This is a genomic window from Streptomyces sp. NPDC050548 (assembly GCF_044457385.1).
Classification (GTDB): Bacteria; Actinomycetota; Actinomycetes; order Streptomycetales; family Streptomycetaceae; genus Streptomyces.
In genome coordinates this window covers 299,241-409,561 of record NZ_JBITGV010000003.1, presented here as the reverse complement: position 1 = coordinate 409,561, position 110,321 = coordinate 299,241, and the positions used below count along the sequence as shown (strand labels likewise).

The 110,321-nt window shown below is 69.7% G+C and carries 108 protein-coding genes and 2 tRNA genes (2 of these 110 cut by a window edge); 57 read left to right on the top strand and 53 right to left on the bottom strand.

Annotated elements, in window-relative coordinates; all coding sequences use genetic code 11:
* Positions 1 to 1,179, bottom strand: the 5' portion of a protein-coding gene (locus ACIBJH_RS12025; RefSeq protein WP_399116717.1) for an aldehyde dehydrogenase. The gene continues 279 nt to the left of window position 1, outside the view; 1,179 of the gene's 1,458 nt are visible here — the first part of the coding sequence; it begins with the start codon at positions 1,177 to 1,179; the stop codon falls past the left edge of the window.
* A 127-nt stretch (positions 1,180 to 1,306) separates the two neighbouring features.
* Here ACIBJH_RS12025 and ACIBJH_RS12020 point away from each other — a divergent pair, with 127 nt between their 5' ends.
* Together ACIBJH_RS12020 and ACIBJH_RS12015 are read left to right on the top strand one after the other, a co-directional pair.
* On the top strand, positions 1,307 to 2,341 hold the full coding sequence (locus tag ACIBJH_RS12020) for an MBL fold metallo-hydrolase (protein ID WP_399116716.1): 1,035 nt from the start codon (positions 1,307 to 1,309) through the stop codon (positions 2,339 to 2,341).
* 42 nt (positions 2,342 to 2,383) lie between these two features.
* Complete coding sequence (locus tag ACIBJH_RS12015; RefSeq protein WP_399116715.1) at positions 2,384 to 2,830, top strand: nuclear transport factor 2 family protein; 447 nt, start codon at positions 2,384 to 2,386, stop codon at positions 2,828 to 2,830.
* Here ACIBJH_RS12015 and ACIBJH_RS12010 read toward each other — a convergent pair.
* Complete coding sequence (locus ACIBJH_RS12010) at positions 2,824 to 5,004, bottom strand: ATP-binding protein (RefSeq protein WP_399116714.1); 2,181 nt, start codon at positions 5,002 to 5,004, stop codon at positions 2,824 to 2,826. The two genes, ACIBJH_RS12015 and ACIBJH_RS12010, sit on opposite strands and share 7 nt — an antisense overlap.
* Before the next feature lie 210 nt (positions 5,005 to 5,214).
* Between ACIBJH_RS12010 and ACIBJH_RS12005 the strand changes: the two genes are divergently transcribed.
* Entirely contained in the window at positions 5,215 to 6,255 is a 1,041-nt protein-coding gene (locus ACIBJH_RS12005; protein WP_399116934.1) for a PP2C family protein-serine/threonine phosphatase, read from the top strand.
* Between the two features lie 13 nt (positions 6,256 to 6,268).
* On the opposite strand, the gene ACIBJH_RS12000 is transcribed toward ACIBJH_RS12005, so the two are convergent.
* A complete protein-coding gene (locus ACIBJH_RS12000) occupies positions 6,269 to 6,994 on the bottom strand; it encodes an alpha/beta hydrolase (RefSeq protein ID WP_399116713.1) in 726 nt (241 codons plus the stop codon).
* A gap of 149 nt (positions 6,995 to 7,143) precedes the next feature.
* Between ACIBJH_RS12000 and ACIBJH_RS11995 the strand changes: the two genes are divergently transcribed.
* A complete protein-coding gene (locus tag ACIBJH_RS11995) occupies positions 7,144 to 8,001 on the top strand; it encodes a helix-turn-helix domain-containing protein (protein ID WP_399116712.1) in 858 nt (285 codons plus the stop codon).
* A 226-nt stretch (positions 8,002 to 8,227) separates the two neighbouring features.
* Here ACIBJH_RS11995 and ACIBJH_RS11990 read toward each other — a convergent pair whose 3' ends face one another.
* Together ACIBJH_RS11990 and ACIBJH_RS11985 are read right to left on the bottom strand one after the other, a co-directional pair.
* Positions 8,228 to 9,265, bottom strand: coding sequence for a glutamate ABC transporter substrate-binding protein (locus ACIBJH_RS11990; protein WP_399116711.1), 1,038 nt, complete (start codon positions 9,263 to 9,265; stop codon positions 8,228 to 8,230).
* Between the two features lie 91 nt (positions 9,266 to 9,356).
* On the bottom strand, positions 9,357 to 10,049 hold the full coding sequence (locus tag ACIBJH_RS11985) for a phosphotransferase (RefSeq protein ID WP_399116933.1): 693 nt from the start codon (positions 10,047 to 10,049) through the stop codon (positions 9,357 to 9,359).
* 371 nt (positions 10,050 to 10,420) lie between these two features.
* On the opposite strand from ACIBJH_RS11985, the gene ACIBJH_RS11980 reads away from it, so the two are divergent.
* The 3 genes from ACIBJH_RS11980 to ACIBJH_RS11970 all read left to right on the top strand — a co-directional run bounded on the left by ACIBJH_RS11980 (position 10,421) and on the right by ACIBJH_RS11970 (position 12,265).
* Positions 10,421 to 10,837: a transglycosylase SLT domain-containing protein gene (locus ACIBJH_RS11980; protein ID WP_019067160.1), complete on the top strand. Its 417-nt coding sequence runs from the start codon at positions 10,421 to 10,423 to the stop codon at positions 10,835 to 10,837.
* Between the two features lie 71 nt (positions 10,838 to 10,908).
* A complete protein-coding gene (locus ACIBJH_RS11975) occupies positions 10,909 to 11,613 on the top strand; it encodes a YoaK family protein (protein ID WP_399116710.1) in 705 nt (234 codons plus the stop codon).
* A gap of 67 nt (positions 11,614 to 11,680) precedes the next feature.
* Positions 11,681 to 12,265: a TerD family protein gene (locus tag ACIBJH_RS11970; protein ID WP_381250708.1), complete on the top strand. Its 585-nt coding sequence runs from the start codon at positions 11,681 to 11,683 to the stop codon at positions 12,263 to 12,265.
* Positions 12,266 to 12,331: 66 nt separating this feature from the next.
* Here the strand turns inward: ACIBJH_RS11970 and ACIBJH_RS11965 are convergent, their stop codons facing one another.
* A complete protein-coding gene (locus ACIBJH_RS11965) occupies positions 12,332 to 13,567 on the bottom strand; it encodes a cytochrome P450 (RefSeq protein WP_399116709.1) in 1,236 nt (411 codons plus the stop codon).
* Between the two features lie 229 nt (positions 13,568 to 13,796).
* Between ACIBJH_RS11965 and ACIBJH_RS11960 the strand changes: the two genes are divergently transcribed.
* Positions 13,797 to 14,966, top strand: a complete 1,170-nt coding sequence (locus ACIBJH_RS11960) for a steroid 3-ketoacyl-CoA thiolase (protein ID WP_399116708.1) — start codon at positions 13,797 to 13,799, stop codon at positions 14,964 to 14,966.
* Here ACIBJH_RS11960 and ACIBJH_RS11955 read toward each other — a convergent pair.
* Entirely contained in the window at positions 14,950 to 15,849 is a 900-nt protein-coding gene (locus tag ACIBJH_RS11955; protein WP_399116707.1) for a LysR family transcriptional regulator, read from the bottom strand. The genes ACIBJH_RS11960 and ACIBJH_RS11955 overlap by 17 nt on opposite strands.
* A gap of 138 nt (positions 15,850 to 15,987) precedes the next feature.
* On the opposite strand from ACIBJH_RS11955, the gene ACIBJH_RS11950 reads away from it, so the two are divergent.
* Complete coding sequence (locus tag ACIBJH_RS11950; RefSeq protein ID WP_399116706.1) at positions 15,988 to 16,875, top strand: SDR family oxidoreductase; 888 nt, start codon at positions 15,988 to 15,990, stop codon at positions 16,873 to 16,875.
* Here ACIBJH_RS11950 and ACIBJH_RS11945 read toward each other — a convergent pair.
* Both ACIBJH_RS11945 and ACIBJH_RS11940 read right to left on the bottom strand, forming a co-directional pair.
* Positions 16,859 to 17,134 carry a DUF397 domain-containing protein gene (locus ACIBJH_RS11945; RefSeq protein ID WP_399116705.1) on the bottom strand — a complete coding sequence of 92 codons (276 nt, stop codon included), beginning with the start codon at positions 17,132 to 17,134 and terminating at the stop codon, positions 16,859 to 16,861. The two genes, ACIBJH_RS11950 and ACIBJH_RS11945, sit on opposite strands and share 17 nt — an antisense overlap.
* Positions 17,091 to 17,954 carry a helix-turn-helix transcriptional regulator gene (locus tag ACIBJH_RS11940; RefSeq protein WP_399116704.1) on the bottom strand — a complete coding sequence of 288 codons (864 nt, stop codon included), beginning with the start codon at positions 17,952 to 17,954 and terminating at the stop codon, positions 17,091 to 17,093. Before ACIBJH_RS11940 ends, ACIBJH_RS11945 begins: the two co-directional genes overlap by 44 nt.
* Before the next feature lie 103 nt (positions 17,955 to 18,057).
* Between ACIBJH_RS11940 and ACIBJH_RS11935 the strand changes: the two genes are divergently transcribed.
* Positions 18,058 to 18,450: an ATP-binding protein gene (locus ACIBJH_RS11935; RefSeq protein ID WP_399116932.1), complete on the top strand. Its 393-nt coding sequence runs from the start codon at positions 18,058 to 18,060 to the stop codon at positions 18,448 to 18,450.
* A 10-nt stretch (positions 18,451 to 18,460) separates the two neighbouring features.
* On the opposite strand, the gene ACIBJH_RS11930 is transcribed toward ACIBJH_RS11935, so the two are convergent.
* Both ACIBJH_RS11930 and ACIBJH_RS11925 read right to left on the bottom strand, forming a co-directional pair.
* A complete protein-coding gene (locus ACIBJH_RS11930; RefSeq protein WP_399116702.1) occupies positions 18,461 to 19,237 on the bottom strand; it encodes a hypothetical protein in 777 nt (258 codons plus the stop codon).
* 267 nt (positions 19,238 to 19,504) lie between these two features.
* Positions 19,505 to 19,972, bottom strand: coding sequence for a MarR family winged helix-turn-helix transcriptional regulator (locus ACIBJH_RS11925; RefSeq protein ID WP_399116701.1), 468 nt, complete (start codon positions 19,970 to 19,972; stop codon positions 19,505 to 19,507).
* A gap of 166 nt (positions 19,973 to 20,138) precedes the next feature.
* Here ACIBJH_RS11925 and ACIBJH_RS11920 point away from each other — a divergent pair, with 166 nt between their 5' ends.
* The 3 genes from ACIBJH_RS11920 to ACIBJH_RS11910 all read left to right on the top strand — a co-directional run bounded on the left by ACIBJH_RS11920 (position 20,139) and on the right by ACIBJH_RS11910 (position 22,518).
* Entirely contained in the window at positions 20,139 to 20,873 is a 735-nt protein-coding gene (locus ACIBJH_RS11920; protein WP_399116931.1) for an SDR family NAD(P)-dependent oxidoreductase, read from the top strand.
* Between the two features lie 9 nt (positions 20,874 to 20,882).
* On the top strand, positions 20,883 to 21,794 hold the full coding sequence (locus ACIBJH_RS11915) for an LLM class flavin-dependent oxidoreductase (protein WP_399116700.1): 912 nt from the start codon (positions 20,883 to 20,885) through the stop codon (positions 21,792 to 21,794).
* A gap of 106 nt (positions 21,795 to 21,900) precedes the next feature.
* Complete coding sequence (locus tag ACIBJH_RS11910; RefSeq protein WP_399116699.1) at positions 21,901 to 22,518, top strand: NADPH-dependent F420 reductase; 618 nt, start codon at positions 21,901 to 21,903, stop codon at positions 22,516 to 22,518.
* A 20-nt stretch (positions 22,519 to 22,538) separates the two neighbouring features.
* Here the strand turns inward: ACIBJH_RS11910 and ACIBJH_RS11905 are convergent, their stop codons facing one another.
* Positions 22,539 to 22,772, bottom strand: coding sequence for a hypothetical protein (locus ACIBJH_RS11905; protein WP_399116698.1), 234 nt, complete (start codon positions 22,770 to 22,772; stop codon positions 22,539 to 22,541).
* A gap of 6 nt (positions 22,773 to 22,778) precedes the next feature.
* Positions 22,779 to 24,827: a phosphatase PAP2 family protein gene (locus ACIBJH_RS11900; protein WP_399116697.1), complete on the bottom strand. Its 2,049-nt coding sequence runs from the start codon at positions 24,825 to 24,827 to the stop codon at positions 22,779 to 22,781.
* A gap of 277 nt (positions 24,828 to 25,104) precedes the next feature.
* Here ACIBJH_RS11900 and ACIBJH_RS11895 point away from each other — a divergent pair, with 277 nt between their 5' ends.
* The gene (locus ACIBJH_RS11895) at positions 25,105 to 25,776 is read left to right on the top strand and encodes an O-methyltransferase (RefSeq protein ID WP_399116696.1); all 672 of its coding nucleotides are present in this window, start codon (positions 25,105 to 25,107) and stop codon (positions 25,774 to 25,776) included.
* 20 nt (positions 25,777 to 25,796) lie between these two features.
* Here the strand turns inward: ACIBJH_RS11895 and ACIBJH_RS11890 are convergent, their stop codons facing one another.
* Positions 25,797 to 26,189, bottom strand: coding sequence for an FHA domain-containing protein (locus ACIBJH_RS11890; protein ID WP_200712977.1), 393 nt, complete (start codon positions 26,187 to 26,189; stop codon positions 25,797 to 25,799).
* A gap of 82 nt (positions 26,190 to 26,271) precedes the next feature.
* Between ACIBJH_RS11890 and ACIBJH_RS11885 the strand changes: the two genes are divergently transcribed.
* Entirely contained in the window at positions 26,272 to 26,709 is a 438-nt protein-coding gene (locus ACIBJH_RS11885; protein ID WP_399116695.1) for a DUF1992 domain-containing protein, read from the top strand.
* On the opposite strand, the gene ACIBJH_RS11880 is transcribed toward ACIBJH_RS11885, so the two are convergent.
* Entirely contained in the window at positions 26,698 to 27,300 is a 603-nt protein-coding gene (locus tag ACIBJH_RS11880; RefSeq protein WP_399116694.1) for a hypothetical protein, read from the bottom strand. The two genes, ACIBJH_RS11885 and ACIBJH_RS11880, sit on opposite strands and share 12 nt — an antisense overlap.
* Positions 27,301 to 27,305: 5 nt before the next feature.
* A complete protein-coding gene (locus ACIBJH_RS11875) occupies positions 27,306 to 27,953 on the bottom strand; it encodes a hypothetical protein (RefSeq protein WP_399116693.1) in 648 nt (215 codons plus the stop codon).
* 165 nt (positions 27,954 to 28,118) lie between these two features.
* On the opposite strand from ACIBJH_RS11875, the gene ACIBJH_RS11870 reads away from it, so the two are divergent.
* Entirely contained in the window at positions 28,119 to 28,619 is a 501-nt protein-coding gene (locus tag ACIBJH_RS11870; RefSeq protein WP_399116692.1) for a GNAT family N-acetyltransferase, read from the top strand.
* 237 nt (positions 28,620 to 28,856) lie between these two features.
* Here the strand turns inward: ACIBJH_RS11870 and ACIBJH_RS11865 are convergent, their stop codons facing one another.
* Entirely contained in the window at positions 28,857 to 30,938 is a 2,082-nt protein-coding gene (locus ACIBJH_RS11865) for a DHA2 family efflux MFS transporter permease subunit (protein ID WP_399116691.1), read from the bottom strand.
* 185 nt (positions 30,939 to 31,123) lie between these two features.
* Here ACIBJH_RS11865 and ACIBJH_RS11860 point away from each other — a divergent pair, with 185 nt between their 5' ends.
* Complete coding sequence (locus ACIBJH_RS11860; RefSeq protein WP_399116690.1) at positions 31,124 to 32,131, top strand: peptidoglycan-binding protein; 1,008 nt, start codon at positions 31,124 to 31,126, stop codon at positions 32,129 to 32,131.
* A gap of 37 nt (positions 32,132 to 32,168) precedes the next feature.
* On the opposite strand, the gene ACIBJH_RS11855 is transcribed toward ACIBJH_RS11860, so the two are convergent.
* Complete coding sequence (locus tag ACIBJH_RS11855; RefSeq protein WP_399116689.1) at positions 32,169 to 32,825, bottom strand: HAD family hydrolase; 657 nt, start codon at positions 32,823 to 32,825, stop codon at positions 32,169 to 32,171.
* Between the two features lie 173 nt (positions 32,826 to 32,998).
* Positions 32,999 to 33,580, bottom strand: a complete 582-nt coding sequence (locus ACIBJH_RS11850) for a TMEM165/GDT1 family protein (RefSeq protein ID WP_399116688.1) — start codon at positions 33,578 to 33,580, stop codon at positions 32,999 to 33,001.
* Between the two features lie 348 nt (positions 33,581 to 33,928).
* On the opposite strand from ACIBJH_RS11850, the gene ACIBJH_RS11845 reads away from it, so the two are divergent.
* The 3 genes from ACIBJH_RS11845 (at position 33,929) to ACIBJH_RS11835 (ending at position 38,326) form a co-directional block, all read left to right on the top strand.
* Positions 33,929 to 34,573, top strand: coding sequence for an HNH endonuclease family protein (locus ACIBJH_RS11845; protein ID WP_399116687.1), 645 nt, complete (start codon positions 33,929 to 33,931; stop codon positions 34,571 to 34,573).
* A gap of 68 nt (positions 34,574 to 34,641) precedes the next feature.
* A complete protein-coding gene (locus ACIBJH_RS11840) occupies positions 34,642 to 36,270 on the top strand; it encodes an alkaline phosphatase D family protein (protein ID WP_399116686.1) in 1,629 nt (542 codons plus the stop codon).
* 67 nt (positions 36,271 to 36,337) lie between these two features.
* Positions 36,338 to 38,326, top strand: a complete 1,989-nt coding sequence (locus tag ACIBJH_RS11835) for an FAD/NAD(P)-binding protein (protein WP_399116685.1) — start codon at positions 36,338 to 36,340, stop codon at positions 38,324 to 38,326.
* Here the strand turns inward: ACIBJH_RS11835 and ACIBJH_RS11830 are convergent.
* Positions 38,298 to 38,843, bottom strand: a complete 546-nt coding sequence (locus tag ACIBJH_RS11830; protein ID WP_399116684.1) for a superoxide dismutase family protein — start codon at positions 38,841 to 38,843, stop codon at positions 38,298 to 38,300. The genes ACIBJH_RS11835 and ACIBJH_RS11830 overlap by 29 nt on opposite strands.
* Positions 38,844 to 39,062: 219 nt before the next feature.
* On the opposite strand from ACIBJH_RS11830, the gene ACIBJH_RS11825 reads away from it, so the two are divergent.
* On the top strand, positions 39,063 to 39,704 hold the full coding sequence (locus ACIBJH_RS11825; protein WP_399116683.1) for a DedA family protein: 642 nt from the start codon (positions 39,063 to 39,065) through the stop codon (positions 39,702 to 39,704).
* 155 nt (positions 39,705 to 39,859) lie between these two features.
* Here ACIBJH_RS11825 and ACIBJH_RS11820 read toward each other — a convergent pair whose 3' ends face one another.
* On the bottom strand, positions 39,860 to 40,087 hold the full coding sequence (locus tag ACIBJH_RS11820) for a DUF2277 domain-containing protein (protein WP_399116682.1): 228 nt from the start codon (positions 40,085 to 40,087) through the stop codon (positions 39,860 to 39,862).
* Positions 40,088 to 40,209: 122 nt separating this feature from the next.
* On the opposite strand from ACIBJH_RS11820, the gene ACIBJH_RS11815 reads away from it, so the two are divergent.
* The gene (locus ACIBJH_RS11815; protein WP_399116681.1) at positions 40,210 to 41,115 is read left to right on the top strand and encodes a ketopantoate reductase family protein; all 906 of its coding nucleotides are present in this window, start codon (positions 40,210 to 40,212) and stop codon (positions 41,113 to 41,115) included.
* 8 nt (positions 41,116 to 41,123) lie between these two features.
* On the opposite strand, the gene ACIBJH_RS11810 is transcribed toward ACIBJH_RS11815, so the two are convergent.
* Entirely contained in the window at positions 41,124 to 41,627 is a 504-nt protein-coding gene (locus ACIBJH_RS11810) for a GNAT family N-acetyltransferase (RefSeq protein WP_399116680.1), read from the bottom strand.
* 127 nt (positions 41,628 to 41,754) lie between these two features.
* Here ACIBJH_RS11810 and ACIBJH_RS11805 point away from each other — a divergent pair, with 127 nt between their 5' ends.
* Complete coding sequence (locus tag ACIBJH_RS11805) at positions 41,755 to 42,111, top strand: hypothetical protein (protein ID WP_399116679.1); 357 nt, start codon at positions 41,755 to 41,757, stop codon at positions 42,109 to 42,111.
* Positions 42,112 to 42,156: 45 nt separating this feature from the next.
* Positions 42,157 to 42,552, top strand: a complete 396-nt coding sequence (locus tag ACIBJH_RS11800; protein ID WP_399116678.1) for a nuclear transport factor 2 family protein — start codon at positions 42,157 to 42,159, stop codon at positions 42,550 to 42,552.
* Positions 42,553 to 42,568: 16 nt separating this feature from the next.
* On the opposite strand, the gene ACIBJH_RS11795 is transcribed toward ACIBJH_RS11800, so the two are convergent.
* Positions 42,569 to 42,982, bottom strand: coding sequence for a hypothetical protein (locus ACIBJH_RS11795; RefSeq protein WP_399116677.1), 414 nt, complete (start codon positions 42,980 to 42,982; stop codon positions 42,569 to 42,571).
* Between the two features lie 68 nt (positions 42,983 to 43,050).
* Between ACIBJH_RS11795 and ACIBJH_RS11790 the strand changes: the two genes are divergently transcribed.
* Entirely contained in the window at positions 43,051 to 43,728 is a 678-nt protein-coding gene (locus ACIBJH_RS11790) for an HAD family hydrolase (RefSeq protein WP_399116676.1), read from the top strand.
* Here ACIBJH_RS11790 and ACIBJH_RS11785 read toward each other — a convergent pair.
* Entirely contained in the window at positions 43,725 to 44,624 is a 900-nt protein-coding gene (locus tag ACIBJH_RS11785) for an NmrA/HSCARG family protein (RefSeq protein WP_399116675.1), read from the bottom strand. The genes ACIBJH_RS11790 and ACIBJH_RS11785 overlap by 4 nt on opposite strands.
* A gap of 104 nt (positions 44,625 to 44,728) precedes the next feature.
* Between ACIBJH_RS11785 and ACIBJH_RS11780 the strand changes: the two genes are divergently transcribed.
* Positions 44,729 to 45,472, top strand: a complete 744-nt coding sequence (locus ACIBJH_RS11780) for a TetR/AcrR family transcriptional regulator (protein WP_399116674.1) — start codon at positions 44,729 to 44,731, stop codon at positions 45,470 to 45,472.
* 75 nt (positions 45,473 to 45,547) lie between these two features.
* On the opposite strand, the gene ACIBJH_RS11775 is transcribed toward ACIBJH_RS11780, so the two are convergent.
* A tRNA-Val gene (locus tag ACIBJH_RS11775) sits at positions 45,548 to 45,622 on the bottom strand.
* A gap of 192 nt (positions 45,623 to 45,814) precedes the next feature.
* Here ACIBJH_RS11775 and ACIBJH_RS11770 point away from each other — a divergent pair.
* Together ACIBJH_RS11770 and ACIBJH_RS11765 are read left to right on the top strand one after the other, a co-directional pair.
* Positions 45,815 to 46,597 carry a DUF4097 family beta strand repeat-containing protein gene (locus ACIBJH_RS11770; protein ID WP_399116673.1) on the top strand — a complete coding sequence of 261 codons (783 nt, stop codon included), beginning with the start codon at positions 45,815 to 45,817 and terminating at the stop codon, positions 46,595 to 46,597.
* Between the two features lie 71 nt (positions 46,598 to 46,668).
* On the top strand, positions 46,669 to 48,054 hold the full coding sequence (locus ACIBJH_RS11765; protein WP_399116672.1) for a hypothetical protein: 1,386 nt from the start codon (positions 46,669 to 46,671) through the stop codon (positions 48,052 to 48,054).
* A gap of 3 nt (positions 48,055 to 48,057) precedes the next feature.
* On the opposite strand, the gene ACIBJH_RS11760 is transcribed toward ACIBJH_RS11765, so the two are convergent.
* From ACIBJH_RS11760 to ACIBJH_RS11745, 4 genes are all read right to left on the bottom strand, one after another.
* Positions 48,058 to 48,128 (bottom strand) — tRNA-Val (locus tag ACIBJH_RS11760).
* An 88-nt stretch (positions 48,129 to 48,216) separates the two neighbouring features.
* The gene (locus ACIBJH_RS11755; protein WP_399116671.1) at positions 48,217 to 49,386 is read right to left on the bottom strand and encodes an amidase domain-containing protein; all 1,170 of its coding nucleotides are present in this window, start codon (positions 49,384 to 49,386) and stop codon (positions 48,217 to 48,219) included.
* A gap of 109 nt (positions 49,387 to 49,495) precedes the next feature.
* Complete coding sequence (locus ACIBJH_RS11750; protein WP_399116670.1) at positions 49,496 to 50,773, bottom strand: hypothetical protein; 1,278 nt, start codon at positions 50,771 to 50,773, stop codon at positions 49,496 to 49,498.
* Between the two features lie 43 nt (positions 50,774 to 50,816).
* A complete protein-coding gene (locus tag ACIBJH_RS11745) occupies positions 50,817 to 53,009 on the bottom strand; it encodes a transglycosylase domain-containing protein (protein ID WP_399116930.1) in 2,193 nt (730 codons plus the stop codon).
* Between the two features lie 298 nt (positions 53,010 to 53,307).
* On the opposite strand from ACIBJH_RS11745, the gene ACIBJH_RS11740 reads away from it, so the two are divergent.
* Positions 53,308 to 53,520 (top strand): zinc ribbon domain-containing protein, encoded by a 213-nt coding sequence (locus tag ACIBJH_RS11740; RefSeq protein ID WP_399116669.1) that lies wholly within the window; start codon positions 53,308 to 53,310, stop codon positions 53,518 to 53,520.
* A gap of 61 nt (positions 53,521 to 53,581) precedes the next feature.
* On the opposite strand, the gene ACIBJH_RS11735 is transcribed toward ACIBJH_RS11740, so the two are convergent.
* The 3 genes from ACIBJH_RS11735 to ACIBJH_RS11725 are packed head-to-tail and all read right to left on the bottom strand — an operon-like array spanning position 53,582 to position 58,118.
* Positions 53,582 to 54,409 carry an HAD family hydrolase gene (locus ACIBJH_RS11735; protein WP_399116668.1) on the bottom strand — a complete coding sequence of 276 codons (828 nt, stop codon included), beginning with the start codon at positions 54,407 to 54,409 and terminating at the stop codon, positions 53,582 to 53,584.
* Positions 54,409 to 56,937, bottom strand: coding sequence for a phosphoribosyltransferase (locus tag ACIBJH_RS11730; RefSeq protein ID WP_399116667.1), 2,529 nt, complete (start codon positions 56,935 to 56,937; stop codon positions 54,409 to 54,411). The genes ACIBJH_RS11735 and ACIBJH_RS11730 overlap by 1 nt, the downstream gene beginning before the upstream one ends.
* Positions 56,938 to 56,951: 14 nt before the next feature.
* Complete coding sequence (locus ACIBJH_RS11725; protein ID WP_399116666.1) at positions 56,952 to 58,118, bottom strand: HpcH/HpaI aldolase/citrate lyase family protein; 1,167 nt, start codon at positions 58,116 to 58,118, stop codon at positions 56,952 to 56,954.
* Positions 58,119 to 58,294: 176 nt separating this feature from the next.
* Here ACIBJH_RS11725 and ACIBJH_RS11720 point away from each other — a divergent pair, with 176 nt between their 5' ends.
* Entirely contained in the window at positions 58,295 to 59,071 is a 777-nt protein-coding gene (locus ACIBJH_RS11720; RefSeq protein ID WP_399116665.1) for a TerD family protein, read from the top strand.
* A gap of 112 nt (positions 59,072 to 59,183) precedes the next feature.
* Here ACIBJH_RS11720 and ACIBJH_RS11715 read toward each other — a convergent pair whose 3' ends face one another.
* From ACIBJH_RS11715 to ACIBJH_RS11690, 6 genes are all read right to left on the bottom strand, one after another.
* Positions 59,184 to 59,918, bottom strand: coding sequence for a Tellurium resistance (locus ACIBJH_RS11715; protein WP_200717218.1), 735 nt, complete (start codon positions 59,916 to 59,918; stop codon positions 59,184 to 59,186).
* Between the two features lie 109 nt (positions 59,919 to 60,027).
* A complete protein-coding gene (locus ACIBJH_RS11710) occupies positions 60,028 to 61,173 on the bottom strand; it encodes a DUF475 domain-containing protein (RefSeq protein WP_399116663.1) in 1,146 nt (381 codons plus the stop codon).
* Positions 61,174 to 61,302: 129 nt separating this feature from the next.
* Positions 61,303 to 61,878, bottom strand: a complete 576-nt coding sequence (locus ACIBJH_RS11705) for a TerD family protein (RefSeq protein ID WP_262057739.1) — start codon at positions 61,876 to 61,878, stop codon at positions 61,303 to 61,305.
* A 117-nt stretch (positions 61,879 to 61,995) separates the two neighbouring features.
* Positions 61,996 to 62,571 (bottom strand): TerD family protein, encoded by a 576-nt coding sequence (locus tag ACIBJH_RS11700; protein WP_019060360.1) that lies wholly within the window; start codon positions 62,569 to 62,571, stop codon positions 61,996 to 61,998.
* A gap of 113 nt (positions 62,572 to 62,684) precedes the next feature.
* Positions 62,685 to 63,143 (bottom strand): peroxiredoxin, encoded by a 459-nt coding sequence (locus ACIBJH_RS11695; protein ID WP_399116662.1) that lies wholly within the window; start codon positions 63,141 to 63,143, stop codon positions 62,685 to 62,687.
* A gap of 141 nt (positions 63,144 to 63,284) precedes the next feature.
* Positions 63,285 to 63,722, bottom strand: coding sequence for a DUF3052 domain-containing protein (locus tag ACIBJH_RS11690; protein ID WP_019067106.1), 438 nt, complete (start codon positions 63,720 to 63,722; stop codon positions 63,285 to 63,287).
* Between the two features lie 362 nt (positions 63,723 to 64,084).
* Here ACIBJH_RS11690 and aceE point away from each other — a divergent pair, with 362 nt between their 5' ends.
* Together aceE and ACIBJH_RS11680 are read left to right on the top strand one after the other, a co-directional pair.
* Complete coding sequence (gene aceE / locus ACIBJH_RS11685) at positions 64,085 to 66,817, top strand: pyruvate dehydrogenase (acetyl-transferring), homodimeric type (protein ID WP_019067105.1); 2,733 nt, start codon at positions 64,085 to 64,087, stop codon at positions 66,815 to 66,817.
* A gap of 110 nt (positions 66,818 to 66,927) precedes the next feature.
* Entirely contained in the window at positions 66,928 to 67,710 is a 783-nt protein-coding gene (locus tag ACIBJH_RS11680) for a potassium channel family protein (RefSeq protein WP_399116661.1), read from the top strand.
* Here the strand turns inward: ACIBJH_RS11680 and ACIBJH_RS11675 are convergent.
* Together ACIBJH_RS11675 and ACIBJH_RS11670 are read right to left on the bottom strand one after the other, a co-directional pair.
* A complete protein-coding gene (locus ACIBJH_RS11675) occupies positions 67,693 to 67,944 on the bottom strand; it encodes a hypothetical protein (RefSeq protein ID WP_399116660.1) in 252 nt (83 codons plus the stop codon). The genes ACIBJH_RS11680 and ACIBJH_RS11675 overlap by 18 nt on opposite strands.
* A 223-nt stretch (positions 67,945 to 68,167) precedes the next feature.
* Entirely contained in the window at positions 68,168 to 69,787 is a 1,620-nt protein-coding gene (locus ACIBJH_RS11670; protein ID WP_399116659.1) for an MFS transporter, read from the bottom strand.
* Positions 69,788 to 69,870: 83 nt separating this feature from the next.
* Between ACIBJH_RS11670 and ACIBJH_RS11665 the strand changes: the two genes are divergently transcribed.
* From ACIBJH_RS11665 to ACIBJH_RS11655, 3 genes are all read left to right on the top strand, one after another.
* Positions 69,871 to 70,506, top strand: a complete 636-nt coding sequence (locus ACIBJH_RS11665; RefSeq protein WP_399116658.1) for a TetR family transcriptional regulator — start codon at positions 69,871 to 69,873, stop codon at positions 70,504 to 70,506.
* A gap of 83 nt (positions 70,507 to 70,589) precedes the next feature.
* A complete protein-coding gene (locus ACIBJH_RS11660) occupies positions 70,590 to 71,819 on the top strand; it encodes an alpha/beta hydrolase (protein WP_399116657.1) in 1,230 nt (409 codons plus the stop codon).
* Positions 71,820 to 71,877: 58 nt separating this feature from the next.
* Positions 71,878 to 72,726 carry a DUF4429 domain-containing protein gene (locus ACIBJH_RS11655; RefSeq protein WP_399116929.1) on the top strand — a complete coding sequence of 283 codons (849 nt, stop codon included), beginning with the start codon at positions 71,878 to 71,880 and terminating at the stop codon, positions 72,724 to 72,726.
* A 70-nt stretch (positions 72,727 to 72,796) separates the two neighbouring features.
* Here the strand turns inward: ACIBJH_RS11655 and ACIBJH_RS11650 are convergent, their stop codons facing one another.
* On the bottom strand, positions 72,797 to 73,813 hold the full coding sequence (locus ACIBJH_RS11650) for an aldo/keto reductase (RefSeq protein WP_399116656.1): 1,017 nt from the start codon (positions 73,811 to 73,813) through the stop codon (positions 72,797 to 72,799).
* Positions 73,810 to 74,271 carry a MerR family transcriptional regulator gene (locus tag ACIBJH_RS11645; protein WP_399116655.1) on the bottom strand — a complete coding sequence of 154 codons (462 nt, stop codon included), beginning with the start codon at positions 74,269 to 74,271 and terminating at the stop codon, positions 73,810 to 73,812. The genes ACIBJH_RS11650 and ACIBJH_RS11645 overlap by 4 nt, the downstream gene beginning before the upstream one ends.
* Positions 74,272 to 74,366: 95 nt before the next feature.
* Here ACIBJH_RS11645 and ACIBJH_RS11640 point away from each other — a divergent pair, with 95 nt between their 5' ends.
* Positions 74,367 to 75,182, top strand: a complete 816-nt coding sequence (locus ACIBJH_RS11640) for a serine hydrolase domain-containing protein (RefSeq protein WP_399116654.1) — start codon at positions 74,367 to 74,369, stop codon at positions 75,180 to 75,182.
* Here the strand turns inward: ACIBJH_RS11640 and ACIBJH_RS11635 are convergent.
* Positions 75,179 to 75,829 carry a pirin family protein gene (locus tag ACIBJH_RS11635; RefSeq protein ID WP_399116653.1) on the bottom strand — a complete coding sequence of 217 codons (651 nt, stop codon included), beginning with the start codon at positions 75,827 to 75,829 and terminating at the stop codon, positions 75,179 to 75,181. The genes ACIBJH_RS11640 and ACIBJH_RS11635 overlap by 4 nt on opposite strands.
* Before the next feature lie 321 nt (positions 75,830 to 76,150).
* Here ACIBJH_RS11635 and fasR point away from each other — a divergent pair, with 321 nt between their 5' ends.
* From fasR to fabF, 5 genes are all read left to right on the top strand, one after another.
* The gene (gene fasR / locus ACIBJH_RS11630; RefSeq protein ID WP_399116652.1) at positions 76,151 to 77,356 is read left to right on the top strand and encodes a fatty acid biosynthesis transcriptional regulator FasR; all 1,206 of its coding nucleotides are present in this window, start codon (positions 76,151 to 76,153) and stop codon (positions 77,354 to 77,356) included.
* A gap of 89 nt (positions 77,357 to 77,445) precedes the next feature.
* Positions 77,446 to 78,390, top strand: coding sequence for an ACP S-malonyltransferase (locus ACIBJH_RS11625; RefSeq protein WP_399116651.1), 945 nt, complete (start codon positions 77,446 to 77,448; stop codon positions 78,388 to 78,390).
* Positions 78,391 to 78,407: 17 nt separating this feature from the next.
* The gene (locus ACIBJH_RS11620; protein ID WP_200715294.1) at positions 78,408 to 79,406 is read left to right on the top strand and encodes a ketoacyl-ACP synthase III; all 999 of its coding nucleotides are present in this window, start codon (positions 78,408 to 78,410) and stop codon (positions 79,404 to 79,406) included.
* Positions 79,407 to 79,488: 82 nt separating this feature from the next.
* Complete coding sequence (locus ACIBJH_RS11615; protein WP_019067091.1) at positions 79,489 to 79,737, top strand: acyl carrier protein; 249 nt, start codon at positions 79,489 to 79,491, stop codon at positions 79,735 to 79,737.
* 115 nt (positions 79,738 to 79,852) lie between these two features.
* Positions 79,853 to 81,124: a beta-ketoacyl-ACP synthase II gene (fabF, locus tag ACIBJH_RS11610; protein ID WP_399116650.1), complete on the top strand. Its 1,272-nt coding sequence runs from the start codon at positions 79,853 to 79,855 to the stop codon at positions 81,122 to 81,124.
* A gap of 69 nt (positions 81,125 to 81,193) precedes the next feature.
* Here fabF and ACIBJH_RS11605 read toward each other — a convergent pair whose 3' ends face one another.
* Positions 81,194 to 81,688, bottom strand: a complete 495-nt coding sequence (locus ACIBJH_RS11605; protein ID WP_026178291.1) for a DUF3145 domain-containing protein — start codon at positions 81,686 to 81,688, stop codon at positions 81,194 to 81,196.
* 248 nt (positions 81,689 to 81,936) lie between these two features.
* Here ACIBJH_RS11605 and ACIBJH_RS11600 point away from each other — a divergent pair, with 248 nt between their 5' ends.
* On the top strand, positions 81,937 to 82,842 hold the full coding sequence (locus tag ACIBJH_RS11600; protein ID WP_399116649.1) for an SGNH/GDSL hydrolase family protein: 906 nt from the start codon (positions 81,937 to 81,939) through the stop codon (positions 82,840 to 82,842).
* A gap of 10 nt (positions 82,843 to 82,852) precedes the next feature.
* Positions 82,853 to 83,824: an aldose epimerase family protein gene (locus ACIBJH_RS11595; RefSeq protein ID WP_399116647.1), complete on the top strand. Its 972-nt coding sequence runs from the start codon at positions 82,853 to 82,855 to the stop codon at positions 83,822 to 83,824.
* Positions 83,825 to 83,914: 90 nt separating this feature from the next.
* Here ACIBJH_RS11595 and ACIBJH_RS11590 read toward each other — a convergent pair whose 3' ends face one another.
* Positions 83,915 to 86,347 (bottom strand): beta-glucosidase, encoded by a 2,433-nt coding sequence (locus ACIBJH_RS11590; RefSeq protein ID WP_399116646.1) that lies wholly within the window; start codon positions 86,345 to 86,347, stop codon positions 83,915 to 83,917.
* A gap of 122 nt (positions 86,348 to 86,469) precedes the next feature.
* Here ACIBJH_RS11590 and ACIBJH_RS11585 point away from each other — a divergent pair, with 122 nt between their 5' ends.
* A complete protein-coding gene (locus ACIBJH_RS11585; RefSeq protein WP_399116645.1) occupies positions 86,470 to 87,045 on the top strand; it encodes a TetR/AcrR family transcriptional regulator in 576 nt (191 codons plus the stop codon).
* 21 nt (positions 87,046 to 87,066) lie between these two features.
* Here ACIBJH_RS11585 and ACIBJH_RS11580 read toward each other — a convergent pair whose 3' ends face one another.
* Together ACIBJH_RS11580 and ACIBJH_RS11575 are read right to left on the bottom strand one after the other, a co-directional pair.
* Positions 87,067 to 87,417, bottom strand: a complete 351-nt coding sequence (locus tag ACIBJH_RS11580; RefSeq protein ID WP_399116644.1) for a YrdB family protein — start codon at positions 87,415 to 87,417, stop codon at positions 87,067 to 87,069.
* Between the two features lie 25 nt (positions 87,418 to 87,442).
* Entirely contained in the window at positions 87,443 to 87,832 is a 390-nt protein-coding gene (locus ACIBJH_RS11575; protein WP_399116643.1) for a RidA family protein, read from the bottom strand.
* Between the two features lie 49 nt (positions 87,833 to 87,881).
* On the opposite strand from ACIBJH_RS11575, the gene ACIBJH_RS11570 reads away from it, so the two are divergent.
* Positions 87,882 to 88,850 (top strand): LysR family transcriptional regulator, encoded by a 969-nt coding sequence (locus ACIBJH_RS11570; protein ID WP_399116642.1) that lies wholly within the window; start codon positions 87,882 to 87,884, stop codon positions 88,848 to 88,850.
* A gap of 70 nt (positions 88,851 to 88,920) precedes the next feature.
* Positions 88,921 to 90,180, top strand: a complete 1,260-nt coding sequence (locus ACIBJH_RS11565) for a pyroglutamyl peptidase (RefSeq protein ID WP_399116641.1) — start codon at positions 88,921 to 88,923, stop codon at positions 90,178 to 90,180.
* On the opposite strand, the gene ACIBJH_RS11560 is transcribed toward ACIBJH_RS11565, so the two are convergent.
* Both ACIBJH_RS11560 and ACIBJH_RS11555 read right to left on the bottom strand, forming a co-directional pair.
* A complete protein-coding gene (locus ACIBJH_RS11560) occupies positions 90,166 to 90,948 on the bottom strand; it encodes an EI24 domain-containing protein (RefSeq protein ID WP_399116640.1) in 783 nt (260 codons plus the stop codon). The two genes, ACIBJH_RS11565 and ACIBJH_RS11560, sit on opposite strands and share 15 nt — an antisense overlap.
* Before the next feature lie 39 nt (positions 90,949 to 90,987).
* Positions 90,988 to 91,851 carry a hypothetical protein gene (locus ACIBJH_RS11555; RefSeq protein WP_399116639.1) on the bottom strand — a complete coding sequence of 288 codons (864 nt, stop codon included), beginning with the start codon at positions 91,849 to 91,851 and terminating at the stop codon, positions 90,988 to 90,990.
* Between the two features lie 256 nt (positions 91,852 to 92,107).
* Between ACIBJH_RS11555 and ACIBJH_RS11550 the strand changes: the two genes are divergently transcribed.
* The gene (locus ACIBJH_RS11550) at positions 92,108 to 93,259 is read left to right on the top strand and encodes a serine hydrolase domain-containing protein (RefSeq protein ID WP_399116638.1); all 1,152 of its coding nucleotides are present in this window, start codon (positions 92,108 to 92,110) and stop codon (positions 93,257 to 93,259) included.
* Between the two features lie 270 nt (positions 93,260 to 93,529).
* Here the strand turns inward: ACIBJH_RS11550 and ACIBJH_RS11545 are convergent, their stop codons facing one another.
* Positions 93,530 to 94,528, bottom strand: coding sequence for an NADP-dependent oxidoreductase (locus ACIBJH_RS11545; protein ID WP_399116637.1), 999 nt, complete (start codon positions 94,526 to 94,528; stop codon positions 93,530 to 93,532).
* Positions 94,529 to 94,640: 112 nt separating this feature from the next.
* Here ACIBJH_RS11545 and ACIBJH_RS11540 point away from each other — a divergent pair, with 112 nt between their 5' ends.
* The 10 genes from ACIBJH_RS11540 to ACIBJH_RS11495 all read left to right on the top strand — a co-directional run bounded on the left by ACIBJH_RS11540 (position 94,641) and on the right by ACIBJH_RS11495 (position 106,671).
* Positions 94,641 to 95,093, top strand: a complete 453-nt coding sequence (locus tag ACIBJH_RS11540) for a MarR family winged helix-turn-helix transcriptional regulator (RefSeq protein ID WP_399116636.1) — start codon at positions 94,641 to 94,643, stop codon at positions 95,091 to 95,093.
* Between the two features lie 71 nt (positions 95,094 to 95,164).
* Positions 95,165 to 95,749: a hypothetical protein gene (locus ACIBJH_RS11535; protein ID WP_399116635.1), complete on the top strand. Its 585-nt coding sequence runs from the start codon at positions 95,165 to 95,167 to the stop codon at positions 95,747 to 95,749.
* A 322-nt stretch (positions 95,750 to 96,071) separates the two neighbouring features.
* Positions 96,072 to 97,229: a mandelate racemase/muconate lactonizing enzyme family protein gene (locus ACIBJH_RS11530; RefSeq protein WP_019067075.1), complete on the top strand. Its 1,158-nt coding sequence runs from the start codon at positions 96,072 to 96,074 to the stop codon at positions 97,227 to 97,229.
* On the top strand, positions 97,226 to 98,230 hold the full coding sequence (locus tag ACIBJH_RS11525) for a zinc-binding dehydrogenase (protein ID WP_399116634.1): 1,005 nt from the start codon (positions 97,226 to 97,228) through the stop codon (positions 98,228 to 98,230). The genes ACIBJH_RS11530 and ACIBJH_RS11525 overlap by 4 nt, the downstream gene beginning before the upstream one ends.
* 122 nt (positions 98,231 to 98,352) lie before the next feature.
* Positions 98,353 to 99,327, top strand: coding sequence for a hypothetical protein (locus tag ACIBJH_RS11520; protein ID WP_399116633.1), 975 nt, complete (start codon positions 98,353 to 98,355; stop codon positions 99,325 to 99,327).
* Positions 99,328 to 99,622: 295 nt separating this feature from the next.
* Positions 99,623 to 100,735, top strand: a complete 1,113-nt coding sequence (chvE, locus tag ACIBJH_RS11515; RefSeq protein WP_399116632.1) for a multiple monosaccharide ABC transporter substrate-binding protein — start codon at positions 99,623 to 99,625, stop codon at positions 100,733 to 100,735.
* A 47-nt stretch (positions 100,736 to 100,782) separates the two neighbouring features.
* Entirely contained in the window at positions 100,783 to 102,333 is a 1,551-nt protein-coding gene (gene mmsA / locus ACIBJH_RS11510) for a multiple monosaccharide ABC transporter ATP-binding protein (RefSeq protein WP_399116631.1), read from the top strand.
* A complete protein-coding gene (gene mmsB / locus ACIBJH_RS11505; protein ID WP_399116630.1) occupies positions 102,330 to 103,574 on the top strand; it encodes a multiple monosaccharide ABC transporter permease in 1,245 nt (414 codons plus the stop codon). Before mmsA ends, mmsB begins: the two co-directional genes overlap by 4 nt.
* Positions 103,575 to 103,647: 73 nt before the next feature.
* Positions 103,648 to 104,802, top strand: coding sequence for an aldose epimerase family protein (locus tag ACIBJH_RS11500; RefSeq protein ID WP_399116629.1), 1,155 nt, complete (start codon positions 103,648 to 103,650; stop codon positions 104,800 to 104,802).
* A 195-nt stretch (positions 104,803 to 104,997) separates the two neighbouring features.
* Positions 104,998 to 106,671 carry a pyridoxal phosphate-dependent aminotransferase gene (locus ACIBJH_RS11495; RefSeq protein WP_399116628.1) on the top strand — a complete coding sequence of 558 codons (1,674 nt, stop codon included), beginning with the start codon at positions 104,998 to 105,000 and terminating at the stop codon, positions 106,669 to 106,671.
* A gap of 60 nt (positions 106,672 to 106,731) precedes the next feature.
* Here the strand turns inward: ACIBJH_RS11495 and ACIBJH_RS11490 are convergent, their stop codons facing one another.
* From ACIBJH_RS11490 to ACIBJH_RS11480, 3 genes are all read right to left on the bottom strand, one after another.
* Positions 106,732 to 108,333 carry a methyltransferase gene (locus ACIBJH_RS11490; protein ID WP_399116627.1) on the bottom strand — a complete coding sequence of 534 codons (1,602 nt, stop codon included), beginning with the start codon at positions 108,331 to 108,333 and terminating at the stop codon, positions 106,732 to 106,734.
* Between the two features lie 38 nt (positions 108,334 to 108,371).
* A complete protein-coding gene (locus ACIBJH_RS11485) occupies positions 108,372 to 109,547 on the bottom strand; it encodes a 4-hydroxybenzoate 3-monooxygenase (protein ID WP_399116626.1) in 1,176 nt (391 codons plus the stop codon).
* Between the two features lie 109 nt (positions 109,548 to 109,656).
* On the bottom strand, positions 109,657 to 110,321 hold the 3' portion of the coding sequence (locus ACIBJH_RS11480; protein WP_399116625.1) for a DUF3500 domain-containing protein. Its footprint extends 730 nt past the window's final position; only the last 665 of its 1,395 coding nucleotides appear in the window; its start codon lies off the right edge, out of view; it ends in the stop codon at positions 109,657 to 109,659.

Sequence of the window (110,321 nt, the reverse complement as noted above, 5' to 3'; positions counted from 1 at the left end):
GCAGATGACCGGGCCGAAGATCTCCTCGCGGGCGATGCGCATGGAGTTGTCGACGTCTCCGAAGAGGGTCGGTTCGACGTACCAGCCGCGGTCCAGGCCGGGTGGACGGCCGCCGCCCGTAAGGATTTTGGCGCCCTCCTCCTGGCCGATGCGGATGTAGTCGAGGTTGCGCTGCTGCTGGCGTTTGGCGACCAGCGGGCCGACCTGGGTGGCTGGGTCGAGGGGGTCGCCGACCACGAGAGCGCTCGCCGCCGCCGCGAAGGCGTCCGCGAACTCGTCGTAGCGCGAGCGGGGTACGAGGATGCGGGTCTGGGCGACGCACGCCTGGCCGTTGTTCATCCAGGCCGCCGAGACGATGCCGGGGACGGACGTCGTGATGTCCGCGTCGGGCAGCACGATCGCCGCCGACTTGCCGCCCAACTCCAGTGTCACGCGGGTGAGATGACGGGCGGCGACCTCCATCACGCGCTTGCCGGCCGCGACCGAACCGGTGAAGGAGATCTTGTCGATGCCGGGGTGTCCGACGAGGTACTCGCTGACCTCGCGGTCGGCGGGGAGGATCGACAGGACGCCGTCCGGCAGCCCGGCCTCCTTCGCGATCTCGCCCAACAGGTAGGCGTCCAGGGGCGCTTCGGGTGACGGCTTCAGGATCACCGTGCAGCCGGTGAGCAGCGCGGGCGCGAGCTTGGCGGCGGCCACGAACTGCGGAACGTTCCACGGCACTACGGCCGCGACCACTCCAACCGGCTCCCGGCGTACGAGGATCTTGCCGAGGACGCCGTCCCGGAACTCCTCGTAGGTGAAGTTCTTCGCGACGGTGATCGCCGCGTCCCACACCATCATCGCGCCGAGGGCCTGACCGAGGATGCTCCAGGAGTACGGCGACCCGTTCTCGGAGGAGATGACGCGGCCGATCTCCTCGTACCGGGCGGCGATCGCGTCCTTGATGCGGGTGACGACCGCGATCCGTTCGTCGAGTGTCATGCGCGGCCAGGGCCCCTCGTCGAAGGCCTTGCGGGCCACGGAGACCGCGCGGTCCACGTCCTCCTTCGACGCGTGCGGGACGCGTCCGATGACCTCTTCCGTGTGCGGGGAGATCACCTCGATGACGTCCTTGCCCAGGGGGTCGGTCAACTCCCCGCCGATGAACAGCTGTCGGTGTTCCACGAGCTCCGTCATGGCCGAACGCCTCCCCGGTACCGCTTCGTGAACGCTGTCTGACGATCCATCAGATACGAGGACTGAATACCAGTTCCGGTCGATGGAGTCCACGTATAGTGGCCGGAAGGCGGCGATTGGGGAGTCCATGACGTCCACGGGTCAGGTCCACGACCATGGCGGCGGTGTTCGTTCCATCGAAGTCCCCATCCCCGACAACCCACTTGGGACCACGCTCGTCTACGTCGTCGACACCGACCGTGGTCCGGTCCTGGTCGACACCGGCTGGGACGACCCGGCCTCCTGGGACACCCTCGTCGCGGGTCTCGACGCCTGCGGTACGGGGGTCGGCGAGGTGCACGGCGTGCTCGTCACCCACCACCACCCCGACCACCACGGCCTGTCCGGGCGGGTGCGCGAGGCGTCCGGGGCGTGGCTCGCGATGCACGCGGCGGACACGGCGATCGTCCGGCGGGCCCGTTCCACCGAACCGGGCCGCTGGCTGACGTACATGACCGCGAAGCTCGCGGCGGCCGGCGCCCCCGAAGAGCACCTCGCACCGCTCCGCGCGGCCCGCCCACGCAGCGTCCCGGGTCTCGCGCCCGCGCTGCCCGACCGGGAGATCGTCCCCGGCGAACTCCTCCCCCTGCCCGGCCGCCGACTGCGCGCGATCTGGACGCCGGGCCACACGCCGGGCCACGTCTGCCTGCACCTGGAGGAGGACCACCCGGCCCAACTCCCGGGCCACGGGCGGCTGTTCTCCGGCGACCATCTCCTCCCCGAGATCACCCCGCACATCGGTCTGTACGAGGACCCGGACGACACCACGATCGCCGACCCGCTCGGCGACTACCTCGACTCCCTGGAGCGGATCGGCCGTCTCGCGCCCGCCGAGGTGCTCCCGGCCCACCAGCACACCTTCACCGACGCGCCCGGCCGGGTACGGGAGTTGCTCACCCACCACGAGGACCGGCTGACCGGACTCCTCGCCCTGCTCTCCGAACCGCTCACCGCCTGGCAGGTCGCCGAGCGGATGGAGTGGAACCGCCCCTGGGCCCAAATCCCCTTCCCCTCAAGGAACATCGCGGTGTCCGAGGCGGAGGCGCATCTGCGGCGGCTGGTGAAGCTGGGCCAGGCGGAGGTCATGACGGGGAGCGAGCCGGTGACGTACGTGGCGATGTAATTCGGTCGTGGGGCGAGGGGTGCGGCTGGTACCAACGACCCCATGGACCTGGACCCTTTGCAGCGACTGCTCGCCGAACGTGCCTGTGAGCGCGTGATCCTGGACTTCGTCCGCAGGCTCGATCTCGGTGAACCGTCCTCCGTCGCCGGGCTGTTCACGGAGGACGGCCGCTGGGAGTGGCCGGAGGGGGACAGAGCGGTCGAGGGGCGGGAGGCGCTGCGGAAGTACTTCGGCGCCCGTCCCACCGGCCGGCTCTCGCGCCGCCTGATGTCGAACGTCCTGGTCACCCTCACCTCCCCCGGCACGGCGATCTCGACGGCGTACTTCACGACGTACCGCGTCGACGGCCACCACGGCGGCATGGTCCCCGCCGGTCCCCCGGTCCAGGTCGGCCACTACGAGGACACCTTCCGCCAGGTGAACGGGAGTTGGCTGATCGAGACCCGGACCCTGTTCCTGCCGTTCGGCGGTCCCACCCCGCGTCACTGACCGCTGACGGCCGCGTACGCGATTCCCTCGTCGTACGTCATCGCCAGGCCCGCTCGGTAGCCGGTCGTGTAGGCGTCGTCGCCGAGGTGTTCGCGGACGCGGAGTTCGCAGGTGCGGCGGGTGGCGATCAGGTCCGGGGAGTCCATCTGGGCGCGGCCGGTGAGTTCCCACAGGCGGGTGCCGATGCCGAGGAGACGGGCGGCGCGGTGGGCGGCGCCCGCGCTGACGACGGCTGCGGCCAGGAGGTCCAGGGACATGGCGGCGCCGACCGTGTTGTGCAGGAGGGCGTGGCCCGCGATGGACGTGCGGGCGCCGCTCATCGCGGCCCGTATGTCGCCGCGCGCCAGGTCCGCCTGGGCTATCAGGTAGTCGGCGAAGGCCCCGCACCAGTACTCGCCCTGTTTCCGGCTGGCCGTGCGCACCTCGTCGGCGACCTCACGGCCGCGCTCGAACTCGCCGCGCAGCACATGCGCGAGGGACAGCGCGAGCCGGGCCTGGAGCTGGGCGGCGCCGAACCCGTCGTCCTGGACGGGGAGTCGGGGTGCCGCGTCGAGGACGGCGATGGCCTCGGCCTGGCGGCCGGTGAGTGCCAGGTGGCCGCCCCGGAGGTAGACGGCGGCGACCTGGGCGACCGGCGAGCCCTGTTCGCGGGCCGCGTCGGCGCAGCGCACCGCCCAGTTGGCCGCCGCCTCCTGGTCGCCCTGGAGGAGGGCGACCGCGCCGCGCGACCACAGGGCGAGGGTGCGGCCGGGGCCGGGCGGCGACTCGGCGACGAGGGCTTGGTCGAGGCAGTGCTGGGCCTCGCGGAGGTAGCCGCAGTGCCGCCACAGGAAGCCGACGTGGCCCGCCATCTCCACAGCGGTGGACCACCTTTCGCCGTCCGGCTCGGCGAGCGCGCAGTCGACTGCCGTGCGGAGATTGGCGTGTTCGGTCAGCACGCGCTCGCACCAGGCGACCTGCCGTCCGGTGTTCCACTCGGCGCAGCCCTCGCGGGCGAGGCGGGCGTAGTGGTCGCGGTGGCGGCGGCGTACGGCGCGTTCCTCGCCGAGTGCGTGCAGCCAGTCGGCGCCGTACTCGCGGACGGTGTCGAGCATCCGGAAGCGGGCCGAGATGACGGGGTCGGGCAGCACGATGGACTGGGCCACGAGCCGGTCGAGCAGAGCGGCGATCCGCTCCGGGGGCAGCGGTCCGCCCGCGCAGACCTGCCGGACGGCCGCCAGACAGAAGCCGCCGCTGAAGACGGACAGCCGCGCCCACAGCAGGCGTTCGAGCGGAGCGCACAGCTCGTGGCTCCAGCCGATGGCGGTGCGCAGGGTCTGGTGGCGGGGCGGGCGTTCGCCGGGGGCGGAGACGAGCAGGTCGAGGGGCGAGGAGGGGGCGGGTGCGGACGGGCCGGGCAGGGGCGGGAGTGTGGGCAGGCGTTCGCCGAGGCGGGTGTGGAGCTGGTCGAGGGTCAGCTCGGTGAGGCGGGCGGCGGCGAGTTCGAGGGCGAGGGGGATGCCGTCGAGGCGGCGGCAGACGGCGACGGCGGTGGCGCGGGCGGCCGAGTCGTCGTCGCGCAGGGGGCGTCCGGCGGCCGCGGCGCGCTCGGCGAACAGGGCTACGGCATCACCGGCGTCGTCGTCGGCACCGGGGCGGCCGTCCACCGGGAGCGGTTCGAGGTGGAGGACCTCCTCGCCGGGCAGTGCGAGCCGTTCCCTGCTGGTGAGCAGGACGCGCAGGCCGGGCAGGCGGGAGCGCAGTGCGGCGGTGAATCTGGCGCAGTCGGCGAGGACGTGTTCGCAGGAGTCGAGGATGAGCAACAGCCTTCTGCCGTGGGCCCATTCGGTGATGACCTCGATCACCGGACGCGTCGACTGGTCGGCGAGCCGAAGGGTCTCCATGACGGCGAGGTCCACGAGTCCCGAGGTGCGCAGGGAGGAGAGTTCGGTCAGCCAGACGCCGTCGGGGTAGGCGTCCCGGACCTGCGCCGCCGCGCGCAGCGCGAGCCGGGTCTTGCCGACCCCGCCGACCCCGACGACGGTCACGGGCCGGACCGGTCCCGCGTCCGGGTCCAACGCGGCCCGCAGCCGGGTGAGTTCGGCGCCCCGCCCGACGAAACTCAGTGTCTCGGGCGGCAGATTCCCATGGTTGTTGACGTCACCCGAGTTCGCACGGTCGGTCCTGTCCGGCACGAGGCCAGTGTGTCCGTACGTCACCGGCTCCATGCGCGGGTCCCGGAACCCGGCCCACGGCTGAACGAAAGAATCGCGTCACCATCGGAAAAGCCCTTCATTTCGATCACTTTCCTACCTGATGGGACGAGTTGCGATCGAGAGCTGATCAACTCTCCGTTGGCGCGGGTGCGGAGAGCGGAATTCCGCAAGGGTCGTGCCGTGAACACGATGGACGGGGGACGCCGCTTGCTCGTCGCACCGGTCGGCTGTCTGCTGGCGGCCACGCCGGGTCTGCTGATCGGCCGGGTGCAGCCGATCCTGCCGCTGCTGGCGATCGGACCGCTGATGGCCGCCACCTTCCTGGGCGCCCGCCGTACGCTCCTGGTCTGCTGCTGGACGGTGCTGCTCGCGCTGGCGGCCGGGCTCGGCTCGGGGGCGCAGCTGAACGCCGGGTTCGCCGTCCGCTGGGGCGGGCTGCTGCTCGGCTGCGTGTGCAGTGTGTACGCGGCGAGACAGCGCGGCCGGCTGCGGGAACGGCTCGCGGAGGCGCGGGAGGTGGCCCGGATCACCCAGGAGGCGATCCTGCGGCCGGTCTCCCGCACCCTCTCCGGCACCCATGTCAGCACCCGCTACCACTGCGCGCACCGCGAGTCCTCGGTCGGCGGCGACCTGTACGACCTCGCGGTGACGCCGTACGGCCTGCGGGTGCTGGTCGGGGACGCGCGCGGGCACGGGCTCGACGCGCTGCGGACGGCGGCCGACACCCTCATCGGGTTCCGTGAACTCGCCTATACGGCACCGGACTTGGCGACACTTGCGAAGGCGCTGGACGCCCGGCTGGCGCCCGGGCTCGGCCCCGAGGACTTCGTCACGGCGGTGCTGGCCGAGTTCGGTCCCGGCGAGGTGCGGCTCGTCAACTGCGGCCATCCGGCGCCCCTGCGCTCCGGACAGCGGCTCGAACTCCTCGAACCCCGGGTCCCCGCACTGCCGTTGGGCCTGCGCCCGGACCCGCGGCAGTACCGGGTCCGCCTCCAGCCCGGCGACCGCCTCCTGCTCTACACGGACGGCCTCACCGAGTCCCGCGCCCTCGACGGCACCCCGTTCGCCCTGCTCACCGAGTGCGCGACGGCGTTGAGCGAGCCGACACCGGACGGGGCGCTGCACGCGCTGTACGACCGCCTGCTCGCGCACGCCGGTGGCCCGCCCACCGACGACCTGGCCCTCGTCCTGTGCCAGCCGACGGGGGCGGTGGCGCCGGCCCCGGTCTGAGGCCGGCCCCTGATCAGCCCAACTTGCCGAGCAGGTCGGCCAGTTCGACGGGCTTGGTGACCATGCAGTCGTGGCCCGTCTCCAGTTCCCACACCTGGGCCGGAGTGCCGTTGGGCTGGATCGCGGGGACCGGCCGCCGTTCGAAGCCCTCCGGTTCGCTGCCCACGCAGTGGATGTGGGTACGGGGGACCGAGTGCGCGGCCGGGTTGTCCAGCCGTACCGGCTGCTGGAGGCAGCGCGCCGACTGGTCCGAGAGCGTGGTCCGCAGCCAGGCGACGTCCGCCGGGTCGGTGACCCCGAACAGGCCCCCGGGAGACGGCAGTTCGGGCATCGGCGGAATCCGCCAGCCGGTACCCGAACTCACCGCCATGTCGATCAGCACCTGCGTCACCGGCATGATGTCGAGCGCGCTCTCGCCGTCCTCCGGGACCATCGCGTCGAGGTAGACGAGTTGGGCGATCTGGTCGGGGACCCGGTTGGCGGCCGACGAGACGACCAGCCCGCCGTAGCTGTGCCCGACGAGGACCACCTCGGTGAGGTCCCTCTCCATGATGAGCCCGACGACGTCGTCGACGTGCGTGTCGAGGCCCACTTCGGGTGCGAGCAGGTGCGCCTTGTCGCCGTGGCCGGTCAGCGAGGGCGCGAACACCCGGTGTCCGGCCGCCGTCAGCAGCGGGACCACCCGCTGCCAGCTGTCCCCGCTGTGCCAGGCACCGTGCACCAATAGGTATGTGGACATGGCTGTCGCTCCTCGCTGTGGTGGCCGGCGTCGCCGATCGGCACGCCACAGGTGACGCTGGCGCCCGGCCCGCGCCCCAGCCAGGGCCCCCGCGCCCCTGGGGGTGACAGGGCCAGGCACGCGCGCGGCGGCCGAATTATAGTGCGGAGATGGCCGGTGAACCGAATCTGCTGGGTGAGTACGTGCGCGCCCGCCGTGAACTCGTCACCCCCGAACAGGCCGGTGTCCCCGCCCACGGGGTACGGCGGGTGCCGGGCCTGCGCCGGGAGGAGGTCGCGCTGCTCGCCGGGATCAGCGCCGACTACTACCTGCGTCTGGAGCAGGGCCGCGACCGCAACCCCTCCGTACAGGTCCTGGAGTCCATCGCCCGCGTGCTGCGGCTCGACGAGGACGCGACGGCCCATCTGCTGCGGCTCGGCGCCGCGAAGCCCCGGCGGCGCCGGCCCCGCCCGGTGAAGGAGACCGTGCCGGAGGGCATCGCCAAGCTCCTCGAAACACTCCCCCTCCCCGCGCTGGTCGAGGGCCGCTACTTCGACGTCCTCGCCGCCAACTCCCTGGCGACCGCGCTGTCCCCGCGCTTCGCGGCCGGGTCCAACCGGCTGCTGTCGCTGTTCCTCGACCCGGCCGAGCAAGCGCTCTACCCGTACTGGGAGAGCGCGTCCGGCGGCATGGTCGCCGCGTTCCGCGAGGCCGTCGGTCCCGACACGGACGACCCCCGGTTCATCGAGCTGGTCGGTCAACTCTCCCTCGCCAGCCCCCTGTTCAGCCGACTCTGGGCCCGCCACGACGTACGGACCTGCGAGGCCGCGCCGAAGCGCATCGCCCACCCCCAGGTCGGCGACCTGGAACTGAACCGGGAGCGGCTGAGCATCGACGGCGTGCCGGGCCAGACTCTCGTCGTCTACCACCCGGACCCCGGCACCGACGCCGCCGAGAAGCTGACCCTCCTCGCGTCCACGACCCGGACACCGGACGCGGACCGTCCCCGGTCCGGGGTGACCGGCTAGGGCCGTATGACGCGGGTCACCGCAGCGCGGTCCGCCCGGCGGACAGGGAAGGGTGTGGAGATCTCACCCCCGAACTCGGCCGGCGGGACTGGGTCAACGCCAAGGGCGGCCTGCCGGACCGGCTCCGAGGAAGCGAACTGAAACTGCTCCCCGGCATGCTGCCGGCGATCACCGGACCCCATGACGGGTCGGCCTGGCGCGTCCTCCCCACCGGACTCGCGCGCCGTCAGTCGCGGTAGCGCGGCGCGGGCGGGTAGAAGTCGCCGTAGGGGCCCAACCACCGTTCGTGCAGGGCGCGGAGCGTGCCCGAGTCGCGCAGCCGCGCGAGAACGCCGTTGATGAAGCGGGCGAGTTCCGGTGCCGTCTTGGGGACGGCGATTCCGTGCGGCTCGTAGGTGAACCGCGGTCCGGTGATGCGGGTGGCGGGGTCCTGGGCGCTCAGTCCGGCGAGGACGTTGTCGGTGGTCGACACGGCGGCCACCTTGCCCTGCTGGAGCAGCAGGAGGCAGTCGGTCCAGTCGGAGACGGTCACCGGACGCACTGCCGGGCGGGCGCGTCGCAGCTCGGTCAGTGAGGTGGTGCCCCGGGCCGTGCACACCTTCTGTCCTGCGAGGTCGGCGAGGGTCTTCACCGGGGAGGTGTCGGTGACGAGGACGCGTTGGCCGGAGTCGAGGTAGTCGCTGCTGAACAGCACCTGTTGCATGCGCTCGCAGGTGATCGTCATGGAGTGGGCGACGAGGTCGACCTGACCGCGCTGGAGTATCCCGATGCGCTGTGCGGACGGCACGGCCTTGAACTGCACCCGGTCCGGCCGCCCGAACAGGGCCCGGGAGATCTCCCGCACCAGGTCGATGTCGAGCCCGTCCAGCTGTCCGGTGTCGGAGTCGCGGTAGCCGAAGAGATAGGTGTTCTGGTCCACTCCCACGATCAGCCGGCCGCGGGCGACGATCCGCTTCATCGCCGTACCGCTGGGCATTTTGCCGCCCGGCGTCGGCATATGGGCCGGCGGCTTCAGCGACCGCAGCGGATCGCAGCTCCCGTCGGCCGCCGCCGATGCGCTCGCGGATACGGAAGCGGAAGCGCTCGCGGACGCGGCAGCCGTGTCGGCAGGCGAACGCCGTTGCGTCGCGGCCGAGTTCGCGCAGGACACCGTCAACGCCAGCGCGGCCAGCGATGCAACGGCCGCGGCGAGCAGCCGACGGCGAACCGGGACCGCGCCGACCGGCAGCCCGCCCTCTTCCCCACGTGCCCGAAGCTCCCGCACACTGCCCCGCAGTCCTCGGAACCCATCCGAAGACGCCGTCCGGCGCCCCGGCCCCTCACGCACTCGTCGACGGTGACGCGTTCACGCCGATTCACGGTTCCCGGGGAAACGCGAGCGACCGGATCAACTCCTCTGCCGCACCGAGGAGTTCGACCTCGTGCGCAGTCATCGTCGGATTGGCCGCCCGCCTCCGCCGGGCCTCCTCCAGCCCCGCCTCCGTGAGGTCGGCGGGATCGGCGAGGAGTGCGGCGAGTACCGCGCGGGCCGGGTCGGCGATCGGCAGGTCGTCCACGGCGACCTGGGCGAGGATGATCGCGGAGAGGCCCCAGTCGAGCCCGGGGTCGCCGTCTTCCGTGGTGCCCCAGTCGATGACGTGGGGGCCGGCCGGGGTGAGCAACACGTTCTCCGGATGGAGGTCGAGGTGCAGGACGCGGGTGCCGGGGCGGCGGCCGGGGATCGCGTGCAGCTGCCGTAGCAGCGCGGCGAGTACGGTCCCCGCCTCCCGCGCGTCGATCGCGCCCGCGGTGAGGGCCTCCACCATGGTGGGCCCGGTCAGCCGTTCCATCACCAGGTCGGTGCGCGAGGTGGGCGAGGTGGGCGAGGTGGGCGAGTCCCCCGGCCGTACCCGTACCCGGGGCACGGGATAGCCGTAGGCGCGCACATGCTCCATCACCGCCCCCTCGGCCGCCGCGTCCCCCCAGTCCTCCCGGTTGCGGCGCAGCACCCACGCCTCGTCGATCTCGTACACGTCCGCGGTACGGCCGGAGCCGATCAGCTTCCCCATGGCTGGCATGGCCAGAATCTAAGCCCTGCGTGAGGCGTCGCGCACCGGCCGTCACACAGGTGGTGAAGCGCCCCACATGACCCACATCACCAACGATGCGGATTAGTAGCGCAAAAGCATGACATGCACGCGTCCGCACACCCTCTGACCTGCGGTTTGAGAGCCACGTCACACGGTTGACGATTCACCCACATGCGACCACAACTAGTAAAAGGGGTCTTTGCGGACACGGATCGAGAGTGCTTCTGTGGAGCAGTCGCACGGCGCCGACGAGTCCTCACGGGCCTCGGCGCCGACGCCTTGCCGGGGCCGCGCCCCGCGTGACACCGGCAGGCATACGACGCCTCTGTCCCCGAAGAAACAGGTTCTCCGTGTCCGTCTCCCGCATCGTCGCTCGCATCGCCTCCCCGAAGAAGGCCCTGACCGCCGCCGCTCTGGCCGCCGCCACCACCGGTCTGGTGCTGACCTCGGCTCCCGCTCAGGCCGCGACGACCTCCGCCTCCTCCGCCCAGGCGATCGCGCACAAGATGATCCCGAGCGCGGCGCAGTACAACGCGTTCAGCAAGATCGTCGAGCACGAGAGCGGCTGGAACGTCACCGCCACGAACTCCTCCTCCGGCGCCTACGGCCTGGTCCAGGCGCTGCCCGGTTCGAAGATGGCCTCGGCCGGCTCGGACTGGAAGACCAACCCCGCCACGCAGATCAAGTGGGGTCTGGACTACATGAACTCCCGCTACGGCTCCCCCGCCGCGGCCTGGAGCTTCTGGCAGTCCAACGGCTGGTACTGATCACCGGCCCACACACGCACACGCGGCGGCGGCCCCCCGGCATCCCGGGAGGCCGCCGCTACATTGCGTTCATGGACCAGAACACGGACCAGAACACACAGCCCGAGTCCTACGACCGTGAGGCGCGCGGACTCCGGCTGGTGCCCGTGCTGCTCGGTCTGACCCTGGTCAGCGGGCTGATCGACGCGGTGAGCTATCTGGGCCTCGGGCATGTCTTCACCGCGAACATGACCGGCAATGTCGTCGTGCTCGGCTTCGCCGCCGCGGGGGCACCGGGCTTCTCGGTGTCGCGCACCCTCACCTCGCTCGGCGCCTTTCTGGTGGGCGCGGCGGCCGGGGGCCGGATCGCGGTGCGGATGGACACCGGCTCGCGCCGGACCTGGGCGCGGGTGAGTCTGGGCGCGGAGGCGCTGCTCGTGGGCGTGGCCGCCGTGATCGCGTTCGTCGCGCCGGGCGACAGCGCCACCACGCACCCCTTGATCGCCCTCACCGCCTTCGCGATGGGCCTGCGCAACGCGGTGGTCCGCAAGCTCAAGGTCACCGACTTCTCCACCACCACGGTCCTGACGATGACCCTGACCGGCCTGGTCGCCGACTCGGTCGCGGGCGAGGGCCGGGGCCCCGGCACCTTCCGCCGCCTCTCGGCGGCCGTCGCGATGGCCGTAGGGGCGTTTTTCGGCGCGTGGCTGATCCTGCACCACGATCTGCGCTACCCACTTCTGCTCGCGGCCCTGGTCGCCGGGGTGTTCGCCGTGATCACATCCGGACGGGAGTAGCCCAAAGCCCGGTCAAGAAGGCAGAATTCGTGCGTCTGAGTCCCACGATCAAGAGGATCGATCACACATGATCACGCTCACGAAGGAAGACGGTCCGGCGGATCTGGACGGAGTGACCCATCTGGAGATCGGGGCGTCCTGGGACCCCACCGTCGGCAGCAGCGGCGGCATCATCGGGAAGCTGCGGCAGAAGGCGGGTACCGACCTCGATCTGATCGCCATCGCGATGCAGGGTCAGGACCCGGTACGACTCGCGGGGCTCGACTCCGTGGACCCGTTGGGCAACGGCTCGCTGGTGCACAGCGGTGACAACCAGACCGGCAAGGGCGACGGCGACGACGAGACGGTGACCGTCGACCTCGCGCGGATACCCGGCAACATCACCTCGATCGTCTTCGTCGCCGCCGCCTACAAGAAGGGCAGTTCCTTCCAGAAGGCACGGAACATCGCCTTCAAGGTGTACGACGCGACCGGCGGCAGCACCCAGCAGGTCGCCGAGATCTGGCCCAACCTGCTCAGCAGCCACAACGGCTGCGCGGTCGCCAAGGCGGTCCGGGACGGCGCCAGTTGGAAGCTCCAGGTCATCAACGAGACCGGGAACATCAAGCAGGGGGACGAGCGGGAGCTCATGAAGTTCGCGGTACGGAAGTAGGCACGGTCACAGCGAGGACGGGCCGGCGGCGCCGGGATGCCGCCGGCCCGAGCTGTGTACGCATCCTCAACCGGCGGTCACCTGAAGCTCCTTGACGCCGTTGATCCAGGCGGAGCGCAGTCGGCGCGGGTCGCCGGTCAGGGTCAGGTCGGGCATCGCGTCCGCGATCGCGTTGAAGATCAGGTCGATTTCGAGGACCGCGAGGGACTTGCCGAGGCAGTAGTGCGGGCCTCCGCCGCCGAAGCCGAGGTGCGGGTTCGGGTCGCGCATGACGTCGAACTCGTCCGGGTTCTCGAAGACTTCGGGGTCGTGGTTGGCGGAGGCGTAGAAGATGCCGACGCGGTCGCCCTTCTTGATGTGCTTGCCGCCGAGTTCGGTGTCCTGGGTCGCCGTCCGCTGGAAGGCGTTGACCGGGGTGGCCCAGCGGACGATCTCCTCGGCGGCGGTCGACGGACGTTCGCGCTTGTACAGCTCCCACTGCTCGGGGTGGGTGAGGAACGCGTGCATGCCGTGGGTGATGGCGTTGCGGGTCGTCTCGTTCCCGGCGACCGACAGCATGAGCACGAAGAAGCCGAACTCGTCGGAGTTCAGGTTGCCCTCGTCCTCGGCGGCGACCAGGGTGCTGACGATGTCGTGGGCCGGGCACTGTTTGCGCTCGGCGGCCATTCCCATGGCGTAGGCGATGAGTTCGGCGGCGGACTCGGCGCCGACCTGCTCCGTGATGGCGTACTCGGGATCGTCGTACGCGATCATCTTGTTGGACCACTCGAAGATCTTGACGCGGTCGTCCTGCGGGATGCCGATGAGTTCGGCGATGGCCTGGAGGGGCAGTTCGCAGGCGACCTCGGTGACGAAGTCGAAGGGGCCGGAGTGGGCGCGGGCGTTCGCCACGATGGCCTCGGCCCGGTTGCGCAGGCGTTCCTCCAGGGCGCGGATCGCGCGGGGGGTGAAGCCGCGCTGGACGATCTGGCGGACGCGGGTGTGTTCGGGCGGGTCCATGTTGAGCAGGATGAGCCGCTGGGCGTCGATCGAGTCGCGGTTCATGTGCTCGTTGAAGCGGATGATCGCCGTGTTGAGGGTCGAGGAGTAGATCTCCGGGTGGGTGGAGACGTACCGGACGTCGGCGTGCCGGGTGACGGCCCAGTAGCCCTCGTCCTGGAACCCCGCGATGTTGGCGGGCTGCGGGATCCAGCGGACCGGTTCGGCCGCGCGCAGTTCGGCGAACTCCGGCAGGGGCACGCGGTGGTGGAGCAGATCGGGGTCGGTGAAGTCGAACCCTTCGGGCAACGCTGGACAGGGCATCGGCGCAACTCCCGTCATCTGACGGTCCATCAGGAACCCGGCTGCCGTGAAGGTAATAACGGGTTCTACAACTAGCAAGAGGCACGGCAAGCCGAATTCCCTGCACGACCCTTGCGGTTGTGGACGGCCTGTCAGCAGACTGCACACAGAACTAGAACGCGTACTAGTTCTGCGTGGCGGGTGGCCGGGACGCCCGCGCCGCGCGGTGGACGAGGAGAGGACGTGTCCCATGGCCGCGGAACCCGTCATCGTGGAAGCCGTACGCACCCCCATCGGCAAGCGCGGCGGCGCGCTCGCCAACCTTCATCCCGCCTACCTGCTGGGCGAGACCTACCGTGAACTCCTCGGCCGCACCGGCATTCACGCCGACTGCGTCGAACAGATCGTCGGCGGCACGGTGACCCACGCCGGCGAGCAGTCCATGAACCCCGCGCGCACGGCCTGGCTGACCATGGGCCTGCCCTACGAGACGGCGGCCACGACCGTCGACTGTCAGTGCGGCTCCTCGCAGCAGGCCTCGCACATGACCGCCAACCTGATCGCGGCGGGCGTCATCGACGTCGGCATCAGCTGTGGCGTCGAGGCGATGTCGCGGGTACCGCTGGGGTCGGGGTCGAAGCACGGACCCGGGAAGCCGTTCCCGGACGAGTGGAACGTCGACCTCCCCAACCAGTTCGAAGCCGCCGAACGCATCGCCCGCAACCGGAAGTTGACCCGCGAGAACGTCGACTCGCTCGGCCTGATCTCGCAGGAGCGGGCGGCGATCGCCTGGTCCGAGGAGCGCTTCAAGAAGGAGACGTTCGCCGTCCAGGTGCCGACGACGGAGGACGAGCAGCGCGCGGGCCAGGGCATGTGGCGGCTGGTCGACCGGGACGAAGGCCTGCGCGACACGACGATGGAGGGACTCGCGAGGCTGAAGCCGGTCATGCCGACGGCCGTCCACACGGCGGGCAACTCCTCGCAGATCAGCGACGGCGCCTCGGCGATCATGTGGGCGTCGAAGCGGATGGCGCGGGCGCTCAAGCTCAGGCCGAGGGCAAGGATCGTGGCTCAGGCGCTGGTCGGCGCAGACCCGCACTACCACCTCGACGGCCCTATCGACGCGACACGAGCCGTGCTCGGCAAGGCGGGCATGACGCTCAAGGACATCGACATCGTCGAGATCAACGAGGCCTTCGCGTCAGTGGTGTTGAGCTGGGCGCAGGTCTTCGGCCAGGACCTGGAGAAGGTCAACGTGAACGGCGGCGCGATCGCCCTCGGCCATCCGGTCGGCGCGACCGGCGCCCGCCTCATCACCAGCGCGCTGCACGAACTGGAGCGCGCCGACAAGGAGTTCGCGCTGATCACCATGTGCACGGGCGGGGCGCTGGCGACGGGGACGATCATTCAGCGGCTGTAGCCGACCAGTCGGCAGGGGGCAGTTGCTCCACCGCGCAGGCGCGGAAGGCCGCGAGCAGTCGGCGGTTCTCCTCGCCCGCGCGGGTGGCCAGGACCACCTGGATGGGGTCCACGCCCTCCAGCGGGACCGTGGTCAGATCGGGTCGCATGCCCTTCAGCACGCTGCCCGCCGGGGCGAGGCACACCGCCTCGCCCGCGGCGATGAGTTCGAGCTTGTCCTCCAGGTTCTTGACGAGCGGACCGTCCGGCGCCGGGCGTCCGTCCGGACGGGGGTCGACACGCCAGAACACGTTGAACTCCTCGTCGGGGAACCGGGGTACGGGCTCGTCGGCGATGTCGTCGAGGGTGACGAGCTCCTTGCCGGCCAGCCGGTGGGTGACCGGCATCATCACCACGCGGGGCTCCTCGTAGAGGACGGTGACGCTCAACCCCTCGGTGGAGAACGGGAATCGACCCACGACCACGTCCACCCGGTGCTCCAGCAGGGCGGCCGGCAGCTCGCCCCAACCCAGAAAGCGGCTGTGCACGTCGGCGTCCGGGTGGCGCCCGCGCAGGGCGCGCACCGCCGGGGTGACGATGAGCCCGGTCATGAACCCGATGACGATACGACTTGGCTGCCCGACCGCCCGCGCCACGGCCGCCGCCTCCTCCGCCGACCGCAGCAGCGCCCGGGCCCGGGGCAGGAACGCCGCCCCCGCTTCGGTGAGTTGGGTGCCCTGCGTGGTCCGGTCGAGGAGCCGCACCCCCAACTCGCCCTCCAGCCGCCGCACATGACGACTCAGGGACGGCTGCGCGAGATGCAGCACGGCCGCCGCCCGCCCGAAGTGCAGTTCCTCGGCGACGACGGTGAAACAGCGCACCAGGCGCAGGTCCAGGTCGGTCATACATCGACTGTACGTCCGTACGAGCTGGGGTGATACCGGAAACGAATCACGTCTTCCGGAGTCGGTCTTGGACGGGCCCACCCGAGCGGGCGCAGGCTGGAAGCACACCACTTCCCGACCCACCTGGGGTGATTCGTCATGCGTGTTTTCGTCACCGGCGCGACCGGATTCGTCGGCGGCGCGGTCGTCCGCGAACTGCTCGACTCGGGACACCAGGTCCTCGGCCTGGCCCGCTCCGACACCTCCGCGGAACAGCTGGCCGCGACCGGGGCGGAGGTCCACCGGGGTTCCCTGGAGGACCTCGACGCCCTCCGCGAGGGTGCGTCTGCCTCCGACGGTGTGATCCACACCGGTTTCATCCACGACTTCTCGAACTACGCGGCTTCCGTCGTGACGGACCTGAACGCGGTCAGGGCCCTGGTCGACGCGCTCTCCGGCTCGGACCGCCCCCTCGTCATCAGCTCCGTGATGAGCCACGGCCCGACCGAGGACGACGTACCCGACCCGTCCGCACGCCCCGACCTGCCGCGCCTCCCGGCGGAGGTGACGGTCCTGGCGGCGGCAGCGCAGGGCATCCGCGCGTCGGTCATCCGGCTGCCGCAGGTGCACGGCGAGGGCGATCACGCCTTCGTCCCCGGTCTCATCGACATCGCCCGCGCCAAGGGCGTCTCCGCCTACGTCGGCGCCGGAACCAACCGCTGGGCCGCCGTGCATCGCGAGGACGCCGCGCTGCTCTACCGGTTGGCCCTGGAGAACGCCCCTGCGGGTTCGGTCCTGCACGCGGTCGCCGACGAGGGCGTGCCGGTACGGGAGATCGCCGAAGTCATCGGCAAGCGGCTGGACCTACCGGTGACGAGCGTGCCGGCCGAGGAGGCCGGAGCCCACTTCGGCTGGCTGGGCCACTTCGTCTCGTCCGACCTCACGGGAACGAGCACGCTCACGCAGAAGCGGTTCGGCTGGACTCCGACCCGGATCGGCCTGCTGGCCGACCTCGACCACGACTACTACTTCAACCAACCGTCGTAGCGGTCCAGTTGACGAAGGTGGTGAACGCGGCGGGGTCGAGGGTGAGGATCGGCCCCGCCGGGGTCTTGGAGTCGCGGATGAGGAGGGTGGTGGGGGTTGTGGGGCAGGAGGCTTCGGCGATCTCTAGGCACTGGCCGCCTTGGTCACTGCTGTACGAGGACTTGCGCCAGGTGAGGAGGCCGATCGGCGCGCACTCGATGCAATCGCCGCCCTGATCACCGCTGTAGCTGGACTTCCGCCACTGAGTCCCTGTCGGCATCGCGTTGTTCCCCATAACGTTCCTCCATCACGCGCCGGATCAGCTCCGCCGAGTCCCGAATGGAGAGGGCGGCGGCCTGGAGATGATCGTAACGGAGCGAACAGTCGTTGACGGTGTCTGGATTGGCAGTCGGATGCCCGCTTCCGTAGCCCTCGGTGTAGACAATGGGCGGGTCGCTCGGAAAGCGATAGAGGTCATACGAGCCTGTCAGTCCCGCGTGTGCTCCCGCCGAGAACGGCAGGATCTGGATGTTGACCCGGGGATTGTTCTCATAGGTCAACAGGCGGGCCAGTTGGTTCCTCATGGTCCGTCGGCCGCCGATCTCCAGATACAGCGCGGCCTCGCTCAGGATCGCCCAGAAGACCGGCGGCTCCTGCTTCTCGAAGATGCGCTGACGAGCCATTCGTACGGCGGTGCGGTCATCCAGGTTGGTTTGATCCAGCGTGCCGAGTACGGCGCGGGCGTACTCCTCGGTCTGGAGGAGGCCGAGGATCATGTGCGCCTCGAAGGAGCAGATCTCGATGGCCCGCGCCTCCAGCTCGCCCACCTGCCGGAACCAGGCGGGGAGTTGACTGCGTAGCACCAGATCGAGCAACCGGATCAGCAGCCCATCCGTGTCGAGCGCCGCGTCCACCCGCTGGCTGAACTCCAGCGTGGGAAGCTTGCGGGCCGTCTCGATCTGGCCGATCAGTGACCCGGTGTAGTTGACGATCTTGCCGAGTTCCCGCTGGGTAAGACCGGCCGCCTCTCGGTAGCGGCGCAGCTCGAAGCCGTAGTAGTCCAGCGGCGACGCCCCCGGATCGAGGGTGTTGATATGCACGTTAGACCCCCTGTCCACCCGCGAACGGGTTGTATTCGTACCGTTGCCGAGGGTAGCGGCGGGGCGTCAGCCTCGTAGTGTGAATGAACCAACTCCCCCCGCCATGCTGGCCTTTCCCGACCGCCGGCAGTACGTCATGCACCTCACCGTGGGTGAACACTCCGCCCGGCACATCCGCCGTATCGTCCGCTCGTTCCTGCTGGAGTGGGGCATGCCGGAGCTGTCGGACACCGTGGAACTGGCCGTGACGGAGCTGCTCGCCAACGTCGTCCGGCATGTCCCGGACCGGCGCTGCGGACTGCGCCTGCAACGCCAGCTCGCCGGAGTCCGCGTGGAGGTGACCGACGGCTGTCCTGAACTCCCCGCCCTGAGCCCGGAGTTGGACCCCGAGTCGGAGAACGGCCGCGGGCTCGTGATCCTGGACGCGGTGACCGACAAGTGGGGGGTGTCACCGGCGTCGAGGGGCGGGAAGACGGTGTGGTTCGAGTGCTCGTGAACTCGGGCCGTCAGCCCCCGAGTTCGGCGGTGTCGTCGGCGGGCGGGGCCTTGACGGTCACCTTCTGGTCGATGTCGAGGAAGGTGACGGTGAGGTCGAGCGTGCCGCCGTCGGCGTCGGTCTGCGTGGGATAGGTCTTGCCCCGCACCCGGTACCGCTTGGGGTGGTCGTCACCGTCGACCCACAGGTCCATGGTCATGGTGCCGTCGACCTGCAGGACCACGAACTGGTCGAGGCTGTCGGTCCGGCGCTGCCGGGCCGCCTTGCCCTTGGCGGCACTCTGGGCGGCAACCAGGCCGCGCTCGGTGACCGTTCCCCGGTAGTGCGTGGCCTTCGTGCCGTCGACCGTCTCGGTGCCGATCCTCCGCACGTCCTGGGAGCCCACCATGACCGTGGACTGCACGACCGGGCTCACCTCCATCGAACCGGGCAGCACGCCATAGGTCTGGTTGTCCGCCCCGCCACGCCCCCACACGGCCGGCGCGGCCGTGAGCCAGCCCTTGCCGCCCCACTTCGACGTGTCGAGGCCGCTGCCGCCGACATAGATCGCCTTGTCGACGAACCGGATGTCCACCTCGTCGGGCTTACGCGCGCCTGCCACCGTCATCGTCATCGTCATGGCGGCCGGTTTCGTCCTCATGGACGCCTCGGCCGTCAGCCGCCCCCTCTCGGGCACGGTCCCGCTGACCCGGTAGTGCAGCGAGGTGATGTCCTTGGACCTGTCCGCCACCTTGACCATGGCCGCCACAGGCGCCGGCTCGGCCGAGTCCTCCTTCACGGACTTCACGGAGTGGTCCCCACACCCAACCGCTCCCCCACCGAGCAGCACGACGGCAACCGCCACACGCACCGAAATCCCCACAACTCCCCCTGAAATCAGGCGTGTTCACGCCGGTCATGAACACGATCTCATTCAGAGACGGCAGACACGAACTGGACAGCGAGGTGGACAGCGAGGTGGACAGCGAGGTGGACGCTTTCGTCATCACGTAGCCCCGAACCACTGCGGCGCGGACTCGTCGCCGAGGTGTCCCGCCGGGCGAACCGGATCCCCTCAGCCAGGACCTTCTACGTTTTCGAGCTTGGCCCAGATCCGGGTGAGGGCAGCGATGTCATCGTCGTCGAGGGGATCGACGAAATATTTCTTGACCGCGTCTTCGAAGGTTCGCCTGACCGTCTCGGCGAAGCGCCGTCCGCTCTTGGTGAAGCTGATGAGCGACACCCGACCGTCGCCTTGGTCGGCTCCACGTTGCAGGTGCCCGGCATCGATCAGTTCCTGAACCAACCGTGACGCCCTGGTCGGACTGACGCTGACGAGTTGGCCGGACAGACGCCGAACCGACTGAGGCTCGGCCTCCAGGAGCCAGCACAGGATCTCGACAGTGCTGAACGAGATCTTGTGCTGGTCCATCAGCACGGCGTCGATCCGCCCGGTGACCGTGGCGTGGGTGAACAGCAGCGCGAACCAGCCGCCGACCTGGTCCGGGGAAAGGATTCGCGGTTGCGACACGGGTGCCCTCATGGGCGGCAGCATACCCGAAATTGGATGCTCGCCCATTTAGGTGCGCGCGCACGCATCTGTTACGGTGGGCATGCAGCCGTGAACGGGAGACCAGTCCCGTTTGCGGAGCGCTGCGCACATCGAACGGCCGTTCGGCCTTTCGGTCGACAGGAAGGTAAAGGTCAACATGCTCAAACTTGATGGCAAGGTCGCCGTGATCACCGGAGCAACCTCTGGGATGGCGTTGGCCGCGGCCAAGTTGTTCGTAGCCGAAGGCGCCTACGTGTTCATCACCGGGCGAGACAAGGACAGACTGGACGAGGCGGTCGCGGCCATCGGCCACAACGTGACGGGCGTACAGGCGGACTCGGGAAATCTGGACGACCTGGCTCGCTTGGCCGAGACCGTGCGGGAGCGCCACGGACGAGTCGACGTCCTCTTCGCGAGCGCCGGCGTCGCGTCGGTGTCCGACCCGCTGGGAAGTATCACCCCCGATACGTTCGACGCACTGGTGGGCGTGAACTTCCGCGGCACCGTGTTCACCGTTCAGTACCTGCTGCCGTTGATGAGCGACGGTGCGTCGATCATCCTGAACGGCACGAGCAGCGCGACCAAGGGCATCCCCGGTGCCGGTGTCTACTCGGCGAGCAAGGCCGCCATTCGTTCACTTGCCCGCACCTGGGCCGAGGAGTTGAAGGTCCGCGGTATCCGGGTGAACGTCGTCAGTCCCGGTTCGATCGACACCGCGCTCTTCAGCACCGTGCCCCCCGAGTTCCGGGAACAGATCACCGCCGCCATCCCGCTGGGACGGCTGGGAACCAGCGAGGAAATCGGCGCTGCCGCGCTGTTCCTTGCCTCCTCGGACGCCGGCTTCATGACCGGCGCGAACCTGGTCGTCGACGGCGGGTTCAGCCAGATCTGACGGCACGCTGTGCGCGACGACGTCGCGTCGCGGCCGACCACGAACGAACGGCTCAAGGAGACAGCGATGCCTGACTACGGTCATCCCCTGCGTTTCGCGACATTCATCGGTCCCACCAACTCCCCGCCGAGCCGTCCGGTCGAGTTGGCGCAGCTGAGCGAGCGGCTCGGCTTCGACTTCGTCACCTTCCAGGACCATCCCTACCAGTCGAGTTTTCTCGATACCTGGACCCTGCTGAGCTGGGTGGCCGCGCGGACCGAGCGCATCGGAGTGTCCGGCAACATGCTGAACCTGCCGCTGCGTCAGCCCCCCGCCGTACTCGCCCGCGCGGCGGCCAGCCTCGACCTGCTCTCGGGTGGACGGACCAGCCTCGGACTCGGAGCCGGCTACTACTGGGATGCCGTACAGGCGATCGGCGGACGGCGGCTGACCCCGCTACAGGGCGTTGCGGCACTTGACGAGGCAATCGGCATCATCCGCGGGGTCTGGGATGCCGACGGGCCCGGCGGTGTGGATGTCGACGGCGAGTTCTATTCGGTCCACGGCGCCGAGCGTGGCCCCGCACCCGCCCACGAGATCCCGATCTGGGTCGGCGCCCACAAGCCGAAGATGCAGGACTTGGTGGGACGCAAGGCCGATGGCTGGCTGCCGTCGCTGCCGATGATGGAGCCGGGCGGCGTGTCAAAGGGAAACGCGATCATCGACGATGCCGCCCGGGCCGCCGGCCGCGATCCCCGCGAGATCACCCGCCTCCTCAACATCTTCCCGGGCCAGCAGAGTCCGGAGGCACTGACCCGGCTGGCCGTCGAGGACGGCGTCAGCGTCTTCATTCTGGCCAGCGACGACCAGGACGTGATCGAGCGCTTCGCCGCTGAAACCATCCCCGCGGTACGCGAACACGTCGCCCGCGAACGCACCTAGGGCCTGTCCGCAAGCCGATGCTGCATGGCCAAAGTGCTTGATGCAGCCCATCAGACCGGCAACCCACCCCTTACCGGCAGTTCCACAGACAGCAAAGGAACACGTCATGACCACCATCAGCATCATCGGTTCGGGCAACATGGCCACCGCCATCGGCACCCGGGCGGCCAAGCACGGCCACGCGGTCGAGCTCATGAGCCGCAACACCGCCAAGGCTTCGGCGCTGGCCGACCAGATCGGTCACGGAGCCACGGTCGGCGCGCTCGGCGCGACGCCGGCGGGTGACATCGTCATCGTGGCCGTCCCGTACACCGGCACAGTCGACGTGGTCACTCACTACGGCGACGCGCTTGCCGGCAAGATCCTCGTCGACATCTCCAATCCCTTCAACGCCGACGCCAGCGGACTCGCGACCACCCCGGACAGCTCGGCGGCCCAGGAGATCGCTGCCGCCGCCCCCGAGGGCACACCCGTCGTGAAGGCGCTGAACTCGGTCTTCGGCCACGTCCTCGCTCACGACACGCCCCTGGACGTTTTTGTCGCCGGCGACGACGCCGCAGCGAAGGCCCAGGTCACGGAGTTTCTGCAGAGCATCGACCTGCGGCCCCTCGACACGGGAGGGCTCGCGATGGCTTCGGTCCTCGAATGGGCCGGCATCCTGCTGATGGGGCTGGCCCGCAACGGCGCCGGCTTCGACATCGCCCTCGGCGCCGAAGTCCGCTGAACACCCCTTTCGGCCACCCGCTACACGACCCTGGGCTTGTCGAGCATGGAGCCGACGTCGTGGTAGAACACCCGGTTCTCGACGATCTTGCCGTCCTTGAGGGTGAACTGCTCGATGAAGTGGGTCGGTTCCCCGGTCGTGACGTCCTTGATGCCGACGCACGCGGCGACGCGGTCGCCGTCGGCGCGATCCGCCTCCTGGCCAGCTGGAACGCCGACAGCCGACGGAACGGCAACCCGACAGCGGGAAAACACGGCTGATCATGGAGCCGTCGCAGGCTCCAACTCGGCCCCGATCTCCGCCGGTTTCGTCGCCGACCGCGCCCGCGGCCCCTGGAACAGATACGACAGCCCGAAGCCCGCCGCGACGACCGCCGCGCCGCCGGCCGCGTCCAGGACCCAGTGGTTGCCGGTCGCGACGATCGCGGAGACGGTGAAGAAGGGGTGGAGGAGGCCGAGGGCCTTCATCCACCACTTCGGGGCGATGATCGCGATGACCACACCGCACCACAGGGACCAGCCGAAGTGCAGCGAGGGCATCGCGGCGTACTGGTTGGTGAGGGCGGTGAGGGTGCCGTAGTCCGGCTTGGAGAAGTCCTGGACGCCGTGGACCGTGTCGATGATGCCGAGGCCGGGGAGGAGTCGCGGCGGGGCCAGCGGGTAGAGCCAGAAGCCGACCAGGGCCAGGAGGGTGGCGAAGCCGAGGGACGAGCGGGCCCAGCGGTAGTCGACCGGGCGGCGCCAGTACAGGACGGCCATCACGGCCAGCGGGACCACGAAGTGGAAGGACTCGTAGTAGAAGTTGAAGAAGTCCTTGAGGAACTCGACCTTCACCACCCAGTGGTTGACCGCGTGCTCGATGTCGATGTGCAGGAAGCGTTCGATGTCGAGGATCTGATGGCCGTGGTGTTCCGCCGTCGCCCGGCCGCCCGCGTTGGTGCCGCCCGTCGCCGCGAGGCGGACCTGCTGGTAGGCGGCGTAGGTGACGCGGATGAGGAGGAGTTCGAGGAGGAGGTTCGGGCGGGTCAGGACACGGCGCAGCTGCGGGATCAGCGGGACGTACTTCCAGCGCGTCGGGACCGGCTCGGCGTACTCCGTGGGGATCGGCCGCCGGTAGTGCTCCGAGGTGCGCGGCAGGAACGGCACGACGGTCGCCGCCGCGAGCGCCATGAGCAGGACGACGTTGTCACGCAGCGGATAGACGGCCGACATGTTCGGCAGCATCATCTTCGCGGGCAGCGTGACGACGAGGACCACCGCCACCGGCCACACATACCGGTCCGAGGCCCGCTTGCCGACCCGGCCGACCACCGCGAGGAGCACCCACAGCAGCTGGTGCTGCCAGGTCGTCGGCGACACGGCGATCGCCGCGCAGCCGGTCACCGCGACCGCGAGCAGCAGCTGCCCGTCGCGCGCGTAGCCCACGGCCCGGCGCAGGCCCAGGTACGCGACGACCGCGCCGAGCGTCAGGAAGACGCCGATCTCCAGCGGCCCGGTCAGGTCGAGCCGCAGCAGCGCGCCGTGCAGGGACTGGTTGCCGAGGTCGTCCGCCTTGCCGCCGAGGCCGACGCCGGCCATGTGGTGCACCCAGTAGGTGTACGAGTCGTGCGGCATCGCCGCCCAGGCGACCACGACGCTCGCGGCGAACGTCAGCGCGGAGGTCACCGCGGCCCGGCGCCGGTCGGTGAACCACAGCAGCGGCGCGAACAGCAGCACCGTCGGCTGAAGGGCCGCAGCCAGCCCGATCAGCACGCCGCTGGCCCGCTCGCCGCGCACCGTGAAGCAGGCGAGCAGCACGAGCAGGACCGGGATGATGCTGGTCTGGCCGAGCCAGAGCGTGTTGCGCACCGGCAGCGACAGCATCAGCAGGCTGATCGCGACGGGCGCGGCGAGCAGCGAGGCACGGCGGGTGACGGGCTGCGGCAGGGCCCGCGAGACGACGAGACCGAGCGCGACGACGAGCAGCAGCGTGCCGAAGGTCCACCCCCAGCCGAGGGCCTGCTCGGCCGCCCGGGTGAGCGGCTTCAGAACGAGCCCGGCGAAGGGGGTGCCGGTGAACTGCGTCGAGTCGTACAGCGAGCCCTTCACATGCAGCACGCCGTTCGGCCCGACCCAGGTCTCCAGGTCGGTCAGCCGGTCCCCGCGCGGGGTGCTGAGGACCACGGCCACCTGCCGTACGGCCAGGACCGCGGCCACCAGCCACAGGCCCAGGCGCGCCACGCGCAGCCGTGTCCTGGCTGCCTGCGCGGCACTCGACCCGAAAGCTCCTACGGCTCCCGCCGGTCGCCCGCTGTGCTCCACGTTCGCCACGCCTCGTAGGCCTCCCGCCCCGCTCGTCCCACGCGTCACACGCGCGGCTGTTCCCTCTGCGAACCCTATGAGGTTCGCATCCCCTGCGGGAGGGACGCAGGCAACCCCCTCTTCACCTGACGGCCGCCCTCCTTTTGTCCGGATGACGATAGTCGGCCCCGGGTTGCCTGGGCACGGCAAATATCGGCGTATCCGTAGAGTGAGTGATTGCACACGAACGGGTTCACAACATTCTCACCGAATTCACGATCACCGGATTCACGAAAGGCACCGGCCCATGAGCGAGTCGCAGCTGTGGAACGACGTCGACGACTACCTGATCGGCCACCTCGCCCCGCACGACGAGGTTCTGGAGGCGACCCTCCGCGACAGCGACGCCGCCGGCCTCCCGCAGATCGCGGTGTCCGCCGCCGCGGGCAAACTGCTGCATCTCCTCGCCCGCATCCAGGGCGCCACCCGCATCCTGGAGATCGGCACCCTCGGCGGCTACAGCACGACCTGGCTGGCCCGCGCGCTGCCCGCCGACGGCCGCCTGATCACCCTGGAGTACAGCCCGAAGCACGCCGAGGTCGCCGGCCGCAACATCGCCCGCGCGGGCCTCGACAAGCTCGTCGAGATCCGGGTCGGCCCGGCCCTGGACTCACTGGCCGCACTCGCCGACGAGAACGCGGCCCCCTTCGACCTCGTCTTCATCGACGCCGACAAGGCCAACAACCCGAACTACGTCGAGTGGGCCCTCAAGCTCACCCGCCCCGGCAGCCTGATCATCGTCGACAACGTGGTCCGCGGCGGCCGGGTAGCCGACCCGGCCGACACCGACCCCGACGTCGTGGGCACGCGCGCGGCGATCGCACTGATCGGCTCGCACCCACGCCTGTCCGGCACGGCGATCCAGACGGTGGGCGAAAAGGGCTACGACGGATTCGCCCTGGCCAGGGTCACCGACTAGGAACTCTCCACCAGGACATCTCAACTCTCGTGATAGAAGCCGACGTTGACGCTGCGCGGCCCGGTGCGGTCCTTGATGACGATCTCGCCGCTCCCACCACGGGGCAACGGGACGCTCCCGCCGTAGCCGACCGTCTGGGCGTACTCCCCGACGATCAGCCGTACTTCGGAGGACGGGTCGGGCTGGGAGCCGCGCAGCCAGCTCACCTGCCAGGTGCCCTCGGGTCCGCACAGGAACTCCAGATGGACCCGTGAGATGAACAGCCAGTCGTCCGGTGTCACCAGCCGGCACACCGACTCGTCGCGGCCCACCCGCAGCACCGCGCCCGGGTCGTCGGGCGCCTCGGCCATCAGCATGCCGGCCGTGGCGCCCTCGTCCGTCCCGGAGACCGAGGCCATGGTGAGTTCGAGCACGTGCGCTTCCCCCTTGAGGTGTCCTTACACAGCCGCCGCATGATAAATCCCCCGGCCGCGCCACGTCCGGCACAATGGAGTCATGACCGAGCGAAAGCCACCGGGTGTGTCCTTCGAGTCCTGGGTCGACAAGCAGATCCGGGACGCCGAGCGAGCCGGCGAGTTCGCCCAACTCCCGGGCGCGGGCAAGCCGTTGCCCTCCGGTTCCGACACGACGTACGACGAACTGTGGTGGATCAAGCAGAAGATGGCCCGCGAGGGCATCTCCGTGCTCCCGCCGACGCTGGCACTGCGCAAGGAGGCCGAGGACGCCCTGGCTGCGGCGTACTCGGCCCCTTCGGAGCGGATCGCTCGGCAGATCATCACCGAAGTCAACGTGAAGATCCGCGACATGATGTTCAAGCCGCCGCCCGGCCCGCCGCTGGGGATGAAGCCGTACGACGTGGAAGAGGTCGCACGGGAGTGGCGGGAGCGCCGGACGGCCGACGGACCCGATGGCCCCGGCGGGTCAGATGTGTAGCAGCCGCTCCGTCAGCTCGCGGTAGTCCCGCAGCGCCAGCCGGAGTTGCTCGGTGTCGCTGTCGTCCGAGCCCTTGGACTCCCAGGAGCTGTGCAGAGTGTCACGCCGCTTGGTGACGGCCTGCGTGAGGCGGTCGGCGACCTCCTCCAGGACGTGGGCGGCCTCCTCGACGGCGGAGCGCGGCTCGTCGACGAACCCGGTCACCGCGTGCTGCAGCCGCAGGCTGAACTTGTCGCTCTCGTCGTGCGGCAGCAGGCTCCCGTTCTCGGTGTCCAGCCGGTCGTGCCGCTTGTCGGCGGCGGTGGGCGCGGGTGCGGGCGGGGGCTCCGGGGCATGCACGGGGGCCGTCCTGTCGGCCGGGCGGTCGGTCTGCCGATCACTCTGGCGGTCGGTCTGCCGCGGGATCGGGGTGACCGTCGTGGCCTCGCGCCGGTCACCGGCCTTGGTCAGGTCCCGCCGATCGGTACCCGCACCCGTGCCCATGTCCGTGCTGCCCTTACCCGTGTCCGTGTCCGTGCTCGCGCCCTTGCGCTCGTCGCTCTCGTCCCGCTTGTCGCTCGTGTCACCGTTGGGTCGTGTCACATCGGTCATGCGGCTCAACTTCCCTTCACTGCTTGCCTGTTGAATGAGCCGAACGTGAGGCGTCCGGTACGCCCACGACTGCTGCCACTGCCACGGCCGCCGCCGTCCGTGCTGATCAGGTCGTCGAAGAGGGCGCGGGCTTCGAGCATGGCCTCGCGCATCTCCTCGGTACCCGCCTGGCTCTCCGGCGTGCCGTTCGTGCGCGTGGTGACGACGCGGTGCACGCGCCGGTAGCCGTGGACGTGGTCCGCGTGGTGCACGGACAGCGCGTCGAACTGCTTGTCGTACTCCTCGACGTCGGGGAAGCCCCGGGCCCCGGCCACCTCGCCGAGCAGCTGGTCGGCGTCGGTCACGGCCTGGCGGGGCGAGTCGACGAAGAGCTCCTGGGCGGCGGCCCAGCGGGCCTGATACTGCTCACGGGCCGCGGGCTCCAACGGCTGCTCCTGCAGCGAACCGTGCTGCTGGACGCGCTCGCCGAGCTCCCGCTCGGCGGCCTTCGTGTCGCCGTCGTGCCGGGCCACGGTCCGGTCGTACTCGGGCCCGAAGCGCCGCTTCAGACCCGAGCCGCCGAACCCGCCTCGGGCACGCGGTGCCAGGGCCGCCGCGGCAGCGACCACGCCGACCAAGATCACGATCAAAACGATGATCACGCCTGTGGACATGAGTGCCTTCCGGATTCTTGGCCAACCGGCTCTCGTAGTCGGTCGGTTCCCGTACCGGGTTGCCGCAAAGGCCCCCTTCAAACGACGGCCACGACATGTCCGTCACCAGAGCGACACCCCAAATCCGCTTGCGGAGGACAGCCCCGGTCGACTGACATTCCCCCCATGACCTGGACCATCACCCCCGAGCCCTACGACTCCCCGGTCGCCGCCGCGCTCTGGCGGGCGTACTACACGGAGGTCAGCGACCGCTGGTACCTGCTCCACGAGAACCGGCGAACGGACCCCACCGAGCTGGAACGCGAGATAGCCGCCCGCACAGGCTCCGAACTCACCCCACCCGGCGGCCAGTTACTGGTAGCCCGGTACGGGGGCGAGCCGGCCGGCAGCGCGGGCATACGGCTCCTCTCCCCCACGACAGCCGAGCTGACAAGAGTCTTCGTCCACGAGCCGTTACGCGGCCGGGGCGGCGCCGCGAAGCTCGTGACAGCGGCAGAGGAAGCAGCCCGCGGCCTCGGAGCCAACACCATCATCCTCGACACCCGCAACGACCTCATCGAGGCCCGAACCCTCTACACCCGCCTCGGCTACAAGGAGACCGACCCCCACAACAACGACCCATACGCAGAACACTGGTTCCGCAAAGCACTGCTCAACCAACGGTGAGGGCCCACCCACTCCCACTGTCCCCACGCGCCGGCCGAGAGGGAGCCGTAGGGGCGCGCCGGTGTCGAGAGGCTGGGGTCCCCCCTCTGGGGGAGCGCGGAGGCGCGCAGCGCCGAGCACGGTGGGCCTCTCGACACCGGCACCCAGCGCCCCGAAGGCGACCGAACCAAGAGAGGTGCGAACGGCGCCTTTTCAGCACCGGCCCAGCTACCCGGCGCCTACCCAACCCCGGACACCTCAAGAACCGCTGATCACCGCCCCGTTGTGCGGCTGCTCCCGATCGGACCCGCACAACTCCCCGTTCAGCTCCTTCACCAACTGAATGAGATCGGTAGGCCGATCAGGTCCCCACCAGTCGCCCAGGGTCTCCGCCAGAGATTCCTCACGAGCCTGCGCCAGCCGGTCGGCCATCTCGCGGCCCTGGTCGGTGAGTTGGAGATCGAGGCCCTCGCGTACGGCGAGTCGGCGCCCCTCGATCTGCCGAACCGCCGCAAGAATGACAGGCAACGGCACGGAACTTCGCTCGGCCAGCACCCCCGGTTCCGCCCACCCGTCCCGCCTGATGCGCAGCAGCAGCCAACTCGCCGCCGGCTGAAGGTCGTAGCCCGCTTTCGCGGTGATCGTCTTGTAGATCTCGCGGCGCCCCTCCCTCGTCCCCAGCACGGACAGCGCGCGGCACACCTCGTCGTACGAGGACCGCTGAACCGGATTGCTGGCAAGGGTCTCCGTGAGGTCCGGTGCCGTGACCGAGCCGCGCAGCTTGTCCTCCTTGAGGAACCACGCCAGGACGAAGCCGACGAGGGCGACGGGGGCGGCGTACAAGAAGACGTCCGTAATCGATGACGCATACGCGTGCAGGGCCTCCGGCCGTACCGCGACCGGCAGTTGGGAGATGCCACGCGGATCGGACTCAAGGCCGTCCGCCGTGACGCCCCCCGGCAACGAGGCACCCCTCAGCGCGTCCGCGAGCTTGTCCCCCAACCGACTCGCGAAGATCGTGCCGAAGATGGCGACACCGAACGAGGCACCAATAGACCGAAAAAAGGTCGCACCGGAGGTGGCGACGCCCAGGTCCTCGTACGACACGGCGTTCTGCACGATCAGCACCAACACCTGCATGACCAGCCCGAGTCCGAGCCCGAAGACAAAGAAATAGGCGCTCATCTCACCGGTGGAACTGTTCTCGTCAAGCTGATGAAGCAGCAGCAGACCGAGCGCCGTGACACCAGTGCCCGCAATCGGAAAGACCTTCCACCGGCCCGTCCGGCTGACGATCTGCCCGGACGCGGTCGACGAGATCAGCATGCCGAACACCATCGGCAGCATGTGCACGCCGGACATGGTCGGCGAGATGCCCTGCACGACCTGGAGGAAGGTCGGCAGATAGGTCATCGCACCGAACATGGCGAAGCCGACGATAAAACTGATGACGGCGGCCAACGAGAAGGTGCGCACACGGAACAGCTTGAGCGGAAGCACAGGCTCGGCCGCCCGCCGCTCCACCACCACGAACCCCACCGCCAGCACCACACCGAGCACCGCCAGCCCGACAATCTGCGGCGACCCCCAGCCCCAGGTCGTACCCCCCAGCGAGGCGACAAGCACCAGGCAGGTCGCGACGGCGGCGATGAGAAACGTGCCGAGGTAGTCGATGACATGCCGGGTGGACTTGCGCGGGATGTGCAGCGCGGTCGCGATCACCGCCAAGGCCACAACACCGACCGGAAGGTTGATGTAGAAGACCCACCGCCAGCTCAGGTGCTCGGTGAACAGCCCTCCCAGCAGCGGCCCGAGAACACTCGTCGCGCCGAAGACAGCCCCGAACAGCCCCTGGTAGCGCCCGCGTTCACGCGGCGAGACGACATCACCCACGATCGCCATCGACAGCACGATCAGCCCGCCACCCCCCAGACCCTGAAGCGCCCGGAAGCCGATCAACTGAGGCATGTTCTGCGCCGCCCCGCACAACGCGGACCCGACGAGAAAGATCACGATCGCGATCTGGAACAACCGCTTCCGCCCGTACTGGTCACCCAGCTTGCCCCACAGGGGAGTCGCGGCGGTCGACGCCAACAGGTAAGCCGTAACCACCCACGACAGATGTTCCAGCCCGCCGAGATCGCTGACGATCGTCGGCAGCGCGGTCGACACGATGGTCTGGTCGAGGGCGGCGAGCAGCAGCCCGAGGAGCAGCGCCCCGATGGAGACGAGGACGTTGCCCGACACGTGTTCCTGGGCGGCGCTGCCCCGCCGCGGGGGTTTCTCCGGTGGCTGCGCGTCGTGCACATTCCCTGTCATACCGTGCGCATCGCCGGCCATGAAGACCTCCCGAGGCTCTCGTTACACATCCATGGTGATCGGTGTGTCCCGACACACCCATGGTGATCGGTGTGTCCCGTTACGGCCTGTCGAGTCCGAATGGAAGCTGTCATTCCGGGGGTCGGAGGAGACGGCGTGAAGGAGATCCGCATAACCTCGGGAGTCCGACGGGGAGGGACGAACACGTGAACGAGGCGAAGGGCCATATATGCCCGCAGTGCGGGGCGCCCCGGGCGACCGACGGCTCCCCGTCCTGCACCTGCACCCAACGGGCGTCCGACGCGCTGCGTGCCGCGCGCACGGCGGAGGCGGCAGCGGCGGAGGACTTCGACCCGCTGCGGATCAGACCGTATGTGGAACTGGACGCCAACGCGCACCAGCAGACGCCCCCGCAGGCACCCGTACCGCCCGAGGGCCAGACGCGACAGCTGCCGGCGGTCGAGCAGACGATGCCACTGCGCGCGGTACCGCCGACGGCCCCGGCTCCGCCCCCGGACATGACCGACCTGAACCTCTTCGAGGGCGCCGGGGACACCCCGGAACCGCCCACGGACGCCGACGCCGACTCCGACCCCGGCGCCCACCGCCCGCGCCGTCGCCGCCGTACCGTGCTCCTCGCCGCCGCGGGAGCCGTCGTGACCGTGGTGGCGGCGGCCGGTTTCGCGAGCGGCATGTTCTCGTACGAGACGCCGTCGCGGGACGAGGCGGCACCCCAGGACGTACGGGGGAGCGTCCCGACCGCATCGAAGAGCGCGGCACCGGCGACACCGTCCACGAGCGCCTCTACGTCCGTGCAGCCGACGTCGGCGTCTCCGTCCCCGACGCTCAGCGCGAGCCCGTCCGCGTCGGCGACGAGCAGCCCGTCCGCCTCGCCGTCACGGTCCGCGGCGTCCAGCCCGACCCCGACGACCAGCGCCACGGCGTCGGACGCGTCCGCCACCGACCGTCAGGCCGGCGGCAGCACCACCGCCCCGGTCCTGCAACGCGGCGACGAGGGCCCCGAGGTCACCGAACTCCAGCTCCGCCTGACCCAGTTGAACCTCTACACCGGCCCGGACAACGGCGTCTTCGACAAGCAGGTGCAGTCCTCGGTACGCACCTACCAGCTGGCCCGCGGCATCCAGTCCGACACGCTGGGGGTGTACGGGGCGGCGACGCGGGCGAAGCTGGAGTCGGAGACGTCGGAGCCGTAGCTCCGATCCCTCGCCCGCAGACGCCCAGGCGTCCTCCCTACCCCACGGACAGTCGGATCTCCCCGCCCGCACCCTCCACCCGCACCGCACGCAGATCCCGCACCAGCACATCCGGCCGGTGATACGCGGCCTGCGGCCCGACCCCCACCACGCGCATCCCCGCGGCGCGCCCGGCCGTGATCCCCGCACCGGAGTCCTCGAAGACGACACAGTCCGCGGGGGCGATGCCCAGTTCGGCGGCGCCCTTGAGGAAGCCCTCGGGGTCGGGCTTGCTGGCGCCGACCGATTCCGCGGTGATCCGGACGTCGGGCAGTTCCAGCCCGGCCGCGCCCATCCGCGCCGTGGAGAGCGCGACGTCCGCCGATGTCACCAGCGCGTGCGGCAGCCCCCGCAGCGAGGCGAGGAACTCCGGTGCGCCCGGGATCGGGACGACGCCCTCGACGTCGGCGGTCTCCTCGGCGAGCATGCGGGCGTTCTCGGCGTGGTTCTGCTCCATGGGCCGGCCGGGCAGCAGCAGCGCCATGGAGGCGTAGCCCTGTCGGCCGTGCACGACCTTCATGACCTCGTCCGCGTTCAGCCCGTGCCGCTCGGACCAGCGCCGCCAGATCCGCTCGACGACGGCGTGCGAGTCGACGAGGGTGCCGTCCATGTCCAGCAGGAGGGCGCGGGCGGTGAGCACGGTGGTGGCCGTCATCGGCAGGCTCCAAGGAACGCGACGGAGAGGGGGTGCGGGTGGCCCCCGGAGGGACAAGGTGGCCCCGTCCGCCGGTCAGGGAAAACGGACGGGAGCCACTTTGTTTCTCTACGGTACAAAACCGGACGGTCATCGCGCCACCACTCCCGGAAACAGTTCACTCACCGTTCAGCTCAAGCAGTCACGGCCTCCCACAGGCTCCACGCCCCCAGCGCCAGCATCAACACTGCCGCGATCCGCGTGATCAACTCCAACGGCACCCGCTTCATCAGCGCCTTCCCGCCCACGATGCCGAGCCCGGCGACCGCCCACAGCGCGAGCACCGCGCCGAGACCGACGGAGAACGGGTCGTCGTAGCGGGCCGCGAGGTTGGCCGTCATGATCTGGGTCAGGTCACCGAACTCGGCGACCAGGATGAGCATGAAACCGGCGCCGGAGACCTTCCAGAAGGACTGGTCCTTGGGCGCCCGGACCTCCTCCTCGTCATCACCCTTCTTGAAGAGAAGCACCGCGGCCCCGCCCAGAAAGAGCACACCGGTGACCGCGTGCACGATCTGCTGCGGCAGCAGCGTCAGCACACTGCCCGCCGCCACCGCCAGCACCACATGCAGCAGGAACGCGGCGGCGACGCCGGCGAAGACGTACGAGGCGCGGTAACGGGTGCCGAGGACGAGTCCGGCGAGCGCGGTCTTGTCGGGGAGTTCGGCCAGGAAGACGACGCCGAAGACGAGCGCCGTCACGCTGATGCTGATCAAGGTTCCTCAATCGGTCGGGGCTGCCCCACCGAGAGTGTTACTGCTGTCCATGGACACCTCGGCACGGCAGCACACAAGAAAACGGTGCACTGCTTGCCGAAGGTCTCGCTGGCCGAACCACAAAGTGGTCGTCCTCCGGGCGCCGGCTCAGACGAGCTGAGCAGTATGTCGACGGTCCGGCGAAGAGCTACTCCCCTTCTGCGCCATTCATAGTACGTGACCGCCAAAGCATTGCCTTGTCATGCCCACGTCACTAACTTCTTACCGAACGCACACCCGGCCGCAACACGGCACCGCAATCATTCCTTCGCTCGCACTCCAACATCCCCCCACCACAAGGGAGTTCGTATGCCGAAGTTCTACGCGCGTCGACGGCTGAGCATACTCGCGGCTCTTACCGGATTCATAGCCTCCGTCGCGCTTTTCAACGGCCCGACCGCCTCCGCCGCCCTCCCCACCCCCGTCAGCGCCGCCACCGCCCGCACCTACCTCGCCTCCCTGACCGTCGCGACCGAGGTCCGGACCGGCTACGACCGTGACCTGTTCCCCACCTGGATCACGATCAGCGGCACCTGCAACACGCGTGAGTACATCCTCAAGCGGGACGGTACGAACGTCGTCACCGACTCCGCCTGCGTCTCCACCAGCGGCAGCTGGTACTCCCCCTACGACGGCGCCACCTGGACCGCCGCCTCGGACGTCGACATCGACCACCTCGTCCCGCTGGCCGAGGCCTGGGACTCCGGCGCCCGCAACTGGACCACCGCACAGCGCCAGGCCTTCGCCAACGACGTGACCCGTCCGCAGCTCCTGGCCGTGACGGACAACGTCAACCAGTCCAAGGGCGACCAGGACCCGGCCACCTGGATGCCGTCGCTCACCTCGTACCGCTGCACGTACGTCCGTGCCTGGGTACAGGTGAAGTACTACTACAACCTGTCGGTCGACACCGCCGAGAAGACCGCGCTGACGAGCTACCTCGCCAGCTGCTGATCTCGAACCCTGGTCACTGACCTCCGTCGTTCCGTACCGTACGGGGCGACGGAGGAGAGTGATCACCCGTGGCCGGACTGCGTCTTGGACCACTGCTTCGCTACGCCGACGGCTCGTCCGCGACCGTATGGGTCGAGGCGAGCCGCCCGTGCACCGCCGAGGTGCGCTGCGCGGACGGGGCCGCCGGCACGGCCCGCACCTTCCAAGTCGCGGGCCACCACTACGCGTTGGTGCCGGTGGAGGGCCTCACGCCCGGCACCTCGACGCCGTACGACGTTCTCCTGGACGGCACGCGGGTGTGGCCGCTGCCCGACTCACCGTTCCCGCCCTCCGCGATCCACACCCCCGATGCCGACGGCACGGTCCGCGTCGCGTTCGGATCCTGCCGGTGGGCCGCGCCGCCCGCCGACGACCACGACCCGGTGGGCCCGGACGCCCTCGACACGCTGGCCTCGCGCATCGCGCGCGACCCGGAGGCCGAACGGCCGGACGTACTCCTCCTGTTGGGCGACCAGGTGTACGCCGACGAGGTCTCCGACGCGACCCGCCGCTGGCTCTCCGCCCGCCGCGACCTCAGCGAGCCGCCCGGGAGCGAGGTCGCGGACTACGAGGAGTACACCCGCCTCTACTACGAGTCCTGGCTCGATCCCGAGATCCGCTGGCTCCTCTCCACCGTGCCGTCGTGCATGATCTTCGACGACCACGACGTCATCGACGACTGGAACACCAGCGCCTCGTGGCTCGCCGACATGCGGGCCACCCCGTGGTGGCGCGAGCGGCTGCTCAGCGGACTGATGTCGTACTGGGTGCACCAGCACCTGGGGAACCTCTCCCCCGCCGAACTCGCCGCCGATCCCCTCTACTTGGCCGTCCGCGACGCCCCCGACGGCACCGACGGACTCCGCGCCTTCGCCTGCAAGGCCGACGCCGACCCGGCTTCCGTCCGCTGGAGCTACCGGCGCGACTTCGGGCGGGTACGGCTGCTGATGGTGGACAGCCGCGCCGCCCGCGTCCTCGACGAACAGCACCGCGCGATGCTCGACCCCGGCGAGGCCGACTGGCTGCGCACCGAGGCGCTCTCCGCCCCCGGTTCCTACGACCACCTCCTCATCGGGACCTCACTGCCCTGGCTGCTGCCGCACCTCATCCACGACGCCGAGTCCTGGGACGCGGCCCTGTGCCGGGGTGAACGGGGCGCCCGCTGGGCCGAGTTCGGCGAGAAGCTGCGCCGGGCCGCCGACCTGGAGCACTGGGCGGCGTTCCCGGACTCCTTCGAGGAGCTGGCGGGGCTGATCGCCGAGGTCGGGTCGGGCGAGGCGGCACCGGCGTCGGTGCTCGTGCTGTCGGGGGACGTGCACCACGCGTACGTGGCGGAGCCCAAGTGGCGTACCGGCGGCCCGACTTCACGCGTCCTCCAGCTGACCTGCTCCCCCGTCCACAACTCCATCCCGGCCTACATACGGGTCGGCTTCCGCTTCGGCTGGAGTGCCGTCGCGCGCGGCCTGGGCCGCCGCTTCACCCGGCACGGCCGCTGCGCCGAGCCCTCGGTCAAGTGGCGGAAGACGGGCGGGCCTTGGTTCGGCAACCAGCTCATGACCCTTACGCTGCGCGGCCGTTCGGCCCGGCTGCGGCTGGAGCAGGCCCGGGCGGACGGGACATTGAGGACCGTCGAGGAGTCCCCACTGACCTCCCACTGACACTCCCGTGACGTCGCTGAGGGCATGATGAGGCGGACCGTCCGCTTCCGGTGGGCGGTCCGCTCCAATGCGCCCCACACGCCCGGGAGTCCCCCCTTTGTCCGCAGTCAACGCGTCTTCGTCCGCAGTGAACGCGTCCGACGACGAGCCTGCATCCGTCTCCGGAATCGTCTCCGTCGCCGTGGTCGGCGCCGGTCCGCGCGGCACCAGCGTCCTGGAACGCCTCTGCGCCTCGGCTCCCGAACTCCTCCCGCCCGGCACCCGGCTCACCGTCCACGTCGTCGACCCGGCGCCCCCGGGCCCGGGCCGCGTCTGGCGCTCCGCGCAGTCCCCCGAGCTGCTGATGAACACCGTGGCCTCCCAGGTCACCCTCTTCACCGACGACAGCGTCGACTGCTCGGGCCCGATCCTCCCCGGCCCGAGCCTGCACGAGTGGGCGCCCGCCGAACTGGGCCCCGACGACTACCCCACCCGCGCCCACTACGGCCGTTATCTGGAGTGGGTGTTCGCCCGCACGGTCCGCGAGGCGCCGGACTCCGTCGAGGTCGCGACGCACCGGGCGAGCGCGATACGGCTCGACGACACACCCGACGGCCACCAGTCCCTCACCCTCGACAACGGCCGTACCCTGTCCGCCCTTTCGGCGGTGGTACTGGCCCAGGGCCACCTCCCGACGCTCGGCAGCGCGACCCAACGGCGCCTCGCCGCCCACGCCTGCCACCACGGTCTGCGCCACCTCCCGCCCGCCAACCCGGCCGACGCCGACCTGTCCGCCGTACAGCCGGGCGAACCAGTGCTGTTGCGCGGCCTCGGTCTCAACTTCTTCGACCACACGGCCCTGTTGACTACGGGCAGGGGCGGCCGTTTCGTCCGCGCGCAGGACGACTCGCTCCGCTATCTGCCCTCGGGCAACGAGCCCCGGCTGTACGCCGGTTCACGCCGAGGCATCCCGTACCAGGCCCGCGGCGACAACGCGAAGGGCCCGCACGGCCGCCACACTGCCCGTGTCCTCACCCCAGAGGTGATATCCGCCTTCCGTAAACGCGCGGACTCGGGCGAGCCGCCCGAATTCCTCGCGGAGATATGGCCATTGGTGGCGAAGGAGGTCGAGACGGTCTACTACACCGCTCTGCTACGACCCTCCCGGCGCCCCGAGTTCGCCGGGCGCTTCCTCGCCGTCCCGCACCGCGATCCCCAAGAGGCCCTGGTACTCGACGAGTTCGGGATACCCGCCGCCGAACGCTGGAGCTGGGACCGGCTGTCCCGCCCGTACCCGGACCGCGCTCTCGCCGACCCCGCGGCCTGGCGGGACTGGCTGCTGGCGTATCTGCGCGAGGACGCCGGGCAGGCCGCGCTCGGCAATGTGGACGGCCCGCTCAAGGCCGCCCTGGACGTGCTGCGCGATCTGCGCAACGAACTCCGGCTGGTCGTCGACCACCGCGGCCTCGCGGGCGACTCGCGCCGCGACCACCTGGACCGCTGGTACACGCCGCTCAACGCGTTCCTGTCCATCGGCCCGCCCCGGCGCCGTATCGAGGAGCTGGCCGCGCTGGTGGCGGCGGGCGTGGTGGAGGTGCTCGGGCCGCGGCTTGAGGTGCGGGAGGCGGACGGCGCCTGGGTGGCGCGCTCCCCCGCGATACCGGGCTCGGCGGTGCGGGTGACCACGCTCGTGGAAGCCCGCCTCCCCGAACCGGACCTGCGCCGCACCGCCGACCCGCTGCTCGGCCGGCTGCTGAAGACGGGCGGGTGCCGGCCGCACACGGTGGACGGCTACGAGACGGGCGGGCTGGACGTGACGGCGCGCCCGTACCGCCTGATAGACCGTCAGGGGCGGCCGCACGCACGGCGGTTCGCGTTCGGGGTGCCCACGGAGGGCGTGCACTGGGTGACCGCGGCGGGCGCCCGGCCGGGCGTGGACTCGGTCACGCTGTCGGACGCCGACGCGGTGGCGCGAGCGGTGCTACGGGCCGCGACGACAGGGCGGACGTCACCGGCCGACGCCCGCCTCCGGTCGTCGTATCCCCAGCTCAGGGAGCCCAGCCGAACGGCACGGTGAAGCAGGCGACACGGACCTTGCTGCCCGGCTTCTCGTGGATCACGACGGAGGACGCCTCGCCCTCCCGGAAGTTCCAGTCGTGCCGGGCGGTGGCCTCACCGGCGCCGTGCTCGTCGGCCGTGAAGTCGAGCCAGACCTCGTTGTCGGCGGTGACGTCGGCCGGGTCGGTGGACGGCTTGTGCTGGAAGTGCCCGCCCGCGGCGGCGGGGTCGGCGCCGCACGGCTTCTGGTGCACATGGACGGCGTACGCGTGCCCCGGCACCATCCCGTCGACCCGCAGCCGTACGGTCGTGGCACCGCCCACCGTCGTCCGCTGGCCGACCTCGATCCACGCGGCGGCGGGGACGAGCTTCGTGTCGTACGTGACCGCCGCCGACGGCACGAGGGCGGCGACCGGCGCGAACCGCGCGTCCGTCCGCATCGAGTAGCCGTCCGGGGAGCCGCTGCTTCCCGCGCCGCCGGTGCCGCTCGCCAGTAGGGCCGCGACGACGGCGCCCGCACATATGCCTGCCACCATGATCTGTACCGTTCCTCACGTTCAGGTGTGTATTGATCCCCTTTACGTTGCTACGGGACGCGAGCCCGCCCCGCCCCTCGGGACGGGGCAGCCGAGTGAACAAGCTGTGCCGATCACACGTGCCCCCCGTGAATCTCCTGTCCCCGCCCAGGCGTACGCTGTATGGCTGTCACTGGCCGCTGCTGCCGCGGTCCACGGGGGAGTTCACGGGGAGATGCGTTGTTCGAGAGTGTGGGGTCGCTGACCGGCAGCCCATGGATCTACGCCATGATCGCCGTGTCCGTCCTCCTTGATGTGTTCCTGCCGGTATTGCCGAGCGGTGTCCTGGTCGTCGCGGCGGCCACGGCGGCGGCAGCGGGCACCGGCGCGGCGGCCGACGCCGTTCCCGTGCCGCACGAGGTCCCCAGCATCCTGGCCCTGATCGCGTCCGCCGCCGCCGCGTCCGTCCTCGGCGACCTGGTGGCGTACCGCCTGGCCTGGCTGGGCGGCGAACGCCTCGACCGCGCCATCTCCCGCTCCCGCCGGCTCACCACCGCGCAGGAACGTCTCGGCCACGCCCTGGCCCGCGGCGGCGGCGCCCTCGTCATCCTGGCCCGCTTCGCCCCCGCCGGCCGCTCGGTGGTCTCCCTCGGCGCGGGCGCCGCCCACCGCCGCGCCCGCGACTTCCTCCCCTGGTCGGCCCTGGCGGGCCTGTCCTGGGCGGCGTACAGCGTGGCGCTCGGCTACTACGGCGCCCAGTGGCTCGGCACGACGTGGCTCGCGACGGGGGTGTCGTTCGCGGCGCTGTTCGGGGCGGGGGCGGGGGCGGCGTATGTCATGCGACGGCAGCCGGGGGCGGCAGAGGCGACTGCCGCGCCGTAGCGGGCCGGGCGCCGGAGCTGTCGCGCCGCAAGGGCCGGGCTCCGTAGGCGACCGCCTTTCAGGGACGCGTGCGTGTGACTTTCAGGGGCGCGGGGCTGTGACATGTGCGGCTCCGCCGCGTGGGCGCGACGAGCCCCCACCGGCCCGCAGCTCGGTCACTCCGCTCCCCGCGAAACCCCCCTCACCTCAAGCCCGGCCAACAGCTCAGCCGTCGCGTCGGCGATAAGACAGACCGCGCGGTCGAAGACCTCGCGATTGTGCGCGGCGGGCGCCCGGAACCCGGAGACCTTGCGCACGTACTGCAACGCGGCGGCGCGAATCTCCTCCTCCGTGGCCTCGTCGGGCAGGGCGGGCGGTCGAAGAGTCTTGATACTGCGGCACATACGTCCAGTCTCGCGCCACGGAAGCGATACCGCCGCCGCTCTCCCGAACACGCCTGCGATGATCTTCCCGAGGCGGCCACCGTCACCGTGCACGGGGCCGACCTGACGAGAGGACGAAGAACATGGCGAACAACGAACTCACCGTGGCCGTACTGGGCCCCGGCGGCGTGGGCGGCCTGCTCGCGGCGCTGCTGTCCCGGGCGGGCCACCGGGTGATCTGCCTGGCCGGAGAAGAAACGGCCAACTCCCTGCGCAGCAACGGAATCCGGGTGCACAGCGCCCCCTTCGGCGACTTCACGGCACCGGTGGAGGCGGACACGGAACTGCGCGAACCGGTGGACGCCTGCCTGATCACGGTCAAGGCGACGGCGCTCGACGCGGCGCTGTCCCGCGTCCCCGCCGCCGCACTGGCCGACGGCCTCCTGGTCCCGTTCCTGAACGGCGTCGAACACCCGGCCCGTCTCCGCGCCCACTACCCGCCCGCCCAGGTCGCCCCCGCGATCATCCGCGTCGAGTCAACTCGCGTCGCCCCAGGGGTGATTGAGCACGGCAGCCCGTTCGCGGAGATCGACGTCACGGGCGATCCGGTCCCCCACGAACGCCTGGAGGCACTCGCAGCCGCACTGCGCGCGGCCGGTCCCACGACCCGTGTCCTGCCCGGCGAGACGGCGGCGCTCTGGGCCAAGATGACGTTCCTGGCACCCCTCGCCCTCCTCACCACCCGCTACGGCCTCCCCTTGGGCGACGTACGCACGCGCCACCGCGAGGAGTTGACGGCCCTGCTGGAGGAGACGGCGGCGGTGAGCCGGTCCTACGGCGGCCCGTCCGACCCGGTGGGCGCGCTGGCCCGCTACGACACGTTCCCGCCGGGCACCAAGTCGTCGATGCAGCGCGACGCCGAGGCGCACCGCCCGCTCGAACTGGACGCGATCGGCGGGGCGTTGCTGCGGGCGGCGGAGCGTCAGGGCATCGCGGTGCCGGTAACGGCGGGACTGGTAAGGGAGTTGGAGAAGCCGCAGACCAACTGACCGGCGGTTCACGCCTCGTCGAGGTCGACCCGCCAGTCGTTCGAGGTGAGCCAGTGCCCCTTGGGGTACTCGAACTCCACCTCGCCGAGCAAAGTGAACCCGGCTCTCCGGCACACCGAGTTGGACGCGGGATGGTCGACGCCCGGAAAGGCGTGCAGGTGCCGGTTCCGCCCCGCTGTCCGTGCCGCTTCGATGACGGCACGGGCGGCGAGGGCGGCCAGCCCACGGCCCTGGAACTCGGGCAGCACCCCCCACCCGGTCTCCCACACCGGCTCACCCCGCCACTCCCGCTCCCAGAACCCGATCGAGCCGACGGTCTCCCCGTTCCCCGCCGTCTCGACCCGGTACATGCACCCCCGCTCCAGCCCGACATAGCGCCGGTGCCGGGCCTCGATCTGCGCCTCGGTCTCGGGACCTCCCAAGTGCTCGGTCATCTCAGGGCTGTTGAGCCGCCCCAACAACCAGAAGTCACCGTCCGCCCACGGCTGGAGCCTCACCTGTTCCACGTCCATGCCGACCACGGTAGGCGGCCCCACTGACATCGCCGGGCCCCTCGGCCGCCGCGGCCGCAGGCACCCGTTCGTATGAAGTCCCGGAAGGAACTCGCGACCCAAATTCGAACAGGCGTAGCATTAGCGCGTGGCAACGACCTATGACTTCCCTAGCGACCTCCTCGCCGGTCAGGAGGAGCTGCATCAGGTCCGGGCAGAGCTGACGACCCTGCTGAAGCGGCTGCCCTGGTCGGTCGAGCCCCTGGACGGGTTCAGCGACACGGGCGGCTGGCGCAAGGTGGAACGCCCCGCCTCCCCCGGCTGGACGCCCGACGAACAGGCCGAGGTGGAGAAGCTCCGGCAGCGCGAGCACGAACTCGCGGTCTTCGTCAGCGGCCACCGCTTCTGGACGGAAGTCACCGCGGCGGAGCGCGTCGAGTCACGGATGAAGCTGAAGCACGCCCACGAGGCGCCACCGGCGGACGAAAAGGCGGACAATGGGTGAGTTGAGCCTCATATCGCCGAAGCAACCGAGAGGCGGCGATCGATCATGGCCGACCACCCGCACGCACTCCTCGTCCGCAAGGGCTACGACGCCTTCGTCCGCGGGGACATGGACACCCTGCGCTCGCTGATGTCCTCGGACGTCACGCACCACGTCCCCGGCAGCCACCCGCTGTCCGGCGACTTCAAGGGCCTGGACGCGGCCATCGACATGTACGGTCAGCTCTTCGCGCAGACGAACGGCACCCTGCGCGTCGAACTGCGCAACGTCCTCGTCGACGGCCGGGGCCACGCGGTCACGCTCCACCGCTTCACGGCCGAGCGCGACGGCAAGCGCATCGACGAAACCGGCGGCATCGTGTTCCGCATCCTCGGCGACAAGATCACGGACCTGGACGAGTGCGTCGAGGACATCGACAAGGCGAACGAGTTCTGGTCCTGACCCCGCCGTCGCCGAACTACGGCTTGCGCAGCGCCCGTTGGGCGAGTGCCAACACCGTCACGGCCCCGACGACTCCCACCGCCCCCACGACCGGCACCCCGCCGAAACGGACCCCGGTGCCGGTCCCCGCTCCGGCCCCGGCCCCGACGCCGACCGCCCGGAAGCCGCGCGTCGCACGCCACGACAGCACCGACCACCGCGACTGCGCGGACAGCACGGACCCCGTGCTGAGCCACGAGCCCGCCGAGACCAACGACAGCGCCGAGCCGATCGACCCGACCGACAGCGAACTGCCGATCGACCCGACGGACAGGGCCGACCCCACGGACCCGATGGACAACACCGACCCCACCGAACCGATCGACAGCACCGAGTCCTTCGACCACAGGGACAACACGGAACCCGAGGACGTGGCGCCAGGTTGAGTCATGAGCCCATCCTGCCCATCGCCCCCGAAATCCGCGAGCGCCTTCCGGCACCTTCCGTAGAATCCCGGGAGTGACCGGAAACGTCGTGCTGTGGGACTTCGACGGAACCCTGGCGTTCAGGGACGGCATGTGGCGCGGCTCCCTGGTGGAGGCGCTGACCGAGGTCGCACCCGATCACGGCGTGACCCGCGCCGATCTGATACCCGGGCTGCAGGACGGATTCCCCTGGCATCGGCCGGACACCGGACACCCCGACCTGAATACCCCGGACGCCTGGTGGGACGCCCTGCTTCCGCTCTTCACGAAGGCCTACGTCGGCGCGGGCATCGCCGCCGAACCGGCCGCCCGCGCCGCGCGGGGCGTGAGGGCGCGCTACACCGACGCGACCCGCTGGACCGTCTTCCCCGACACCGTCGCCGCGCTGGCGGAGTTGTCCGAGGCCGGCTGGCGCCATGTCGTCGTCAGCAACCATGTGCCGGAACTCGACGGCCTGCTCCGGGATCTCGGCCTCGCCGGGCACTTCGCGGCCCTGGTCAACTCCTCGCAGATCGGCTGGGAGAAGCCGAACCGCCGGATCTTCGAGGTGGCGTTGGAGCGGGCCGGACATCCCGAGCGGGTCTGGATGGTCGGCGACAACCCGGTGGCCGACATCGCCGGAGCCCAGGCCCTCGGAATGCCCGGCATCCTCGTCAGCCCGGCGCAGAACGGGCTGCGACCTGCCGTACGGCGCATCCTCACCGACGGCTAGGAGGGCTCGCCGAGCCGCTCCCGCAGCAGCGCCGCGCCGGATTCCGCGAGCCAGTCCGCGAGTGTGCGCAGTCCGGGGTGGACGACACGCAGCACCTCGATGTCGGCGTCCCAGCGTGATCCGGCTGCCCAGCGCTCCCGGACCTCGGCCACCTCGGGGTGCAGTGCGGCGGCTTCGGCGTGGGTGAGCTGCTCGTAGCGCACCGTGACACCGGTGGCCTCGCTGATGGCAGCGACCGCCTCGGCCGGAGTGGGGGCGTCCCCGGCCAGTTCAAGGGTTCGCCCCGCGAACCGGTCCGGCTGGTCGAAGGCCAGCGCGGCGAATTCGGCGATGTCCTCCACCGCGATGATCTGGGCTGGTTCGTCCGGCGGGAAGACGTGCCGGTGCACGCCCTGGACGATGCCGTCGAATCCCATGGGTGTCGATCCGAGATAGTTCGACATGAACCGCACCGGGCGCAGCACGGTCACCGACGGGATCCGCTCCCGCAGATGGTCCTCGACGCGTTTCTTCCCCTCGGAGCCGCCCGGGCGTCCCGGTGTGGACGCGACGCCCGTGAAGACGACGTGCTCGATCCCGGCGGCGACCGCGGCATCGGTCAGTGCCCGGCCCCGGGCGAACTCCCGTTCCACGTCGGCACCGGCCGGTCCGAACACCGCGGGCGGTACGGCGAACAGTGCCGCCGCTCCCTCCAGTGCCACGGGCAGACCCGACGGGTCGTCGAAGTCGCCGAGGACGAGTTCGGCCCCGGCGGTTTCGAGTGCCTTGGCGGCGAGTGTGGTCGCGTCCCGCACGAGTGCGCGCACCGGTCTGCCGGCCGCCAGCAGCCGGCGTGCGGTGGCGCCGCCCTGTTTGCCGGTCGCACCGGTCACGACGACCAAGCGGTCAGTGGTCATGTCGTCCTCCGCCCCGGGATGGTCGGTGGGCAGGGTGGCTCGGGCCCGGGGTCGATGTGGAATGCTGCACCCGGTTGGGTCCGGCGGACAAGGGATTACGTGACATGACGGCAACTCCCAAGGAAGTCGGCCGGGTTGATGCCCGCCGCAACCGGATGAAGGTGCTCGCCGCCGCCTCGCGGGCGTTCGACGAGCACGGTCTCGACATCTCGCTCGGCGCGATCGCACGGCAGGCGGGAGTCGGCGCGGGCACCGTGTACCGGCACTTCCCCAGCAAGGAGTTCCTGCTGGAGGCGGTGCTCGTCCAGCAGATCGACGACCATGTGGACGCCGCTCGACGGTGGGCGGCCCGTACCGACCCGGTCGCGGCGTTCTTCGGATTCCTGCTGAACGTCGTCGAGACCTCCCACGGGCGCAAGCACGCGTGCGACGCCCTGACCGCGGAGACGAGCTGGCCGCGCCCCGGCCTGGTCGCGTCGGCGCGGCGCTTCCGCCAGGCACTCGACGAGCTGCTGCACGCGGCCCAGCGGGCGGGCGGGGTCCGTGCCGACGTCAGCGCGGACGATGTCGCCGCGCTCACCGTCGGCTGCGCCGCGATGTGGGCGGCGCACCGCGACCGGAACGGCGGCACCCGCATGGTGCGGCTGGCGCTGGAGAGCCTGCGGAGTTCCGCGCCCGTCACGGAAGGGCGGGCGTTTCGTGACGCACCCGGCACGCTTCACGTGGTGCCGCGGTGCGAGGAGTGCGGGGCCCGGCTCGACGCCCGGTCCACCGGCCGCCCGGCCCGCTACTGCGGAGCGACCTGCCGACAGCGAGGCCGTCGCCGACGGCTCCGCGAGCGGCCGTAGCAGAAGGAGAAAAGACCAAGGCCCGGATCTCCGGGTTCCTACCGGCTGATCCAGGCCTTGATCGTGTCCTGAGACTGGTGGGCGCGGACGGTTTCGAACCGCCGACATTCGCCTTGTAAGGGCGACGCTCTACCCCTGAGCTACGCGCCCAGGACGAGTCGACAGCCTACATTGCCCGGGGGCCTGTCCTGCAAACCCGTATCCCCACGGAGATGTGCCGGGGGTTTTCCCCACCCCGGGTCCGGGAGTGCGCCGGATGCCATGGCGGGGCGTCGCTCCCTACGGTCGAGGGGAGCCGTAGGAGTCATCGGGACTCCGCGACCGTCCCAGGGGGAAATCATCGTGACCCGCACCCACAGCAGTCGTCGTGTCCTCGCCGCCACCGGCGGCCTCGCCCTTCTTCTCGTCGGCGCCACCGCGTGCGCCGGTGCCTCCGCCGGTGACGACAAACATCCCGATCAGCGGACCTTCGCGCTGCCCGGTCGCACCCTCACCGTCGACTCGGACGACTCCGCGCTTGAGATCGTCGCCGCGGACTCCAGTCCGGCGGGGAAGATCGAGGTCACCCGGTGGTGGCAGGGCAGCGTGGCGATCGGTTCGGATCCCAAGGTGACCTGGGCCATGAAGGGGGACCGGCTGGTGCTGCGGATGAAATGTTCCGGGGTGATCGCGGACTGTTCGGCCAAGCACCGGATCGAGGTGCCGCGCGGGGTCACGGTGAAGGTGGAGGACGGGGACGGGAGTGTGCGGGCGCGAGGGTTCAAGGACGCGCTGAGTGTGCGGACCGGCGACGGATCCGTGCATGTGACCGACTCGACCGGGCCGCTGACGCTGCACACCGGGGACGGGTCCGTGCACGCCGAGGTGTCGTCCCGGGAGGTGCGCACGACCACCAGTGACGGGTCGGTGCACCTGGAGTTCGGGGTCGTACCGGATCTGGTGGAGTCGCGCAGTGGCGACGGGTCGGTGACGGTCGCGTTGCCCAAGGGTGCCGCCAAGTACCGGGTGACGACCAGGACCGGGGACGGCGGAGTGGATGTGTCGGTGCCCCGGGACTCGTCGAGTTCCCATGTGGTGAGCGCCCGTACGGGCGACGGGAAAGTCACGGTGCGGAACGCGAACTGACCGGCCCGTGTGTTCGTCCTCTACCGGTGGGAGAATGACAACGGTCAGGACGCACAACACGGGAGAGGGATGTGACGGCGACACCTGCGCAGCCGTATTCGCCGCTCACACGGTCCCGGCGCGGTTCCGCCGCCCGTGCCGCCTTCGACACCCTCGCGCTGATGAGCCTGCCGTTGCTGGCCGCGCCGGCGCTGGCCGCCGCGTTCGCGGGCGGCGGCACCCGGCGCTGGTTCGGCGGTCGGGCGGAGAGCCAGCGGGCCGAGGCGCAGGCCGCGAAGGACGCGGCCGCCGCCGCGTTCTACGAGCTGGACACCGCCCAGCGGGATCTGCGGATCTCGATAGACACCATCACCGCGGTCGACGACTCGCCGGCCGCGCGCCGCGCGGTGACCGACTTCGAGGCGCTGGGCCGGCGGATCGACGAGGCGAGCGGCCGGTACATCAACGCCGTCGACGCGCACGACCTCGACCGCGACGACCTGGAGGCCGCCGCCGCGAACCGGGCCCGCGCCGAGCTGACCGCAGCGAAGGACCAACTCGGCCAGGTCAAGCAGGAGTTGGACCGGTTCGAGAGCGGGCTCGGGCCGCTGCTCGGCAAAGCGGAGACACAGCTCGCGCGGCTGGCGCCGGCCGTGGAGCGGGCCCGGCAGGCACTGCTGGCCGCGAGCAACGCGCTGGACGCCGTACGGGCGTCGGGGCTGCGGGCCGACGATCTCGCCGGGCGGCTCGCGAAGCTCGGGCCGGAGCTGACGAAACTGAACCAGGGCGCCGGGCAGCATGGCGTGCCGCAGACGCTGGAGCGGGCGACGCAGGTCGCGCGGGAGGCGGAGGCCATCACGGCCGAGGCCGGTCAACTGCCCGAGCGGGCCGCCGAGATCGACCACCGGCTGGTGTCGCTGCGGACCCGCGCGCAGGCGCTGACGACCCGCGCGGGGCAGGTCGACCCGGTGCTGAGCGAGCTGCGGCGGCGGTTCTCGGCCGCCTGCTGGCAGGACCTCCAGCACGTGCCCGACCAGGCCGGTGAGAACGTACGGCAGGCCGAGCTGAAGCTGAAGGAGGCGCAGGCCGCGCGGGACGCGCAGCGCTGGCCGGATGCCACGTCACTGCTGTCGACGGTACGGGCGCTGCTGAACACCACCGACGAGGCCGTGTCGGCGGCCGGTGACCGGCTGCGGCGGCTGAACGCCGTACAGAAGGACCCCCAGCAGGAGATCGACCGCACCCGCTTCGCGATCCGCGACGCCCAGCGCCTGGCGATGTCGGGCCGCACCACACCCGAGCCGCGGCACGCCCGCCCGCTCGACGACGCCGTGGCCCGCCTCGACCGCGCGATCACCACGCTGGAGGGCCGCCACCCCGACTACTGGCACTTCCTGACCGAGACGGAGGCCGTACGGCAGACGGTCGCACGGGTGGTCGGCCAGATCCGCGAGGAGCGCGGGACGCCCGGGCACTGAGCCCGGACGCGACGGTTTGGTACCGCCGACATCCGCCTTGTAAGGGCGACGCTCTCCCCGTGAGCCACGCGCCCAGGCGAGGGCGAGGCCGTGAACGCGGATCGGCCCCCGGTCGCGCATCGAGGCGACGGGGGCCGATGACGTGCTGCCGAGCCGCGAGGCTCAGGTGCGGTACGCGTAGTAGTACGCGTTCGGGTACGAGGCGATGAGGCTCGACAGCGACCTGCGGTAGGTGTTGTTCGAGTGGTAGGTGACGTACGGGATGCCGTTGGCCTTGTACGTCACGATCATCGTGTGGTCCTTGGAGCCGTCCCGGTCGAAGTCGACCTGGATGACGTCGCCGACCTCGGCCTGGTAGACGTTGGCGAGCGGCGTGGTCCGCTTGGAGTTCTGGGCGAACCAGGACCACTCGTTGACGCCGACGAAGGAGTCCGACTGGATGTCGGCGGTGCCGAACCACTTCGTGTAGTCGTAGACGTAGCCCGGGACGTGCTTCCAGCCGCCGGCCTTCAGGGACTGGCTGACGAAGTTGGTGCAGTCGCCGCCGTCCGCGTGGCCGTTGAAGTTCGGGTAGTCCGTGTTGTAGACGTTCCAGTACTTCTCGGCGTAGGTCGCCATCGCCTTGTAGTCGTACGTCGTGCTCGTCTTCGGCACCGCCACCGGGTTGCGGGTGGTGGCCGCGCGCGGCGCGTCCGGCGTGGTGTTGCCGTCGTCGGGGGCCGGGGCGGGCGCCTTGACCGCGGGCTTGGCCACCGTGTTGACGGCGAGGCCGCCGGTGTCGGTGTCCTGGATGTTCGACAGCTGCCAGGTGCCCTGCTGGTCGGCCTTGAAGGTCAGCTCGTGGTGGGCCTGGAAGCCGGTGGTCTTCGGCGCCCCGGCGACGGCCTTCGCGTACGTCAGCGTGGTCGTCTCGGTGACGTCGGCCTTGGCGGTGCGGCCGGTGACCCGGGTCGCGTCGAGCGTGACCTTGGTGCTGCCCGTGCTGTACGTCTCGCCGAGCTTCGCGATGCTGCTCTGACGGCCGCGCAGTTGGGTCAGCGCGGACTTCTCGTCGCGCGACTGGGTGCCGGAGAGACGGACGTCGCCGGAGAAGCGCGAGGTGCTCTGCTTCGTGGTCGCCCCGTGGACAAGGGCCTGGGTGCGGTCGGTGAAGACCGCGTCGGCCAGCTTCTGGAAGGTCGCCTTGGTCGAGGCGTCCACGGTCGGGTCGTTCACGACGGCCGCGCCCGCGCTCCAGTTGGGCACGAGGGCGACACCGGCGACGACCGCACCGGCCGCCGCCGAGACTATGGCCGTACGGCTCCTGCTACGGCTCAGTTTTCTGGATTTCAATGGGGTTCCCCTCTACGCCGGTACGCCTACCGGGCGAGGGCATCTTCGCACGCCATGTGTGGCTACTGTGAAGGGGGTTGCGGTTGGTGAGTTCACCAGTCGCGACAGGTCACTTGACCACCGTGGACCAGTCCGGCGACTGCGCCGGGTCCAGGCTGCGCAACTGCTGCAAAGTCGTCGGCGACTGCACATCCATCCAGTCCGAAAGCTCCTTGAAGGACACGCACTTGACGCCCTTCTTGGTGCAGATCTTCGGGATGATCTGGTCGACGGCCTTCATGTAGATGCTGCCGTTCCAGTTCTCGAAGTGGTTGCCGATGAACAGGGGCGCCCGGCTGCCGTAGTAGACGCGGTTGAAGCCGGCCATGTACGAGTCGACGGTCTTCTGTTCCCAGTCGGCGTACTTCGCGGGGTCGCCCTGGGTGGCGCCGTTGGACTGGTTGTAGAGGAAGTTGAAGTCCATCGACAGGGCCTGGATGTTGTTCCCGTAGGGGAGCAGTTCGAGCGGGAAGTCCCAGAGGCCGTCCTTCTTGGTGGGCCATATCTGGAAGTCGCCCGGAGAGCTGGCGTCGTACTTCCAGCCGTAACCCTTCAGCGCCTTCAGGAGGTTGGGCTGGCCCTCCAGGCAGGGGGCACGGCCGCCGACGACCTCCTTCTTGAAGTCGAAGGGCAGGGCCGGGATGTCGGTGTAGCCGGTGTTGGTCTTCCAGTTCTCGACGAAGGAGAAGAACTGGTCGATCTCGCTCTTCCACTGCGCGACGCTCCAGTCACCGCCGCCCTTGGCCTCGCAGAAGTGGCCGTTGAAGTGGGTGCCGATGTCGTTGCCCTGCTCGTAGGCCAGGCGGAGTTGCTCCAGGGTGTCGCGGATGTGCTGGTCGGTCGGGAAGTCGATCGCGGCCGAGCCCACCGGGTGCATCGGCGGGTGGTACAGGTCCCTCTTGCTCTTGGGCAGCAGATAGATGCCCGTGAGGAAGAAGGTCATGTGGGCGTTGTACTCCTTGGCCATCTCCCGGTAGTGCGAGAAGAGTTTGTCGTCCCCCTGCAGGGCCCCGTCCCAGGAGAAGACGACGAACTGGGGTGGTTTCTCACCGGGCTTGAGCGGTACGGCCTTCAACTGGTCCTTCTGCGGCCCCGTGTACGAGGTCGAGCCGTCCCCCAGCACCTGCGTCTTGCCGTCCCAGACGGGTTCCTTGGTCGACTTCGGCGAGGCGTTCTTGCCGGCCGACGCGGTCGGCGCCGTGTTGTCCCGGTTCAACGCCAGATACCCGGTCACCAGGGAGGCGACGACAAGGAACACGGCCAGGGTGAGGAACCCCGGCTTCGGGGTACGGCGAGGTTCACGGGCGCGGCGGCGGCGGCCGGACGGTGCCTTCGTCGGGGGCTTCATGGGCGGCTCATTCTGCGAGGAGGTGGCGGTTGCGCTGCGGTGGTCAGCCGAGCGGGGTCATGGCTCTCGACCAGATGCCGTAGGGGACGTCGGTGACTGGGGTGCCGGAGATTCCTTTCAGCGGCAGGGGTTCGAGGCTCTTGCTCAGGTCGATGCGGTAGACGACGACGGCGGTCGACACGGACTTGGCGGTGCCGACGTACCAGGCCGCGGTGTCGTCCTGGGTGGTGCCGGTCTTGCCCGCCACCTCGGCTCCGGCGGTCTTGGCGGCGGTGGGGTGCGCGAGGCCGAAGGAGTCCGTGAGCGCCTGCGTCACCTCGTCGGCGGTGGTCTCGCTCATCGCCCGGTTCGGCTTCGGCCGCTCCAGCACGACCGCCGCGCCGTTGCGGGTGATACGGCGGACCGAGTACGGCTCGGTGTGGACGCCCCCGGCGTCGAACGTGCCGTACGCGCTCGCCATGCGCAGGGCGCTGGGCGTGGCGTTGCCCAGGGACAGCGCGGGTACCTGCGCCCCGAAACTGGAGGAGAGCAGTCCGGCCTTCTCGGCGGTCGCCCGCACGGTCGACAGACCGGTGTCCATGCCGAGCTGCATGAACGGGGTGTTCACCGACTGCGCGAGGGCCTGGCGCAGACTGATCTGCCCGTAGGACTTCTTGCCGTCGTTGTGCGCGGAGACCTTCTTGCCGCTGCGGTCCCAGTACGGCCCCTCCGGTGTGGTCACCGGCACGCCGTCGTTCCCGTCGTACAGCGTCTCCGGGGTGACCGGGGTCGGCGGTCTCCCCCGGGTCTTGGTGACCCCGTGCTCCAACGCGGCGGCGTAGACGAAGGGTTCGAAGGCCGAACCGGCCGGGACGGTGGTCGCGTTGGACTCGTTGAAGCCCTGCGTACGGTGGTCGGGGCCGCCGTAGACCGCGAGGATACGGCCGTCGGAGGCCACCGAGGAGGCGCCGTAGTGCGCGGCCTTCGCGCCCGCGGGGTCGTCCTTCTGCGCGGCCTTGCGGGCTTTGGTGACGGCGTCCGTCAGCTCGGTCTCGCGGTTGCGGTCGAAGGTCGTGTAGATCTGGTAGCCGCCGAGGTCGAAGTCCTTGTCCGAGATGTGCCCGGTCTTCTTCGCGTACTGCGTCGCCAGCTCGACCAGGTAGTCGCTCTGCTTGCCGGTGTCGTACGTCTTCGACTGCTTGAGCGGCTCGGGGAACTTCGTGTACTTGGCGCGCTCGGCCGGCGACAGCTTGCCGATCTTCACCATGCGGTCCAGGATCCAGGTCCAACGGGCCACCGCCCGGGCGTGGTTGGCCTTGCTGAGCGTCGGGTCGTAGAGGCCCGCGCCCTTCAGCAGGGAGGCGAGGAAGGCACCCTCGCTGGCGTTGAGCTGGCTGACGTCCTTGCCGTAGTAGGCCTGCGAGGCGCGCTGCAGACCGTAGGTGCCGCGGCCGAACCAGCTGGTGTTGAGATAGCCCTCAAGGATCTTGTCCTTGCTCATCTTGTTGTCGAGCTTGAGGGAGATCATCGCCTCGGTGAATTTGCGGCTCACCGTCTGGTTCTGGGTCAGATAGACGTTTTTGACGTACTGCTGGGTGATCGTCGAGCCGCCCTCGGTGTCGCCCTCGCCGACCGTGCGATAGAGGGCGCGGGCGATGCCCTTCATCGAAATGCCGGGATCGCTGTAGAAGCTCTCGTTCTCGGCGGCGAGCACCGCCCAGCGGACGTCGGTCGGAATGTCCTTCAACGGCATGGCCTGCCGCTGCACCCAGCCGGTACGGGCCATGGGCGTGCCGTCGGACCAGAAGTAGACGTTGTCCTGCTGGGTCGCGTACGTGTTGAGGTTCGAGGGGATGTCGGTGGCCGCGTAGGCGACCACGAGGAACAGTCCGCTGAGCCCGACGGAGGCGAGCACTCCCCCGAGCCACTGCCGCCAGGAGGGGATCCAGCGGCGCCAGTCGGTACGGCCCGGGCGCGGGTACTGCGGGCGCATCTTGCGGACGTACGGCGTGAGGAAGATCACGACCGGGGCGAGGCGGGCGATGAGGGGAGCGAAGCGGGGACCGAGGGCCTGGGCGAGACGGGAGAGACGGGTGCGGAGGGACGGGCGGGGGGCTTTGCGACCCCGGTGCCGTACCGGCTTCGTCTCCCCCTCAGGTATCTCGGGAGCCTCGGGTGCCGCCGGTATCGCCAGGTCGGACAACCGCAGCTGCATGGTCTCGTCCGGCCGGAACCCGGCAGGGAGCTTCAGCTGCATGGTCTCGTCCGGCCGTTGAGGCTGTTCCCCCTCCCCCTCGTGGCTCACGACGGCTCCCTCCGCACTCCATATTGCTCGCACAGGCAGACGCACAGACGTACGAGGGTCTTACAAGGTTGCCGTGGACGCGGCTGCAAATCCCGGTTCCCCCCGGCCTCACAGGTCACGCGGCGAACTCAAATTACCAGTGGTCTTCGCAAGTTCTCCATATAAGAAAACGACAGAACAGGACACAGCCGAAACCTTCATGAAAAAACAAGGTGCCGTCTTCATGTCAGCGCGGCGTTAGCCTGATGCCATGCCTCGCTATGAGTACCGCTGCCGTACCTGTGGGTCCACGTTCGAAGTCAGCCGGCCGATGGCGGAGTCGTCCGCGCCGGCGGAGTGCCCTGCGGGGCATGGCGACACGGTGAAGTTGTTGTCGGCGGTTGCCGTGGGCGGGACTGCGTCCGCCCCCGCGGCCGGGGGTGGCGGCGGGGGCGGTTGCTGTGGTGGAGGGTGTTGCGGCTAGGCGGTCCGGTGCGTTGTCGGGTGCGGGTGCGTGGGGGCTGGTCGCGCAGTTCCCCGCGCCCCTAGGGGGTTGGGGTTGAGGTCGCTCTCAGGAACTCGCGGAGGATCCGCTCCCCCGCCAGCACGCCTCGCTCCGGTAGGGCCGTGACCTGTGGGGCCGTCCAAGCCTCGTCTGCCAGTTCGCCGTGGCCTGGGCGCCAGGCCTTGTCGGCGGCGAGCAAGAGGTCGGCGTCGAGGAGGGAGTCGCCGGCTGCGAGGGCCAGGGTGGCGCCTGTGCGGTGGGCCACTTCCCTCATCGCCGCGCTCTTGGTGAGGGGCTTCGGGACTGCGTAGATCTTGCGGCCCTGCAGGGAGACCGTCCAGCCGCGGTTCTCCGCCCAGACCGCGAGTTCCTTGACCCACTCCTCGGGGAGGAGTTCGCGTTCTACGACGAGGTAGGCGAAGAGGTCCTCGGCGACGCGGTGCTTGCGCACCCAGGACGGGTCGGCGGAGTCGGCCAGGTACTGGCGGACCTCCTCCAGCGGCGCGCACTCGGCGGCCAGCTTCGCCTGTACCCCGGCGTGCCAGTCCTCGTCGGTCACGCCGTCGACCAGAAGGTGGCCGCCGTTGGCGCAGATCGCGTACTTCGGCTCCGGGCCGGGCAGGCTGATGCGCTGGTACTGCTTGCGGGTGCGGGTGGTGGTCGGCACGAACACGGCCGCGTCGGCGCCGAGTCCGCCGAGTTCGGTGAGGAGCCCGGCCGCCGTCTCCGTCATGAAGGACAGCGGCCTGCTCTCGTGCACCTCTACGCAGAGCAGCCGGGGCGCCCGCGCGTCCGGCATGGTCAGGGCGAGGGCGGCCGAGGAGTAGATGAGCGTACGGTCGAGGTCGCTCGCGACGAGTACCGGCATCAGACCGACACCGCCTTGCCGTCGGCACCGGTCGCACCGCGCGTGTACTTGGGGTGGATCAACCCCACGCAGGTGTACGGCAGTTCGGCCACCTCCTCGACGGGTACGCCTCTCTGCTCGGCGAGCAGCCTGACGTGATCGAGGTCGGCACCCGCACCGGCCCGCGCGAGGATCTTCCAGGGCACCCGGCGCAGCAGCACCCGGGTGGTCTCGCCGACGCCGGGCTTGACGAGGTTCACGTCGTGGATGCCGTACTCCTCGCTGATCCGCTCAACTGCCGCCCAGCCCTCCCAGGTTGGCGTACGGTCGGCGGCCAGCAGTTCCTTGGCGAGGGTCGCCACGGCGTCCGTGACCTCCGGGAAGCGGGCGGCGACGGCGTCCAGGAAGTCCACCGAGACGTCCGCGCCGGCGAGTTCGCGGTAGAACTTCGCGCCGTGGAAGTCGTGCGGGCCGACCAGGTCCGAGCGCAGCACCGTACGCGAAATCAGGCCCGACACGGTCGAGTTGAGGCAGGCGGAGGGGATGAGGAAGTCCTCGCGGGTGCCGTACGTCTTCACGCAGGAACCGGGGTCGGCCAGTACCGCGATCTCCGGGTCGAAGCCGGTGATGCCGTCGGACTCCTCGAACTCCCTGATCGCGTCGGTGAGTTCGCGGGTGATGGCGCCCTTGCCGGTCCAGCCGTCGACGAACACGACGTCGGCCGGGTCGTGCTGGGCGGCGAGATAGCGCAGCGCGTTGGCGTCGATGCCCCGGCCGCGCACGATCGACACGGCGTAGTGCGGCAGGTCGAGACCGTGGCGGTACTGGGCCCAGCGGCGCATCAGGACACCTACGGGGGTGCCGGCACGGGCGAGCGACACGAGCACGGGGTGCGGGGAGCGCTCGGCGAGGACCAGTTCGGTGACCGCGCCGACCGCCAGCGCGAGGCGGCCGGCGGCCTCGTCCAGGGCGGTGTGGAACAGCTCCTGGTACTGCTCGCTGGGCTGGTACTCCACCGGCAGCGACTCCGCGTAGTGCGCCCCACCGCTCTGGATCGCTTCCTCCCGCTCCTCGGTCGGCGCCTCCAGCGTCACGTCCGAGAGGTCCTGGAGCAGCCAGCCGACCTCTTCCGGCGCGTACGAGGAGAAGGCGGGGCCGCGGAGGGGCTCGGGCAGCATGGGGGGCCTTTCGGGGACGTACGAGGGGATCACCGCGAGGACGACGTGCGGGGTGTGCGCGGCCAACTCGGCCAGCAGACCGTGCAGTTCGGGAGTGTCCCCACGCGAGTCGACGACCGCGACCACCGCGTCGAAGCCGGCGCCGGCGATGTTGTAGGCGTAGCGGTCACCGGGGCCGTCGGCGGGGGTGTCGTGGGCGGGGAAGGTGAGGCGGGTGCGGATCGCGTAGCCGGGGTCGTCCACCGCGAGGACGGGGGAACGGGTGGTGGTGGAGTAGGTGACGTCGGCGTCGGCTATCTGCTCCAGCTCGCGGGCGAGTCTGAGGGGGGCGTACATCAGCTCTTCGAAGCCGAGGATGTGTACGCGGTGGGCTTCTTCTGGGAGTGCCTCTGCGAGGCGGGCGGCCATTGCGGGGAGGGCGCGTTCGAGGCGTATTCGGTGGGCGGGGGTGAAGCCGTGACGGCCGCCGTCGGGGAGGTTGTGGGGCCAGCGGAGATCGATGCGTCTCGGCTGCGGGCCGGTGGGGGCTGGTCGCGCAGTTCCCCGCGCCCCTAGGGGGTTGGCGCCCAGGTGAGTTTTTAGGGGCGCGGGGAACTGCGCGCCCGGCCCGGACGGCGCCGCAGACGACATACGACCTGTCCCGGCACCCCCTGCCTCGTACCGCGCCACCAACTCCTGCCCCTTCTCCAGCACCCCCGCCGGCAGGCGAACCGTGCCGGAGGCCGCTGTCACCAGGTCCACCCTCGTGCCTATCTCCCGCGCGAACTCGTCCAGGCGGCCCGCGTCCGCGGGGGAGCGCATGTCGACCAGGGCCACCACCACATACCGGTCTCGCGGGTAGCGCTCGTGGAGGTCGCGGATGGTGTTGAGGACCGTGTTGCCCGTCGAGAACTCGTCGTCCACCAGGACCAACGGGCCCTCGCCGGCCAGCAGCGCGGGGTTCTCCGGCAGCAGCAGATGCGACGTCGCGTGGGAGTGCGACTCCTCGAAGCCGCCCGCCGTGGCCACGCCGGGGACCGGGCGGCGGGTGGAGTGGAGGTAGGGGGCGACGGCGATACCGTCGGCCACCGCGTGGCCCAGGCCCGTCGCGGTCTCCGCGTAGCCGAGGACCACCGCACGGGCGGACTCGTCGGGGCCCAGGAGGTCGCGGACTCTGCGGCCCAGGGTGAAGCCGTAGCCGTAGACGATCGACGGGGACTGGGGGACGTGTTTGCCGAGCACGTTCGAGACGAGGAGGTGGGCCCGTTTGGGGTTGCGGCGGAGGGCCAGGCCCAGGAGGTCGGTCAGTTCGGGGTCGCCGAGGAGTTCGACGCCGAGCCGCTCCGCGACCCAACTGCCGGACCAGACCCCGTTGTTCACTGCCTTGTTCATGCGTCCCTTGCGATTCAGCCGGGGATTCCGGCGGCGAGCAGCTCCACGAAGCCGACGTCCTCGCGTGCGACGCCGAAGATCTCGGCGCGCAGCATGGTCCGCTCGGCCCAGGCGCGGTGCGGCTTCACCTCGTTCATCTTGTTCGTGTACGCCGAGCGCAGCACACCCCCGCCGCCGCGCTCGGGCCGCAGGATGTCCTGCGCGTCGCAGAACTCCTCGTGGCTGACCACGGACAGCGCGTGCACGGGCAGCACGTGCGTGGGGTGGATGCAGGTCTTGCCCATCAGCCCGTTGGCCTGGTCGAGGGCGATCTCGCGCAGCAGGCCGTCCATGGCGTGCTCGATCAGCGCCTCGCGCAGCTCCTCGGCCTGGCCCTCCAGGAAGGGGCTGCGGCGCAGCTGCGGCTTGAACATGCGCTCCTGGACCCGGAAGTACTCCCACACCGGGCCGGTCACCGTGAAGCCGGTGCCGTCGGCCCGGCCCAGCATGTTCACCACGTCGCCGATCACGTTGGCGACGATCTGGACGTCGTAGGCCGTCATGTCGGAGGCCCTGCGGAGGCCGTAGGAGGAGCAGAAGTCGGTCACGCCCAGGCGCAGGGCGAGGACGCGGTCGCGGTACTTGTCGACCGCGCGGGAGATGCCCTCCAGGGTCTCGACGCGCGACTCGCGGTAGAGCAGCTCGGGCGACTCCAGGACCGGCATGCCGAAGAGGCGGCGGCCGCTCGACACCTCGGCGGCGGCCAGTGCCTCCAGGAAGGGCATGCCGCGTTCCTCGGTGAACTTCGGCATCACGAAGCCGGAGAGGAGTCGTACGGCCGAGCCCATGCGGCGGACCAGATCGGGGATCTGTTCGGGCACGCGGACCCGGACGAACAGCAGCGGGAGCTCCACGCCCGGGCGGGCGGCCAGCTCGGTGAACTGCTGGACGAGGTTCTCCTCGGCGGCCGGGACGTCCTCGTCGCCGATCGAGTCCTCCAGGCACAGCACCATCGACACGACGCCGCGCCCGGCCAGCTTGACGATGTCGTCGGCCAGGTGGGGCCTGGTGGCCGGGCTGTAGAGCGTGGCGCCGAGGGCCGCGGCGAGCAGCCGGGCCGGGGAGTCCGCGTCGAACTCGCACGGCTCCTGGAAGAAGAGACGGTGCCGCACCTCAGGGGCAATGTGCCCGAAATGACGCATAAAGCTCCCCCGTGGTGACGATGTGACTCGTGATTGTTTTCGATAGGTGGCCGGTAATAGTACGTACAAATCCATGTCAGGGGTTCCCGCCGGGCATGAACTTCAGGTAACTCGGCCGTGTCGGTGTCCGAACCCCCACGTTGTCGTGACCAGGACCGAGAGGGCAGGATGACCGCATGACGCACGCGATGCTGAAGGGGTCGAACGTCCCGTTGGAGGCCACCACGGTACGTGCCGTGCTGCGCTGGACGCCCGGACAGGGTGTCCCGGACGTGGATGCCTCTGCTCTGCTCCTCGGCCCCGCCGGTCAGGTGCGTTCCGACGAGGACTTCGTCTTCTACAACCAGCCCCGGCATCCGTCCGGGAAGGTCTGGTGGCTCGGCAAGAAGCGTGTCGCCGAGGGCCCCACCGACACGATCCAGACAGATCTGGCCGGTGTCGAGCCCGAAGTCAGCCGGATTCTGGTGGTCGCATCGGCGGAGGACAAGACCTTCGACCGCGTACTGGGCCTGCGCATCTCGCTGTACGACGCCGCCGTCGCCGAGGGTGAGCCGCTGCTGTATTTCGACATCAAGCCGGAGACCGGCGAGGAGACCGCGCTGATCTGCGGGGAGCTGTACCGGCGGGGTGAGGGGTGGAAGTTCCGGGCGCTGGGTGAGGGGTACGCGAACGGGCTGCGCGGGCTGGCCATGGACTTCGGGATCACGGTCGACGAGTCGGAGGCGGCGAGCGCTCCTGAGGTTTCGCAGCCGTTGCCTCCGGCGGTTCCTGTGCAGTCGTCCGGGTACGGGTATCCGCCGGCGCAGGAGCCGGTGACTCAGCCTGCGTACGGGTATCCGCAGGCCGCTCCGGCGGCTGCGGACGGGACGTATGGGTATCCGCAGCCGGTGCCTGTCGCTTCCGCGGTGGATCCGGATTTTCGGTTGCCTCCGCAGGGGCCGCAGTTCATCTGAGGGCGGGTGGGTAGTTCGTTCGCTGCGGGCCGGTGGGGGCTGGGCGCGCCCGCGCGGCGGAGCCGCAAATCGATACAGCCCCGCGCCCCTGAAGCTGCCCCTTCGGGGCGCTTCAGCGCTCCACCTTCGTCTTGTAGCCCCGCCCCCACTGCAGTCCCCACCCGTACAACCTGTCCAGCTCCGCCTGGAAGCCGTAGACGAACTTCACTTCTCGGCGGACCACGAACTCGCCCTTGACGTTCTCGATCATCACCACCGCGCAGGAGCGGGCCTGAGGGTGGCGTTCGTCGAGGCCTATCTCGATGCGGGGGCCGTTGCTGGGGTAGAGGGTGACGATCGCGTGGGTGCGGTCGAAGGCGGGGGTCTGGTCGTAGATGTAGACGAAGACCAGGAGGCGCTTGATCTCGTCGCGGTGGTCGAGGTTGACGTACATCGTCTCGCCGGACGCGGAGCCGAAGCGGTCGTCGCCGCTGAGCTTGACGTACGGGGGTGAGTTGACGTCGCCGAGGAGGCCGCCGAGTGGCTGGACGACGCCCTTGGTGCCGTCCATGAGTTCGTAGAGGCAGCCCAGGTCGAGGTCGACGTTGACCATGCTCTGGCTGTGGCCCATGACCTCGGGCGGCTTGAGGGCCTTGAAGGGGTGGCGCAGCAGGCTGTCCCGCTGGAGGCCGCCGATGTCGGAGGTGCGCATCCGCCAGGTGAGGTTGACGCGCAGGTTGCCGGTGGCCGCGCCCTGTTTGGTGAGCGAGACCTGGTGGTGCCGTTTGGTCAGTTCGATCGCGTTGCTGGCCGCGCTGCCCGAGTCGAAGTCGATCTCGCGCCGCCAGATTCCGTCGAAGAAGCCCATTCCCGCCCCCACGTCCACATCACTCACGACAAAGCTGTCGGGGCGGCGGACCGAGGGCATGTCCTCTGTCTGCCGCCCCGAACAGAGCGTTCCCTTACCAGGGAGCTTGTCACACCCCGGACGAGACCTCAGTCTTCTCGTCCGAGCCGGCTTTTCCCTCGGCTTCCGCGATGGCGTTGTTGCGCCGGACCGAGGACCAGAACGACCAGCCGATCAGAATGACGCCGACCAGGCCGGTGATGACCTCGTTGATCTGGTACTGGATGGTGACCATGAGGATCACGGCGAGGGCGCCGATCGCGTAGTGGGCGCCGTGCTCCAGGTAGACGTAGTCGTCGAGGGTGCCCTGGCGGACCAGGTACACCGTCAGGGAGCGGACGTACATCGCGCCGATGCCCAGGCCCAGTGCCATCAGGACGATGTCGTTGGTGATGGCGAAGGCGCCGATCACGCCGTCGAAGGAGAACGACGCGTCCAGGACCTCCAGGTACAGGAACATGAAGAACGCGGCCTGGCCTGCGAGGACCACCGCCGAGCGCTGCTTGCCGGTGCGCGCGGCCTCTTCCTCCTCCTCGTGCTCCCGCTCCTCCTCTTCTTCGAGCTTGTCCTCGAAGTAGCCGGAGAGTCCGCCGACGATCATGTACGTGATCAGGCCGGAGATGCCGGCGATCAGGACCGTCTGCGCCTTGTCGGTGTGCGCGCCGCCGTGCTGGTGGGCGTGGGCAGCGAAGGTGAAGGACGTGATCAGCAGGACGATCAGCGCGATGCAGACCGACAGCATGTCGACCTTGCCGAGCTTGGCGAGCGGGCGCTCGATCCAGCGCAGCCACTGGATGTCCCGGTCCTCGAAGATGAAGTCGAGGAAGATCATCAGGAGGAACATGCCGCCGAAGGCCGCGATCGCCGGGTGGGCGTCGGTGACCAGCTGCTGGTAGTGGTCCTTGTTGTTGAGCGCGAGGTCGACCGCGTCGATCGGGCCGATCTTGGCGGTGACGGCGACGATGACGACGGGGAACACCAGCCGCATGCCGAAGACGGCGATCAGGACGCCCACCGTGAGGAAGATCTTCTGCCAGAAGGCGGACATCTTCTTCAGGATCCCGGCGTTGACCACCGCGTTGTCGAATGACAGCGAGATCTCCAGGACGGCCAGGATCGCCACGATTCCGAAGGCTTCCCACCCCCCGTAGAACGCCGCCGCGACCAGGCCGAGCGCGGTGACCGCGAACGACCAGCCGAAGGTTTTCAGAAGCACTGGCTACCCAATCCCTGTGTGTACGGGTCTCCCCCGCGCCGCACTCGGCTTTACTTAAAATTTGACGTCGAGCACTGAGTCTAGAGGGAGACTCCCCGGACCGGGACAGCCGGTCGGGACCAAGGCCCTTTACGAGACGTTGACCCCGAAGTCCAGCGCGATGCCCCGCAGACCGGACGCGTACCCCTGGCCGACCGCCCTGAACTTCCACTCGCCCTGGTAGCGGTAGAGCTCGCCGAAGATCATGGCCGTCTCGGTGGAGGCGTCCTCGGAGAGGTCGTAGCGGGCGAGTTCCTGGCCGTCGGCCTGGTTCACGACGCGGATGAAGGCGTTGCTGACCTGGCCGAAGGTCTGGCCGCGGTTGTCGGCGTCGTGGATGGAGACCGGGAAGACGATCTTGTCGACGTTGGCCGGCACCTTGGTGAGGTCGACCAGGATCGACTCGTCGTCGCCCTCGCCCTCACCGGTGAGGTTGTCGCCGGTGTGCTCCACCGAGCCGTCCGGGCTCTTGAGCTGGTTGTAGAAGATGAACCACTCGTCCCCGAGCACCCGGCCGCCGTTGCACAGCAGTGCGCTGGCGTCGAGGTCGAAGTCGGCTCCGGTCGTGGAACGCGCGTCCCAGCCGAGCCCGATCAGTACGTTCGTGAGGTTCGGTGCGGCCTTGGACAGGGAGACGTTGCCCCCCTTGGCGAGTGTGACGCCCATTGTGCTGGTCCTCCCCGAGGCGATGCTGCTGTGTGAGTTGTTGTGCGCTCCCCCGGAGGGGAACCCCCCGGCGCCGCACGCTGACCGTGCGGCGCCGGGCGGTGAAGCCTGCGGACGTCAGACGTTGACGCCGAAGTCCTGGGCGATACCGCGCAGGCCCGAGGCATAGCCCTGGCCGATGGCGCGGAACTTCCACTCCGCGCCGTTGCGGTACAGCTCGCCGAAGACCATGGCCGTCTCGGTCGAGGCGTCCTCGGAGAGGTCGTAGCGGGCGATCTCGGCGCCGCCGGCCTGGTTCACCACGCGGATGAACGCGTTGCGGACCTGGCCGAAGGACTGCTGGCGGTTCTCGGCGTCGTAGATCGAGACCGGGAAGGTGATCTTGTCGACGTCTGCCGGGACCGCCGCCAGGTTCACCTTGATCGCCTCGTCGTCGCCCTCGCCCTCACCGGTGGTGTTGTCGCCGGTGTGCTCGACGGAGCCGTCGGGGCTCTTGAGGTTGTTGAAGAAGACGAAGTTGGCGTCGCTCGCGACCTTGCCCGCGCTGTTCAGCAGCAGTGCGCTGGCGTCGAGGTCGAAGTCGGTACCGGTGGTGGTGCGGACGTCCCACCCCAGACCGACGATGACCGCGGTCAGGCCCGGGGCCTCCTTGGTCAGTGAAACGTTGCCGCCCTTGCTGAGGCTGACTCCCACGAGTCCTCCATTGGTGTCCAGGGGCGGGGATGCCCCGTAGTGCGTCGGTATCGGATCAACGTCTCGATCCTAGTGACGGGTTCCCGGCCCACGCAGGCCCTGGAACCTAACAATCACAGGGTGTCGAGGGCCTTCACGTACTCACCGAGGTCGCGTGCGTCCGGAAGCCCGTTGACGACGGTCCAGCGCACGACGCCCTCCTTGTCGATGATGAAGGTGCCGCGCAGGGCGCACCCCTTGTCCTCGTCGAAGACGCCGTACGCGCGCGAAGTGTTGCCGTGCGGCCAGAAGTCGGAGAGCAACGGGTACTCCAGGCCCTCCTGTTCGGCGAAGACGCGCAGGGTGTGGATGGAGTCGTTGGAGACCGCGAGGAGTTGGGTGTCGCGGTCGGTGAACTGCGGCAGGTTGTCGCGCAGGGAGCACAGTTCGCCGGTGCAGACGCCGGTGAAGGCGAAGGGGTAGAAGAGCAGCACCACGTTCTTGTCACCGCGGAAGTCGGAGAGCTTCACGGTGGCGCCGTGGTTGTCCTTGAGCTCGAAATCGGGGGCCTTTTCGCCGACCTGGATCGCCATCTCGTCCTGCATCCCTTCGGTGGGGCTGTTCGGGTGAGAGCACCCTGGGCCCACCACCCTACGCAGCGATCACGGCATGCGGACGGACGGGCTGGCGTGGCCAGCCCGTCCGGGGTTCGACGATCGAGGTACCTCGGTGGACTACCTCTTGGACTTGGCCGCCTTGGGCGTCACCAGCCGGCTGCCGCTCCAGTCCTTGCCCACGCTGACGCTCTTGGCCGCGGAGAGTCCCGCGGTCGTGGCGGCTTCCGAGATGTCGCTCGGCTCGACGTAGCCGTCACGGCCCGTCTTCGGCGTCAGCAGCAGGATGGAGCCGCCCTCCTCGACGTACGAGATGGCGTCCACCAGCACGTCGGTCAGGTCGCCGTCCTCGTCGCGGAACCACAGCACCACGGCATCGGCGACGTCGTCGTAGTCCTCGTCCACCAGGTCGCTGCCGATGACTTCTTCAATGGCCTCGCGGAGTTCCTGGTCTACGTCGTCGTCGTAGCCGATCTCCTGGACCACCTGCTCGGGCTGGAACCCCAGCCTTGCGGCAGGGTTCGTCCGCTCCTCCGCGTGGTCCGCGGTCGCGCTCACGGGTTGCCTCCTGATCATGTCTTGATGAATGTCCAGCATCGCGCGTGCGCGAAGCATTGGCCGTAGTCCACACGGACGGGCCGGATCGCGCAAGTACCCGGCGATTCGGAACGCCGAAACGGTGACGATCCTGGCCGTGTCGCCGCAACTCCAGGCACGCTATCGCGGCCGCTGGTGACGTACACCACAGCGTTCTGCCCGGTTTGCACGTTTGAGAACCCTCCGAGGGTACGCGACTCGAATGACTTTGCTAAACGAGTCACGGTTACCTCACGGTAGAGATGACGATTGCCGCCCCGCGGTAGACCATGGGGAACGGTGCAGCCCCCTCACCCAGCTCCCTCTGACAGGTAAGGAACAGCGTGGCTTCCGGATCCGATCGCAATCCGATCATCATTGGCGGCCTTCCGAGTCAGGTTCCTGACTTCGATCCCGAAGAGACCCAGGAGTGGCTCGACTCGCTCGACGCCGCCGTGGACCAGCGCGGCCGTGAGCGGGCCCGCTATCTGATGCTCCGGCTGATCGAGCGGGCCCGCGAGAAGCGCGTGGCCGTGCCCGAGATGCGCAGCACGGACTACGTCAACACGATCGCCACCAAGGACGAGCCGTTCTTCCCCGGCAACGAGGAGATCGAGCGCAAGATCCTGAACGCCACCCGCTGGAACGCCGCGGTGATGGTGTCCAGGGCCCAGCGTCCCGGTATCGGGGTCGGCGGCCACATCGCCACCTTCGCCTCCTCCGCCTCCCTCTACGACGTGGGCTTCAACCACTTCTTCCGGGGCAAGGACCAGGGCGACGGCGGCGACCAGATCTTCTTCCAGGGGCACGCCTCGCCGGGCATCTACGCCCGCGCGTTCCTCCTGGACCGGCTCAGCGAGCAGCAGCTCGACGCGTTCCGCCAGGAGAAGTCGAAGGCGCCGTACGGGCTGTCCTCGTATCCGCACCCGCGGTCGATGCCGGACTTCTGGGAGTTCCCGACCGTGTCCATGGGCCTCGGCCCGCTCGGCGCGATCTTCCAGGCGCGGATGAACCGCTACATGGAGGCGCGCGGGATCGCGGACACCTCCAGGTCACACGTGTGGGCGTTCCTCGGTGACGGCGAGATGGACGAGCCGGAGTCGCTCGGCCAGCTGTCGATCGCGGCGCGCGAGGGCCTGGACAACCTGACCTTCGTCGTCAACTGCAACCTCCAGCGGCTCGACGGCCCGGTGCGCGGCAACGGCAAGATCATCCAGGAGCTGGAGTCGCAGTTCCGCGGTGCCGGCTGGAACGTCATCAAGCTGGTCTGGGACCGCACCTGGGACCCGCTGCTCGCCCAGGACCGCGACGGTGTGCTGGTGAACCAGCTGAACACCACGCCGGACGGCCAGTTCCAGACGTACGCCACGGAGACCGGCGCGTACATCCGCGAGCACTTCTTCGGGCACGACCACCGGCTGCGCGCGATGGTCGAGAACATGACCGACGACCAGATCCTGCACCTGGGGCGCGGCGGCCACGACCACCGGAAGGTGTTCGCGGCCTTCGAGGCAGCCAAGGAGCACAAGGGCCAGCCGACCGTCGTGCTCGCGCAGACGGTCAAGGGCTGGACGCTGGGCCCCAACTTCGAGGGCCGCAACGCCACGCACCAGATGAAGAAGCTGACGGTCGCCGACCTCAAGGGCTTCCGCGACCGCCTGCACCTCCCGATCACCGACCAGGAGCTGGAGTCCGGCGCGCCGCCGTACTACCACCCGGGCCGGAACTCGGAGGAGATCCAGTACATGCACGACCGGCGCAACGCGCTGGGCGGCTACGTCCCCACCCGTGTCGTCCGCTCGAAGCCGCTCGCTCTCCCCGAGGACAAGACGTACGCGAGCGTGAAGAAGGGTTCGGGCCAGCAGTCGATCGCCACCACCATGGCGTTCGTACGGCTGCTCAAGGACCTCATGCGGGACAAGGAGATCGGCAAGCGGTTCGTGCTGATCGCGCCGGACGAGTACCGCACGTTCGGCATGGACTCGTTCTTCCCGAGCGCGAAGATCTACAACCCGCTGGGCCAGCAGTACGAGTCGGTGGACCGCGATCTGCTGCTCGCGTACAAGGAGTCGCCGACCGGGCAGATGCTGCACGACGGCATCTCGGAGGCGGGCTGCACCGCTTCGCTGATCGCGGCGGGTTCGGCGTACGCCACGCACGGCGAGCCACTCATCCCGGTCTACGTCTTCTACTCGATGTTCGGTTTCCAGCGCACCGGTGACCAGTTCTGGCAGATGGCCGACCAGTTGGCGCGTGGTTTCGTACTGGGTGCGACCGCGGGCCGTACGACTCTGACCGGTGAGGGTCTGCAACACGCGGACGGACACTCGCAGTTGCTGGCCTCGACCAACCCGGGGTGTGTCGCCTACGACCCGGCGTACTCGTACGAGATCGCCTACATCGTGCAGGACGGGCTGCGGCGGATGTACGGCCCCGACAGTGAGGACGTCTTCTACTACCTCACCGTCTACAACGAGCCGATCCAGCACCCGGCCGAGCCGGCGGACGTCGATGTCGAGGGCATCCTCAAGGGCGTCCACCGCATCAGCCGGGGCGCCTCGGGCACGGTTCCGGCGCAGATCATGGCGTCGGGTGTGGCGGTGCCGTGGGCCATCGAGGCGCAGCGGATCCTCGCCGAGGACTGGAACGTGCGGGCCGATGTCTGGTCGGCGACCTCCTGGAACGAGCTGCGGCGCGAGGCGGTCGAGGTCGAGCGGCACAATCTGCTGCATCCCGAGGAGGAGCAGCAGGTTCCTTATGTCACGCGGAAGTTGAGCGGGGCGGAGGGGCCGTTCGTGGCGGTTTCCGACTGGATGCGGTCGGTTCCTGATCAGATCGCTCGGTGGGTGCCGGGGACGTACCAGTCCCTGGGGGCTGACGGGTTCGGGTTCGCTGACACTCGCGGGGCTGCTCGGCGGTTCTTCCACATTGACGCGGAGTCGATCGTGGTGGCTGTGCTGACGGAGTTGGCTCGGGAGGGGAAGGTCGACCGGTCTGTGTTGAAGCAGGCGATCGATCGGTATCAGTTGCTGGATGTTGCCTCGGCTGACCCGGGTGTGGCCGGAGGGGACGCGTAGTTTCTTTGCCTGCGGGTGCGTGGGGGCTGGTCGCGCAGTTCCCCGCGCCCCCGAAGGGCGGCCCCTTCGGGGCGCCCATAGGCCGTCCCCCATCCCCCTAACATGCGGGCATGAAGCAACAATCGGCGCAAGCCCGTTGGGAGCAGCTCACTCAACGGCCCCTGCTGGCGCTCGCCGTTGCGTTTGCCGTGGCCTATGCCGTGCCGATCGTGGACACCACCGCCGGTCATTCACTGACGGAGGTGTGCACGGCGGTCGAGTGGGTGGTGTGGGCGGCGTTCGCCGCCGACTATCTGATGCGGCTCGCGATGTCCCGGGACCGGCGGCGGTTCGTACGGACGCACTGGATGGACCTGTGCGCGGTGGTGCTGCCGATACTCCAGCCGCTGCGGCTGCTGCGCATGGTGTCGACGCTCATACTCGTCGGGCGGCGGGCCCGGATGGCCTCGCAGATCCAGTTGACGACGTATGTCGCCGGCGCGGTGGTCGGGCTGTTGATGTTCGGCTCGCTCGCGGTGCTGTCCGTGGAACGGGACTCGCCCAACGGGAACATCCGGACGCTGGGTGACGCCGTGTGGTGGTCGTTCACGACCATGACGACCGTGGGGTACGGGGACCACGCGCCGACCACCGGTCTCGGTCGGATGATCGCCGTCGGGCTGATGCTGTCCGGGATCGCGCTGCTCGGTGTCGTCACCGCGAACATCGCCACCTGGTTCATCGCCCGGTTCGAGAAGGACGACGTGGAGGAGCGCCGGCAGACCGAGGCCATCGAGGCGCTGACGGAGGAAGTACGGGCGCTGCGGGCGGAGGTGGCGGCGCTGTCCGGGGCGGGGGTGCCGGGAGCGGGGGTACCGAGCCTGGTCAGCCCCGGCTCAGAAGAACGTCCATAGAACCGCCGCCACCGTGTCGATCGCGCCCAGGACCAGGGCCACCAGGGCCACCACCCGGCGTGCGCCCGCCCACCTGCGGCCCATGGCCAGCCAGCCGCAGATCACCGCGATCGGGCCGAGGACGATCCCCAGGTTGCCCGCCAGGAAGAAGCCCGCGATCGCGCAGACCAGTCCGACGACGGCGAGCGTCGCGCGGTCCGGCCGGGTGCGTGTTCCATTTCCTGAGCCCGTCATCGTCAACTCCCTGGGGGTGCACGCCAGTTCCGTCCTACGACGCTTACCCCCGTACGCATGAAAAAAGCCTGCTTGCGCGCTGCCCCCCTCCGGCAGCGCGCCGCAGACCACCCGTCCCCCCTGCCCTGCGGAGGACTTGACTTACTGTGACCTGCGGCGCGTACCGAGCGCCAGGAATCTTTAGCGCAGTCACCCTGATAGGCGAACTCGCCCTGGAAAAGGGTTAGATGTGGGCCGCTCCCGCGCCCGCCTCCGCGTTCTCGCCGCGCTTGGTCAGCAGGGCGACGAACACCGCGACGACCGCCACTCCGGCCGCGACCAGGCAGGCCAGGCTCATGCCGGAGATGAAGGTGTCGTGGGCGACCTGCGTGATCTTCGCGGCGACCGCCGCCGGGGTGCCCGGGGCGATCGGGGCGACTCCGACCTGGACCGCTTCGGCGGTCGCGTCCAGTTGCGGCTGGGTGAGCTTGGGCAGGCCCGCGTCCGCCCAGGTGCCGGGCAGGTCGCTGTCGACGCGGGAGGCCATGACGGCGCCGAGGACGGCCGTACCGAGGCTGCCGCCGATCTGCATCGCGGCCTGCTGGAGACCGCCGGCGACACCGGAGAGTTCCATGGGCGCGTTGCCCACGATGACCTCGGTGGCGCCGACCATCACCGGGGCGAGGCCGAGGCCCAGCAGGGCGAACCAGATCGACATGACCGCGCTGCCGGTGTCCGACTCCAGGGTGGACATGCCGTACATGGCGATGGCGGTGGCGGCCATGCCGCCGGCCAGCGGGATGCGCGGGCCGAGCTTGGTGATCGCGGCGCCGGCCAGCGGGGAGCCGACGATCATCATCCCGGTGAGTGGGAGGAGGTGGAGACCGGCGTCGATGGGGCTCATACCGTGCACGTTCTGCAGATAGAACGTCACGAAGAACAGGCCGCCCATGAAGGCGATCGCCATCAGGACCATCAGCACCACGCCCGCGGACAGCGGGATCGAGCGGAACAGGCCCAGCGGGATGAGGGGTTCAGCGACCTTCTGCTCCCAGAACGCGAACAGGGCGAAGCCCAGGACGGACGCGGCGAGGAACGCCCAGGTCGTACCGGCGCCCCAGCCCCAGGCGGGGGCCTTGATGAGGGCCCAGACCAGGCAGAACATCGCGCCGGAGAGCAGCACGATGCCGAGGATGTCGAAGGAGCGCGGGGCGTTCTCCGCGCGGTGGTCGCGCAGGATCAGCAGGCCGAGGACGAGCGCGATGGCGCCGACCGGGACGTTGATGAAGAACACCGACTGCCAGTTGACGTGCTCGACGAGGACGCCGCCGAGGATCGGGCCGCCCGCGGTGGAGGCGCCGATGACCATGCCCCACAGGCCGATGGCCATGTTGAGCTTCTCGGCCGGGAAGGTGGCCCGCAGCAGGCCGAGCGCGGCCGGCATCAGCAGGGCGCCGAACAGGCCCTGGAGCACGCGGAAGGTGACGACGAACGCGATGCTGTGGGAGAGGCCGATGGCGCCGGACGCGAGGGCGAAGCCGCTGACGCCGATCAGGAAGGTCTGGCGGTGGCCGAAGCGGTCGCCGAGCTTGCCGGCGGTGATGAGGGAGACCGCGAGGGCGAGGAAGTAGCCGTTGGTGATCCACTGGACGTCGGCGAAGCTGGCGCCGAGGTCCTTCTGGATGGCCGGGTTGGCGATGGCGACGATGGTGCCGTCGAGGGCCACCATCATGACGCCGACGGCGACGGTTATGAGGGTGAACCACGGGTGGCCGCGCAGCCCCGTGGTGGGCGTCGGTTCGGACGGGGCGGCCGGCGCCTTGTCCCCCGGCCCCGTCGCGCTGATGGTGGTCTGACTAGTCATGCGTTCGAGGCTAGTGTCAGCCGCTGACAGTTGACAAACAGGTTCAGATGTCGGCGGCTGTCAACAATCGCGAGGAGAACGGCATGGAGACATTGCGCGAGCGCAAGAAGGCCCGCACGCGGGACGCGCTGCTGCGTGCCGCCCTCGAACTGTTCACGGCCAAGGGCTACGAACAGACCACCGTCGACGAGATCGCCGAGGCCGTCGACGTCTCGCAGCGCACCTTCTTCCGCTACTTCGCGAGCAAGGAGGAGGCCGCCTTCTTCGTGCCCCGGCTCACCGAGACGCACTTCGTCGAGGCCGTCCGCGCCCGCCCGCCGCACGAGGCCCCGCTGGAGGCGCTGCGCCGGGCCGTCCTGGAGAGCTGGGACACCATCAACGAGGCGATCCAGCAGGTCGTACCGCTGGAACTGCACATGCGCACCTACCGGGTCATCGAGTCGACGCCGGGACTGCTGGCCGCGCATCTGCGGCGCTCGATGGAGCTGGAGGAGGAACTCGCGCAGATCATCGCCGCACGCGAGGGGCTGGCGATGGACACCGACCCCCGGCCGCGGCTGGTGGTCGCGGTGTTCGGCGGGGTGATGCGGGTGGTGGAGCGGATGTGGATCGCGGGGGACGACCTCAGCATCGAGGCGATGCGGGAGTTGACGGCCGCGTACCTCGACGGGGTGGGCCCGGCGCTCGCGGGGAACTGGCGCACGAGCGAGTCGTACTGAGTTCCTCATCACGTACCGCTGAAACGTGATCCCCGTCACTCGGTTAACGCGAGACCCTCTCGTTCTCCTAGTGTGTCCTCCCAGTGACTTCCTTCGACTCCTCCCCCACGCTGAACGCCTGGCGCGCGCTGCTCGCGCTGGCCGTGGTGTTCGTGATGCTGGCGACCACCGGCTGGACCGCGGTGCGCAGCCATCCCGGGAAAACGGCGCTCCAGGCCTCCCTCTCCGCATGGGAGCACGGCCATATGAACGGGCGAGAGCTGCCCGACCCGGACGCCTCCCCGACCCGGCTGGCCCGCTTCTTCACCTCGCTCACCGCACAGCAGCGCACCCGCCTCGCGCACCGCTACCCGCTCGCGGTCGGCAACATGAACGGCGCCCCGGTCCAGCTGCGCTACCGCGCCAACCACATCGCCCTCGACCAGGCCCGCAAGGTCGAGAAGAAGCGCATGCACGACAGCCGCCTCACGCCCTACGGCAAGCAGGAGGCGGGCCGCCTCATGCACCGCTTCGAGGCGCTGATGAGCGGGAACCGCCACATCCTGGCCTTCGACCCCGGAGGCTCGGGCCGGATCGCCGAGGTCTTCGGCGACCTGGACACCGCGCAGCGCGTGTCGATCATCGTCCCCGGTGTCGACACCGACCTGCTGACCTTCCAGAAGACCAACAAGAGCTACTCGGCCCCCGTCGGCATGGCGCAGAACCTGTACGCCGCCGAGAACACGGCGAAGTCCGCGACCGACACCGGCACGCGCACGGCCGTCATCGCCTGGGCCGACTACACCGCGCCCGGCGGCCTGGGCATCGACTCGGCCACCGCGGGCCGCGCCGAGGCAGGCGCCGTACGACTGAACGCACTGCTGCGCGCCCTGCCCGGCACCTCGCAGATCGCTCTCTTCTGCCACAGCTACGGCTCGGTGGTGTGCGGGGTCGCCGCGCACGAACTGCCTACCCGGGTGACCGACATCGCGGTGGCCGGCAGCCCCGGCATGCGCGCCTCGAACGCCGCCCACCTGCACACCCTCGCCCGGGTGTGGGCGATGCGGGACGCCGACGACTGGATCCAGGACGTGCCGTACATGGAGGTCGGCGGTCTCGGCCACGGCGAGGACCCGGTGTCCAGGGCCTTCGGCGCGCGAGTGCTGGCCGCGAAGGACGCCAAGGGTCACACCGGCTACTTCGCGTCGGGCACCGACAGCCTCGCCAATTTCGCCGACATCGGCGTGGGCGCGTACGACGCGGTGTCGTGCGCGCACGACACCGACACCTGCCGACAGGGTCTGCCCGACGCCCCGGCGGCCGGACGCGCGTAGAAACAGCAGGAACTGCGGTCTGCGCGGGGATGGGACGGAGGAGTGTGTGCCACCTACGATGAGCCGCATGGGTGACGTACTGGCCGGATTTCATGCCGCTTGGGAGTTCGAGTCCGACTTCGTGCGCATCCGCTACGAGCGGGGCATTCGAACCCCCAAGCTCTTCCAGGCACTCGGTGAACGCCGGATCCCCTTCGAGGCGATGGAGACGGTGACCCTCGCCCCCGGCAAGCGCGGCACGGTCGTCCTGCGCCTCGTACCGCGCGCCGGCGCCGACCCCCTCATGGAAGCGGCCGCCGGCCAGCTCAAAGAGAGCAGCGACCCCTACCAACTCGTCCTGCCCGCCGAACGCGAGACCCTCGCCGAGTACTACGCCGACGAACTGCGCGCCCAGCTGAAGCGCGACCGCGGCCCGGCCGAACGCTTCCTGGTGGCCGCCCCCGAAGTGCCGCTGCGCTTCAAGGCGTACGACGGGAAGGCGACCTTCGACGGCAAGACGGTCTCCTTCCGCTGGTTCTGGACCGGCGCGTCGTCGGCCAAGTGGAAGGCCGGCGACCAGAGCTTCCCGGTCACCGACCTCAACGGCGTCGAGTGGCGCTCCCCCGAGGTCTTCGAGGGTCATCTACGGCTGCTGCGGGGGGCTGCGCCGCCTGTGCCGGTGGATCAGGATCCGGCGGCCGTGGTGTTCGGGCTGGGATACGGGCCGGTGCACGAGTCTCTGCCGTTCGCGGCAGCGGTCCTTGCCGCGGTGCGCTCCGCGCGTCCTACTGCTGTGATCCCGGCGGCTCGGCGTGACCCCGCCGATATTGCCGAGCGGATTCGGCATCTTGGGGAGTTGCATGCGGCGGGGCTGGTGACGGATGAGGAGTTCAGCGTGAAGAAAGCGGAGCTGCTGGCTGAGCTTTAGCTGCGGGCCGGTGGGGGCTGGTCGCGCAGTTCCCCGCGCCCCTAAAGGGGCGCTGCAGCCCAAGAAGTTTCTACTCCCTGCTCGTTGATGCGAAGGTCATGTCCGCGTAGCGGTCCCCCGCCACCTTGCCCGCGATCGGCTCCAGCAGGCTCAACTGGTCGTCGGTCAGGACGATCCGCGTCGCCGCCGTGTTCTCCTCCACCCGCCTGCGCTTCGTCGTACCGGGGATCGGGATCACGGGGAGGCCATGGACCTGGGCGCGCTGCTGTACCCAGGCCAGGGCGATCTGGCCGAGGGAGGCGTCGTGGGCGGCGGCGACCGTGCGGATGGGGTCCAGGAGGGTCGCGTTGGCCGCCGCGTTCTCGCCGGTGAAGCGGGGCTGGTGGCGGCGGAAGTCGCCCTCCGTCAGGTCCTGTTCGGCGCTGGCGAACGAGCCGGTGAGGAAGCCACGGCCGAGCGGCGAGTACGGCACGACGGCCGAGCCCAGCTCGACGGCCGCACCGACCAGGCTGATCTCGACGTCCCGGCTGAACAACGACCACTCCGACTGCACGGCGGCGATCGGGTGCACGGTGTGCGCGGCGCGCAGCTCCGCTCCCGTGACCTCGCTCAGCCCGAGGTTCCTGACCTTGCCCTCGCGCACCAGCTCCGCCATCGCGCCGACGGTCTCCTCGATGGGGACGGCCGGGTCGCGGCGGTGCATGTAGTAGAGGTCGATGACATCGATGCCAAGACGCCGCAGGCTCGCCTCGACGGCCTGGCGGATGTAGGGCCGGTCGTTGCGGATGACCCGCCGGGTGGGCTCACCGGCCGGGATCGACATGGCGAACTTGGTGGCGACGACGACCTCGTCGCGGTGCGCCGTGAAGAACGGCGACAGGAACCGCTCGTTCTCTCCGACCCCGTACACGTCGGCCGTGTCGTAGAAGGTCACGCCCAGCTCCAGCGCCCGGTCCAGGGTGGCCAGCGACTCCTTCGCGTCGGGGGGACCGTAGGCGAAGCTCATGCCCATGCAGCCGAGACCCTGGACGCCGACCTCGGGGCCGTCCGCACCGAGCCGTGCGGTCGGGATCGTGGTGTCGGTCATCCTGCCTTCTCCTTCTCGTAGGCGTGGGCCTCGCCGTAGAAGGCGATCTTCCGGTCGAGTACGGCGAGGGTGTCGCGCAGTTCCTCGATCCTGGCGAGGACGTCCCGGCGGGTGGCTTCGAGGAGTTCGAAGCGGTCGCCGTAGGTGTGGTCGCCCTCGCGCACCAGCTCTGCGTAGCGGACCATGTCGGCGACCGGCATGCCGGTCAGGCGGAGCTTGCCGACGAGGTCGAGCCAGTCGAGGTCGCGGTTGCTGTAGCGGCGCTGGCCGGTGTGCGAGCGGTCGATGTGCTGCATCAGCCCGATGCGCTCGTACCAGCGCAGGGTGTGTGCCGTCAGGCCGGTGAAGGCGACGACCTCGCTGATCGTGTAGCTGTCCGCGCCGTCGGGGCGCCGCTCCGCCTGGGGCGGGCCCGCGCAGCTGTCGGTCCTGGTACCCGTGGTCTCCATCACCGTCATGACCTCCACGCTATGGCCTTGGAGTGCACTCGAAGCAAGCGGAACCGGTAAGAAATCGGCAGGACGCCCGAGACCGAGCGCTTAGGCTCGACGGCATGCCCTTGCACAACCTCGCGCTGATCGAGAACTGGCCGGTACCGACCGCGGCGGCAGGCGTCGTACGAGCCGACGGAACCGTCCTCGGGACCCACGGCCCGACCACCCACCCCTTCCCGCTCGCCTCGGTCACCAAGCCGCTCGCGGCGTACGCCGCCCTCGTCGCATACGAGGAGGGCGCCATCGAACTGGACGAACCGGCGGGCCCGCCCGGCTCCACCGTCCGCCATCTCCTGGCCCACACCTCGGGCCTGGCCTTCGACGAACACCGCGTGACGGCACCCCCCGGACAGCGCCGCCTCTACTCGAACGCGGGCTTCGAGCAACTCGGCGACCACATCGCGAAGGCGACGGAGATCGAGTTCGCGGAGTACCTGCACCAGGCGGTCCTGGCCCCCCTGGCCATGAACTCGACCTCCCTGAACGGCTCCCCGGCGAAGGACGGCGTCTCGACGGTCGCCGACCTCCTCCTCTTCGCCGCCGAACTCCAGGCCCCCCGCCTCCTCGACCCCCGCACGGTCGCCGAGGCGATGACGGTCCAATACCCGGGCACCAAGGGCGTCCTGCCGGGCTACGGCCACCAGAACCCCAACGACTGGGGCCTGGGCTTCGAGATCCGCGACTCCAAGTCCCCCCACTGGACCGGCAGTTCATCGTCCCCACGCACCTTCGGCCACTTCGGCCAGTCCGGCACGTTCCTGTGGGTGGACCCGGCGGCGGGCGCGGCCTGCGTGGCACTGACGGACCGCGCGTTCGGCCCGTGGGCGGTGGAGGCATGGCCGCCGTTCACGGACGCGGTGCTCGCGGAGCTCTAGAGCATCTCCCACATCAGCAGCTCGGCTCCGGTCGCCGCCTCCACCGCCAGATCCCGCGCGTCCGTGATCCGAGCGGCATCCCCCGGCCCCAACTTCTCGCCGCCCAGGCTCACTTCACCGCGCACCACATGAACGTACACATGCACCGCGTCCGGTACGGCCGTCCGCTCGCCGGGCGTAAGACGGCGCACGTGCAGCATCGCCCCCGCCTCCGGCACCGCATACGGAGTCGAGTCCGCGATGCCGTGGACGATCTCGTACGACGGCTCGCCGCCCGGCTCCAGCGGGGCGAGCCACATCTGCACGAAGGTCAGGGGCGAGTCGCTGTCGTTGCGCTCGACGTGCCGCACCCCGGCAGCCGAACTGAGGCGCTGCACATCACCGGGCCGGACGCGGGTTAGGTGGCCGGTGGAGTCGCGGTGGCTCAACTCCCCTTCCACGACCCAGGTGATGATCTCGGTATGGCTGTGGGGGTGTTCGCCGAACCCGGCGCCGGGGGCGAGCCGCTCCTCGTTGCAGGCGATGACGGCGCCGAACCGAAGGTTGTCGGGGTCGTAGTGCGGCCCGAAGGAGAAGGCGTGCCAAGACTGGATCCCGGCCTGCGGGTCACCCCCTGAGTACCGCTCGACTGCACGCCGTACGTCCATCACACCCACCACGGTAGTACCGCCCACGGCAAGGGCCCACCCACTTGCGCTGTCCCCACGCGCCGGCCGAGAGGGAGCCGTAGGGGCGCGCCGGTGTCGAGAGGCTGGGGGGGTCCCCCCTCTGGGGGAGCGCGGAGGCGCGCAGCGCCGAGCACGGTGGGCCTCTCGACACCGGCACCCAGCGCCCCGAAGGCGACCGAACCAAAAGAGGTGCGCGCGACGGCGCCTACCAAACACCGGCCCACCTACGCGCCGCCTACCAAACACCGGCCAGCCGCCCCGCAGGCAACCAAGCCACACCGGATAAGGCAGTCTTGTTCCGTGCCCGAACCCGAAACCACCAAACCCGCAGGCCCCCTCCCCCGCGCCCACTCGCACCCGGCGACCCTCAAGCGGCTGGAGCAGTCGTCCGGGAGTCTCGCCGCCCAGGCCATCGCGCGCATGGACGAGTCGCTGCCGTGGTACCGGGCGATGCCACCGGAGAACCGTTCCTGGATCGGGCTGGTCGCGCAGGCCGGTATCGCCGCGTTCACCGAGTGGTTCCGGCATCCCGACGCCCCGCAGGCCATCTCCACCGACGTCTTCGGTACGGCGCCCCGCGAGCTGACCCGGGCCATCACGCTCCGCCAGACCGTGGAGATGGTGCGTACGACGATCGAGGTCATGGAGTCGGCCATCGACGAGGTGGCGGCACCGGGCGACGAATCCATCCTCCGCGAGGCGTTGCTCGTGTACGCCCGGGAGATCGCCTTCGCGACCGCGCAGGTGTACGCGCAGGCCGCCGAGGCGCGCGGTGCGTGGGACGCGCGGCTGGAGTCGCTGGTCGTGAACGCGGTGCTGAGTGGCGAGGCCGACGAAGGAGCCGTCTCCCGGGCCGCCGCGCTCGGGTGGAACTCGCCCGAGCACGTGTGCGTGGTCCTGGGCACCGCGCCCGACGGCGACAGCGAACTCACCGTCGAGGCGATCCGCCGCGCCGCCCGGCACGCCAAGCTCCAGGTGCTGACCGGAGTGCTCGGAGACCGGCTGGTCGTCATCGCGGGCGGCAGCGACAACCCCCTCGCGGTCGCCAAGTCCCTGATCGGCCCGTATGCGGCCGGACCGGTCGTCGCCGGCCCCGTCGTGCCCGATCTCCTCGCCGCGACCCGGTCCGCGCAGGCCGCCGCGGCCGGGCTCAAGGCCTGCTCCGCCTGGCAGGACGCACCGCGTCCGGTACTGGCGGACGACCTGCTTCCGGAACGCGCGATGGCCGGTGACCCCAGTGCGCGCGACCAGTTGGTGGAGGAGATCTACAGACCACTGGAGGAGGCCGGGTCCGCGCTCCTGGAGACGCTCAGCGTCTATCTGGAGCAGGCGAGTAGTCTCGAAGGTGCGGCGCGCATGCTGTTCGTCCATCCCAACACCGTGCGCTACCGGCTTCGACGTGTGACTGACGTCACCGGCTGGTCGCCGTCCGATGTACGTTCCGCGTTCACGCTGCGGATCGCGCTGATCCTGGGGCGTCTGGCCGATGGAGATCTCCAGACCTAGGTTTTTGTCGGGGCCCCACAAAACCCCCTCGTGTTCTTCGTCCCTGTCCCCACGGGCGGCCGTGCCCGTCCCCAAGAGAGAGTGTGAGAGTGCTCGTACTCGTCGCTCCCGGCCAGGGCGCCCAGACGCCCGGCTTCCTGACCCCCTGGCTCGACCTCCCCGGTGTCGAGGACCGTCTGCGTGCCCTCTCGGCCGCCATCGGTCTCGATCTGGTGCACTACGGCACGAAGGCCGACGCGGACGAGATCCGCGACACCGCCGTCGCCCAGCCGCTGCTGGTCGCCGCCGGGCTGGTCTCCGCGACCGCGCTCGGCGAGGTGTCCCCGGGTGCCGTCGCCGGTCACAGCGTCGGCGAGATCACCGCCGCCGTCCTCGCCGGTGTCCTCGACGACACGGACGCCCTGACCCTCGTACGCAAGCGTGGTCTGGCGATGGCCGAGGCCGCCGCGATCACCGCGACCGGGATGGCCGCGCTGCTCGGCGGGGACCACGACACGACCGTCGCGCACCTGGAGAAGCTGGGCCTGACCCCGGCCAATGTGAACGGCGCGGGCCAGATCGTGGCCGCCGGCACGCTGGAGCAGATCGCCGCCCTGGAGGCCGACAAGCCCGAGGGCGTGCGCCGGGTCGTGCCGCTGAAGGTGGCCGGCGCGTTCCACACCGAGCACATGGCCCCTGCGGTCGACGCGCTCGCCGAGGCCGCGCGTGAACTGACGCCCGCCGACCCGAAGTTGACGTACATCTCGAACAAGGACGGCAAGGCGGTCGCCACCGGCACCGAGGTGCTTGACCGTCTCGTCGGACAGGTCGCCAACCCGGTCCGCTGGGATCTGTGCATGGAGACCTTCAAGGAGCTGGGCGTCACCGCGCTCCTGGAGGTGTGCCCCGGCGGCACCCTGACCGGCCTCGCCAAGCGCGCCCTGCCCGGCGTGAGGACGCTGGCCCTGAAGACCCCTGACGACCTCGACGCGGCCCGCGAGCTCATCGCCGCTGCGCCCGATTCTGCTGCTGACGCAGCGGGCGCCAACGCCTGAAGAAGGAGCCGTAGGAAATGTCGACGAAGATCAAGCCGAGCAAGGGCGCACCGTACGCGCGCATTCTCGGCGTGGGCGGCTACCGTCCGGTCCGGGTCGTCCCGAACGAGGTGATCCTGGAGACGATCGACTCCTCCGACGAGTGGATCCGCTCGCGTTCCGGTATCGAGACCCGGCACTGGGCGAACGACGAGGAGACCGTCGCCGCGATGTCCGTCGAGGCGTCCGGCAAGGCGATCGCCGACGCGGGGATCACCGCCGAGCAGATCGGCGGCGTGATCGTGTCGACGGTCTCGCACTTCAAGCAGACCCCGGCCGTGGCGACGGAGATCGCCGACAAGCTGGGCACGAACAAGGCCGCCGCGTTCGACATCTCGGCGGGCTGCGCGGGCTTCGGCTACGGCCTCACCCTCGCCAAGGGCATGGTCGTCGAGGGCAGCGCGGAGTACGTCCTCGTCATCGGCGTGGAGCGGCTGTCCGACCTGACCGACCTGGAGGACCGTGCGACGGCCTTCCTGTTCGGCGACGGGGCGGGCGCGGTCGTGGTGGGCCCCTCCAAGGAGCCCGCGATCGGCCCGACCGTGTGGGGTTCGGAGGGCGACAAGTCCGACACCATCAAGCAGACCGTGCCGTGGAACGAGTACGACTCCACGGGCAAGTTCCCTGCGATCACGCAGGAGGGCCAGGCGGTGTTCCGCTGGGCCGTGTTCGAGATGGCGAAGGTCGCCCAGCAGGCGCTGGACGCGGCCGGGATCACCCCGGACGACCTGGATGTCTTCATTCCCCACCAGGCCAACGAGCGGATCATCGACTCGATGGTGAAGACGCTGAAACTGCCGGAGCACGTCACGGTCGCCCGTGACGTACGCACCACCGGCAACACCTCGGCCGCCTCGATTCCGCTCGCTATGGAGCGGCTTCTGGCGACCGGCGAGGCGAAGAGCGGCGACACCGCGCTCGTCATCGGCTTCGGGGCGGGTCTCGTGTACGCCGCGACGGTCGTTACCCTCCCCTAGGCACTCCGTGCCGGATCATCATCGGATCCGGCTTCGGAAAGCACCGCCACACCCTCTGGATCACAAAGAAGGAGCGCCTGACATGGCCGCCACTCAGGAAGAGATCGTCGCCGGTCTCGCCGACATCGTGAACGAGATCGCCGGCATCCCGGTTGAGGACGTCCAGCTGGACAAGTCCTTCACCGACGACCTGGACGTCGACTCGCTGTCCATGGTCGAGGTCGTCGTCGCCGCCGAAGAGCGCTTCGACGTCAAGATCCCCGACGAGGACGTCAAGAACCTCAAGACTGTCGGCGACGCGACCGACTACATCCTCAAGAACCAGGGCTGAGCCACCCCTTAGGCCCGGACCACCAGGCCCGAGCCACCCCCTAGGCCCAGCTGCATGGCCCCGCCACCCGGCGGTGGCGCCGCTTAATCCTCGTACCGTTGGAGAAAGAATTCCCGTGAGCCCGACCAATCGCACCGTGGTCGTCACCGGTATCGGCGCAACCACACCGCTGGGTGGCGACGCAGCCTCGACCTGGGAAGGTCTGATCGCCGGCAAGTCCGGCGTGAAGGCCCTGGAGCAGGAGTGGGCCGCCGAGCAGGCGGTCCGTATCGCCGCGCCGGCCGCCGTGGACCCCTCCGAGGTGATCCCGCGTCCGCAGGCCCGCCGCCTGGACCGCTCGGCGCAGTTCGCGCTGATCGCGGCCAAGGAGGCGTGGGCCGACGCCGGCTTCACCGACAAGGCCGGCGAGGATCCCGCCGTCGACCCCGACCGCCTGGGCACCGTCATCGCCTCCGGCATCGGCGGTGTGACGACCCTCCTCGACCAGTACGACGTGCTCAAGGAGAAGGGCGTCCGCCGCGTCTCCCCGCACACCGTCCCCATGCTGATGCCGAACGGCCCGTCCGCCAACGTGGGTCTGCTCGTGGGCGCCCGCGCGGGCGTGCACACGCCGGTCTCCGCGTGCGCGTCCGGCGCCGAGGCCATCGGCTACGCCATCGAGATGATCCGCACCGGCCGCGCCGACGTCGTCGTCGCGGGTGGCACGGAGGCGGCCATCCACCCGCTGCCCATCGCCGCGTTCGGCAACATGATGGCGATGTCCAAGAACAACGACGACCCGCAGGGCGCCTCGCGTCCCTACGACACCGCCCGCGACGGCTTCGTCCTCGGCGAGGGCGCCGGTGTCCTGGTCCTGGAGTCCGCCGAGCACGCGGCACAGCGCGGTGCCCGGGTGTACGCGGAGGCGGTCGGGCAGGGCATCTCCGCCGACGGCCACGACATCGTGCAGCCGGAGCCGGAGGGCCGTGGTATCTCGCAGGCCCTGAAGCACCTGCTCGACAACACCGACCTGGACCCGGCGGAGATCGTGCACGTGAACGCGCACGCGACCTCGACGCCGGCCGGTGACGTGGCCGAACTGAAGGCGCTGCGCAAGGTGTTCGGCGACGACGCCGACCACATGGCGGTCTCGGCGACCAAGTCGATGACCGGTCACCTGCTGGGTGGCGCGGGCGGTGTGGAGTCGGTCGCGACCGTCCTCGCGCTCTACAACCGCATCGCCCCGCCGACCATCAACGTCGACAACCTCGACCCGGAGGCGGAGGCCAACGCGGATGTCGTCCGCGGGGAGGCCCGCAAGCTGCCGGTCGAGGGGCGTATCGCCGCGCTGAACGACTCGTTCGGGTTCGGTGGGCACAACGTGGTGCTGGCGTTCCGTACGGTCTGAGAACTTCCTGTACGACGCCGAGGGCCCCCACCAACCGGTGGGGGCCCTCGGCGTGTACGGAACGAAACGTCAGACCACCTGGTGCAGCCAACGCACCGGCGCACCCTCGCCCGCGTACCTGAACGGCTCCAACTCGTCGTCCCAGGGCTTGCCGAGCAGCTTGGCGATGTCCGCTTCCAGGTTGGTCTCGCCCTGTTGGGAGCGGGTCAGGGCCGCGCGCAGGCGGTCCTCCGGGATGAGGATGTCGCCGTGGATGCCGGTGACGGCGTGGAAGATGCCGAGGTCGGGGGTGCAGCTGTAGCGCTCGCCCTCGGCGGTGGGGCAGGGCTCGGCGGTGACCTCGAAGCGGAGGAGGTGCCAACCGCGCAGCGCGGACGCCAGCTTGGACGCCGTGCCCGCCTCCGCCTGCCAGGAGAATTCGGAGCGCCAGGTTCCGGGCGCGGCGGGCTGTCGGATCCAGTCGAGGCTGACGCGTGTGCCGAGCACCCCGGCGACGGCCCACTCGACGTGCGGGCACAGCGCGCGCGGCGCGGAGTGCACGTACAGAACTCCACGTGTCGTCACCGGGACCTCCGGACAGAGCGGGGCATCTTGCTGACTGGCAAACGGCGGTGGCGGGGCAGCCACGTTGAGGGCGAGGCTACCGTGCGGCGGCGCGCGGAGTGTGACGTACCGTCCCTCCAGGTGCCAGGAAACCCCGCCATTCACCCAGGGGGACGCTTGTACGGGGGTGAGCCGTTGCATCGGGCGGCGACGGGAACCATGGCGCGTTGTTATGGGTTGAGACCGTTATGGAGGGGATGGGTCTCAACATGCGCATGCGACGTCGTCGTTCACGGGCCGCGCTCGCCCTCATGACAGCTGCCGTACTGGGCGCGGCCGGCTGCGACTCGGGCGGAGGCGCGTCCTCCGGCACCCACAGCAAGAGCGGTACGGCGGCCAAGGCGAAGCCCTCCCCCACCCCGCTCTGGGACCGCAGCCCGTCCTCGGTCGCCGCGGTCGGCGACTCCATCACCCGTGGTTTCGACGCCTGTACGGTCCTGTCGGACTGCCCCGAGGTGTCCTGGGCGACGGGCACCGAAGCCTCGGTCGACAGTCTGGCCGTACGGCTGCTGGGCAAGACCGGGGCGGCCGAGCGGAGTTGGAACTACGCGGAGACCGGCGCGCGGATGGCCGACCTGTCCGCCCAGATCACCCAGGCGGTCGCCCGCAAGCCGCAGTTGGTCACGGTGATGGTCGGGGCCAACGACGCCTGCCGCGCCTCGACCTCGGCGATGACCTCGGTCGCCGACTTCCGCACCGAGTTCGAGGACTCCCTCAAGTCCCTGCGCCGGGCGCTGCCGAAGACGCAGGTCTACGTCGCGAGCGTGCCGAATCTCAAGCGGCTCTGGTCGGAGGGTCGGACCAACCCGCTGGGCAAGGCGGTGTGGAAGCTCGGCATCTGCCCCTCGATGCTGGCCGACGCGGACGCCCTGGACTCGGCGGCGACCGAGCGGCGCGACACGGTGCAGGACCGGGTGGAGGCGTACAACAAGGTCCTGGAGCAGGTGTGCGCGACGGACGACCGCTGCCGCTTCGACGACAACGCGGTCTACGACTACCGCTTCGGCACGGACCAGTTGAGCCACTGGGACTGGTTCCATCCGAGCAAGGACGGCCAGGCACAGCTCGCCGCGATGGCCTACCGGCGGATCACCGCGGCCGAACCCGTGACCTAGGGTTTCCCTCATGAGCGAACTTTTCGGCACCCTTCCCGACGGCACTCCCGTGCACCGCTGGACCCTGGAGCGGGCGGGCGTACGGGTGCGGGTGCTGTCGTACGGCGGGATCGTGCAGTCGGTGGAGGTGCCGGACCGGGCGGGGCACACGGCGGACGTGGTGCTGGGGTTCGCGGACCTGGACGGCTACCTCGCCCACCCTGAGCCGTATCTCGGCGCGCTGGTCGGCCGGTACGCGAACCGGATCGCGGGCGGCCGTTTCCCGCTGGACGGCGTGACCTACTCCCTCGCGCAGAACAACGCGCCCAACTCCCTGCACGGCGGCGAGCGCGGTTTCGACAAGCGGGTGTGGGACGTCGAGCCGGTCGAGCACGGGCTGCGGCTGAGCCGGGTCAGCGGGCGCGGCGAGGAGGGCTTCCCCGGCCGCCTGGACGTCTCGGCGACCTACACACTCGACGCGTCGGGCGCGCTGCGCATCGCCTACGAGGCGACGACGGACGCGCCGACCGTCGTGAACCTCACGAACCACAGCTACTTCGACCTGAGCGGCGCCGGCAGCCCGGCCGGGCACGAACTGCGGCTCGCCGCCTCGCGGTTCACCCCCGTCGACGCCGACCTGATCCCGACCGGCCCGCTCGACGACGTCACCGGCACCCGCTTCGACTTCCGCGAGTCGCGCAAGGTCGGCACGGGCTACGACCACAACTTCGCGCTCGACAAAGGCCTGACCCCGGCCCCCGTAGAGATCGCCGAGCTGCACGACCCGGCGTCCGGCCGTGTCCTGACGATCGCGACGACCGAGCCCGGCATCCAGCTCTACACCGGTGACCATCTGAGCGACCCGTTCACCCCGGGCGCCGGAATCGCCCTGGAGACCCAGCACTTCCCGGACTCCCCGAACCGCCCCGAGTACCCGAGCACGGAACTGCGCCCGGGCGGGACCTACCGCTCGGAGACGGTGTACGGCTTCTCGACCCGCTGACCGTGGTGGTGGTGACGCGGGCATGAAATGAGCCCCGGTCCAGGGGTCAGGTCCCGGACCGGGGCTGTCTGTGGGGAGACGAGTCCCGGGTCAGACGTTAATGGTCGTGGCGACCCTGCGGTCCGTGATCGAGCGGCCCGCCTGGATCTCGTACGAACCCTTTACAACTGCCCACCCGTTCGCGGTCTCATCCCAGATCTCGAAAGATCGGCGCGGGAGTTCGACCCGCACCTCGACGCTCTCGCCGGGCCCGGCCTCGACCCCGGCGAATCCGGCCAGCCAGCGGGCCGGGCGCTCGGGATCGGGCTCGGCCGGGGCCAGATAGACCTGGACGACCTCCCGCCCGTACCGGGCACCGGAGTTGGTGACCCGGACGGTGACGGACGAACCGTCGGCCTTGATGTCGTCGTAGGTCCAGTCGGTGTAGCCGAGGCCGTGCCCGAAGGGGTACGACGGGATGCGGCCCGCCTTCTCCCAGGCCCGATAGCCGATGAACACGCCCTCGGTATAAGGGAGTTCGCCGTTCTCCGGGACCACCTGGCTGACCGGGGCATCGGCCAGCGACCCCCAGGTGGTGGGGAGCCGGCCGCCGGGTTCGTGGGCGCCGGTGAGGACGTCGGCGAGGGCGGCACCGGCCTCCTGGCCGGGGAACCAGCCGAGCAGGACGGCGGCGACCTCCTCGCGCCAGGGCAGTTCGACCGGCGAGCCGGAGTTGACGATCACGACGGTGTTCGGGTTCGCGGCGGCGACGGCGTGCACCAAGTCGTCCTGGCGGCCGGGGAGTTGGAGGTCCGTGCGGTCGTAGCCCTCCGACTCGACCCGCTCGGTGGTGGCGACCACGACGACGGCGGTGTCGGCGGCGCGGGCCGCCGCGACGGCCTCGGCGATCAGTTCGTCGGGGTCGCGCTGCGGTTCCTGATGGGCGAGCGCGAAGCCGACGACCCGGAGGGGGATACCCACTGGACGGGCGACGGTGTACGCCAGGGACACCTCGACGGGCGCGTCGGCGGTGAGTTCGACGAGGGCCCGGGGTTCGGGGGCGCCGAAGAAGGAGATGAACGGGTCGTCCTTGGCCGGGCGTTGGACGTCGTCGTAGTACGTCGTGCCGTCGACGGTGAGGGTGAACGCGCCGATTCCCTTGATGCCGAAGGTGTGTTGTCCGGTGGCGCGCGGGGTGAAGGTGCCGGTGAGTTCGACGGTGTGGAGGGTGTCGTGGGTGACGCCGTCGGGAAGGTCCGAACCCACCCACTTGATCTGCCCGTTGGGCAGGGCGACGGTCGCGAGGACCTGGCCCGCCGCGTCCCGGCAGATCGCGCGCAGCGTGAACCCCTGCTCGGCGACGGCGAGTTCGGTGTTCGGGTCGGCGCCGACGGCGTAGCTCAGGGCGCCCTCGGGGAGGGCGGCGGTGAGACCGTCGAGCGGGGAGACGATCCGGGCCGGGAAGACGGTGGCGGAGCCGCCGCCGAGGACGCGGGCGTCGCGGGCGGCGGCGCCGATGAGCGCGACGGTCGTGTTCGGCTTCAGCGGAAGGGCGTTGTCCTGGTTCCGCACGAGGACGAAGGAGCGACGGGCGATCTCGCGGGCGAGCGCCTCGCCGTCGACGGGGGACGGGAGTCGGGCCTCGGCGACGACGGGTTCGGCGCCGGCCAGGATGCCGACGCGGGCGGCGAGCCGCAGCACGTTCCGTACGGCCGCGTCGACCGTGGCCTCGGCGACCTCGCCGTCACGCACGGCCCGGGCGAGGGCCTCGCCGTAGACGGTCTTCGGGCCGGGCATGGCGACATCGAGACCACCCTCGATCGCACCGACGGTGGAGCGGGCGGCCGTCCAGTCGGAGACGTTGAAGCCGTCGAAGCCCCATTCGCCGCGCAGGATCTCGTTCACCAGTTGGCGGTGTTCGGTCATCGTCGTGCCGTTGACCGTGTTGTAGGCGGTCATGACGCCCCAGGGTCGGGCCTGCTCGACGATGAGCTCGAAGGGCGCCAAGTACAGCTCGCGCAGCGCGCGTTGGGAGATGAGGTTGTCGACCGTGAAGCGGTCGGTCTCGGCGTCGTTGGCGACGAAGTGCTTGACGGTGGTGCCCACGCCACCCGCCTGAACGCCCGCCACATACCCGGAGCCGATCCGCCCGGTGAGGTACGGGTCCTCGCTGTACGCCTCGAAGTGCCGTCCGCCGAGCGGGGACCGGTGCAGGTTGACAGTGGGCGCGAGCAGCACATGGACGCCCTTGCGGCGGGCTTCCTGGGCGAGCAGCACACCGGCGCGGCGGGCGAGTTCGGGGTCCCAGGCGGCGGCGAGGGCGGTGGGTGACGGCAGCGCGACGGAGGGGTCGTCGGCGGTCCAGTGCCGCCCCCGGACGCCGATCGGGCCGTCGGACATCACGAGGGACGCCAGGCCGATCTCCGGGAGCGCGGGCAGCGACCACATGTCCTGACCGGCCAGCAGCCGGGCCTTGGCGTCGAGGTCGAGTGCGCCGAGGGCCGCTTCGACGACTGCTTCACGCGCTTCATGGGTATCCGCCACCGCGGCGCCTCCTCGTTGAGTCCGGGTCCGTCCTGTGCGCTGTGCCCTGCGCCTCCATCGTGCATCGATTACCTGTAGATCGGTAGGTTTCGTAACCTTGCCGTTATATTCACCATCGGCGAATGTCGTACGGTGACGAAATGAACGCCAGGGCCAAGAGTGCGGAACGGCGCGCCGAGATCGTGCGGGCGGCGCTGGAGGTGATCGCCGAGCGCGGCTACCGGGGCGCGAGCCTGGCGGCGGTGGCGGAACGGGTCGGCCTGACCCAGCAGGGCCTGCTGCACTACTTCCCCACGAAGGACGCGCTGCTGGTCGCCGTCCTGGAGGAACGCGACCAGTGGGACGCGGTCCCGGACAGCCGCTGGCGAATCGACCTGCTCGCGTCCCTCGTCGAGTACAACGCGATGCGGCCGGCGATCATCCAGACCTTCTCCGCACTCCTCGGCGAGAGCGTCACGGAGGGGCACCCGGCGCGGGACTACTTCACCGCGCGGTACGCAAGGGTGCGGGCGAGCATGGCGGGGGTACTGCGCGCCGAGTACGGCGACACCCTGCCGAACGGCCTCACCCCCGAGCGCACGGCCCCGCTCCTGGTCGCGGTGATGGACGGCCTGCAGTACCAGTGGCTGCTGGACCCGGAGTCGGTGGACATGCCCGGGGCGTTCCGCGACTTCCTGACCCTGCTGGGCGAGACGTGACCCCGGCCCGGCCCAACTCCCCTACGTCTGCCGCCAGATGACGGCGAGCGTCTTGCTCGCCGCGCACACGAGGGCGAAGACGAGCGCCCAGTCGTAGGCCCCGGCGAGAACCAGCGCGGCGACCCCCGCCCCGAACCACACCACTTCGAACGCGACCCGACCGGCGCCGCGCGTCTTGTACCTGGCCTTGGGTGAACCGCACAGTCCCCACACCACGGCGAGCACAACGGGCGCGCCAAGGCCGAGCAGCCAGGTCAGCGGGGTGGCGAGGTCCCGGGTGAACCCCCAGTAGGCGACGGCGACAAGGGCACCGAGCTCGATGGCGAAGAGGACACCGAGGTTCGCTGCCTTCGCGGTCTTCACTGCCGTCATGAGCGGCAGTATCCCCCGGAACGGATCACTCCGTCCCGGCCACGGCGGCCACGACTTCGACCTCGACCAGCGCCTCGGCCCGGAACAGCCGCGGCACCTCGAAGGTCATGCTGGTGGGCGGGGTCCCGGTGAAGAACTCCCTTCGTACGGCGCCGTATTCGACGAGCCTGCTGATGTCGGTCAGGTAGGTGCGGATGTTGATGACGTCGGCGAGGGTCGCACCGTGTGCTTCGAGGAGGGCGGCGATGGTTTCGAAGACGCCTCGGCTCTGCTCGGCGAGGGTGGCGCCCTCCGCGATCTGGCCGGAGAGGAACAACAGGGCACTCCCGTCGGCCTGTTCGACCCGGGCGACCTGGGAGTAGTAGGGGCTCAGGGGCCGGGGCGCGGAGGCGGGGTTGTCCAGGGTGATACGCATGAGGTCGACGCTAGGTCCGGCCCCACGGTGCGACAAGCGAATGTCTAGCATGGCCGACATGCCCATCCCGCATGGCAGTTCACCGCGCGCCGCCCTTCCCGAGCTCTCCACCGTCTGGCTGCGGGTGTTCCTGGAGGTCGCCCGGCACGGTTCGTTCACGGTGGCCGCGCGGACGCTGGGCTGGACGCAGTCCGCGGTGTCGCGGCAGATAGCCTCGCTCGAATCGGCCCTGGACGGCGCCCAGTTGTTCGACCGGCTGCCGAGGGGTGTGCGGCTCACGGAGGCGGGGCGGGTGCTGGTGCCGTACGCCGAGGCCGTCACCGAGTCGCTGCACGGGGCCGGGCGGGAGCTGGCGGCGCTGCGCGAACTCGCGGGCGGGCGTGTGCGGTTCGGGGCGTTCGCGACGGCCGACGCGGCACTCGTACCCCGCACCCTCGCTGCCTTCCGCGACCGGCACCCGGATGTACGGCTCTCCCGCGAGGAGGGCCTCACGCCACGCCTCCTGGACCGGCTGACGTCCGGGCACCTGGATCTGGCGATCGTCTCCACCACCGGACGAACACCGCTCGACGCCTACGAACTCCACCATCTCCTCGACGAGTCGCTGTACGTCGCGGTGCCGGCCAGTCATCGTCTCGCCGGGCAGGGACCGGTCCTGCTGGCCCAACTCGCCGACTGCGACTGGATATCCGGCAGCCCGCGCCCCGAGAGCACCCTCCTCGACGCGGCCCTGCGACAGGGCTTCCGCCCGCGCATCGCCCACGTCGTCGGCGAGTGGACCGCCAAGCAGGGCTACGTGGCCGCGGGCCTCGGCGTGACCCTGGTACCGGCGCTCGCCGCCGACTCCGTACGACCGGACGTCGTACTGCTGCCGGTCCTGGACGAGGGGACCCCGGCCCGGGCGGTGTACGCGGCGACGGTGCGGGGGCGGTCGCCGTCGGCGGCGACGAAGGCGTTCCTCGGGGTACTGGCCGAAGAGGCGAGAGGGATCGGATCGTCCGCCGCACCCGTGGCGTAGACCACTTCCGTCACGCGATACTGCGGCCGTCCGGCACCGCACCCCACTGCGACGGAAGGCCTCAACCACTTTGAACGTCATACGAGTTCGGACAGGCGTCCTCGGACTGGCCCTGCTGGCCGGTTTCTACGTACCCGGTACCGGCACGGCGGCGGCAGACACCGCGCTCCCGCCGACCGTCGAGGAACAACGGCTCGACAGGACGGTCCCCCAGGAGATCCTCGAACACTCCGGATTCGACACCGTGGCACCGGAGTTCGCCCAGGCCCTCGAAGAGGCGCACAGCTACGCGCAGGCCCGCCGCATCGTCGTACGCGAGGGAACCGCGCTGTGGCAGCGGGCAGTCGACCGGGCGCAGGGGCGAGGACCGGCCGGCGGGGACCTCAGCCGGGACGACGACCGGCCGCTGTACTGGGCGCGGTTGGGCATGACCAGGGAAGTGCGCACCTGGGAACCGGAGTTCGACATCAGCACCGCCCAACGCACCGCACTGCTCAGCCAGTTGGAGCAGACGTCTCGCGGGCAGAGCAGTATCCGGTACCCGGCCCGCGACAAGGGGCTCAAGCGCATCCTCGTCACCGGCTTCGACCCGTTCACACTGGACGCGGACATCAGGATCTCCAACCCGTCCGGGGCCACCGCACTCGCGCTCGACGGCACGGTGATCCAGACGGCGGACGGCCCGGCACGCATCGAGACGGCCATGTTCCCCGTGCGCTGGGCGGACTTCGCCGAAGGAACCGTGGAACGGACGCTGCGGCCGTATCTCCCGAAGGTGGATCTGTTCACGACGGTGAGCCAGGGCCGGGTGGGCCGTTTCGACGTCGAGCGGACCAACGGGGCCTGGCGGGGCGGCTATCCGGACAACGACAACATCTCGCGCACGGAGACCGTCCCGGTCGCCGACCCGGCCTCGCAGCCCCAGTGGACGTCGACGACCCTGCCGTACCAGGCGATCGTGGCCGCGAACACGGGACGTTTCCCCGTCTACGACCACACCGAGGTCACCGAGATCCCGGCGGGCGGGACGACTCCCGTCGTACGGCCGGACGGCCCGACCCCCGGCTCCACGGCCCGCGCCGGTGGCGGCGGCAACTACCTGTCCAACGAGATCGCCTACCGCGCGACCCTGCTGCGGGACCGGCTCGGACTGCACGACTCGCTGCCGGGCGGGCACATCCACACACCGGTGCTGCAGTTCGGAACGGGCAACACGGACCCGGCGACCGGGACGATCACCGATCCCCAGTTCATACAGAACCGGTTGGACATCATCGCGCAGGTCAGGGCGATGGTGACGGCGGCGATGAACGCGTCACTCCCCGACTGACTCGGACGTACCCCCCTCGTCACCCTCCTCCCCCAGCAGGTCCCGCGCCATCATCGTCGCCCCCGCCACCGCACCCGGCATCAGGAAGACGGCGACGAACGGGATCAGGAAGGCGAGGCCGAGGGGGGTGCCGAAGCCCCAGATCAGGAGCCTGCGGGAGCGGAGGAGGGTGAGGCGGGCGCGGAGGTCGACGCCTCGGCGCTGCAGGGCGACGGCCGTCAGTTCCTCGGTGAGGAAGAACCCGGTGACGAAGAACCCGATCACCGGAACGACGGTCTGCCCGACGAACGGCAGGAACCCCAGCGCGAAGAGCAGCACACCCCACACCAGCGCACGCGCCAGCACACGGAGGCTGTCGCGGGCCGAGACCCACAGTTCGCGCCAGAGCGGGAGACCGGACTCGGGGGCCGTGCCGTCGGGTGAGACGTCCCGGTCGACCTTCTCGGAGAGGGTCTCGTAGAAGGGCTGTCCTATCAGCAGGGTGACCGCCGTGAAGGTCAACACCGAGAGCAGCAGGGCCAGTACGAACAGGACCACCGTGAGAAATCCCCGGAACAGCCCCTGCCACGGGCTCGACCAGTCGTCCGCGAAGGGCGTGGCCCAGCCGACGAAGTCGTCACCCCACACCGCGAGCGCGACAAGCACGGCGACATAGAGAACCAGCGTGATCAGCCCGGGAACCAGCCCGAACCCATACTGCCGCCCGTGCCGGGCCACCCAGCGCTGGCCCTTCAGGAGATAGCCGAACCCCGCCCCAAGATCACGCATGGGGAGAACCTTACTCAGCGTCGGCACCGACCACGGGACCTAGACCGCCGACACCGCCACCACGACCCCTTGATCCGCCGCAGGCGATACGGCCGCGGTCACCCGTACCGCGGTGGCCCGAGCCACCCGCCCCGCACGGAAGGCCGCGGCCAGCAGAACCGGCTGGACCCTCTCCAAGGCGGCGACGAACAGCTCCTCCCCCGCGACCAGCACCGGCCCGGCCGCCTTGGTCGTGGCCGCCGCGGTCTCCGTCAGGTCGGCGAGGGGCGGGAGGGCAGCCCGGAGGACCTTCGTGCCGGCGGTCGCGGCCCGTTGCGCGAGGGCCACCTGCGGAGGCAGCAGCGGAGCGAGCGCGGCCGTCAACGCCTCGGCGATGCGCCGGAGTTCGGGGGATGAGTCGGCGAGAGCGTCGGCGCCCGCGCGAAGCAGCGGAGTGAGGGCGAGCAGAACGCCGGCCGCCACGCCCGCCGCCGCGGGCAGCAAAGGCGAGGCCGCTTCAACCAGATCTCCCAGCGCGGCGGCGAACTCCTCAACCGCCGGTTCCACCGCATCGAGAACCGGCAACAAACTGTCCCCGAGCACCCCCAACAACACCTGCGCCGGCTGACTCACAGGGTGCACGGCCAGCGGCGCACCGGTCGTACCGAGCCGCGTCAGGGTGTCGACGATGCGATAGAAGGCCTCCTGGGCCTGCGGCGAAGCACTGGCCTCGGCCAGCTCGGCAGTGGTCTCCCGCAGCACCCGCAGCGCCTCGGCACCCGAACCGTCCCGTGGATCAAGGGTGTTGATGGCGATCCTGGTGATGTTCCCGGCGGTGTCCAGGAGTTGCCCGGTGATGTCGCCGGTGCTGCGCGCCATGCGCAGCACATCGTCCCGGCTGGGAAGCGAAGGAATAGTAGCCATGGGAACCCCTCTCCACGCGCCCGCACCCCGGCACCTGCACTCATCCTGCCCACTCCCCACCCCCCTGAATGCGACATCCGGGCATCGACGACACCAACACCTTCCCCGCGCCTTCCCTCGCCCATTGAGTCGAACGGGTGCCGCTCGCCGTACCGATCTCTGGAACCAGGAGGAGGTCCGAGGGGGAACTCCCGCAGGTCGGACAGGCGTTGTTCACCATGGCACACGCGAGCAGCGGATCAGTTGAGGAGAGCGGATGACCCAGGAGATCCACGGCACCGTAGCCGACGGCTTCGAAACGGTCCGGGAGGAGTTCGCCGCGTTCGTGTCGACGGAACGCGCGGACTACGAAGGCCAGTTGTGCGCATTCGTACACGGCCGACAGGTCGTCGACCTCTGGGCGGGGCCCGGCACGGAGGGCGACTCCCTCTACGGCGTGTTCTCGTCCACCAAGGGCGCGGCCCACCTCGTGGTGGCCCTGCTGGTCCAGGACGGCACCCTGGAACTTGACCGCAAAGTCACCTACTACTGGCCGGAGTTCGCATCGGAGGGCAAAGGCGCGCTGACTCTACGCGAGTTGCTCGCGCACCGGGCGGGCCTGGTCGGCACGGACACCGGCTTCACCCTCGCCGAACTCGCCGACGACCGCGCGGTGGCCGAACGCCTCGCCGACCAGCGCCCGTTCTGGCGCCCCGGCACGACCTTCGGCTATCACGCCCTGGTCATAGGCGCCCTGACCGGCGAGATCGTGAGACGAGCGACAGGCCGCCCCCTCCAGGACGTGCACGAGGAAAGAGTCCGCGCCCCCTACGCCCTGGACTTCTACCTGGGCCTCCCCGCCCCCCAGGAGCCCCGCTTCCGCACCACCCAACCACCGCTGCCCTCCTCCAGCGAACCGGCCCTGGCCGCTGCGCAACCGGATGACCGCCGCAGCCTCACCGGCATCGCCTTCAACGAACACGCGGCCGAGCCCACGGAATTGGCGTCGCTCCCCAACGAAAGAGTGATCCGCGCCAAGGGCCCCGCATCGGTGGGCGGGGTGGCCTCGGCACGCGGCCTGGCCGCCCTCTACGCGGCAACGATCAGCGAGGTCGAGGGCCGGGCCCCGCTCCTGAAGCAGGACACGGTCGCGGAGTTCGGCCAGCTCCACTCCGTCGGCCACGACATGATCACCGGCACGCACCGGGCGTACGGCCTCGGCTTCCAGGCGACGGCGGGCACCTGGTACCCGTTCCTGAGCGCCGGCACGATCGGCCACAGCGGCGCCGGCGGCTCCCAGGCCTTCGCCGACCCCCGCACCGGCCTGACCTACGGCTACACCCGCCGCCGCTTCGCCCTCCCCGGCGGCCCCGCCCCAGAAAACCTACGGTTCGTACAAGCCGCCCACCAAGCAGCACTGGCCAACTAAGGCCAACGGCGCAAGCCCTCACCAACGGTGAGGGCCCACCCACTTCCACTGTCCCCACGCGCCGGCCGAGAGGGAGCCGTAGGGGCGCGCCGGTGTCGAGAGGCTGGGGGTCCCCCCCCTCTGGGGGAGCGCGGAGGCGCGCAGCGCCGAGCACGGTGGGCCTCTCGGCACCGGCACCCAGCGCCCCGAAGGCGACCGAACCAAAAGAGGTGCGAACGGCGCCTTTTCAACACCGGCCCAGCTGCGCGATGCCCACCCAACACCGCCCACTCAAAGCTTGACGATCATCTTCCCCGTGTTGTCCCCCCGCAGCTGCCCCAGGAACGCCTCAAGGTTGTTCTCGATCCCCTCGACGACGGTCTCCCGGTACTTCAGCTCCCCGGAGGCAACCCACCCCCCGACCTCCCGGACGAACTCCGGCTGCAGGTCGTAGTGGTCGCCGACGAGGAACCCCTCGATACGCCCCCGGGTCTGAATGAGCCGCCCGAGGTTCTTCGGACCGGGAGCGGGCTCGGTGCTGTTGTACACGGAGATCATCCCGCAAATGGCAATGCGCCCACGCTCATTCAACGAACCGATCGCGGCCTCAAGATGCTCACCCCCGACATTGTCGAAGTACACATCGACACCACCCGGAGCAGCCTCCCGCAGCTGCTGACTCACGGGCCCGTTCTTGTAGTTGAAGGCAGCATCGAACCCGTACTCCTCCACCAGCAGCTTGACCTTCTCGTCGGACCCGGCGGATCCGACAACCCGAGACGCCCCCTTGAGCTTGGCGATCTGCCCGACCTGACTGCCTACGGCACCGGCCGCACCGGAGACGAACACCGAGTCGCCCTCCTTGAAGGAGGCGGTGCGCAGCAGCCCGGCGTAGGCGGTGAGGCCGGTCATGCCGAGGACGCCGAGGTAGGTGGAGAGCGGGGCGAGGTCGGGGTCGACCTTGACGGCGCCCTTGGTGTCGATGGTCGCGTACTCGCGCCACCCGCCGAAGTGCAGCACGTGGTCGCCGACGGCGAACCCCTCGGCGTTGGACTCGACGACCTCGCCGACCGCGCCGCCCTGCATGACCTTGCCGAGCTCGAACGGGGCGACGTACGACTTGGCGGCGCTCATCCGGCCGCGCATGTACGGGTCGACGGAGAGGTACTTGTTCCGCACCAGCACCTGGCCCTCACCCGGGGTCCGGGTCTCGGTCTCCACCAGGGCGAAGTCCTCGGGCTTCGGCCAGCCGACCGGTCGGCTGAGCAGGTGCCATTCGCGGTTGATCATCACAAGCGCCTTTCCTCGTGCAAGGTGTGCACACGGTCCAAATGCTTCAGTACCTGAAACAACAATGCTCCTGAATATTTCATGATGTCAAGTAACGGGGTACGCTCGACGCATGGCCACACCCGAAAAGACGCGCTCCGACAAGACGCGCCGCGCCGACCCCGTGACCCTGGAGGTCGTCGAGCTGATCGGCGATGTCGTGGCGCGGTTCTACGAGGACTACGAGGCGGCGGCGGGCGACCACTCGCTGACCGGCGCCCAGGCGCGGCTGCTGAGCCTGCTGTCACTGGAGCCGCTGCCGATGCGCAAGCTGGCACAGAAGCTGAAGTGCGAGCCGTCGAACGTCACCGGGATCGTGGACAGGCTGGAGACGCGGGGCCTGGTGGAGCGCCGCCCCGATCCCGCCGACCGGCGGGTGAAGCTGGCGGCGGCGACGGACGAAGGCAGGCGGGTGGCCCGCAGCCTGCGGGAGTCACTGCGGTTCGCCCGGGAACCACTCGCCGGCCTGTCGGACGAGGAAAGACTGGCACTGCGAGGCCTGCTCCGGCGGATGCTGGAAATCTGAGCGTCCGACCGTTCGGCCTCGAACCCCAAGCCGAACGGCTCAGGACTCAGGAGCACCACCACAAGATCTGTTTGCACGTCTCCGAAGGCGACGGCGTCGGGCTCGGTTCCGAGGACGAGGGCTCCGAGGTCGGAGTGGTCGTCGGATCGCCGGTGGACGTCGACGTGGGGGACGTGTGGCCGGCGGCGGTGGTCGGGGTCAGCGACGCGGAGGGACTCTTCGTCTCCGTCTCCGACTCGGAAGGCGAAGCCGACCCTGACGCCGACGCACCCGGAGACGCCGAGCCCGTACCCGGCCCAGCAGTCTTCGTGTCCCCCAGCGGCTCAGCCGTACCGCTCGCCTCCGAGGACGCCGCCCCCTCCGCCGAGGCATCACCCGGTCCCGCGGGCTTCGAGATCGAGAACGGCGCGTCCGTGCCCAGTTCGGCCAGGCTCAGCCCGCCGGCCGCGAGCACGAACCCGGCCGTGACGAGGAGCACCCGGCGCCGCCGTCGGCGATGCGCCGCGGCCTTGCGATCGCGACGACTCGCAACCGGCACGTCCGGGCCCTCGGCGTCACCCTCGACGCCCTCGACATCCTCGTCGACCTCCTGGTCGGGCGCAGCCGACGCCACCCCACCGTCCATTTGTGAACGCACGTCAACTCCCGCCTCGTAGGCAGGAGTCGGCACGACGGGTATTTCGGCTGACGCGCCGCACCCCGGGCACGCGAGGGCGCCGTTCAGGTGCCGGCCGCAGGGGTGGCAGTAGTCCATGACGCCCGAAGACTAAGTTCCTCACAGGTAACGTTCATAGTCACGTCTGTGAAAATTGTGCAAGGAACCGGTCGCCCGACCGGATCTCCGCCCACCCCCCTTGCCGAAACCGTTACTTGTTCGACCCATTGACACCCCAGCCCCGCCGTCCTTACTGTCTGCCCAGCATTTCGAACGTGAGCCGAAATTTCGAACAGCACCGAAGAGCACAGGGGGCATCTGCCGTGCGCATCACGGGAATCAGCACGCACGTGGTCGGGACGCCATGGCGCAATCTGACGTACGTCCAAGTGCACACCGACGAGGGCGTCACAGGCGTCGGCGAGACCCGGATGCTGGGCCACACCGACGCGCTGATCGGTTACCTGCGCGAGGCCGAGGCAAACCACATTCTCGGTTCCGATCCGTTCGCCGTGGAAGACCTCGTACGCCGGATGAAGTACGGCGACTACGGCCGTGCGGGCGAAATCGTGATGTCCGGCATCGCCGTCATCGAGATGGCCTGCTGGGACATCAAGGGCAAGGCCCTCGGCGTGCCGGTGTGGCAGCTGCTCGGCGGCAAGGTCACCGACAAGGTGAAGGCGTACGCCAACGGCTGGTACACCACCGAGCGGACCCCGGAGGCCTATCACAAGGCCGCCCAGGGGGTCATGGAGCGCGGCTACAAGGCGCTGAAGATCGACCCGTTCGGGACCGGGCACTTCGAACTCGACCACGAGCAGACCCTGTACGCCGTCTCGCTCATCGAGGCCGTACGGGACGCCATCGGCCCGGACGCCGAGCTGATGCTGGAGATGCACGGCCGCTTCTCCCCGTCCACCGCGGTACGGCTCGCGCACGAACTCGCGCCGTTCAAGCCGGCCTGGCTGGAGGAGCCGTGCCCGCCCGAGAACCTGAAGGCGCTGGAGAAGGTCGCCGCCAAGGTGGACATCCCGGTCGCCACGGGTGAACGCATCCACGACCGCGTCGAGTTCCGCGAGCTGTTCGAGAGCCAGGCCGTCGACATCATCCAGCCCGACGTCGGTCACATCGGCGGCATCTGGGAGACCCGCAAGCTGGCCGCGACCGCCGAGGCGCACTACGTGCTCGTCGCCCCGCACAACGTCGGCGGGCCGGTGCTGACCGCCGCCTCGCTCCAAGTCGGCTTCTCCACCCCGAACTTCAAGATCCTGGAGCACTTCAACGACTTCGCGGACGCGGAGATCAAGAAGGTCGTCAAGGGTGCCCCGCAGGTGATCGACGGCTACTTCCACCTCTCCGACGCGCCCGGTCTCGGCGTCGAGCTGGACGTCGACGCGGCGGCCGAGTTCCCGCAGCAGCAGGCCCGGTTCGACCTGTGGGCGGACGGCTGGGAGCAGCGCAAGCCGAAGGGCTCGAAGTGAGCACGGCGGTCGTCGTCGCGGGACCGGGCGAGCACAGCCTGGTCTCGCACGAGCCCCGGCAGCCGGACGCGGGCGAGGCGCTCGTGCGCGTCCACGCGGTCGGCATCTGCGGCAGCGACCGCGAGGTGTACCAGGGCAACAGGCCCGAGGGCTACGTCCGTTACCCCCTGACCCCGGGCCACGAGTGGTCGGGCACGGTGGAGGCGGTCGGTGCCGGGGTGCCGTCAAGTCTGGTCGGCCGCAAGGTGGTCGGTGAGGGCTTCCGCAACTGCCAGGTGTGCGACCGGTGTCACGCGGGCGAGACGACGTTGTGCTCGGCGGGCTATGAGGAGACGGGCTTCACCCAGCCCGGCGCCATGGCCACCACCCTCACTCTCCCCGCCCGGCTGCTCCATGTCCTCCCGGACGAGGCCGACTTGACGGCGGCGGCACTGCTGGAGCCGGCGGCCTGCATCGCGGCGGCGGCCCTGAAGGCGAACGCGCGGCCGGGTGAGCGGGTGGCCGTCGTCGGCACCGGAACGCTCGGCATGTTCGCGATCCAGTTCCTCAAGGCGGGCTCCCCCGCCGAACTCCTGGTGGTGGGCTCCCGCCCGGACCGCGCGGCCCTCTCCGAGCAGTTCGGCGCGACGGACTTCCGTACCAAGAACGAGCAACTCCCGGACGACTTCGACGTGGTGATCGAGACGGCCGGCTCGGCGGACGCGGCCCGTACGGCCGCCGCCCTGCTCCGGCGCGGCGGACGGCTGGTCCTGACCGGCATCCCCGCACCGGGCGCCGAGGGTCTCGACCCGACCGATCTCGTCGTACGGCAGCTGGAGGTGCACACCGTCTTCGGGGCACCGCCGGACGCCTGGGCGCACACGGTGCGGGTGTTCGGGGCCGGTTTGCTCGATCCGCTCCCCCTGGTCACCCATGAGCTGCCGCTCGCCGAGTTCCCGCAGGCCATCGAGCTGGTGGGGTCCGGCGATCCGAAGGTCGGCAAGGTGCTGCTGCGGCCGTAGGAAACCCCCAGCCGTACGTCGGCACGGGGTGTCCTGACCACCCCGTGCCGGCGTACCACCACAGTTTTTCCGTACCCCGAGCCGCGAACCGCGTCCGAAATACCGAACAAGAAGGACAGCCAGTGACCGACACCGCCACGGCAGCCCGCAGGCCCGGGGAGCAGGCGCTCTCCGCGCTCGGCCTGGGCGCGCCCGCCCTCGACCCCGCCGACACCTCGCCGCACACGTTCCCCGGCGGCGGTCGCTGGCGCACCGAGATCCCTTCGTGCGAGGGTCCCGAGGCGCTGGCGGTCATCCTCAAGGAGTCCTCGCGCCTCGATGTGCCGATCCACCGGATCAGCCAGGGCAGCGGGGTATGGATGCTGACCGACTCCGAGATCACCGAGATGGTCGAGGCGACGGCCGAACGCGACATCGAGCTGTGCCTGTTCACGGGTCCGCGCGGGACCTGGGACATCGGCGGCTCGGTCCGCTCCGACTCGCGCGGCGGGGGTCTGCGTGCCCGGGGGCACGACGCGGTCGCCGGCTGCATCGAAGACGCCGTGCGGGCAACGGAGTTGGGCGTCAAGTGCCTGCTCGTCGCCGACGAGGGCGTGCTGTGGACGTTGCACCGGGCGCGGGTCGCCGGGATCATCCCGGCGGACACCACGCTCAAGGTCTCGGCGCTGATCGGGCCGGTCAACCCGGCGGCGTACGCGGTCTACGAGCAGCTGGGCGCGGACTCGTTGAATGTGCCCAGCGATCTGACGCTCGATCACCTCACCGAGATCCGGCGGGTGTCGGCGGCTCCGATGGACATGTACATCGAGGCGCCGGACGACCTCGGTGGCTACATCCGGATGTACGAGGTCGCGGAGCTGATCCGCCGCGGGGCCCCTCTGTACCTGAAGTTCGGCCTCTCCAAGGCCCCCGGTATCTACCCGTGGGGCACCCACCTCCGTGACGTCACGCTGGACACGGCGCGCGAGCGCGTACGGCGAGGGCGCCTGGCTCTCGACCTCCTCGCCCGGCACGGGGCGGACGGCGACATGGCTCCGCTGGGTTCCAGGTTGCCGGGGTCCTTGAACCGTTTCCCGGTCGAGGCTGCCACGGGCTGATTGTCGGGGGCTGCGGGCCGGTGGGGGCTGGTGGGGGCTGGTCGCGCAGTTCCCCGCGCCCCTGATGAACGCAGCCCCGGTTTCCAAGGCACCCCGCATCACCCGCACCTATAAACACCGGCCCGCTTTCCAGGGGCGCGGGGCTGTATCGAATTGCGGCTCCGCCGCGGGGCGCGACCAGCCCCCACCGGGCCCGCACCACACAACACAACCGAACAACACCGCACCGCATCCTGAACCACCCCCCACGCACTCGCTGCACCTCTCAACGACGAGAAGAATGAGGCCAGTTCACATGCGCATCCGCAGAAGCCGTGCCCTCCCCCTCATAGCCGGCGCCGCCACCCTCGCGCTGTCCCTGTCCGCCTGTGGACAGAGTGGCTCGGGCGGCAGCAAGGAGAAGGAGAGCAGCGCCAAGGGCGGCACGATCGGCATCGCGATGCCGACGAAGTCCTCCGCGCGCTGGATCTCCGACGGCGACAACATGGTCAAGGACCTCAAGTCCAAGGGCTACAAGACCAAGTTGGTCTACGGCGAGGACGACCCGGACACCCAGGTCTCCCAGATCGAGAACATGATCACCCAGGGCGTCAAGGGCCTGATCATCGCGGCGATCGACAACAAGTCCCTGAACAACGTGCTCCAGGAGGCCGCGGACGCGAAGATCCCGGTCATCGCCTACGACCGCCTGATCCTCGGGACGAAGAACGTCGACTACTACGCCTCCTTCGACAACACGAAGGTCGGCGTGCTCCAGGGCACGTACCTCATCCACAAGCTCGGGCTGGACAGCGGCAAGAACGGCCCGTTCAACATCGAGCTGTTCGCCGGCTCGAACGACGACAACAACACCAAGTACTTCTTCAACGGCGCGATGAGCGTGCTCCAGCCGTACATCGACCAGAAGAAGCTGGTCGTCAAGTCCGGGCAGACCGAGCTGAACAAGGTCACCACCCTGCGCTGGGACGGCACCAAGGCCCAGAACCGCATGGAGGACATCCTCACCGGCTCCTACAAGACCGGCCGGGTCGACGCGGTGCTCTCGCCCTACGACGGCATCTCCATCGGCATCCTGTCCGCGCTGAAGTCGGACGGCTACGGCTCCGCGAGCAAGCCGCTGCCGGTCATCACCGGCCAGGACGCCGAGCTGGCGTCGGTGAAGTCGATCATCGCGGGTGAGCAGACGCAGACCGTCTACAAGGACACCCGTGAGCTGGCCAAGGTCGCGGACACGATGATCGACGACGTCCTCAACAAGAAGACGCCGCAGACCAACGACACCAAGACCTACGACAACGGCACCAAGGTCGTCCCGGCGTATCTGCTCCAGCCGGTGAGCGTGGACAAGACCAACTACGAGGACGTGCTGGTCAAGGGCGGGTACTACACGGACGCGCAACTCAAGTAGTTCCGCGGCCCGTCACCCGACCCCACACTTGATTGGAAGGCACGACCATGGCGGGACCCGTCCTGGAAATGCGCTCGATCGTCAAGACCTTTCCCGGTGTCAAAGCGCTCTCGGACGTCACACTGACGGTCCGTCAGGGCGAGGTCCATGCCATCTGCGGTGAGAACGGCGCCGGGAAGTCCACCTTGATGAAGGTGCTCTCCGGCGTCCATCCGCACGGCAGTTACTCGGGCGACATCCTCTTCGAAGGGGAGGAGTGCCGCTTCCGAGACATCCGGGCCAGCGAGCACCGAGGCATCGTCATCATCCACCAGGAACTGGCACTGGTGCCGTTCCTCTCCATCGCCGAGAACATCTTCCTCGGCAACGAGCACGCCACGCGCGGGCTCATCAACTGGAACGAGACCCTGCGGCACGGCACCGAACTGCTGCGCCGGGTGGGCCTGAGCGACCACCCGGAGACCCGCGTCGCCGACATCGGCGTGGGCAAGCAGCAGCTGGTGGAGATCGCGAAGGCGCTGTCGAAGAAGGTGAAGCTGCTCATCCTGGACGAGCCGACGGCGGCGCTGAACGACGAGGACAGCGGCAAACTCCTCGACCTCATACTGGAGTTGAAGAAGCAGGGCATCACCTGCATCATCATCTCCCACAAGCTGAACGAGATCCGCAGGGTCGCCGACTCGGTGACGATCCTGCGCGACGGCCGCTCCATCGAGACCCTCGACGTGAAGGCACCGGAGACGACCGAGGAGCGGATCATCTCCGGCATGGTCGGCCGCGACCTCGACCACCGCTTCCCCGAACGCACCCCGTACGAGGGCAAGCCCGAGGCGGCACCCGCGCTGGAGATCCGCGACTGGACCGTGTTCCATCCGATCGACCAGCAGCGCAAGGTAGTTGACGATGTGTCAATAAATGTGCGCAGGGGCGAGATCGTCGGCATCGCCGGACTCATGGGCGCCGGCCGCACCGAACTCGCCATGAGCGTCTTCGGGCGCTCCTACGGCCGCTTCGCCGGCGGCACGGTCCTCAAGGACGGCCAGGAGATCCGCACCAAGTCCGTCGCGGAGGCGGTCGGGCACGGCATCGCCTATGTCACGGAGGACCGTAAGCACTACGGCCTGAACCTCATCGACACGATCAACCGGAACATCTCGCTGGCCGCCCTGAACAAGGTCGCCAAGCGCGGTGTGGTCGACGAGCAGGAGGAGCGGCAGGTCGCCGAGCGGTTCCGCACCTCGATGAACATCAAGGCGCCGACCGTCTTCGAGCCGGTGGGCAAGCTGTCGGGCGGCAACCAGCAGAAGGTCGTCCTCAGCAAGTGGATCTTCGCGGGTCCCGAGGTGCTGATCCTGGACGAGCCCACGCGCGGCATCGACGTGGGCGCCAAGTACGAGATCTACACGGTCATCGACCAACTCGCCGCCGAGGGCAAGGCGGTGGTCTTCATCTCCTCCGAACTGCCGGAGCTGCTCGGCATGTGCGACCGCATCTACACGATGGCGGCGGGCCGGCTGACCGGTGAGGTACCCCGGGCCGAGGCCACGCAGGAAGTGCTGATGCGCCAGATGACGAAGGACAAAGAGGTAACGCGATGAGCACGGACGTGACCGACAAGATCCCGGCCGCGGCACCGCCGGGCAAGGGCGGATCGGAAGCGGGCGGCGGCCTGTTGCGGCTGGTACTGAACGGCCTGCGGCGCAACATGCGGCAGTACGGCATGCTGATCGCGCTCGGCCTGATCGTGATCCTCTTCGAGATCTGGACCGGCGGCGACCTGCTGCTGCCGCGCAACGTCTCCAACCTGGTGCTGCAGAACAGCTACATCCTGATTCTCGCGATCGGCATGATGCTGGTCATCATCGCCGGGCACATCGACCTGTCGGTCGGCTCGCTCACCGCGTTCGTGGGTGCCTTCGCGGCGGTCCTGATGGTCAATCACCAGGTGCCGTGGCCGGTCGCGTTGGTGCTGTGCCTGCTGATGGGCGCCGTCGCGGGCTCGGTACAAGGGCTGTTGATCGCCTACGCGGGCATACCGTCCTTCATCGTCACCCTCGCCGGGATGCTGCTCTTCCGCGGCCTCACGGAGATCCTTCTCCAGGGCCAGACCCTGGGCCCCTTCCCCGGCGGTCTGCAGAAGATCGGCAACGGCTTCCTGCCCGCGGTCGGCCCGAACACCAACTACCACAACATCACGCTGCTGTTGGGCCTCGTGATGATCGCCGCGGTGGTGTGGCAGGAGGTGCGTGACCGGCGCCGTCAGCAGGAGTTCTCGCTCGACGTGCCGCCGACCAAGCTGTTCCTGCTCAAGCTCGTCGCGATCGTCGCCGCGATCCTCTGGCTCACCCTGCTGCTCGCCAGCTACGACGGCGCTCCGATCATCCTGCTCATCCTCGGTGTCCTGGTGGCCGGTTACGGCTACGTGATGCGCAACACCGTCTTCGGCCGGCACATCTACGCGATCGGCGGCAATCTGCCGGCCGCGAAGCTGTCCGGCGTCAAGGACAAGCGCGTCACCTTCCAGGTGTTCCTGAACATGGGCGTGCTCGCGGCCCTGGCGGGTCTGGTCATCACCGCCCGCCTGAACGCGGCCTCGCCGAAGGCGGGCGACGGCTTCGAACTGGAGGCCATCGCCTCCTCGTTCATCGGCGGCGCCTCCATGAGCGGCGGTGTCGGTACCGTCCTCGGCGCCATCATCGGCGGTCTCGTCCTCGGCGTGCTGAACAACGGCATGAACCTCCTCAGCGTCGGCACCGACTGGCAGCAGGTCATCAAGGGCCTCGCCCTGCTGACCGCGGTCGGCTTCGACGTGTGGAACAAACGCAAGTCCGGTTCGTAAGTCCAGCTCGGGCCCCGCACGTCTGTCATTCGCACAGCGCGGCGGGGCCCCTTCCATGTGCAGGAGCCGCTCAATGGAACTGAACAGACGCACTGTCATTGCAGGCGCGGCAGCCGCAGGCATCGCCGCGAGCACACTCGGTACAGGTACGGCGCAGGCGGCCTCGGGAGGCAGAAAGCCCGTGAAGGAACTCTTCGGCACGCTCGCCGACGGCAGCAAGGTCTACCGCTGGTCGCTGGAGAACGGCGGCACCCGGCTCAAGGTGCTGTCGTGGGGCGGGGTCGTCCAGTCCCTCGAACTCCCGGACCGGCACGGCAAGTACGCCAACGTGTCGCTCGGCTTCGACAACATCGCCGACTACGTGGCGAAGACCCCGTACTTCGGCGCGCTCATCGGCCGCTACGGCAACCGCATCGCCAAGGGCCAGTTCACCCTCGACGGCAAGAGCTACCAGCTCTCCGTCAACGACGGGGTCAACAGCCTGCACGGCGGCACCCAGGGTTTCGACAAGCACATCTGGGACGTGGAGGGCTTCACCGCCGGCTCCGACGTCGGCCTGCACCTGTACTACACCAGCGTCGACGGCGAGATGGGCTACCCGGGCACCCTCAAGGTGAAGGTGACGTACACGCTCAACAAGCACGGCGACTGGCGCATCGACTACGAGGCCACCACCGACAAGGCCACGGTCGTCAACCTGACCAGCCATGTCTACTGGAACCTCGCCGGTGAGGGCAGCGGCACGATCGAGAACCACGAGCTCACGATCCCCGCCGCCCGCTACACGCCCACCGACTCGGGGCTGATCCCCACGGGCGAACTGGCCAAGGTCTCCGGCACCCCCTTCGACTTCCGCAAGACGAAGCCGATCGGCCGCGACATCCGGGCCGCGCACGTCCAGCAGGTGCAGGCGAAGGGCTTCGACCACAACTGGGCCCTCGACAAGGGCATCACCGCGAAGCCCGAGCACGCGGCGACCCTGCACGACCCGCGCTCCGGCCGCACCCTGAAGATCGCCACCGACCAGCCGGGGCTGCAGTTCTACTCCGGCAACTTCCTCGACGGCACCCTGACGGGCACCGGCGGCCACACCTACCGCCAGGGCGACGCGCTCTGCCTGGAGACCCAGCACTTCCCGGACTCGCCGAACCACGCGAACTTCCCGACGACCGTGCTGAGGCCGGGTCAGACGTACAAGACGTCGACGATCCACACCTTCAGCGCGTGACCATCCACGCGTGACCATTCACTACGCGACGCGAGACTCGGGCCAGGGGTTCCCGAACTCACACTAATTTCACATCCGTTGAACAGTGCCACTCCCGTCTCCGTATTCATGGGCGGCCCGTGCTCCCCCGCGCGGGCCACCCAAGACGACGGGCCCGGTCGTCCCCGCCGGGCCCGCCTTCATACGGAGGTTCCATTGGCCGACTCCAACGTCACCTCGCTGTTCCGCAGTACGGCGGCGCACAGCCCGTCGATGGCAGCGCTGGCGCGTGAGAGCGACGGCACCGGCCCCGTGGACTTCTGTATCCCGTGCAACCCGTACTTCCCCACGCCCGCCATGTTCGACGAGATGGCGGCCCGGCTGCGCGAGATCATCACGTACTACCCGAGCAGCGCCGACACCATCACGGCCGAGCTGTGCAATCTGCTCCAACTCCCGCCGAGCTGCGTCGCGATGGGCAACGGTTCCACCGAACTGATCACCTGGATCGACCACTTGATGGTCCGCGAGTCACTCGCCATCCCCGTCCCCACCTTCGGCCGCTGGACCGACCAGCCCATGGAGACCGGCAAGCGGGTCGACATGTTCCCGCTCCAGGAGTCCAACGGCTTCGCCCTGGACCTCACGCAGTACGCCGAGTTCATCCGCAAGCGCAACACCAAGGTCGCCGTCATCTGCAACCCGAACAACCCCGACGGCGGCTTCCAGCACAAGCAGGCGCTCGTCCAGTTCATGGACGCGATGGCCGACCTGGACCTCATCGTCATCGACGAGTCGTTCCTGGAGTTCGCCGACGCCGAGGTCGAACCCAGCGTCGTACAAGAGGCGATGCTCCGCCCCAACGTGGTCGTCCTGCGCAGCCTCGGCAAGAACTTCGGCCTGCACGGCATACGGTTCGGCTACCTCGTCGCCAACCCCGCCCTCGCCGGGCGCATCCGCTCGATGCTGCCGAAGTGGAACCTCAACGCCTTCGCCGAACACGTGGTGTTCATCCTCAAGGAGCACGGCGCGGAGTACGCGCAGAGCCTCCAACAGGTGCGCCGCGACCGACTCGACATGGCGAGCCATCTCTCCGCGCTGCCCGGCCTGACGGTCTATCCGTCGCAGGGCAACTTCCTCTTCGTACGCCTCCCCGTGGGCGCCGAGGGGACCGTGGTCCGGGACCGGATGCTCACCGAGCACCGCATCCTGGTCCGCGAGTGCGGCAACAAGATCGGTTCGTCCAGCCGCTTCCTGCGCCTCGTGGTGCGCCCCCAGGTGGACGTGCGTCGCCTGGTGTCCGGCCTGGAACAGGTGCTCTACGGGACCAGGAGGGGAGCCGCCGTACCCGAGCTGAGCACAGGGACCAGCTACAGCTCGGGTACGGCGGCCGTGGATCGTCTTGTCGGCGCGACGAACGGTGCGGGCATCCAGATGCCGGCGGCTGTCGCTCAGATGCCGATGCAGCCGCAGCCTGTGCCCATGCAGGCGCCTGCGCCGGCTGCCGCAGTGCCTCAGCCGCAGCCCGTGCCTATGCCTGTGCCGCAGCCCCAGCCTCAGCAGCAGCCGCAGTACCAGCCGATGGTGGCCGCGGCGCAGGCTCCGCAGATGCCGATGCAGGCTGTTGCGCAGATGCCGGAGCAGTTGGCTCAGGTGTCGCAGCAGATGCCGGTCATGCAGCAGCCTCAGCAGCAGCCGTACGGGACGCCTGCGCCGGCTCCTCAAGGGCCTACGCCCACTGGAGTTCCTGCTCGTAATGGGCTTACGGCTGCGCAGGTGCGCGGGGCTACCAGTCCTAACGGGATGCAGAATCTTGCGCCGGCGCCTGCGACTGGGTGGCCCAATGCGCAGAGTTGGCCCAATGCTGCGGGGATGGGGCAGGCGGGCTGAGGTTCGTTGCCGGGTGCGGGTGGGCTGTGGCTGGTCGCGCAGTTCCCCGCGCCCCTTAGGTCAGTCGGCCCTTACGGCGTTGAGTAGCGAGGCTCCCAGCGGTAGCTCGTGGCGGGCCTGTAGCTCGAAGCCCGTCTTCTCCAGGAGTACGCGGTAGTGGTCCTCGTCCCGTTCCTGGCCGCCCACGTTGCACAGCATGTGGATGTCCCACGCCACCGCTGTCGGAGTCGGCAACAGGCGTTCCACCAGCAGTAGTCGGGCTCCTGGGCGCATTGCCCTGGCGCAGTTGTCGAGGATGGTCAGGCAGCGGTCGTCGTCCCAGTCGTGGAGGACTCGGGACAGGAGGTAGATGTCGCCGCCCGCCGGGACCGACTCGGTGAAGTCGCCCGGTACGAAGGTGCAGCGTTCGGCGAGTTGGGGGCGGGCCGCTTCCAGGGCCTCGGGGCGTTCCAGGAGTACGCCCTCCAAGTGGGCGTGGGTGCGCAGGAGTCGGGACAGCAGGGCGCCGTTTCCGCCGCCCACGTCGACCACGCGCCGTGCTGCCGAGAAGTCGATCAGGGTCGGTACCGGGGCGAACATCTCGGAGCTGGCCGCCATCGCCCGGTGGAACAGGTCGCCGAGTTCGGGGTGTTGGGCGAAGTACGGGAAGTGGTGCTGGCCGTAGCGGTGGGCGAAGGCTTCCTCGCCGGTGCGTACGGAGTGGGTCAGGCCGGCGAAGGAGTCGTAGAACGGGCCCGCGTACAACCGTGCCAGGGGGTGGAGGCTGAACTCCGTTCCTGTGCGGAGGGGTTGGCCGGTGGCGGTGAGGTGGTACGTGCCGTCGGACGATGTGAGCAGGCCCAGCGAGGTGAGGTAGCGGAGCAGGCGGCGCAGTGCCTCCGGGTGGGTGGCCGTGAGGTGGGCCAGGGTGTCGGCGTCGGTGCCCGGGTGGTCGGTCAGGTGGTCGGCGATGCGCAACTCGGCCATCGTGGCCACCGCTTGGGTGGCCCAGGCTCCCGTCATGACGCCGAGGAGTGAGGTCGTGGGGTCGGGGAGCGGCGTGTGGCGGCCGGGGAGGCGGAGTTCGAAGCGGCGGTGGGTTCGGGTGCGGTGGTAGAGGACGGTGACGTTCTCGTGGCCGTTGTAGCCGCCACCGTCGGGGACCGCGCCGCCCCGCTCCTGGAGGAGGAGCCGTAGGCCTGCGGGGACCACCGGGCCGGGGGCCGTGACCGCGAAGGCGTGGTGGGATTCGTGGTCCGCCCCGCGTTCGTCCGCCGCCACGGCTTCCAGCGGGGAGTCCGGGGGGACGGGGAGCGCGAAGATCTCCACGCTGCGGGTGCCTGCCGTGACGTGCACGATGGCGACCGGGGTTTCGGCGAGGGCGGGGCCGTAGCGGCGGGCGAGGCGTTCGCGGACCACGACGCTCGGGGTGACGGAGCCGGGTTCGAAGCCGAGGCTGCGGAGTTCTTCGCGGAGGCCGTCGAGGCAGTCCGGGAAGACCAGGACCGCGGTGTGGTCGAAGACCAAGTGGCGGGCCACGTCGGCCCGTTCGGCGGGGGTGAGGTCCGGGAGCAGTTCGGCCAGGACGGTGTCCGTGTCGTGAGCCTCGACGTAGGCCGCCGCGCGCCGGATGCGGTGTACGTCGGCCTCGGCCAGGCGTGCCTGTACGACGGGGAGGTTCATGAGGGGGTTCCCGGTGATCGTGGGGACGGGAGACGGAGTCAGATGCCGGTGTAGTTCTCGGCGAAGAAGTCCTGGTGCGTGCGGGAGGTGCGCAGGCTGTCGAGGCGGGCGTACTGGAGCGCGCGGCCGTAGCGGGCCTCGGCGTCCTCGGTGGTCGGGCCGTGCAGGAGTGTGCTCATCCAGTGGGAGAACTCGTGGGCCCGCCAGACGCGGGGCAGGCAGTCGGCGGCGTAGCGGGCGAGGTCGCTCTCGTCGTCGCGGGTCACCGCCGACGTCAGTGCCTGGGCCAGGCGTTCGGCCTGGAGCACGGCGAGGTTGGCGCCCTTGGCGGCGGAGGGGCTGATGAGTCCGGCGGCGTCGCCGGCCAGCCAGAGGCGTCCGGCGCCGGGGCTGTCCAGGACGTCGGAGCGCAGGTCGACGACCGTCCTCTCCAGGACGGGGCCCTGCTTGAGCGGGCCGAACTCGGCGGTCCTGAGCCGGATCTCCAGCTCGGTCCAGATCCGGTCCTCGCTCCAGTCGGCGGGATCGGTGCCGCGCGGACACTGGAGGTAGTAGCGGGTGACGGTCGCCGTACGGGCCATGTGGCCGGCGAATCCGCGGTCGTGCAGGGCGTATCCGACGGCGGCGAGGCTGGGCGGGGCCTCGGCCAGTACGGCCAGCCAGGTCACGCCGTGGTCCCGGCGGGCGGTGCGGGTGCCCTGTGCCACGAGGGTGCCGCGGGCGACGCCCCGGTGTCCGTCGCAGCCGGCGACATACCGTCCGGTGACCTCCGAACCGTCGCGCAGCCGTACCCGGCCCCCGGCGATCTCGTCGGCCTCGGCGCCGAAGCGGATCTCGCCGCCGCGTCGGAGGTACTCGGCGAGCAGGTCCCGTACCAACTCCTGCTGGGGGTAGACGGTGTGGACCTCGCCGCGGCCCAACTCGCCGTAGTCGAGGGTGAATTCACCCCGCTCGCTGCGGAAGAGGCAGGTGCGGTGCGTCCGGCCCTTGGTCAACAGGCCGGTGTCCAGGCCGTGTCGGGCGAGTACGCGGACGGAGTGGGCGGCCAGGAATCCTGCCCTGGCCCGCCCTTCCACCGCCTCGCGTCCGCGCCGTTCCAGGATCACGCAGTCGATGCCCTGGTCCAGGAGCAGGTTCCCCAGGACCAGCCCCGCCGGGCCCGCCCCGACGATCACCACCCCGGTCCGCGTCCCGGAGTCGAATCGTTTCCCCACAACCACCCCTGATCTTGCTTTTTCGGCCAAGGGGTTTCATATCAGCAAGATCACGGCGATGAGGAATTCATAATGACTAAATAGCCCTTAAGGCCCAATTGGGCATATGTCAGTGGTCGTTGTCCAGGTGCAGCTTCAGCAGGTCCACTCCGTAGTCGCCGCCGTTGGGCGTGCGGATGATGGTGTGGATGTGCTCCTGGGACGGGGTGCCGCCACCCATGCCCATACCGCCGCCGGGAGGGCCACCGCCGTTGGCACTCGGGCTCGCGCTGGCACTGGCGCTCGCGCTCGCGCTCGGGCTGGCCGAGGAGGCCTCGTGGTAGAAGAGCGGGGCCTGGGCGTCGTACTCGATGAGCACGACCGGGCTGTGGATGCGGTAGTAGAAGGCGGAGTCGTCCTTCGTCTCGCCCATCCAGTAAAAGTACGTGTCGTCCAGGTGCTTCTCGACCTCGGTCATCTTGACCTCGGCGTGCCCCTCGTTGATGTAGCCGATGTACACCTGGGCCACGGCCAGCAGCTTCTTCCGCTGCGCGGCGGTGAGTTCGGAGCCGCGCAGGCCCTCGTAGGCGAGCTTGAGGTTGTCCGAGCCGGCGCCGGCCTTCATGTCCTCGTTGCCGTTGCCCTGCGAGGAGACCGCCTTGGCGAGCTGCGCCTTCGTGAGGGAGCGGATCATCGCGAGGCCGGCCGTCGTCTCCGGCCGGAACAGGGTGATCTTCTCGCCCTTGTACGTGGCCGTGGTCGGCTCGGAGCCCATGAAGGTCGGGGTCATCACGA

Bases quoted from the DNA above. Each gene is read 5' to 3' on its own strand.
- ACIBJH_RS12020 (WP_399116716.1), top strand. From the start codon at position 1,307: ATGACGTCCACGGGTCAGGTCCACGACCATGGCGGCGGTGTTCGTTCC.
- ACIBJH_RS12015 (WP_399116715.1), top strand. From the start codon at position 2,384: ATGGACCTGGACCCTTTGCAGCGACTGCTCGCCGAACGTGCCTGTGAG.
- ACIBJH_RS12005 (WP_399116934.1), top strand. From the start codon at position 5,215: ATGGACGGGGGACGCCGCTTGCTCGTCGCACCGGTCGGCTGTCTGCTG.
- ACIBJH_RS12000 (WP_399116713.1), bottom strand. From the start codon at position 6,994: ATGTCCACATACCTATTGGTGCACGGTGCCTGGCACAGCGGGGACAGC.
- ACIBJH_RS11995 (WP_399116712.1), top strand. From the start codon at position 7,144: ATGGCCGGTGAACCGAATCTGCTGGGTGAGTACGTGCGCGCCCGCCGT.
- ACIBJH_RS11985 (WP_399116933.1), bottom strand. From the start codon at position 10,049: ATGGGGAAGCTGATCGGCTCCGGCCGTACCGCGGACGTGTACGAGATC.
- ACIBJH_RS11975 (WP_399116710.1), top strand. From the start codon at position 10,909: ATGGACCAGAACACGGACCAGAACACACAGCCCGAGTCCTACGACCGT.
- ACIBJH_RS11970 (WP_381250708.1), top strand. From the start codon at position 11,681: ATGATCACGCTCACGAAGGAAGACGGTCCGGCGGATCTGGACGGAGTG.
- ACIBJH_RS11965 (WP_399116709.1), bottom strand. From the start codon at position 13,567: ATGCCCTGTCCAGCGTTGCCCGAAGGGTTCGACTTCACCGACCCCGAT.
- ACIBJH_RS11960 (WP_399116708.1), top strand. From the start codon at position 13,797: ATGGCCGCGGAACCCGTCATCGTGGAAGCCGTACGCACCCCCATCGGC.
- ACIBJH_RS11955 (WP_399116707.1), bottom strand. From the start codon at position 15,849: ATGACCGACCTGGACCTGCGCCTGGTGCGCTGTTTCACCGTCGTCGCC.
- ACIBJH_RS11950 (WP_399116706.1), top strand. From the start codon at position 15,988: ATGCGTGTTTTCGTCACCGGCGCGACCGGATTCGTCGGCGGCGCGGTC.
- ACIBJH_RS11945 (WP_399116705.1), bottom strand. From the start codon at position 17,134: ATGCCGACAGGGACTCAGTGGCGGAAGTCCAGCTACAGCGGTGATCAG.
- ACIBJH_RS11935 (WP_399116932.1), top strand. From the start codon at position 18,058: ATGCTGGCCTTTCCCGACCGCCGGCAGTACGTCATGCACCTCACCGTG.
- ACIBJH_RS11925 (WP_399116701.1), bottom strand. From the start codon at position 19,972: ATGAGGGCACCCGTGTCGCAACCGCGAATCCTTTCCCCGGACCAGGTC.
- ACIBJH_RS11920 (WP_399116931.1), top strand. From the start codon at position 20,139: ATGCTCAAACTTGATGGCAAGGTCGCCGTGATCACCGGAGCAACCTCT.
- ACIBJH_RS11910 (WP_399116699.1), top strand. From the start codon at position 21,901: ATGACCACCATCAGCATCATCGGTTCGGGCAACATGGCCACCGCCATC.
- ACIBJH_RS11895 (WP_399116696.1), top strand. From the start codon at position 25,105: ATGAGCGAGTCGCAGCTGTGGAACGACGTCGACGACTACCTGATCGGC.
- ACIBJH_RS11885 (WP_399116695.1), top strand. From the start codon at position 26,272: ATGACCGAGCGAAAGCCACCGGGTGTGTCCTTCGAGTCCTGGGTCGAC.
- ACIBJH_RS11880 (WP_399116694.1), bottom strand. From the start codon at position 27,300: ATGACCGATGTGACACGACCCAACGGTGACACGAGCGACAAGCGGGAC.
- ACIBJH_RS11875 (WP_399116693.1), bottom strand. From the start codon at position 27,953: ATGTCCACAGGCGTGATCATCGTTTTGATCGTGATCTTGGTCGGCGTG.
- ACIBJH_RS11870 (WP_399116692.1), top strand. From the start codon at position 28,119: ATGACCTGGACCATCACCCCCGAGCCCTACGACTCCCCGGTCGCCGCC.
- ACIBJH_RS11865 (WP_399116691.1), bottom strand. From the start codon at position 30,938: ATGGCCGGCGATGCGCACGGTATGACAGGGAATGTGCACGACGCGCAG.
- ACIBJH_RS11855 (WP_399116689.1), bottom strand. From the start codon at position 32,825: ATGACGGCCACCACCGTGCTCACCGCCCGCGCCCTCCTGCTGGACATG.
- ACIBJH_RS11845 (WP_399116687.1), top strand. From the start codon at position 33,929: ATGCCGAAGTTCTACGCGCGTCGACGGCTGAGCATACTCGCGGCTCTT.
- ACIBJH_RS11835 (WP_399116685.1), top strand. From the start codon at position 36,338: ATGCGCCCCACACGCCCGGGAGTCCCCCCTTTGTCCGCAGTCAACGCG.
- ACIBJH_RS11830 (WP_399116684.1), bottom strand. From the start codon at position 38,843: ATGGTGGCAGGCATATGTGCGGGCGCCGTCGTCGCGGCCCTACTGGCG.
- ACIBJH_RS11820 (WP_399116682.1), bottom strand. From the start codon at position 40,087: ATGTGCCGCAGTATCAAGACTCTTCGACCGCCCGCCCTGCCCGACGAG.
- ACIBJH_RS11815 (WP_399116681.1), top strand. From the start codon at position 40,210: ATGGCGAACAACGAACTCACCGTGGCCGTACTGGGCCCCGGCGGCGTG.
- ACIBJH_RS11810 (WP_399116680.1), bottom strand. From the start codon at position 41,627: ATGGACGTGGAACAGGTGAGGCTCCAGCCGTGGGCGGACGGTGACTTC.
- ACIBJH_RS11800 (WP_399116678.1), top strand. From the start codon at position 42,157: ATGGCCGACCACCCGCACGCACTCCTCGTCCGCAAGGGCTACGACGCC.
- ACIBJH_RS11795 (WP_399116677.1), bottom strand. From the start codon at position 42,982: ATGACTCAACCTGGCGCCACGTCCTCGGGTTCCGTGTTGTCCCTGTGG.
- ACIBJH_RS11785 (WP_399116675.1), bottom strand. From the start codon at position 44,624: ATGACCACTGACCGCTTGGTCGTCGTGACCGGTGCGACCGGCAAACAG.
- ACIBJH_RS11780 (WP_399116674.1), top strand. From the start codon at position 44,729: ATGACGGCAACTCCCAAGGAAGTCGGCCGGGTTGATGCCCGCCGCAAC.
- ACIBJH_RS11750 (WP_399116670.1), bottom strand. From the start codon at position 50,773: ATGAAGCCCCCGACGAAGGCACCGTCCGGCCGCCGCCGCCGCGCCCGT.
- ACIBJH_RS11745 (WP_399116930.1), bottom strand. From the start codon at position 53,009: ATGCAGCTGAAGCTCCCTGCCGGGTTCCGGCCGGACGAGACCATGCAG.
- ACIBJH_RS11740 (WP_399116669.1), top strand. From the start codon at position 53,308: ATGCCTCGCTATGAGTACCGCTGCCGTACCTGTGGGTCCACGTTCGAA.
- ACIBJH_RS11735 (WP_399116668.1), bottom strand. From the start codon at position 54,409: ATGCCGGTACTCGTCGCGAGCGACCTCGACCGTACGCTCATCTACTCC.
- ACIBJH_RS11730 (WP_399116667.1), bottom strand. From the start codon at position 56,937: ATGAACAAGGCAGTGAACAACGGGGTCTGGTCCGGCAGTTGGGTCGCG.
- ACIBJH_RS11725 (WP_399116666.1), bottom strand. From the start codon at position 58,118: ATGCGTCATTTCGGGCACATTGCCCCTGAGGTGCGGCACCGTCTCTTC.
- ACIBJH_RS11720 (WP_399116665.1), top strand. From the start codon at position 58,295: ATGACGCACGCGATGCTGAAGGGGTCGAACGTCCCGTTGGAGGCCACC.
- ACIBJH_RS11715 (WP_200717218.1), bottom strand. From the start codon at position 59,918: ATGGGCTTCTTCGACGGAATCTGGCGGCGCGAGATCGACTTCGACTCG.
- ACIBJH_RS11705 (WP_262057739.1), bottom strand. From the start codon at position 61,878: ATGGGCGTCACACTCGCCAAGGGGGGCAACGTCTCCCTGTCCAAGGCC.
- ACIBJH_RS11695 (WP_399116662.1), bottom strand. From the start codon at position 63,143: ATGGCGATCCAGGTCGGCGAAAAGGCCCCCGATTTCGAGCTCAAGGAC.
- ACIBJH_RS11680 (WP_399116661.1), top strand. From the start codon at position 66,928: ATGAAGCAACAATCGGCGCAAGCCCGTTGGGAGCAGCTCACTCAACGG.
- ACIBJH_RS11675 (WP_399116660.1), bottom strand. From the start codon at position 67,944: ATGACGGGCTCAGGAAATGGAACACGCACCCGGCCGGACCGCGCGACG.
- ACIBJH_RS11670 (WP_399116659.1), bottom strand. From the start codon at position 69,787: ATGACTAGTCAGACCACCATCAGCGCGACGGGGCCGGGGGACAAGGCG.
- ACIBJH_RS11665 (WP_399116658.1), top strand. From the start codon at position 69,871: ATGGAGACATTGCGCGAGCGCAAGAAGGCCCGCACGCGGGACGCGCTG.
- ACIBJH_RS11655 (WP_399116929.1), top strand. From the start codon at position 71,878: ATGAGCCGCATGGGTGACGTACTGGCCGGATTTCATGCCGCTTGGGAG.
- ACIBJH_RS11650 (WP_399116656.1), bottom strand. From the start codon at position 73,813: ATGACCGACACCACGATCCCGACCGCACGGCTCGGTGCGGACGGCCCC.
- ACIBJH_RS11645 (WP_399116655.1), bottom strand. From the start codon at position 74,271: ATGACGGTGATGGAGACCACGGGTACCAGGACCGACAGCTGCGCGGGC.
- ACIBJH_RS11640 (WP_399116654.1), top strand. From the start codon at position 74,367: ATGCCCTTGCACAACCTCGCGCTGATCGAGAACTGGCCGGTACCGACC.
- ACIBJH_RS11635 (WP_399116653.1), bottom strand. From the start codon at position 75,829: ATGGACGTACGGCGTGCAGTCGAGCGGTACTCAGGGGGTGACCCGCAG.
- ACIBJH_RS11620 (WP_200715294.1), top strand. From the start codon at position 78,408: ATGTCGACGAAGATCAAGCCGAGCAAGGGCGCACCGTACGCGCGCATT.
- ACIBJH_RS11615 (WP_019067091.1), top strand. From the start codon at position 79,489: ATGGCCGCCACTCAGGAAGAGATCGTCGCCGGTCTCGCCGACATCGTG.
- ACIBJH_RS11600 (WP_399116649.1), top strand. From the start codon at position 81,937: ATGCGCATGCGACGTCGTCGTTCACGGGCCGCGCTCGCCCTCATGACA.
- ACIBJH_RS11595 (WP_399116647.1), top strand. From the start codon at position 82,853: ATGAGCGAACTTTTCGGCACCCTTCCCGACGGCACTCCCGTGCACCGC.
- ACIBJH_RS11585 (WP_399116645.1), top strand. From the start codon at position 86,470: ATGTCGTACGGTGACGAAATGAACGCCAGGGCCAAGAGTGCGGAACGG.
- ACIBJH_RS11580 (WP_399116644.1), bottom strand. From the start codon at position 87,417: ATGACGGCAGTGAAGACCGCGAAGGCAGCGAACCTCGGTGTCCTCTTC.
- ACIBJH_RS11575 (WP_399116643.1), bottom strand. From the start codon at position 87,832: ATGCGTATCACCCTGGACAACCCCGCCTCCGCGCCCCGGCCCCTGAGC.
- ACIBJH_RS11570 (WP_399116642.1), top strand. From the start codon at position 87,882: ATGGCCGACATGCCCATCCCGCATGGCAGTTCACCGCGCGCCGCCCTT.
- ACIBJH_RS11560 (WP_399116640.1), bottom strand. From the start codon at position 90,948: ATGCGTGATCTTGGGGCGGGGTTCGGCTATCTCCTGAAGGGCCAGCGC.
- ACIBJH_RS11555 (WP_399116639.1), bottom strand. From the start codon at position 91,851: ATGGCTACTATTCCTTCGCTTCCCAGCCGGGACGATGTGCTGCGCATG.
- ACIBJH_RS11550 (WP_399116638.1), top strand. From the start codon at position 92,108: ATGACCCAGGAGATCCACGGCACCGTAGCCGACGGCTTCGAAACGGTC.
- ACIBJH_RS11545 (WP_399116637.1), bottom strand. From the start codon at position 94,528: ATGATCAACCGCGAATGGCACCTGCTCAGCCGACCGGTCGGCTGGCCG.
- ACIBJH_RS11540 (WP_399116636.1), top strand. From the start codon at position 94,641: ATGGCCACACCCGAAAAGACGCGCTCCGACAAGACGCGCCGCGCCGAC.
- chvE (WP_399116632.1), top strand. From the start codon at position 99,623: ATGCGCATCCGCAGAAGCCGTGCCCTCCCCCTCATAGCCGGCGCCGCC.
- mmsA (WP_399116631.1), top strand. From the start codon at position 100,783: ATGGCGGGACCCGTCCTGGAAATGCGCTCGATCGTCAAGACCTTTCCC.
- mmsB (WP_399116630.1), top strand. From the start codon at position 102,330: ATGAGCACGGACGTGACCGACAAGATCCCGGCCGCGGCACCGCCGGGC.
- ACIBJH_RS11500 (WP_399116629.1), top strand. From the start codon at position 103,648: ATGGAACTGAACAGACGCACTGTCATTGCAGGCGCGGCAGCCGCAGGC.
- ACIBJH_RS11490 (WP_399116627.1), bottom strand. From the start codon at position 108,333: ATGAACCTCCCCGTCGTACAGGCACGCCTGGCCGAGGCCGACGTACAC.